At 62.2% G+C, this 114,714-nt stretch carries 104 protein-coding genes, 1 tRNA gene and 1 riboswitch (1 of these 106 cut by a window edge); of the genes, 58 read left to right on the top strand and 47 right to left on the bottom strand.

What is annotated here, in order from left to right:
• Positions 1–11 precede the first annotated feature (11 nt).
• Both AAFO92_RS20515 and AAFO92_RS20510 read right to left on the bottom strand, forming a co-directional pair.
• Positions 12–1,106 (bottom strand): aminomethyltransferase family protein, encoded by a 1,095-nt coding sequence (locus tag AAFO92_RS20515; RefSeq protein WP_347538417.1) that lies wholly within the window; start codon positions 1,104–1,106, stop codon positions 12–14.
• 23 nt (positions 1,107–1,129) lie between these two features.
• A complete protein-coding gene (locus AAFO92_RS20510; protein WP_347538415.1) occupies positions 1,130–2,647 on the bottom strand; it encodes a trimethylamine methyltransferase family protein in 1,518 nt (505 codons plus the stop codon).
• Between the two features lie 142 nt (positions 2,648–2,789).
• Between AAFO92_RS20510 and AAFO92_RS20505 the strand changes: the two genes are divergently transcribed.
• Positions 2,790–3,656, top strand: coding sequence for a LysR substrate-binding domain-containing protein (locus AAFO92_RS20505; RefSeq protein WP_347538413.1), 867 nt, complete (start codon positions 2,790–2,792; stop codon positions 3,654–3,656).
• A gap of 128 nt (positions 3,657–3,784) precedes the next feature.
• Here AAFO92_RS20505 and AAFO92_RS20500 read toward each other — a convergent pair whose 3' ends face one another.
• From AAFO92_RS20500 to ubiA, 3 genes are all read right to left on the bottom strand, one after another.
• Positions 3,785–4,117 (bottom strand): hypothetical protein, encoded by a 333-nt coding sequence (locus AAFO92_RS20500; protein WP_347538411.1) that lies wholly within the window; start codon positions 4,115–4,117, stop codon positions 3,785–3,787.
• Complete coding sequence (locus tag AAFO92_RS20495) at positions 4,104–6,026, bottom strand: OmpA family protein (protein ID WP_347538409.1); 1,923 nt, start codon at positions 6,024–6,026, stop codon at positions 4,104–4,106. The genes AAFO92_RS20500 and AAFO92_RS20495 overlap by 14 nt, the downstream gene beginning before the upstream one ends.
• A gap of 61 nt (positions 6,027–6,087) precedes the next feature.
• Complete coding sequence (ubiA, locus tag AAFO92_RS20490; protein ID WP_347538407.1) at positions 6,088–7,053, bottom strand: 4-hydroxybenzoate octaprenyltransferase; 966 nt, start codon at positions 7,051–7,053, stop codon at positions 6,088–6,090.
• A gap of 11 nt (positions 7,054–7,064) precedes the next feature.
• On the opposite strand from ubiA, the gene AAFO92_RS20485 reads away from it, so the two are divergent.
• The 5 genes from AAFO92_RS20485 to AAFO92_RS20465 all read left to right on the top strand — a co-directional run bounded on the left by AAFO92_RS20485 (position 7,065) and on the right by AAFO92_RS20465 (position 12,489).
• Positions 7,065–7,790: a 16S rRNA (uracil(1498)-N(3))-methyltransferase gene (locus tag AAFO92_RS20485; RefSeq protein WP_347538405.1), complete on the top strand. Its 726-nt coding sequence runs from the start codon at positions 7,065–7,067 to the stop codon at positions 7,788–7,790.
• Positions 7,787–8,608 carry a hypothetical protein gene (locus tag AAFO92_RS20480; RefSeq protein WP_347538403.1) on the top strand — a complete coding sequence of 274 codons (822 nt, stop codon included), beginning with the start codon at positions 7,787–7,789 and terminating at the stop codon, positions 8,606–8,608. The genes AAFO92_RS20485 and AAFO92_RS20480 overlap by 4 nt, the downstream gene beginning before the upstream one ends.
• Complete coding sequence (locus AAFO92_RS20475; protein WP_347538402.1) at positions 8,605–9,117, top strand: hypothetical protein; 513 nt, start codon at positions 8,605–8,607, stop codon at positions 9,115–9,117. Before AAFO92_RS20480 ends, AAFO92_RS20475 begins: the two co-directional genes overlap by 4 nt.
• A 65-nt stretch (positions 9,118–9,182) precedes the next feature.
• Positions 9,183–10,553, top strand: a complete 1,371-nt coding sequence (locus tag AAFO92_RS20470; RefSeq protein ID WP_347538400.1) for a glutamate--cysteine ligase — start codon at positions 9,183–9,185, stop codon at positions 10,551–10,553.
• 292 nt (positions 10,554–10,845) lie between these two features.
• On the top strand, positions 10,846–12,489 hold the full coding sequence (locus AAFO92_RS20465; RefSeq protein ID WP_347538398.1) for a GMC family oxidoreductase N-terminal domain-containing protein: 1,644 nt from the start codon (positions 10,846–10,848) through the stop codon (positions 12,487–12,489).
• Here AAFO92_RS20465 and AAFO92_RS20460 read toward each other — a convergent pair.
• Entirely contained in the window at positions 12,486–13,979 is a 1,494-nt protein-coding gene (locus AAFO92_RS20460) for a PLP-dependent aminotransferase family protein (protein WP_347538396.1), read from the bottom strand. The genes AAFO92_RS20465 and AAFO92_RS20460 overlap by 4 nt on opposite strands.
• Before the next feature lie 113 nt (positions 13,980–14,092).
• Here AAFO92_RS20460 and AAFO92_RS20455 point away from each other — a divergent pair, with 113 nt between their 5' ends.
• The 13 genes from AAFO92_RS20455 to AAFO92_RS20395 all read left to right on the top strand — a co-directional run bounded on the left by AAFO92_RS20455 (position 14,093) and on the right by AAFO92_RS20395 (position 29,785).
• Positions 14,093–15,208: a mandelate racemase/muconate lactonizing enzyme family protein gene (locus AAFO92_RS20455; protein WP_347538394.1), complete on the top strand. Its 1,116-nt coding sequence runs from the start codon at positions 14,093–14,095 to the stop codon at positions 15,206–15,208.
• Positions 15,205–16,707, top strand: coding sequence for an aldehyde dehydrogenase family protein (locus tag AAFO92_RS20450; RefSeq protein ID WP_347538392.1), 1,503 nt, complete (start codon positions 15,205–15,207; stop codon positions 16,705–16,707). Before AAFO92_RS20455 ends, AAFO92_RS20450 begins: the two co-directional genes overlap by 4 nt.
• Complete coding sequence (locus AAFO92_RS20445) at positions 16,700–17,995, top strand: FAD-binding oxidoreductase (protein WP_347538389.1); 1,296 nt, start codon at positions 16,700–16,702, stop codon at positions 17,993–17,995. The genes AAFO92_RS20450 and AAFO92_RS20445 overlap by 8 nt, the downstream gene beginning before the upstream one ends.
• 139 nt (positions 17,996–18,134) lie before the next feature.
• Complete coding sequence (locus AAFO92_RS20440) at positions 18,135–19,208, top strand: extracellular solute-binding protein (RefSeq protein ID WP_347538387.1); 1,074 nt, start codon at positions 18,135–18,137, stop codon at positions 19,206–19,208.
• A gap of 77 nt (positions 19,209–19,285) precedes the next feature.
• A complete protein-coding gene (locus tag AAFO92_RS20435; protein WP_347538385.1) occupies positions 19,286–20,359 on the top strand; it encodes an ABC transporter ATP-binding protein in 1,074 nt (357 codons plus the stop codon).
• The gene (locus tag AAFO92_RS20430; RefSeq protein ID WP_347538383.1) at positions 20,359–21,225 is read left to right on the top strand and encodes an ABC transporter permease; all 867 of its coding nucleotides are present in this window, start codon (positions 20,359–20,361) and stop codon (positions 21,223–21,225) included. The genes AAFO92_RS20435 and AAFO92_RS20430 overlap by 1 nt, the downstream gene beginning before the upstream one ends.
• 4 nt (positions 21,226–21,229) lie before the next feature.
• A complete protein-coding gene (locus AAFO92_RS20425) occupies positions 21,230–22,084 on the top strand; it encodes an ABC transporter permease subunit (protein ID WP_347538381.1) in 855 nt (284 codons plus the stop codon).
• A gap of 185 nt (positions 22,085–22,269) precedes the next feature.
• Positions 22,270–23,064, top strand: a complete 795-nt coding sequence (locus AAFO92_RS20420; RefSeq protein WP_347538379.1) for a uracil-DNA glycosylase — start codon at positions 22,270–22,272, stop codon at positions 23,062–23,064.
• Complete coding sequence (locus AAFO92_RS20415; protein ID WP_347538377.1) at positions 23,061–23,654, top strand: metallophosphoesterase family protein; 594 nt, start codon at positions 23,061–23,063, stop codon at positions 23,652–23,654. The genes AAFO92_RS20420 and AAFO92_RS20415 overlap by 4 nt, the downstream gene beginning before the upstream one ends.
• A complete protein-coding gene (locus tag AAFO92_RS20410) occupies positions 23,654–24,274 on the top strand; it encodes a LysE family translocator (RefSeq protein ID WP_347538376.1) in 621 nt (206 codons plus the stop codon). Before AAFO92_RS20415 ends, AAFO92_RS20410 begins: the two co-directional genes overlap by 1 nt.
• A gap of 3 nt (positions 24,275–24,277) precedes the next feature.
• Positions 24,278–24,820 (top strand): molybdenum cofactor biosynthesis protein B, encoded by a 543-nt coding sequence (gene moaB / locus AAFO92_RS20405; protein ID WP_347538374.1) that lies wholly within the window; start codon positions 24,278–24,280, stop codon positions 24,818–24,820.
• Between the two features lie 96 nt (positions 24,821–24,916).
• Positions 24,917–26,374 (top strand): HlyD family efflux transporter periplasmic adaptor subunit, encoded by a 1,458-nt coding sequence (locus tag AAFO92_RS20400; protein ID WP_347538372.1) that lies wholly within the window; start codon positions 24,917–24,919, stop codon positions 26,372–26,374.
• A gap of 3 nt (positions 26,375–26,377) precedes the next feature.
• Complete coding sequence (locus AAFO92_RS20395; RefSeq protein WP_347538370.1) at positions 26,378–29,785, top strand: efflux RND transporter permease subunit; 3,408 nt, start codon at positions 26,378–26,380, stop codon at positions 29,783–29,785.
• On the opposite strand, the gene AAFO92_RS20390 is transcribed toward AAFO92_RS20395, so the two are convergent.
• Positions 29,764–30,573, bottom strand: coding sequence for a protein-disulfide reductase DsbD domain-containing protein (locus tag AAFO92_RS20390; RefSeq protein ID WP_347538368.1), 810 nt, complete (start codon positions 30,571–30,573; stop codon positions 29,764–29,766). The genes AAFO92_RS20395 and AAFO92_RS20390 overlap by 22 nt on opposite strands.
• 151 nt (positions 30,574–30,724) lie before the next feature.
• On the opposite strand from AAFO92_RS20390, the gene AAFO92_RS20385 reads away from it, so the two are divergent.
• The 4 genes from AAFO92_RS20385 to recO all read left to right on the top strand — a co-directional run bounded on the left by AAFO92_RS20385 (position 30,725) and on the right by recO (position 33,494).
• The gene (locus AAFO92_RS20385) at positions 30,725–31,291 is read left to right on the top strand and encodes a YqgE/AlgH family protein (RefSeq protein ID WP_347538366.1); all 567 of its coding nucleotides are present in this window, start codon (positions 30,725–30,727) and stop codon (positions 31,289–31,291) included.
• 75 nt (positions 31,292–31,366) lie between these two features.
• Entirely contained in the window at positions 31,367–31,759 is a 393-nt protein-coding gene (locus AAFO92_RS20380; protein ID WP_347538364.1) for a hypothetical protein, read from the top strand.
• Positions 31,756–32,697: a sterol desaturase family protein gene (locus tag AAFO92_RS20375; RefSeq protein WP_347538362.1), complete on the top strand. Its 942-nt coding sequence runs from the start codon at positions 31,756–31,758 to the stop codon at positions 32,695–32,697. The genes AAFO92_RS20380 and AAFO92_RS20375 overlap by 4 nt, the downstream gene beginning before the upstream one ends.
• A gap of 65 nt (positions 32,698–32,762) precedes the next feature.
• On the top strand, positions 32,763–33,494 hold the full coding sequence (gene recO, locus AAFO92_RS20370; protein ID WP_347538360.1) for a DNA repair protein RecO: 732 nt from the start codon (positions 32,763–32,765) through the stop codon (positions 33,492–33,494).
• A 47-nt stretch (positions 33,495–33,541) separates the two neighbouring features.
• On the opposite strand, the gene AAFO92_RS20365 is transcribed toward recO, so the two are convergent.
• The 3 genes from AAFO92_RS20365 to AAFO92_RS20355 form a co-directional block, all read right to left on the bottom strand.
• On the bottom strand, positions 33,542–33,934 hold the full coding sequence (locus tag AAFO92_RS20365; RefSeq protein ID WP_347538358.1) for an META domain-containing protein: 393 nt from the start codon (positions 33,932–33,934) through the stop codon (positions 33,542–33,544).
• Positions 33,935–33,936: 2 nt separating this feature from the next.
• Positions 33,937–34,485, bottom strand: a complete 549-nt coding sequence (locus AAFO92_RS20360; RefSeq protein WP_347538356.1) for a TetR/AcrR family transcriptional regulator — start codon at positions 34,483–34,485, stop codon at positions 33,937–33,939.
• A gap of 69 nt (positions 34,486–34,554) precedes the next feature.
• A complete protein-coding gene (locus tag AAFO92_RS20355; protein ID WP_347538354.1) occupies positions 34,555–35,247 on the bottom strand; it encodes a DUF1045 domain-containing protein in 693 nt (230 codons plus the stop codon).
• 112 nt (positions 35,248–35,359) lie between these two features.
• Between AAFO92_RS20355 and AAFO92_RS20350 the strand changes: the two genes are divergently transcribed.
• The gene (locus AAFO92_RS20350) at positions 35,360–36,061 is read left to right on the top strand and encodes a fumarylacetoacetate hydrolase family protein (RefSeq protein WP_347538478.1); all 702 of its coding nucleotides are present in this window, start codon (positions 35,360–35,362) and stop codon (positions 36,059–36,061) included.
• 15 nt (positions 36,062–36,076) lie between these two features.
• Here the strand turns inward: AAFO92_RS20350 and AAFO92_RS20345 are convergent, their stop codons facing one another.
• Positions 36,077–37,762 carry an acyl-CoA dehydrogenase family protein gene (locus tag AAFO92_RS20345; protein WP_347538352.1) on the bottom strand — a complete coding sequence of 562 codons (1,686 nt, stop codon included), beginning with the start codon at positions 37,760–37,762 and terminating at the stop codon, positions 36,077–36,079.
• A gap of 147 nt (positions 37,763–37,909) precedes the next feature.
• Between AAFO92_RS20345 and AAFO92_RS20340 the strand changes: the two genes are divergently transcribed.
• Positions 37,910–38,680 (top strand): sulfite exporter TauE/SafE family protein, encoded by a 771-nt coding sequence (locus AAFO92_RS20340; protein ID WP_347538350.1) that lies wholly within the window; start codon positions 37,910–37,912, stop codon positions 38,678–38,680.
• A 321-nt stretch (positions 38,681–39,001) separates the two neighbouring features.
• Here AAFO92_RS20340 and AAFO92_RS20335 read toward each other — a convergent pair whose 3' ends face one another.
• On the bottom strand, positions 39,002–40,504 hold the full coding sequence (locus AAFO92_RS20335; protein ID WP_347538348.1) for a CoA-acylating methylmalonate-semialdehyde dehydrogenase: 1,503 nt from the start codon (positions 40,502–40,504) through the stop codon (positions 39,002–39,004).
• On the opposite strand from AAFO92_RS20335, the gene AAFO92_RS20330 reads away from it, so the two are divergent.
• Entirely contained in the window at positions 40,503–41,498 is a 996-nt protein-coding gene (locus AAFO92_RS20330) for a LysR family transcriptional regulator (protein WP_347538346.1), read from the top strand. The genes AAFO92_RS20335 and AAFO92_RS20330 overlap by 2 nt on opposite strands.
• A 42-nt stretch (positions 41,499–41,540) precedes the next feature.
• Here the strand turns inward: AAFO92_RS20330 and AAFO92_RS20325 are convergent, their stop codons facing one another.
• The 3 genes from AAFO92_RS20325 to AAFO92_RS20315 all read right to left on the bottom strand — a co-directional run bounded on the left by AAFO92_RS20325 (position 41,541) and on the right by AAFO92_RS20315 (position 47,584).
• Positions 41,541–43,196: a BCCT family transporter gene (locus AAFO92_RS20325; protein WP_347538344.1), complete on the bottom strand. Its 1,656-nt coding sequence runs from the start codon at positions 43,194–43,196 to the stop codon at positions 41,541–41,543.
• 173 nt (positions 43,197–43,369) lie between these two features.
• Entirely contained in the window at positions 43,370–45,877 is a 2,508-nt protein-coding gene (locus AAFO92_RS20320) for a CoA transferase (RefSeq protein WP_347538342.1), read from the bottom strand.
• Positions 45,878–45,916: 39 nt separating this feature from the next.
• Positions 45,917–47,584: a GMC family oxidoreductase N-terminal domain-containing protein gene (locus tag AAFO92_RS20315; RefSeq protein ID WP_347538340.1), complete on the bottom strand. Its 1,668-nt coding sequence runs from the start codon at positions 47,582–47,584 to the stop codon at positions 45,917–45,919.
• Between the two features lie 210 nt (positions 47,585–47,794).
• Between AAFO92_RS20315 and AAFO92_RS20310 the strand changes: the two genes are divergently transcribed.
• The gene (locus AAFO92_RS20310) at positions 47,795–48,706 is read left to right on the top strand and encodes a LysR family transcriptional regulator (protein ID WP_347538338.1); all 912 of its coding nucleotides are present in this window, start codon (positions 47,795–47,797) and stop codon (positions 48,704–48,706) included.
• A gap of 899 nt (positions 48,707–49,605) precedes the next feature.
• Here the strand turns inward: AAFO92_RS20310 and AAFO92_RS20305 are convergent.
• The gene (locus tag AAFO92_RS20305; RefSeq protein WP_347538336.1) at positions 49,606–50,238 is read right to left on the bottom strand and encodes a tyrosine-type recombinase/integrase; all 633 of its coding nucleotides are present in this window, start codon (positions 50,236–50,238) and stop codon (positions 49,606–49,608) included.
• Positions 50,239–50,746: 508 nt separating this feature from the next.
• Here AAFO92_RS20305 and AAFO92_RS20300 point away from each other — a divergent pair.
• Both AAFO92_RS20300 and AAFO92_RS20295 read left to right on the top strand, forming a co-directional pair.
• Entirely contained in the window at positions 50,747–51,766 is a 1,020-nt protein-coding gene (locus AAFO92_RS20300; protein ID WP_347538334.1) for an AraC family transcriptional regulator ligand-binding domain-containing protein, read from the top strand.
• Between the two features lie 194 nt (positions 51,767–51,960).
• Positions 51,961–53,139, top strand: coding sequence for an acyl-CoA dehydrogenase family protein (locus tag AAFO92_RS20295; protein ID WP_347538332.1), 1,179 nt, complete (start codon positions 51,961–51,963; stop codon positions 53,137–53,139).
• A gap of 342 nt (positions 53,140–53,481) precedes the next feature.
• Here AAFO92_RS20295 and AAFO92_RS20290 read toward each other — a convergent pair whose 3' ends face one another.
• From AAFO92_RS20290 to AAFO92_RS20275, 4 genes are read right to left on the bottom strand one after another with little or no spacing between them, the layout of a single operon-like run.
• Positions 53,482–53,961: a DUF6505 family protein gene (locus AAFO92_RS20290; RefSeq protein WP_347538330.1), complete on the bottom strand. Its 480-nt coding sequence runs from the start codon at positions 53,959–53,961 to the stop codon at positions 53,482–53,484.
• Positions 53,958–54,665 (bottom strand): DUF4444 domain-containing protein, encoded by a 708-nt coding sequence (locus AAFO92_RS20285; RefSeq protein WP_347538328.1) that lies wholly within the window; start codon positions 54,663–54,665, stop codon positions 53,958–53,960. Before AAFO92_RS20285 ends, AAFO92_RS20290 begins: the two co-directional genes overlap by 4 nt.
• Entirely contained in the window at positions 54,662–55,723 is a 1,062-nt protein-coding gene (gene apbC, locus AAFO92_RS20280; protein ID WP_347538326.1) for an iron-sulfur cluster carrier protein ApbC, read from the bottom strand. Before apbC ends, AAFO92_RS20285 begins: the two co-directional genes overlap by 4 nt.
• Positions 55,724–55,727: 4 nt before the next feature.
• Positions 55,728–55,916: a DUF6494 family protein gene (locus AAFO92_RS20275; RefSeq protein WP_347538324.1), complete on the bottom strand. Its 189-nt coding sequence runs from the start codon at positions 55,914–55,916 to the stop codon at positions 55,728–55,730.
• A gap of 72 nt (positions 55,917–55,988) precedes the next feature.
• On the opposite strand from AAFO92_RS20275, the gene AAFO92_RS20270 reads away from it, so the two are divergent.
• Positions 55,989–56,729, top strand: a complete 741-nt coding sequence (locus tag AAFO92_RS20270) for a hypothetical protein (RefSeq protein WP_347538322.1) — start codon at positions 55,989–55,991, stop codon at positions 56,727–56,729.
• Here AAFO92_RS20270 and AAFO92_RS20265 read toward each other — a convergent pair.
• Entirely contained in the window at positions 56,723–58,681 is a 1,959-nt protein-coding gene (locus AAFO92_RS20265; RefSeq protein WP_347538320.1) for a 4Fe-4S binding protein, read from the bottom strand. The genes AAFO92_RS20270 and AAFO92_RS20265 overlap by 7 nt on opposite strands.
• Before the next feature lie 369 nt (positions 58,682–59,050).
• Between AAFO92_RS20265 and AAFO92_RS20260 the strand changes: the two genes are divergently transcribed.
• The 10 genes from AAFO92_RS20260 (at position 59,051) to AAFO92_RS20215 (ending at position 68,956) form a co-directional block, all read left to right on the top strand.
• Positions 59,051–59,590 (top strand): DUF3305 domain-containing protein, encoded by a 540-nt coding sequence (locus tag AAFO92_RS20260; protein ID WP_347538477.1) that lies wholly within the window; start codon positions 59,051–59,053, stop codon positions 59,588–59,590.
• On the top strand, positions 59,587–60,198 hold the full coding sequence (locus tag AAFO92_RS20255; RefSeq protein WP_347538318.1) for a DUF3306 domain-containing protein: 612 nt from the start codon (positions 59,587–59,589) through the stop codon (positions 60,196–60,198). The genes AAFO92_RS20260 and AAFO92_RS20255 overlap by 4 nt, the downstream gene beginning before the upstream one ends.
• Complete coding sequence (locus AAFO92_RS20250) at positions 60,195–60,809, top strand: molecular chaperone TorD family protein (RefSeq protein ID WP_347538316.1); 615 nt, start codon at positions 60,195–60,197, stop codon at positions 60,807–60,809. Before AAFO92_RS20255 ends, AAFO92_RS20250 begins: the two co-directional genes overlap by 4 nt.
• Before the next feature lie 55 nt (positions 60,810–60,864).
• The gene (locus tag AAFO92_RS20245) at positions 60,865–61,056 is read left to right on the top strand and encodes a ubiquinol-cytochrome c reductase iron-sulfur subunit N-terminal domain-containing protein (protein WP_347538314.1); all 192 of its coding nucleotides are present in this window, start codon (positions 60,865–60,867) and stop codon (positions 61,054–61,056) included.
• Positions 61,057–61,169: 113 nt separating this feature from the next.
• Complete coding sequence (locus AAFO92_RS20240) at positions 61,170–64,172, top strand: formate dehydrogenase subunit alpha (protein WP_347538312.1); 3,003 nt, start codon at positions 61,170–61,172, stop codon at positions 64,170–64,172.
• A 12-nt stretch (positions 64,173–64,184) separates the two neighbouring features.
• A complete protein-coding gene (gene fdh3B, locus AAFO92_RS20235; protein WP_347538310.1) occupies positions 64,185–64,778 on the top strand; it encodes a formate dehydrogenase FDH3 subunit beta in 594 nt (197 codons plus the stop codon).
• 113 nt (positions 64,779–64,891) lie between these two features.
• A complete protein-coding gene (locus tag AAFO92_RS20230) occupies positions 64,892–66,103 on the top strand; it encodes a formate dehydrogenase subunit gamma (protein WP_347538308.1) in 1,212 nt (403 codons plus the stop codon).
• Positions 66,104–67,447, top strand: a complete 1,344-nt coding sequence (locus tag AAFO92_RS20225; protein WP_347538306.1) for a c-type cytochrome — start codon at positions 66,104–66,106, stop codon at positions 67,445–67,447.
• A 1-nt stretch (position 67,448) separates the two neighbouring features.
• Complete coding sequence (locus AAFO92_RS20220) at positions 67,449–67,586, top strand: hypothetical protein (protein ID WP_347538304.1); 138 nt, start codon at positions 67,449–67,451, stop codon at positions 67,584–67,586.
• On the top strand, positions 67,583–68,956 hold the full coding sequence (locus tag AAFO92_RS20215) for a sigma-54 dependent transcriptional regulator (RefSeq protein WP_347538303.1): 1,374 nt from the start codon (positions 67,583–67,585) through the stop codon (positions 68,954–68,956). Before AAFO92_RS20220 ends, AAFO92_RS20215 begins: the two co-directional genes overlap by 4 nt.
• 83 nt (positions 68,957–69,039) lie before the next feature.
• Here the strand turns inward: AAFO92_RS20215 and yidD are convergent, their stop codons facing one another.
• Genes yidD through rpmH form a run of 3 tightly spaced genes read right to left on the bottom strand, consistent with a single transcriptional unit; the run spans position 69,040 to position 69,827 of the window.
• A complete protein-coding gene (gene yidD / locus AAFO92_RS20210) occupies positions 69,040–69,273 on the bottom strand; it encodes a membrane protein insertion efficiency factor YidD (protein ID WP_347538301.1) in 234 nt (77 codons plus the stop codon).
• Positions 69,270–69,668, bottom strand: coding sequence for a ribonuclease P protein component (rnpA, locus tag AAFO92_RS20205; RefSeq protein ID WP_347538299.1), 399 nt, complete (start codon positions 69,666–69,668; stop codon positions 69,270–69,272). The genes yidD and rnpA overlap by 4 nt, the downstream gene beginning before the upstream one ends.
• 24 nt (positions 69,669–69,692) lie before the next feature.
• A complete protein-coding gene (gene rpmH, locus AAFO92_RS20200) occupies positions 69,693–69,827 on the bottom strand; it encodes a 50S ribosomal protein L34 (protein WP_082055838.1) in 135 nt (44 codons plus the stop codon).
• Positions 69,828–70,110: 283 nt separating this feature from the next.
• Between rpmH and AAFO92_RS20195 the strand changes: the two genes are divergently transcribed.
• The 4 genes from AAFO92_RS20195 to AAFO92_RS20180 all read left to right on the top strand — a co-directional run bounded on the left by AAFO92_RS20195 (position 70,111) and on the right by AAFO92_RS20180 (position 73,810).
• A complete protein-coding gene (locus AAFO92_RS20195) occupies positions 70,111–70,845 on the top strand; it encodes a VTT domain-containing protein (protein WP_347538296.1) in 735 nt (244 codons plus the stop codon).
• A 1-nt stretch (position 70,846) separates the two neighbouring features.
• Complete coding sequence (locus AAFO92_RS20190; protein WP_347538294.1) at positions 70,847–72,265, top strand: FAD-dependent oxidoreductase; 1,419 nt, start codon at positions 70,847–70,849, stop codon at positions 72,263–72,265.
• A gap of 70 nt (positions 72,266–72,335) precedes the next feature.
• Positions 72,336–73,673 (top strand): HAMP domain-containing sensor histidine kinase, encoded by a 1,338-nt coding sequence (locus AAFO92_RS20185; RefSeq protein WP_347538475.1) that lies wholly within the window; start codon positions 72,336–72,338, stop codon positions 73,671–73,673.
• A gap of 60 nt (positions 73,674–73,733) precedes the next feature.
• A tRNA-Arg gene (locus tag AAFO92_RS20180) sits at positions 73,734–73,810 on the top strand.
• A 259-nt stretch (positions 73,811–74,069) separates the two neighbouring features.
• Here AAFO92_RS20180 and AAFO92_RS20175 read toward each other — a convergent pair.
• The 4 genes from AAFO92_RS20175 to AAFO92_RS20160 all read right to left on the bottom strand — a co-directional run bounded on the left by AAFO92_RS20175 (position 74,070) and on the right by AAFO92_RS20160 (position 78,011).
• Positions 74,070–74,597, bottom strand: coding sequence for a DUF2199 domain-containing protein (locus AAFO92_RS20175; RefSeq protein ID WP_347538292.1), 528 nt, complete (start codon positions 74,595–74,597; stop codon positions 74,070–74,072).
• 102 nt (positions 74,598–74,699) lie between these two features.
• Positions 74,700–75,092 (bottom strand): DUF4440 domain-containing protein, encoded by a 393-nt coding sequence (locus AAFO92_RS20170; protein ID WP_347538290.1) that lies wholly within the window; start codon positions 75,090–75,092, stop codon positions 74,700–74,702.
• A gap of 194 nt (positions 75,093–75,286) precedes the next feature.
• On the bottom strand, positions 75,287–76,117 hold the full coding sequence (locus AAFO92_RS20165) for an RNA polymerase sigma factor (protein ID WP_347538288.1): 831 nt from the start codon (positions 76,115–76,117) through the stop codon (positions 75,287–75,289).
• 229 nt (positions 76,118–76,346) lie between these two features.
• Positions 76,347–78,011, bottom strand: a complete 1,665-nt coding sequence (locus AAFO92_RS20160) for an iron ABC transporter permease (protein WP_347538286.1) — start codon at positions 78,009–78,011, stop codon at positions 76,347–76,349.
• A 296-nt stretch (positions 78,012–78,307) separates the two neighbouring features.
• On the opposite strand from AAFO92_RS20160, the gene AAFO92_RS20155 reads away from it, so the two are divergent.
• Positions 78,308–79,210 (top strand): arginase family protein, encoded by a 903-nt coding sequence (locus AAFO92_RS20155; protein WP_347538284.1) that lies wholly within the window; start codon positions 78,308–78,310, stop codon positions 79,208–79,210.
• Between the two features lie 105 nt (positions 79,211–79,315).
• Here the strand turns inward: AAFO92_RS20155 and AAFO92_RS20150 are convergent, their stop codons facing one another.
• Positions 79,316–80,194 carry a LysR family transcriptional regulator gene (locus AAFO92_RS20150; protein ID WP_347538283.1) on the bottom strand — a complete coding sequence of 293 codons (879 nt, stop codon included), beginning with the start codon at positions 80,192–80,194 and terminating at the stop codon, positions 79,316–79,318.
• Positions 80,195–80,305: 111 nt separating this feature from the next.
• On the opposite strand from AAFO92_RS20150, the gene AAFO92_RS20145 reads away from it, so the two are divergent.
• Both AAFO92_RS20145 and AAFO92_RS20140 read left to right on the top strand, forming a co-directional pair.
• Positions 80,306–81,283 carry a zinc-binding dehydrogenase gene (locus AAFO92_RS20145; RefSeq protein WP_347538281.1) on the top strand — a complete coding sequence of 326 codons (978 nt, stop codon included), beginning with the start codon at positions 80,306–80,308 and terminating at the stop codon, positions 81,281–81,283.
• 21 nt (positions 81,284–81,304) lie between these two features.
• Complete coding sequence (locus AAFO92_RS20140; protein ID WP_347538279.1) at positions 81,305–82,183, top strand: alpha/beta hydrolase; 879 nt, start codon at positions 81,305–81,307, stop codon at positions 82,181–82,183.
• A 162-nt stretch (positions 82,184–82,345) separates the two neighbouring features.
• Here the strand turns inward: AAFO92_RS20140 and AAFO92_RS20135 are convergent, their stop codons facing one another.
• The 7 genes from AAFO92_RS20135 to AAFO92_RS20105 all read right to left on the bottom strand — a co-directional run bounded on the left by AAFO92_RS20135 (position 82,346) and on the right by AAFO92_RS20105 (position 87,750).
• A complete protein-coding gene (locus AAFO92_RS20135) occupies positions 82,346–83,176 on the bottom strand; it encodes a lysophospholipid acyltransferase family protein (RefSeq protein ID WP_347538277.1) in 831 nt (276 codons plus the stop codon).
• A gap of 92 nt (positions 83,177–83,268) precedes the next feature.
• A complete protein-coding gene (locus AAFO92_RS20130; RefSeq protein WP_347538275.1) occupies positions 83,269–83,547 on the bottom strand; it encodes an HPr family phosphocarrier protein in 279 nt (92 codons plus the stop codon).
• 6 nt (positions 83,548–83,553) lie between these two features.
• Entirely contained in the window at positions 83,554–83,946 is a 393-nt protein-coding gene (locus AAFO92_RS20125) for a PTS fructose transporter subunit IIA (RefSeq protein ID WP_347538273.1), read from the bottom strand.
• 7 nt (positions 83,947–83,953) lie between these two features.
• The gene (rapZ, locus tag AAFO92_RS20120) at positions 83,954–84,877 is read right to left on the bottom strand and encodes an RNase adapter RapZ (protein ID WP_347538271.1); all 924 of its coding nucleotides are present in this window, start codon (positions 84,875–84,877) and stop codon (positions 83,954–83,956) included.
• A 12-nt stretch (positions 84,878–84,889) separates the two neighbouring features.
• On the bottom strand, positions 84,890–85,333 hold the full coding sequence (locus AAFO92_RS20115) for an HPr kinase/phosphatase C-terminal domain-containing protein (protein ID WP_347538269.1): 444 nt from the start codon (positions 85,331–85,333) through the stop codon (positions 84,890–84,892).
• A 3-nt stretch (positions 85,334–85,336) separates the two neighbouring features.
• The gene (locus AAFO92_RS20110; RefSeq protein WP_347538473.1) at positions 85,337–87,013 is read right to left on the bottom strand and encodes a sensor histidine kinase; all 1,677 of its coding nucleotides are present in this window, start codon (positions 87,011–87,013) and stop codon (positions 85,337–85,339) included.
• 35 nt (positions 87,014–87,048) lie between these two features.
• Entirely contained in the window at positions 87,049–87,750 is a 702-nt protein-coding gene (locus AAFO92_RS20105) for a response regulator transcription factor (RefSeq protein ID WP_347538267.1), read from the bottom strand.
• Positions 87,751–88,123: 373 nt separating this feature from the next.
• Between AAFO92_RS20105 and AAFO92_RS20100 the strand changes: the two genes are divergently transcribed.
• Positions 88,124–89,722 (top strand): phosphoenolpyruvate carboxykinase, encoded by a 1,599-nt coding sequence (locus AAFO92_RS20100; RefSeq protein WP_347538471.1) that lies wholly within the window; start codon positions 88,124–88,126, stop codon positions 89,720–89,722.
• Positions 89,723–89,958: 236 nt separating this feature from the next.
• Here AAFO92_RS20100 and AAFO92_RS20095 read toward each other — a convergent pair whose 3' ends face one another.
• The gene (locus AAFO92_RS20095) at positions 89,959–90,813 is read right to left on the bottom strand and encodes a LysR family transcriptional regulator (RefSeq protein ID WP_347538265.1); all 855 of its coding nucleotides are present in this window, start codon (positions 90,811–90,813) and stop codon (positions 89,959–89,961) included.
• Positions 90,814–90,977: 164 nt separating this feature from the next.
• Between AAFO92_RS20095 and glyA the strand changes: the two genes are divergently transcribed.
• Complete coding sequence (gene glyA, locus AAFO92_RS20090; protein ID WP_347538263.1) at positions 90,978–92,240, top strand: serine hydroxymethyltransferase; 1,263 nt, start codon at positions 90,978–90,980, stop codon at positions 92,238–92,240.
• Between the two features lie 249 nt (positions 92,241–92,489).
• On the opposite strand, the gene AAFO92_RS20085 is transcribed toward glyA, so the two are convergent.
• Positions 92,490–95,078, bottom strand: a complete 2,589-nt coding sequence (locus AAFO92_RS20085; protein WP_347538261.1) for a PA14 domain-containing protein — start codon at positions 95,076–95,078, stop codon at positions 92,490–92,492.
• Positions 95,079–95,315: 237 nt separating this feature from the next.
• On the opposite strand from AAFO92_RS20085, the gene AAFO92_RS20080 reads away from it, so the two are divergent.
• The 7 genes from AAFO92_RS20080 to AAFO92_RS20050 all read left to right on the top strand — a co-directional run bounded on the left by AAFO92_RS20080 (position 95,316) and on the right by AAFO92_RS20050 (position 104,399).
• The gene (locus AAFO92_RS20080) at positions 95,316–96,974 is read left to right on the top strand and encodes an ABC transporter transmembrane domain-containing protein (RefSeq protein ID WP_347538259.1); all 1,659 of its coding nucleotides are present in this window, start codon (positions 95,316–95,318) and stop codon (positions 96,972–96,974) included.
• The gene (locus AAFO92_RS20075) at positions 96,971–99,064 is read left to right on the top strand and encodes an ABC transporter transmembrane domain-containing protein (RefSeq protein WP_347538257.1); all 2,094 of its coding nucleotides are present in this window, start codon (positions 96,971–96,973) and stop codon (positions 99,062–99,064) included. The genes AAFO92_RS20080 and AAFO92_RS20075 overlap by 4 nt, the downstream gene beginning before the upstream one ends.
• A 4-nt stretch (positions 99,065–99,068) precedes the next feature.
• A complete protein-coding gene (locus AAFO92_RS20070) occupies positions 99,069–100,394 on the top strand; it encodes an HlyD family type I secretion periplasmic adaptor subunit (protein WP_347538255.1) in 1,326 nt (441 codons plus the stop codon).
• A gap of 110 nt (positions 100,395–100,504) precedes the next feature.
• The gene (locus tag AAFO92_RS20065) at positions 100,505–101,140 is read left to right on the top strand and encodes a paraquat-inducible protein A (RefSeq protein WP_347538253.1); all 636 of its coding nucleotides are present in this window, start codon (positions 100,505–100,507) and stop codon (positions 101,138–101,140) included.
• Positions 101,107–101,757 (top strand): paraquat-inducible protein A, encoded by a 651-nt coding sequence (locus AAFO92_RS20060; RefSeq protein ID WP_347538252.1) that lies wholly within the window; start codon positions 101,107–101,109, stop codon positions 101,755–101,757. The genes AAFO92_RS20065 and AAFO92_RS20060 overlap by 34 nt, the downstream gene beginning before the upstream one ends.
• Positions 101,750–103,834 carry an MlaD family protein gene (locus AAFO92_RS20055; RefSeq protein ID WP_347538250.1) on the top strand — a complete coding sequence of 695 codons (2,085 nt, stop codon included), beginning with the start codon at positions 101,750–101,752 and terminating at the stop codon, positions 103,832–103,834. Before AAFO92_RS20060 ends, AAFO92_RS20055 begins: the two co-directional genes overlap by 8 nt.
• 1 nt (position 103,835) lies before the next feature.
• Positions 103,836–104,399 (top strand): ABC-type transport auxiliary lipoprotein family protein, encoded by a 564-nt coding sequence (locus AAFO92_RS20050; protein ID WP_347538248.1) that lies wholly within the window; start codon positions 103,836–103,838, stop codon positions 104,397–104,399.
• Between the two features lie 16 nt (positions 104,400–104,415).
• Here the strand turns inward: AAFO92_RS20050 and AAFO92_RS20045 are convergent, their stop codons facing one another.
• Both AAFO92_RS20045 and AAFO92_RS20040 read right to left on the bottom strand, forming a co-directional pair.
• Complete coding sequence (locus AAFO92_RS20045; RefSeq protein WP_347538247.1) at positions 104,416–104,673, bottom strand: DUF1653 domain-containing protein; 258 nt, start codon at positions 104,671–104,673, stop codon at positions 104,416–104,418.
• Positions 104,670–106,394 (bottom strand): adenosylcobalamin-dependent ribonucleoside-diphosphate reductase, encoded by a 1,725-nt coding sequence (locus AAFO92_RS20040; protein WP_347538245.1) that lies wholly within the window; start codon positions 106,392–106,394, stop codon positions 104,670–104,672. The genes AAFO92_RS20045 and AAFO92_RS20040 overlap by 4 nt, the downstream gene beginning before the upstream one ends.
• Positions 106,395–106,806: 412 nt before the next feature.
• Here AAFO92_RS20040 and AAFO92_RS20035 point away from each other — a divergent pair, with 412 nt between their 5' ends.
• Complete coding sequence (locus AAFO92_RS20035) at positions 106,807–107,439, top strand: glutathione S-transferase family protein (RefSeq protein ID WP_347538243.1); 633 nt, start codon at positions 106,807–106,809, stop codon at positions 107,437–107,439.
• 27 nt (positions 107,440–107,466) lie between these two features.
• Positions 107,467–109,533 (top strand): EAL domain-containing protein, encoded by a 2,067-nt coding sequence (locus AAFO92_RS20030; RefSeq protein ID WP_347538241.1) that lies wholly within the window; start codon positions 107,467–107,469, stop codon positions 109,531–109,533.
• Positions 109,534–109,548: 15 nt separating this feature from the next.
• On the opposite strand, the gene cobF is transcribed toward AAFO92_RS20030, so the two are convergent.
• From cobF to cbiE, 7 genes are all read right to left on the bottom strand, one after another.
• The gene (gene cobF, locus AAFO92_RS20025; protein ID WP_347538239.1) at positions 109,549–110,307 is read right to left on the bottom strand and encodes a precorrin-6A synthase (deacetylating); all 759 of its coding nucleotides are present in this window, start codon (positions 110,305–110,307) and stop codon (positions 109,549–109,551) included.
• A gap of 63 nt (positions 110,308–110,370) precedes the next feature.
• Positions 110,371–111,048 (bottom strand): energy-coupling factor ABC transporter permease, encoded by a 678-nt coding sequence (locus tag AAFO92_RS20020; RefSeq protein ID WP_347538237.1) that lies wholly within the window; start codon positions 111,046–111,048, stop codon positions 110,371–110,373.
• 72 nt (positions 111,049–111,120) lie between these two features.
• Positions 111,121–111,334, bottom strand: a riboswitch (cobalamin riboswitch).
• A gap of 18 nt (positions 111,335–111,352) precedes the next feature.
• A complete protein-coding gene (gene cobA / locus AAFO92_RS20015) occupies positions 111,353–112,078 on the bottom strand; it encodes a uroporphyrinogen-III C-methyltransferase (RefSeq protein ID WP_347538235.1) in 726 nt (241 codons plus the stop codon).
• Complete coding sequence (locus tag AAFO92_RS20010) at positions 112,075–113,388, bottom strand: cobyrinate a,c-diamide synthase (protein ID WP_347538233.1); 1,314 nt, start codon at positions 113,386–113,388, stop codon at positions 112,075–112,077. Before AAFO92_RS20010 ends, cobA begins: the two co-directional genes overlap by 4 nt.
• Positions 113,385–114,170 (bottom strand): precorrin-4 C(11)-methyltransferase, encoded by a 786-nt coding sequence (gene cobM, locus AAFO92_RS20005; RefSeq protein WP_347538231.1) that lies wholly within the window; start codon positions 114,168–114,170, stop codon positions 113,385–113,387. The genes AAFO92_RS20010 and cobM overlap by 4 nt, the downstream gene beginning before the upstream one ends.
• Positions 114,167–114,535, bottom strand: coding sequence for a cobalamin biosynthesis protein (locus tag AAFO92_RS20000; RefSeq protein WP_347538469.1), 369 nt, complete (start codon positions 114,533–114,535; stop codon positions 114,167–114,169). Before AAFO92_RS20000 ends, cobM begins: the two co-directional genes overlap by 4 nt.
• On the bottom strand, positions 114,532–114,714 hold the final stretch of the coding sequence (gene cbiE, locus AAFO92_RS19995; protein WP_347538229.1) for a precorrin-6y C5,15-methyltransferase (decarboxylating) subunit CbiE. It continues 1,005 nt past the right edge of the window; 183 of the gene's 1,188 nt are visible here — the last part of the coding sequence; its start codon lies beyond the right edge, outside the window — the gene reads right to left on this strand; the stop codon is at positions 114,532–114,534. Before cbiE ends, AAFO92_RS20000 begins: the two co-directional genes overlap by 4 nt.

The following is a 114,714-nucleotide window of genomic DNA, read 5'->3' as shown; positions in this document are numbered from 1 at the left end:
GGCATTGTGGTTCAGGCATGGGTCCGGATCTTTTGCGGATCGTAGAAGGGCAGGGTGGAGACCACCGCGGTGGTGTCGATGCCGTCGCCTTTGACATGCAGCACCGTGCCGTCGGCCACAGCCGGCGAGACATGGGCCAGGGCAAGCGATTTGCCCATCCGGTGCGAATAACAGGGGCTGTTGATGGTGCCGACCAGGGTGCCGTCATCAAGCGAAAGCGCCTCGCCGCCGGGCACCATATCGTCATGATCGACGATCAGGCCGACATTGCGCAGTTTTTCGGAACCCCTGGCGGCCATCAGCGCCTCACGGCCGCGGAAATGCTGTTTGGCCGCGTTGACGGTGAAGCCCAACCCGACCTCCCAGGGGGTGTGTTCGGAGGTCATGTCATAATCGTAGAAAAGCAGCCCCGCCTCGATCCGGACCTTGTCGAGCGCGGTGAAGGAACAGGGCATGACGCCCTCGGCCACCAGCCTGTCCCAGATATCGACCACATGGCTTGCGTCGGCGAAGATCTCGTATCCGCGCTCGCCGGAATAGCCGGTGCGGGAGAGGCGGACAGGATGGCCGAACAGGTCGGCAGGCACATGGTGAAAATAGCGCAAGTCGGCCAGGTCGATCGAACAGTGCCGGTTGAGAATATCCAGAGATTGCGGACCCTGGACCGAGATGTCGTGCAGCCCGTCATCCAGAGCAATCTCGACATCGCGTCCCCGGGCGCTGGCCTGCAGCATCGTCATTGTCCGGCCCGAGCCGTGCACGATCATCCATTCGTCATTGCCGTTATTCGACACGATCGCGTCATCCGCCAGCGTACCGTTATCGGTCATGACCGAAAGATAAGCTGCCTGACCCGGGTCAAGGCGGGTCAGGTCGCGGCTGGTGGCGTGGTCCAGCACCGGCAACGCGTCGGGTCCGCGCACAAAAACCTTCTTGAGCGGTGACATGTCGAACATGCCGGCCCGCTCGCGGATGGCGTCATGTTCGTCATTCGGGTCCGAAGCATAGCTCCAGGCGGTGCCCATACCGTTCCAGTCTTCGAGTTCCGAACCGAGGGCGCGATGGCGCTCCGACAGGGCGGAGCTGCGGCTGAGTTCTTCGGTCATCTGAGGTGATCTCCCATCCAGTGTCAGTACCATTCGTCGGGCATTTCGGATTTGCGCCGGGCCATGTAATCGTGCAGAGCCTCCAGCGTGCCTGTGTCCATCCCGGGCATTTCATAACCGGCCAGCATGGCCTGCCAGCGGCCGGTGGCGCGTTCTGCCGCGGTCAGCCTGCCATTTTCCACCCAGGTTTCGTATGGCCCCGCCTCCGGGAGATCCGAGAGGTAGTTTGCATGCGCATAGTGGCGCAGCGTATGCGCCGTTGAGAGGAAGTTGCCGCCGGGAGGCACGTCAAGATAGGCGTCGCGGCCCAAAGATTCGTCTCCGGTGTCGATACCCCGCAGCAGTTTCAGCATCATGCCGCAGTGATCCAGGTCCATGACGAATTTCTCGTAGGACATGGTCAGCCCGCCTTCGAGCCAGCCGGCGGCGTGCCAGACCTGGTTGGCGCCTGCAAGTAGCGTGGCCCACATGGCCGAGGTGCTGTCCTGCATGGCCTGCGCATCGGGGGTGTTTGCGGCGGTGATCTGTCCGCCGCCCGGGCGGATCGGAACGTTCAGCCGTCGGCCCAGCTGGGCGAAGGCCAGTGTGGCCAGGTGCGATTCAGGCGCACCAAAGGCCAGGGCGCCGGATCTGAGGTTCATCGCGCTGTGAAATGAGCCGAGCACACAGTGGCAACCGGGGCGGACCAGCTGCGCCAGGGCAATGCCCGCCATCCCCTCGGCCAGGGTTTGCGCGGCGGTGGCCGCCGGCCCAAGCGGGCCCATTGCGCCGCCAAAGATCGCGGGTGATACGGCAACGCACTGGTTGGCGGCGGCATAGACCCTGAGGGCGCGGCTCATCACCCCATCAAAGACCAAAGGCGAATTCACGTTGATATTTGCCTGGATGACTGCATTTTCGCGCATGAATGCTTCGCCAAACACCAGCCTGGCCATTTCGACGCTGTCGGCGGCGCGTTGCGGTGACGTGACCCCGCCCATGAACGGTTTGGTGGAATAGCGCAAATGGGTGAATACCATGTCCAGATGGCGCTTGTTGACGGGAATGTCACAGGGTTCACAGACCGTACCGCCGGAATGGTGAAGATATGGCGAGAGATAGGCCAGTTTCACGAAGTTCCGAAAATCGCTCAATGTGCCATAGCGCCGGCCCTGACCGAGATCGGTCACGAACGGAGAGCCATAGCCCGGCATCAGCACAACGTTGTCGCCGCCAAGCGTGATGGTATGAGCCGGGTTGCGGCCGCGCAGGTTGAACTCAGACGGGGCCGATGCACAGAGCGCCCGGGCATGGCCCGGATCGAAGCGAACGCGCGTGCCCTCGACATGCGCGCCGGCTTCCTTGAAGAGCGACAGCGCGGTGGGGTCATCCCTGAATTCGATACCGATTGTGCTGAGGATCCAGTCTGCCTGCGCTTCGAGCCTGTCCAGGGCGTCCCCATCAAGAAGCTCATAGACCGGGATGCGTCGGATGGCGCGCGCGGTGGCCTCGCCTGGCGACGACGATGCTTTGCGGGCATTTCTGCCGCGGCGCCTTGACATGGTGGCAGTATTCAACCCTGTTGACCTCGAAAACCTGGACAACGGCCAATATGCCGTTCCAATACCCATGTTTTCATGGCCGAAAGGAAAAGAACAAACCAAATGATTTGCACCTTTCGTATAAAATATTTAAACGATATTCATGCGCTTTCGTCACTATGACTCGCTACGCGTGTTTACCATTGTCGCCCGCCACCGCAGTTTCTCGTCGGCGGCGGATGCGCTGAACCTGACCAAGGGGGCGGTCAGCTATCAGGTGAAACAGCTCGAAGAAGAGTTGGGATTTGCGCTGTTCGAACGCCTGCCAAGGGGGATTGCGCTGACGGCAAGAGGGCGGGACATGCTTGGCGCGGCCCAACCGGCATTTGAGACGGTCGAGCAGAAAATCGCGTCGCTGCAACGGCAGGGAAGCCGGATACTGACAATCGGGATGTCGACGTATTTTGCCTCGCGCTGGCTCTCGTCCCGGCTGATGCGGTTCATGTCCGCCCATCCCGACATCCGGTTGCGGATACAGCCGATGGTGGACCTGTTCGATCTCAGGGATGAGGGGGTCGATCTGGCGATCCGCTGGGGGCACGGTGGGTGGGACGACATGGTGATAGAGCCGTTCCTGCCCTGTCCTGCCTGGCCCACGGGAAATGCCGAAGCCGCGGAAATGGTGGCGAAACTTGGCCCCGAAGCGGCGTTTCGGAGGCTTACATTGCTCCGGGACCGCAAGGACAGCAATGCCTGGTCGGACTGGTTCGCGGTTGCTTCGCTGACCTTTGAAGGAGAGTCGGAAACGCTGATCATCCCCGATCCGAATGTGCGCGTTCAGGCGGTGATCGACGGGCAGGGCGTGGCGCTGAACGACATTCTGGTCCAGCCCGAGATCGACGCCGGACGATTGTACAGACTGTCCGAAACCGCGCTGGAAGATTACGGCTATTTCCTGGCCTATGCGCCAGCCGCCCTGGGAAACCGGGACGTTGCCGATTTCGTCGATTGGCTCAGAACCAGCGGTTAGAGTGGGCGGAGACCAATCGGCAATGCGTCACCTCGGCCACCGGGCCCCGAGGAGGAGGCCGGAGGCCCGACGACGAGATGACTTGTGCGCCGCAGGCGCGCATTCTTGAAACAGTTGATTGTGTGCAGTCAGGCGCTGCTGTTGCTCTGGCGTTCAAGCTGGCCGCGCAGATCCTCGGCCTCGCGACGGGCCTCACGCAGCCCGTCCATCGTAGCCGATAGCTCGGCCTCGGTCTGGCTGATCTGGTTGGTCAGCTCTGCCTCGCGCTGTTGCAGGTAGGTGATCGCCTGATCGCGGGTCTCTTCGGCCTCGTGCAACTCCTGCGCCATCTTCTCCAGTTCCCCGACATCAGAGCCCGACACGCGGATGAAGCGATGTACCAGCCAGTTCGCGAACCAGCCCAGGCAAAACGCCACGAACAGCACGATGGCCGTGGCAATGATAAACTCAGTCCTGTTCATCGGGTGTCTCTTCCTGATTCTGCCCGGATGCGCCGGTGGCTTCGTCTGTTTGGAGCTCTGGTTCGAGGCTTTCAAGTCCCGTCGTCCGTTCCTTGATCGGTTCGGGCCGGATCAGCTTGAATTCGATCCGCCGGTTGGCTTCACGGCCGTCCTCGGTCTGGTTGTCGGCAATCGGTGCACTTTCGCCATATCCCTTGGCGGTCAGGGCCGATGTCAGTACCCGGCGCTCGCGCAGCTCATTCAGGACCGCACGGGCGCGCGACTGGCTTAGCTGCTGGTTCATGACCTCACGGCCCTGGCTATCCGTGTGGCCGCCAATTTCCATGCGGATCTCGCCGCATTTCTTCAGGATTTCCGCAATGTCATCCATGATTGCCGCGCCATGTTCGTCGATCGTGGCGGAACCCGGTTCGAAATTGATCTTTCGCTCGCTGAGAATGCCTGCAATCGCGGCCTCGCACTCGTCTGGTGTCGGGATGCTGGCAACCGGGTCAAGCGCCTCGCGATAGGCGATGTCGATCGAAAATTCCTTTGCATCGCCAAGCTTGTCCGACAGAAACCGGGCGATCATCGCCTGGGCGTGCCGGTTGCCGCTGTCCCCGCTCAGGTTCAGCTGTTCCGGCGTCACAGTGACGGCGCCGTTCGACAGATATGACAGCGCCTCAAGCCCGGTCAGGATGCGCAGCGGCCAATCCCGGGGCAGGCCCTCTGCCACGCGGGCCGTATTATGTACGCTGTTCGAGGTGAACCGCGCCTTGGCAAAGCTGTTGACGGTTTCCCGCGCGGTTTCGCTGCCGACGCGGCCGCGGATCTGGACCAGCCCTTCAGGGGACAGGGTGGCGACGAATTCAGGCGTGATCTGGGGCTTCTCGTTAGGTGGCGCCGGCAGGACGGCATGCAGGGCGAACACCGCCGGCAGCGCGTTTTCCAGCGCGCCGACCACGTCATCGAAACGTTTCTCGGGGATGCCCGGTTCGGCGACCAGGGTGATGTCTGCATCGGAAAACGTGACGCTTCCCCCGCCCAGTTGCGCAAGGGCAGTGATCGCCTGGGTTGTCGCCTTGCCCCATTGCGGTGTCGGGACGCCCAGGCCAATCGTGCAGTCGGCTTCCTGCCGCAATCCGGATTTCGCCGCGGCGGTCAGGATCATCCGGCGGGTTTCCTCGGTATCGGCAGAGCAGGCGTCAAACCGTGCCTGCCCGTCCTGAATGAGAAAGCGCAGGGTAAAAGGCGTGATCACCGGGCGCGGCGCCGAGATGTTCAGCGCCAGCCTGATATCATCGGGGGTCTTGCGGATCAGGTTCGCCTCGATCGTGTCCTTCTGACCGGCACTGTCGGCCATCGCGGTCACTTCGACGCGGTTTGCGGCGACCGAAATCTTGGTTCTAGGCAGCGTCTTGAGCGCGCTCACCGCAAAGTCGATCGCGTCCTGCCAGGTCTCGGGTTCCGGGTAATCCGCGGATTCCAGCAGGTCGATGACCTCACGCTCGTCCGTGGCGCGGGCAATGTCCTCCAGCAGTTCCTGACGATCGGTCGATGCGGGGATCAACCCGATCAGCGACAGGCCGCTGTCATTGCGCAGAATTTCGATGGAAAATGCCGGCGGGGCGATGGCGGCGCTGTCGGCCACGTCCATCTGGTCAATCACCCGTGCCGCGTCCACGACCTGCCCGGCAATCGACAAGGCCTTGAACCGCGCGGCCTCGGTCGGGGCGGTGCCGCCCAGAAAGACCTGCAACCCGTTGGCATCGACCTCGGACCAGATCAGGTCATTGGCATCGAGCGTATCGCGCACCGAATTGCGCGAATTGTCCTCGATCACCTGTACCGAAAAACCCGCGGCAACCAGGCACAGGATGGCCGCAACACCGAAACTGGCGGCAATGGCAAAGATGGCAGACAGGCGCATGGCTAGGCCGCTCGTTAATTGTTCCCCTGATGTGTTTAGGCCGCGCCGTCCCCGAGTTCAATCAAAGGAACAGGGCGACGGCGAAAAATGGCAGGGGCAGCAGGCCCGCGTCGCGGTTTGACCGGAACAGCCTCAGCAGTCCGTCGGCGTCCTCGATATCCAGGTGGCGCATCTGCCATTGCAGGTGCCAGCCCAGCGCCCACGGCCCGCAAAGCGCCACCAGAACGGCGGCGAAGTGGCCGCCCAGCGTTGCCTGCATGACCGCCACCGCCATCAGGGTAACGGTGAGGACCAGAAACCACCTGAGCCAGCGCGGAGAGTTTTCGCCAAACAGCCTTGCGGTGGATTTCACACCGATCAGGGCGTCATCCTCGGCGTCCTGGTGGGCATAGATCGTGTCATAGAAAAGCGTCCAGGCGATGCCCGCCAGGTAGAGCGTCACCGCCGGCCAGTGCAATGCGCCGCTATGGGCTGTCCAGGCCAGAAGCGCGCCCCAGTTGAAGGCCACGCCCAGAAACACCTGCGGCCACCAGGTAAAGCGTTTGGCAAAGGGATAGATCGCAACCGGTACCAGCGACAGCACCCCCAGCCCGATCGCGGCGAGGTTGAAGGTCAGCAGGATGCCGAAACTGACCAGCGCCTGCGCCACCAGCCAGGCCAGCGCAGCCTTGACGCTGACCTGACCTGACGGAATGGGCCGCGAGGCAGTGCGCGCGACCGACCCGTCGATATGGCGGTCGGTGATGTCGTTCCACGTGCACCCCGCGCCGCGCATCAGGAACGCGCCGATGGCGCAGCCGGCGAAAATCCACAGATCATGCAGCGTGGCGCGCCCGTCAAAGACCATCGCCAGCAGCAGCCCCCACCAGCAGGGCAACAGCAAGAGCCAGGTTCCGATCGGCCGGTCGGCGCGGCTGAGGCGCAGATAGGGGCGTGTCGCGGGCGGGGCCAGCCGATCCACCCAGTTGCCGCGATAGGCATCCGCCACCTGGCCCGCGGCCTCTGGCGTCTTGTCGGTCTCGGTCATATGTTGGCCCCATGACGGTTGCGAAGATCAGACTGTATGTAGAGCACCCTTTGGGGCAAGGGCAATCGGTTCCTCTGAACCGCGACCAGGCGCATTACCTGTTCGGCGTGATGCGCCTTTCGCCCGGCAATGCGGTGGCGCTATTCAACGGGCATGACGGTGAATGGCTGGCCAGCGTGGCAGAGGCCGGCAAACGCGGCGGGACGCTGCGGGTTGATCGCCAGACCCGGCCACTGCAACTGCCGCCCGACCTGTGGCTGATGTTCGCGCCGATCAAGAAGGCGCGCACGGATTTCATCGTCGAAAAAGCGGCCGAGATGGGGGCACGTCGCATCTGCCCGGTGCAGACGGATTTCACGAACTCCGAGCGTATCCGCCAGGACCGGTTGCAGGCCCATGCGGTCGAGGCCGCAGAACAATGCGGCGGCACCTATTTGCCAGGGGTCAGCGAGTTACAGAAACTCGATCATGTGCTGGACACATGGCCCGATGATCGCCGGCTGATGTTCTGCGACGAGGCGTTGGCGGGCGCGTCTGAAACACTGGGGCAGGCGGGGGGCGACAAATGGGCCATCCTGATTGGCCCCGAGGGAGGGTTTTCCGGGGCCGAGCGTGACCGCCTGCATGCCGCCCCCTTCGCCCACCCGGTCAGCCTTGGCCCGCGCATCCTGCGCGCCGACACGGCGGCGGTGGCGGCGATGACCTTATGGCAGCAGGCCTTGGGGGATTGGCATTGACGCCCCCGCGGCTGTTCGTTGTCCCCGCCGCCGGGTCCGCCCATGCGATGATTCTGCGCCGGGGTCCAGCGCGGCAGGTGGCGGCCCTGGGATGGAACCGCGACACCGATGAGGTCACGCTCGGCCAGTGGCTGAAAGGGCGCATCTACGAATTCCGCTGTGACCTGTCACCGGACGGGCGCCATTTCGTCTATTTCGCCGGAACCGGTGATCCTGACCATCCGTCAGGCGGCTGGTGGACGGCAGTTTCCCGCGCGCCATATCTGCACGCGCTTCACTTCTTTCCCAAGTCGGACACCTGGTCCGGCGGCGGCGCTTTCACACCGGACGGAGAGTGCTGGCTGAATGGCAGCACCGGCGCGTGGGAGGCCTCGTCCGAGATCCGTTTCTGTACCGACCCGGCCGCGTTTCCGCATTCGACCGATGGGTTCTGGATGGGTGAACTCTATGCCACCCGGATGGAATTGCGCGGATGGGCCAGAACCGGCACCGGCTACGACGTGGTATTGCGAAAGCCGCTGGCTGACGGGTGGGCATTGCGCTGGTGGGTGGAAACCGGGCAGAAGAACCGGGCCCTGGTCGCCGGTCGCTACGCGCTGGAGCATAGCGCCGGCGCGGGCATCGATCTGCCGGACTGGGAATGGGCCGATCTCTGGCAGGGCGAGCTGCAGGTCGCCGAAAAGGGCCAGCTGAAAGCCGTAGCTTTGGAAAACGGCCGGCTTCGTGACACCCGGCTGATCCGCGATTTCGGCGACATGGAATTCGAAGCGATCGCCGCCCCCTATGATACGCGCAGCACGCGGGAGAGATCGCGATGAGCTTTTTCCGGCCCGAAGCGCGGCAGGCGATCTGGCGCTGGCGCGAGGTGCTGGTGGCCTCGGCGATTCTGGCCCTGGGACTCTACTGGGCTTTTGCCACGGGCGAGTTGCTGCCCTGGCTGGGCTACGTTCTTGCCCTTGTCGGGGGTGTTCTGCTGATCACCGGCGTTCAGCGCGGGCGGTTTCGCGGCAATCAGGGTGGCCCCGGCATCGTGCAGGTGGACGAGGGCGCGGTGGCCTATTTCGGGCCACTGAACGGTGGTGTCGTGGCCATTCGCGAGATGACCGTGCTGGTGCTTGACCCGACGGGCAAGCCGCCGCATTGGGTGCTCAGCCAGCCGGGGCAGGCCGACCTGCACATCCCGCTGAACGCCGAAGGGGCCGAGGCGCTCTTTGACGCCTTTGCCAGCCTGCCGGGCATTCGCACCGAAAACATGCTGGCGCAGATGAAACGCAGGTCGGATCACCCTGTCGTGATTTGGCAGAGACGCCCCGAAAGGCTGCATTGACACCGGGCGCGTAAGCGGCCACTGGTGTTTCCCGTTGCAGCCACAAGACGGCAGGAGGCCCCAAAATGTCTATCCCTCAATCCGGCGGCGGGCCGATCGAAAGCCATGATCAACTGGCGGGATATCTGGAAAGCGGCTGCAAGCCCAAGGACGCCTGGCGGATCGGCACCGAGCATGAGAAGTTCGGCTATTGCCGCGATACCCTGCGGCCGATCCCCTACGAAGGCGAACGCAGCGTCCTGGCCGTGCTCGAGGGCCTTCGCGATCTGCACGGTTGGGCGCCGCTGGAAGAAGGCGGCAAGCTCATAGGACTTGAGAAGGACGGGGCCAATGTCTCGCTTGAACCGGGTGGCCAGCTGGAACTTTCTGGCGCGCCGGTCGAGACGATTCATGAAACCTGTGACGAGGTGAACGCGCATCTGCGCGACGTCAAGGATATCGCCGACAAGGTGGGCGTCGGATTCATCGGGCTGGGGGCGGCGCCGCAATGGACCCACGAACAAATGCCGATGATGCCCAAGGGCCGCTACAAGCTGATGGACGCCTACATGCAGAAGGTCGGCACCATGGGCCGGACGATGATGCGGCGCACCTGCACGGTGCAGGTCAACCTGGATTTCGCCTCCGAGGCGGACATGGTGCAGAAATTCCGCGTAGCGCTGGCGCTGCAACCGGTCGCAACCGCACTTTTTGCCAATTCACCGTTTTTCGAGGGCAAGCCCAACGGGCACAAATCCTGGCGCAGCCGGGTCTGGCGCGATCTGGACGCGGACCGGACCGGGATGCTGCCTTTCGTGTTCGACGAGGGGTTCGGGTTCGAGCAATATGTCGACTACGCGCTCGATGTGCCGATGTATTTCGTCTATCGCGATGGCGAATATATCGACGCTCTGGGAATGTCTTTCCGGGATTTCCTGAAGGGACAGCTGCCAGCGCTGCCGGGGGAGAAACCCACGCTCAGCGATTGGGCCGATCACCTGACCACGATCTTTCCCGAAGCGCGGATCAAGAAGTTCATGGAAATGCGCGGCGCCGATGGCGGCCCGTGGCGCCGGCTCTGTGCGCTGCCGGCGTTCTGGGTCGGGCTGATGTATGACCAGTCATCGCTCGATGCGGCCTGGGATCTGTGCAAGGGTTGGGATGCCGAGACCCGCGAAGCCTTGCGCGTAGCCGCCAGCGTCGATGGCTTGCAGGCCAGGGTGGACAAGATCGACATGCACGAGCTGGCCCGCGAGGTCGTGGCGATATCCGAGGCCGGTCTGACGGCGCGCGTCCGCAGCGGCGCGGGCGGGCTGGTGCCGGACGAGACACATTTCCTGAACGCCTTGAAGGAAAGCGTCGAAAGCGGGCAGGTGCCGGCCGACGAGTTGCTGGCGCATTATCAAAACGACTGGCACGGCGATCTGGACCGCATCTACGCCGAATACAGCTACTGACGGACGCGGCCGGTTGGCGGAGGCGTGCTGTTGTCGAAACATCGCAGCCGTGGCGGCTTCCGCTGGTTGCACGGAAGTCTCTTCAGGGTGCCGCTGTAACCTGTCGGATCGAAGGCGCCTGACGTGGTTGGCCGAATAACCCGCCTGGTTCAGTTGGTCGTCAGGTATCGGTTCCTTCAGCGCCACCTGCCGCCAGGAGTTATTGGTATCCAAGAATGAACAAAATGGTTCGCGACTTGCACGGCCCGGAACCCATAGATGCCTCATGAAACACCAAGGCGAAGGGCCGCCCATGCGCAAGACTTCTGATTCTGACGAGTTTCGGGTTGATTATGTTGTTGTCGGTGCCGGATCGGCGGGCTGCGTGCTGGCCAACCGGCTGTCCGCCGACGGCAGGTCGCGCGTGGCGGTGCTGGAAGCGGGCGGATCGGACCTGAATTTCTGGGTGCGTATGCCGATCGGTTATGGCGGGGCGTTCTACCATCCACGGCTGAACTGGCGCTACACGACCGAGCCGGAGCCGGAACTTGGGGGGCGCAAGGTTTACTGGCCGCGCGGCAAGGTCATTGGCGGGTCGAGTTCGATCAATGCGATGGTGTTCATCCGCGGGCAGGCCGAGGATTATGACGGGTGGGCGGCCCTGGGTAATCCGGGCTGGGCCTATGGCGACGTGCTGCCCCATTTCAAGCGGATGGAGGACAACCTTGCCGGGGCAGATGAATGGCGCGGCGCGGGCGGGCCGATCACGGTCAGCCCCATTGATGCGTCGGTACACCCGCTGAGCCATGATTACGTCGCCGCGGGGCAGGTGGCCGGGCTGTCGCGCAATCCCGATTTCAACGGCAAGACGCAAGAGGGTGTCGGCCTCTACCAGATCACCACGCGCAAGGGGTTTCGCTGCTCGGCCGCCACCGGCTACCTGACCCCGGCGCGACGGCGCGCGAACCTGCGGGTCATCACCCATGCCCATGTCACGCGCATCCTGTTTGACGGACGCCGGGCCGTGGGGGTCGAATACCGGCGCGGGAACAGCGTGCAGCGGATCATGGCCGACCGCGAAGTGATCCTGTCGGCAGGGGCGGTGAATTCGCCGCAGATCCTGCAGTTGTCGGGGATCGGCGATGCAGCGCATCTGCAGCAATGCGGAATTGACGTGGTGCAGGACGCAGGCGGCGTTGGCCGCAACCTGCAGGACCATATCGGCTATGACTATATCTACGAGGCGACCTGCCCCACGCTCAACAACCACCTGCGCCCGTGGCTCGGGCGGATGCTTTTGGGGTTGCGCTATGTGCTGACCCGCAGCGGGCCGCTGTCGCTCAGCGTCAATCAGGGTGGGGGTTTCTTCAAAAGCGCGCCTGACCGCGACCGGCCCAATCTGCAGCTATATTTCTCGCCGGTAAGCTATACGAAGGCGACGCCCGGCAAGCGCAAGCTGCTGGCGCCGGACAAGTTTCCCGGCTTGCTGATCGGAATATCGAACTGCCATCCGAAAAGCCGGGGGCACCTGCAAATCCGCTCGGCCGATCCCTTCGCCGCGCCGGAAATCCATCCCGGCTATCTGAGCGCACCCGAAGACCTTGACGAACTGGCCGAGGGCGCAGAGATGATCCGCCGGATTGCCGGGTCGCAACCCTTGGCGAAGTCCATTCGGCGCGAGGTTCTGCCGGGCGCGGACGTAACCGACAGGGACGCAATCCGCGAGGACATCCGCCAGCGGCTGGGTACGGTATTCCACGCCTGCGGCACCTGCGCGATGGGGCCTGACCGGGCGGCGGGTGCTGTTGTTGACGCGCGGTTGAAGGTACATGGTGTTGGCGGACTGAGGGTTGCCGATGCCTCGATCTTTCCGCGCATCACCTCGGGCAACCTGAATGCCCCGGCGATCATGGTGGGGGAGAAGGCCGCGCAGATGATCCTCGAGGATCGGGGCTAGGCAGCCTTCATCGCCTCCCGTAGGACTGGGGCCAGCGCCTGTACGCCCTTGACGATCTGTGCAGGCGGCACTGCGCTGAACCCAAGCGTGATGGCCTGCCGCGGAACGGGCTGAATCGTGAACCGGCTCAGCGGGGCGGCCGAAATGCCGGCCTGGCGCGCGGCCTGCGACACCGTCACATCCGACAGGCCGGGATGCGTCAGATCGCCGATGGTGTGAAACCCGGTATCGGTGGGCCGCACCTTCAGCAACCCGTTCAACGTGCGGTCCGCCTCGGACAGCAAAGCATCGCGCCGTTCGGCGTAAATGTCGCGCATGCGGCGAATATGGGCGGCGAAGTGGCCTTCGTTGATGAAATCGGCAACGATGGACTGCATGCTGGCCGGGGCACCCTGCATGGTGGCGCCCGCGATCCGCTGGAAGAACGGCACCAGTTTCGGCGGCGCGACAGCGTAGCCAAGCCTGAGAGCCGGGAACAGGGCCTTCGAGAAGGTGCCGACATAGATGACCCGGCCCGAGGTATCGATGCTTTTCAAGGGCAGGGGGGTGTGGGCGCCATAGTGGAATTCACCGACGTAATCGTCTTCGATGATCCATGCCCTGGCGTTCTCGGCCGCGCGCAGCAGTTCGAACCGCCGGTCGGTTGTCATCGTCGTGCCCAGCGGGTGCTGGTGGGCCGGTGTCACGAAGGCCAGCCTGAAACCGGGGGCCGCGTCAAGCCCGGCCCGTACATCCATTCCCTGATCGTCCACCGGCACCGGCACCAGTTGTGCGCCGCATGAGATCAGGCTGTTGCGTGCGCCGATGGCACCGGGGTTTTCGAACCAGACCGGATCGCCGGGATCCAGCAGCATACCGCCGATCCGGTTGAACGCATCCTGTGCGCCGTTGAAGATGAACACCTCTTCAGGGGCGCATTTGACGCCGCGGTTGGCGCGCAGATGCTGGCAGACCGCCTGCCTCAGTTCCAGCAGGCCGCACGGATCAGGATAGCTCATGACCAGGCTGCGGGGGCTGCGCCAATAGCGCGACGCCAGCCGCGACCAGAGCGCCATCGGAAACACGTCGAAGGCCGGCATGCCGGTGACAAAGGCGCGGGGCGTATCGGGATGTGAAAGGCGCGGAAAATACTGATCGGAGGCTTCGGCACTGAGATGCGCCAGCCGTGGCATGGTGCCGCCGGGTTCGGTTTCGGCCTCGTCCTTGGGGGCAGGTGTCGGGATCGCGTCGCTGACAAACGTGCCCGATCCGACCTGCGACCGGAGCAACCCCTCGGCCGTCAGTTGTTCGTAGGCATTGATCGCGGTGGTACGCGACACACCCTGATCCCGCGCCAGCGTCCGGCTGGCCGGCAGCCTCTCTCCGGCGCGCAACTGGCCCGACAGGATCAGTTCACGCAATGCACTTACCAGCTGCACCGTGATGGTGGCGCGGTCGCCGCGGTCGATGGATAGCGTCGGTATCAGCGCGCCGCCTACATATTTTGCCACGTTCGCATTTCCCCGATTGGACCGTCAGACAGTACAAAGTGGACCTTATCACTGGAACAAATTGCAATCATGTGTTTCTGGACACAACCGGTATTGAACGCAGGCGGGCGGAAATGAAAATCACACGCATCGAAACCTTCAGCAGTGAATTCGTGGGCTTCACCCGGATTACCGATGCCACCGGCGCAACGGGTTGGGGGCAGGTTTCGACCTACCATTCCGACATCACCGCGCAGGTCCTGCACCGGCAGGTCGCGCCCTGGACGCTGGGGCGCGAGATCGACGATCTGGACGATCACCTGAACTATATCCAGGAACGCGAGCACAAGTTTCCCGGCTCTTACGTCTGCCGTGCCATGGGCGGGTTGGAAACCGCCGTCTGGGATCTGCGGGGCAAGGCGGCGGACAAGCCGGTGGCCGCGCTTCTCGGGGGGTCACCGGGCAAGGTCCGCGCCTACGCGTCATCAATGAAACGCGATATCACGCCCAAGGACGAAGCTGAACGTTTTCGCCGTCTGCGCGGGGAATACGGCTTCGATGCCTTCAAATTCCGCCTTGGGGCCGAGGTGGGGCGCGGCAAGGACGAATGGGAAGGTCGGACCGAGGAAATCATTCCCACCATCGGCAATGCCTTCAAGAACGAAGAGGTCGCGCTGTTGGCCGATGCGAATTCCTGCTATTCGCCGGCACAGGCGATCGAATACGGGCATATGCTTGTCGATAACGGCGTCAGCCATTTCGAGGAGCCGTGCCCCTACTGGGAACTGGAGCAGACCCGCGAAGTGACCGCCGCGCTGGCCGATCTGGACATTGACGTGACCGGCGGCGAGCAGGATTGCCAGATACCGATCTGGAAACGCATGATCGACATGCGCGCGGTCGATATCGTGCAACCCGACGTGATGTATATGGGGGGCATGGGACGCACGATGCAGGTGGCCCGCATGGCAGCGGCGGCGGGTCTGCCGGTGACGCCGCACTGCGCGAACCTGTCGATGGTCACCCTGTTCACCATGCACCTGTTGCGCGCAATCCCGAACGCGGGAAAATACCTTGAGTTCTCGATCGAGGGCGCTGACTACTACCCGTGGCAGCAGGATCTTTTCGTGACCGACCCCTATACCATCACCGATGGTCAGGCCGAGGTCACCGACGCCCCCGGCTGGGGCGTGGAAATCAACCCGGAATGGCTGGCGAAATCGACCTATCAGGTCAGCGAGGTGGAATGATGAGCGTGTCCGCGCAACTGGTCGAGGAATATTTCGCCTCCGGCACGCTGACCGGGCTGCCAGATAAGCATTTCATCGGCGGCTCATGGGTTGCCCCCGCGCAGGGCGGAAAAATACCGACCTTTGATCCCGGCACCGGGCGGGCGTTCCACGATTTCGCTGCTGGTACGGCTGAAGATGTCGCGCAAGCCGTCGCTGTCGCCAAGTCGGCGCAGCGCGACTGGGGCCGCGCCAAGGCCTTGGACCGGGGGGCGATCCTATATCGCGCGGCGATGCTGCTGCGACAAGAGGCGGCGCGTTTTGCGGTGGTTGAAAGCCTTGATAGCGGCAAACCCCTGCAAGAGGCCGAAGGTGACGTGGCAGGCGCCGCGCGCACGTTTGAATATTACGCCGGTGCCGCCGACAAGATGCAGGGCGATACCTTTCCGCTGGGCGCGGATTACCTTGGCTATTCGATCAACGAGCCGGTCGGTGTCACCGCCCATATCATCCCGTGGAACTTTCCGATTTCGACCGCTGCGCGCGGTATCGCACCGGCGCTTGCCGCGGGCTGCACCGCAATTGCGAAACCGGCCGAAACCACGCCTCTGACGATGCTGATGCTGGCGGAATTGCTGCACCGCGCCGGGCTTCCGGCGGGGGTCTGCAACGCGGTGACGGGCACCGGGCAGGCGGCGGGCGCGCCGCTTGTCAGCCATCCCGATGTGCGTCACGTGACCTTTACCGGGTCGGTTCCGACCGGCACGGGCGTGATGCAGGCCGTGGCCCCGAACGTCACCAGCCTGGTGTTGGAGCTGGGCGGAAAATCACCGCTGATCGTGCTGGGCGATGCTGACCTCGATCAGGCGGTCGACGGCGTGATCGGTGCCATCTACGAGAATGCCGGGCAGATTTGTTCCGCGGGCTCGCGGCTGATCGTCGATCGCCGGGTGCATGGCGCGCTGGTCGAACGGGTTGCCGAACGCGCGCGCGGCCTGCAGATCGGCCACGGGCTGCATCGCGCGATGCTTGGCCCGCTTAATTCGGACGCGCATCTGGCCAAGGTCGCGGGTTTTGTCGAAGATGCGCGATCACGCGGCCTGTCGATCGCGACCGGCGGCGCGACCACGACCGACCCCGCGACCGGCGCGGGCTGGTTCCACGAACCCACCGTGATCGACGCCGTGCCCGCGTTAGACCCCATCGTGCAGCAAGAGATCTTTGGCCCGGTGCTGGCGGTGCAGGTCGCGGAAGACGAAGATCACGCGCTCGACCTTGCCAATGGCACCGAGTTCGGCCTGGTTGCAGGCATCTATACCCGCGATTTCGACGCGGCGCATCGCATGGCGCGCGACATCGACGCGGGACAGATCTATATCAACGAGTATTTCGCGGGCGGCATCGAGGTGCCGTTCGGTGGCAACCGCAAATCCGGTTTCGGGCGCGAAAAGGGGCTGGTGGCGCTGCAAAGCTATACCCGCGTGAAAAGTGTTGCCGCAAGGATCGCGTCGCATGGCTGATATTTTCGCAGAAGGGTTTCGCGACACATCCTACTGGTGGGACACGAGCCCCTTGTGTGACGCGCCCGCCGACCCTCTGCCCGCGCGGGCCGACGCGGTGGTGATCGGCGCGGGCTATACCGGCCTGCACGCGGCGCTTCAGATCGCGCGGGCCGGGCGCAGCACCGTGGTGCTCGACTCGGGCGCGCTTGGCCACGGTTGTTCGACACGGAACGGCGGGCAGATCAGCACATCGATCAAGCCGAGCCTTGCGGAACTGGCCCGCAAACACGGTGAAACCACGGCCCGCCGCATCCTGGCGGACGGCCATAATTCGCGCGCCTTCATCGAAGATTTCGTGACGGCCGAGGGTATCGCGTGCGATTTTCGGACCTGCGGCCGCTTTCACGCCGCGCATACGCCGAAAGCCTTCGACGCCCTTCGGGCCGCCGCCGATAATCAGCCCGAGGGGTTCGAGGTACCCGTCACGCTGGTGCCGCGCGGCGAACAACATGCCGAGATCGGCAGCGGCCTCTACCACGGCGGCGCGATCTACCACGACCACGCCGCTGTTGATCCCGGCCGCTACCACGCGGGTCTCGTGTCGTTATGCCGACAGGCCGGGGTCTCCTTCGTGTCCCAGACCGCCGCGACCGGGCTTTCGCAGGACGATGGCGGCGCCACGGTTGCCACCCCGCGCGGCAGCATTGCCGCCCGCGACGTGGTGTTGGCGACGAACGGCTATTCGGGCACGCTCTCGCGCTGGCACCAGCGCCGCATCATCCCCATCGGCAGCTACATCATCGCAACCGAAGAGCTGCCCGCGTCGCTGATGGATGAACTGAACCCGAACAACCGGATCGTGTCCGACACCCGCAAGGTGGTCTATTATTACCGGTCTTCCCCCGATCGCAAACGCATCCTGTTCGGGGGCCGTGTCAGCGCGACCGAAACCGACACCATCAACAGCGCCCGGCGGCTTTATGCGGACCTGCTGCGCATCTTCCCCCAGCTGAGCGGGCGCCGGGTGACACATTCCTGGATGGGATTTGTCGGCTACACCTTTGATTCCCTTGCCCATGCGGGGCAAGACGGCAAGATACACCATGCGATGGGCTATTGCGGTTCAGGCGTCGGCATGGCGAGCTATCTGGGAATGAAGACCGGGCTGCGGGTATTGGGCCACCCCGAGGCCGGCACCGGGATCGCGGATGTCGCATTTCCGACACGCCCGCTTTACCGCGGCAGGCCCTGGTTCCTGCCCGCGGCGGTAGAATATTATCGACTGAAGGATCGGATCGGTATCTAGTGCCGCTGAATTGGTTTGCTACCAAGCCGGAAATGGACCTTTCCGGCAGATCAATTCGACGTTGTAATTCGCGCCATCGTCGCAAAACAACAGTCATCGCGACAAACGAAATCAACAATGACCAAAGGGAGAACTGACAATGAAATATTCGATCAAGATGCTGCTGGCCGGAACGGCCCTGGGGCTGGCCGCCGGTTCGGCCGCCTCGGCAGACACACTGAGGCTGCTGACCTGGGGCAGCTACGCGCCCGAAGAAGTGATCCGTCTCTTCGAGGCCGAATATCCCGATATCGACGTCGAGGTGACATTCTCCAACAACGAGGAAATGATTGCCAAGCTGCGGGCAACCGGCGGTTCCGGTTACGACCTGGCCCAGCCGAGCCATGACCGCATTTTCGCGGCCCAGATGGAATACAACATCTACAAGCCCCTCGACCTGTCCCAGATCGATACCTTGGTCATGCAGGCCAACCTGCTGGACGGCGTCAAGGCCAACACCACGATCGACGGCGAAGTCTATGCCGTGCCGCACCAGTGGGGCACGTCGGGCGTGATGGCCAACAAGGCCGAAGCTCCGAACATCACTGGCTGGAACGACCTGTGCGACCCGGCCTACAAGGGCCGCACCTCGATGCGGCTGCGGCGCACCATCCTGCTGGGCACCGCCTTTGGCATGGGAATGGACCCGTTCGAGCTCTACAATGATCTCGACGCCTACCAGGATATGCTTGATCAGGTCACGGCAAAGCTGATCGAATGCAAGAGCAACATCAAGACCTACTGGACCGGCGGTGACGACCTGCAAAGCCTGATGCTGTCGGGCGAGGTCGTGGTCTCGGAGACCTGGGATTCCACCGCGTTCCGGCTCTATAGCGAAAACCCCGACATCGTGTTCGTGCCGCCGGAAACCGGGGCGCTGGCATGGATCGACACCTTCGCCATCCCGCGTGGCGGCGAGGCTGACGATGCGGCCTACAAGTGGATCAACTTCGTGATGCGTCCGGAGATCATTACGCTGATGTCTTCATCCACGGGTGCCATCGCGGCGGTTCCGAACGGTATCGAATTGCTGCCCGATAACAAGCGTGACGCGGTGCAGGCGGCGTTTGACCAGGAAGACCTGGACAACCTCAAGTTCTTCGCCAACATCCCGCCGGGACTGGAAGACATGGAAGGTATCGCGCTGGAACGGATCAAGGCCGCGTCCGAGTAACCTTTCCACCACATATCAGCGATGACAGGGGCGTGGCGATGCGTCCCTGTCCACCATTCAAACCCCGGGGGCAGACCATGTACGACCTACGATGCGATAGTGTGACCAAGCGTTTCAGCAACTTCACGGCCGTCAACAACGTTTCGTTCGACATCCCAAGCGGGTCGTTCTTTTCGATCCTCGGTCCGTCCGGCTGCGGCAAGACCACGCTGATGCGGATGATCGCGGGTTTCGAAAACCCCGACGCCGGCGATATCCTGATCAAGGGTCATTCGGTCCTGAACCTTGCCCCGAACAAGCGTAACGTGAAGATGGTGTTCCAGCACCTGGCGCTGTTCCCGATGATGACGGTCGGCGAAAATATCGCCTACGGGCTGCGCTGCCGGGGTGACGCGAAATCCGAAATTGGCGGCAAGGTAAAGGCCGTTCTCGACCGTGTCGGCCTGCCGGGGGTCGAGGACAAGCAGATTTCCCAGCTTTCCGGGGGCCAGAAACAGCGGATCGCCATTGCGCGCTGCATGGTGCTGGAGCCCGATGTGCTGCTGCTGGACGAGCCGCTTGGCGCGCTTGACCTGAAGCTTCGCGAGCATATGAAGATCGAGTTGAAACAGCTTCAGCACCAGTTCGAGACAACCTTCCTTTATATCACGCATGACCAGTCCGAAGCGCTGGTGATGTCAGACAATGTCGCGGTGATGAATGCCGGACGCTTCGAACAGATCGGCCCTCCGAAAGAACTGTACGAGAACCCGGTTTCCGGCTTCGTCGCCGGCTTTGTCGGCGACAGCAACCGCTGGGGCGGGCGCGTCGACCGCATGGCCGACGGTGTCGCGCGGGTCGCGCTTGACGGCGGTGACAGCGTGCTGGCGACACCCGGCACCGGCGGGCTTTCCGATAGCAGCGACGTCGAGGTCTTCGTCCGCCCCGAGGCGATCTCGGTCGGCAAGGGCGCCGAGGGCTCGACTCTGTCGGGCATCGTCGACAGCCTGCTCTTCAACGGCGCAAACAGCCGCATCCTTGTCAGGACCGGTTCCGGCAAGCTGATCGAGGTGGCCGACCAGGCGGGCGCGAGCGGTCTCGGTGAAGGCGATGCGATCGACATCCACTGGCAGGGAAACCGCGCGCTTTGTTTCGGCAAGGGGGCTGCGTGATGCGCTCTGACGCTGGAAAGCTGTCGCTGATCCTTCTGATGGCGCCTTTTGCGCTGTGGATCCTTCTGCTGATCGTGCTGCCGCAGCTTGGCATCGGCTACGTGTCGCTGCGCGAAAAAATCGGGCCGGGGCAATTCACCTTCGGTTTCGGCAACTACATGGATTTCCTGGGGGAACCGATCTATTGGAACACCCTGCTGCGCACCGCCTGGATGTCGATCCTGGTGACCATCCTGGCGCTGCTGGTCGGCTTTCCGGTCGCCTATTACATTGCCAAGATCGCCCGCCAGCGGTCCCGTGCGGCGTTGTTCCTGCTGTGTCTGATCCCGCTTTGGGTCAGCGACCTGGTGCGCGCCTTTGGCTGGATCGTGCTGTTGCGCGAGACCGGCCTGGTGTCGGGCGCGCTGCAATGGGCGGGGCTGATCAGCGGCCCGGTTGAGCTGCTCTATAACGACGTCACCGTTGTGATCGGCCTGGTCTACACCGTGGTCCTGTTCATGATCGTGCCGCTGGTGTCGACACTCGACGGCATGGACGACGCGCTGCTGGAGGCGGGTTATAACCTCGGCGGCAGCCGTTTCACTGTCTTCCGCCGCATCATCGTGCCCTACGCCATGCCGGGCATCGTGGCGGGCTGTATCATCACCTTCATGCTGACCGCGGGCAGTTACCTGACGCCGATCCTGCTGGGCGGCAAGAACAGCAGCTGGTTCACCGAACAGATCTACAACCAGTTCATCACCCGCTACAACTGGGAGGCCGGCGCGACCTTCGGCGTGCTGCTGCTTGGGTTCACGTCGCTGGTGATCTGGCTGGGCCTGAAGCTGACGGGGCAGAGCCTCGCAACCACCGTGGCGAAGGAATAAGCTCATGGCACAGGCAAACAAATCCCCGTTCCTGACCTTCGTGTACCGATCCTACGTGACGATCTTCTTTCTCTACCTGGTCGCGCCTTTGCTGGCGGCAGGCGTCTTTGCGTTCAACGACTCGCTATTCCCGGCGCTGCCCTGGCAGGGGTTCACGTGGGACTGGTTCTTTAACGATACCGAGCCCAAGCTGGGCATGTTCCACGATGAACGCCTGCTGCGCGGGCTCAAGAACTCGGTCTATATCGGGGTGATCGTGTCAGCCCTGGCGGTGATGGCAGGCACCTGCAACGCCTTCCTTTTCGAGCGCAAGCAATTCCCGTTCAAGAACGCGCTATATGTACTGATGGTGGTGCCGCTGGTCATTCCCGGCGTGATCCTCGGCATTTCGCTTCTGGTCTTTGCCAGCATGATCGCCAACGGGATCGACGCGGCAACCGGGATCAATGTGAAATGGTTGCGCCCGGGGATACCGCTGATCGTGCTGGGGCAGTTTTCCTTCCTGACCACGATCACCTCGCTGGTGATCGCGGCGCGGCTGCAGAAGTTCGACATCGCGCTGGAAGAAGCGGCGCTGAACCTCGGTGCCAGCCGCCGCAGGGTGCTGGCGACCGTGACGCTGCCGTTCCTGTTCCCGGCGCTGTTTTCGGCCTTCGTGGTGTCGTTCCTGGTATCGTTCGAGAATTTCAACACCACGCTGATGCTGGTCGGGTCCGACGCCCCGCTGACAATCACCATGTACGACCGGGTGGTCAAGGTCGGCTCTACCCCCGTCCTGAACGCGGTATCGGTGTTCCTGATGATCGCCTCCGGCTCGCTTGCGTTGCTGAGTGTGCTGGTCCAGCGGAACAAGGACTAGTTGCACGGCGTGAACGGTCGGCCATCTTCAGGCAGCCGGATGGCAGCGACGCCGCCGGTTCAGCCTGATTTGTGGTCCACCTTTCTGTCGCGTTGCCGCCTGCGCTGCGGCCCATGACATGCCCGCCCTTGACCAGGCGTCGTGGCATCTTCCACCTGCGCGCCCGGCGGTCTAACTTGCAGGTGATGGAATCGGCTTTGGACTTTCATACGGCAAAGGCGCTGCTGGAATGGCAGATCGAGTTCGGTGTGACCGAGGCGATCGGAGATGGGCCCGTGAACCGGTACGAGGTGCCCGACAAACCCGCAAAACCGACACCGGCCCCCGCCCCGACCACCGAACCGGCCGCCGCCTCATCGGCATCCGCCGGGGCTTCTCCGGTGGCCGAGGCGCGTGCTGCGGCCGGGGCCGCGGCCGACCTGACGGCGCTGCGCGCCGCGATGGAGGCGTTCGAGCATTGCGAGTTGAAGCGCGGTGCGCGCAATCTTGTCTTTGCCGATGGCAACCCGTCGGCACGGGTGATGATCATCGGCGAGGCGCCGGGCCGGGACGAGGACCGCGAGGGGCGGCCTTTCGTGGGCCGGGCCGGGCAGTTGCTGGACAAGATGCTGGCGGCGATCAGCCTGTCGCGTTGCGCCGAGGCGCCCGAACGTGCCGTCTACATCACCAACGTCCTGCCCTGGCGGCCGCCGCAGAACCGCGATCCGAAACCGGATGAGATCGCCATGCTGCTGCCCTTTGTCGAGCGCCACGTGGCATTGGTAAAACCCCAGGTAGTTGTCCTGATGGGCAATATCAGTTGTCAGGCCGGTCTTGGCCGGCGCGGGATCACACGGCTGCGCGGTGCCTGGACGGAGGCTTACGGTACTCCCTGCCTGCCGATGTTCCACCCGGCCTACCTGCTGCGCAGCCCCGGTGCCAAGCGAGAGGCCTGGGCCGACCTGCTGGAACTGCAGGCGCGGCTGAGAGGGGGCGCATGAGAATCCTCGCCTTTTCCGACCTGCACCATTCGCGCCGCCGCGCCGAGGCGCTGGTCGAGGCCGCGCGCGAGGCCGATCTGGTGATCGGGGCGGGAGATTTCTGCAACATGCGGCAATCGCTGCCCGAGGCGATGAACCTGCTGAGCGGCATTGACGCGCCGATGGTGGTGGTGCCGGGCAATGCCGAAAGCTCCGACGAGTTGCAGGATGCGGCGCATGAGGGCACGACGGTGCTGCATGGCAGCAGCGCCGAGATTGGCGGCCTGCGCCTTTTCGGGCTGGGCTACGGCGTGCCGGTCACGCCCTTTGGCGCATGGTCCTGCGACCTGACCGAGGCCCATGCCGCCGAGATGCTGGCGCGTTGCGAGACCGCTGACATCCTGATCCTGCATTCGCCGCCCAAGGGGGTTGCGGATCTGACATCGGGGGGGATTTCGGTGGGGTCGACGGCGCTGCGCGAGGCGATCGAACGGATCCAGCCCAAGATCGCACTCTGCGGGCATATTCATGAAAGTTGGGGTCAGGCCGGGCAGATCGGGCGCACGCGGGTGGTCAATCTTGGTCCCACACCGAACTGGTTTACCTTCTGATGGTCGAGTTCTGGACATTGATGGCGTTCATCCCCGCCGGGCTGGCGCTGAACCTGAGCCCGGGGGCGGATATGATGTTCTGCCTGGGGCTGGGCCTCAGATCAGGACCGAAAGCGGCAGTCGCGGCCAGCGCCGGAATTTCCACCGGCAGCATGGTGCATGTGGCATTGGCCGGGCTGGGGCTGGGTGCGGTGGTGGCGGCGCTGCCGTGGATGTTCGACGTGATCCGCTGGGTGGGCGTGGCCTATCTGCTCTGGCTGGCATGGGGCGCCTTGCGCGCGGGGCCGGTGGCCCGCGCCGAGGTGCAGCCCGTTCCTGCGCGGCAGGCGTTTCGGGACGGGATGGTCGTCAACCTGCTCAACCCGAAGGTCATCCTTTTCGTGCTGGCATTTCTGCCGCAATTCGTGGACCCCGCGCAGGGCAGCATTTTGGGGCAGTTCCTGATCTTCGGTCTGGTTCTGGCGGTGGGCGGATTTTGCATCAATGGCGGTGTTGGCATCTTTGCCGGGGCGCTCAGGCGGCGGTTGACCGGGCCACGCTTTGCCCGTGGTCTGGGGCTGGTCAGCGCCGGGATATTCGCCGCCCTGGCGGCGCGGCTGGCGATTATGGAAAGGGCGTGAGCGATGGCGCGGATCGACGAGAACAAGGCATTCATACCGGTGCGCATTGCCGTGCTGACGGTCAGCGACAGCCGCGAGATGGCCGATGACCGGTCGGGCCAGGTGCTGGTCGACCGGATCGCCGAAGCCGGGCACGAATTGGCGGATCGCCGGATCATCCGCGACGAACGGCAGGAAATCACCGCGCAGCTGCGGGACTGGATCGCGGACGCGGACGTGGATGTGGTGATCTCTACCGGGGGTACGGGCCTGACCGGCCGCGACGTGACGGTCGAGGCGCATCGCGACGTCTATGAAAAGGAAATCGACGCCTTCGGCACGGTCTTTACCATTGTCAGCATGGGGAAAATCGGCACCTCTGCCGTGCAGTCGCGGGCCACGGGCGGCGTCGCCGGGGGAACCTACCTGTTTGCGCTACCAGGCAGCCCGGGCGCCTGCAAAGACGCCTGGGACGAGATTCTCGCGTTTCAGCTGGATTACCGCCACCGGCCCTGTAATTTCGTTGAAATAATGCCGCGACTGGACGAACATCAGCGCCGGAAATGATCTGTTTCCACGTATAAGCCCTAAGAACTTGGCATTTCACATGGTAGGTTTACATTAGTCAGGTACCGTTTGGTGCCAAGCAAGGGTTTGATGTTCATGCGGTTTTTGCGTCACAGCCTGACCGGATTCTTCCTGTTGTCGCTGACATTGGGCCTGCTGACCTATGCCGGACACTCGATTTTCGACGCCGTGCAGCAGAGACTGACAACCGAACCCGAGGTGCCCGAGCGGCGCGAACGCGTCTTTGCGGTCAATGTCGACACGGCCATCGAAGAAACGATCATCCCGGTTCTGACCGCCTTCGGCGAGATCGAAAGCCGCCGCACATTGGAAATCCGCGCCAAGGCCGGTGGCACGCTGGTGGAACTGGCCGAGGATTTCGTCGAGGGCGGGCAGGTGGCCGCAGGGCAGCTGCTGGCGCGTGTCGATCCGGCGGATGCGCAATCGGCGCTGGACCGGGCTGCAAGCGATCTGCTGGATGCCCGTGACGAAGAAAGCGAAGCCGCGCGTGCACTGATCCTGGCGCAGGATGAACTGGCCGCCGCCGAGGACCAGGCAGAATTGCGGGCGCGCGCGTATCGCCGCCAGCTTGACCTGGAGGAACGCGGCGTGGGCACTGCCGCGGCGGTCGAAACCGCCGAACTGTCCGCCGCTCAGGCGCGTCAGGCGGTGCTTGGCAGCCGGCAGGCCCTGGCCCAGGCCGAGGCCCGCGTGGATCAGGCCGCGACCCGGCTGGCGCGGGCCGAGATTGCCCAGGCCGAAGCGCAGCGGCGGCTGAACGACACGCGTATCACCGCCGGGTTCGCCGGAACACTCAGCGAGGTTTCGGTTGTCGAGGGCGGGCTGGTGGCGGCCAATGAAAAACTTGCCATACTGGTGGACGGCAACAAGCTGGAGGTCGCGTTCCGCCTCTCGACCCCGCAATATCTGCGCCTGTTGGACGACGAGGGGCTGCTGATCGACGCGCCGGTCAGGGTGACGCTGGATGTCTTCGGACTCGATCTCGAGGTCAAAGGCCAGATCAGCCGGGACAGCGCGATTGTCGGAGAGGGGCAGACCGGGCGCCTGATCTTTGCCCGGCTGACCAATGCCGCGGGCATGAAACCCGGCGATTTTGTTACCGTCACTGTCGAAGAGCCGCCGCTTGACCGGGTGGTGCGACTTCCTGCCTCGGCGCTGGGGCCGGACGACCAGGTGTTGGCGTTGGTGGGCGAAGACCGGCTGGAGGCGCTTGAGGTGACGCTGTTGCGCCGCCAGGGCGATGATATCCTGGTGCGCGGCGACGGGCTGGCGGGGCGCGAGATCGTCCGCCAGCGCTCGCCGCTTCTGGGGGCGGGGATCAAGGTGCGCCCGCTTCGGGGCGATTCCGATGATGCGCGGGGCGCGGATGAGATGCTGGTGCTGAGCGCCGATCGCCGCGCCCGGCTGGTGGCATTCGTCGAGGGATCGACCGACATGCCCGAGGCGGTCAAGCTGCGCCTGCTGGGGCAATTGGCCGAACCGCGCGTTCCCGCGCGTATGGTCAAGCGGCTGGAAGGCCGCATGGGGGGCTGATCCGTGGCCCGTGGCATTCCCAGGGCCGCCGGTGGGCTGTTGTCCTATTTCACCCGGCACAAGACCGCCGCCAACCTCTTGCTGGTGGTGCTTATCGTTCTGGGTATGGCGGCGTTGCCGCGGATGCGCGCGCAGTTCTTTCCCGACGTGATCATCGACAATGTGAGCGTGACGGTCCTGTGGGAGGGGGCGGGTGCCGAAGATGTGGATGCGGGCGTCGTGCAGGTGTTGGAGCCGTCGCTGCTGACCGTCGAGGGGGTGACGCGCAGCGAGGCCACCAGCCGCGAAGGCATTGGGGTCATCAAGCTTGAGTTCGAGCCGGGCTGGGACATGGCCCGCGCCGCCGATGACGTGCAGACCGCCGTTGATCTGACAACCACGCTGCCCGAAGATATCGAAGAACCCGAGGTGCGCCGCGCGGCCTGGCGTGACCGGGTGACCGACGTGGTCATTACCGGACCGGTGGCGACCGAACAGCTGGGCCTGTTGGCTGACGAACTGGTGGTCAGGTTGTTCGACGCCGGTGTCACGCGCACCACGGTGCGCGGTGTCTCGGCGCCTGAAACGATCATCGAGGTGCCCTCGGCCAACCTGATTGCCCATGATGTCAGCTTTGCCCAGATCGCCGCCGCCGTCGCCGGTGAGGTCGATGCCGATCCGGCGGGCGATGTCACCGGCGCCAACACCCGGGTGCGCACCGGCGTCGAAAAACGGGGCCCCGATCAGCTGGAGGCGATCGTGCTGCGCTCCAACCCGGACGGGTCGAAACTGACCGTCGGCGATGTCGCGTCGATCCGGGTGGAAGGGATTGCCCACAGGCTCAGCTATTTCGTGGGCGAAGATCCGGCCATGTCGATCCGGGTTGACCGGTCGGCCCGCGGGGACGCGATCGATATCCAGCGCCGGGTCGAGGACGTGGCCCGCGAAATGGCGGAATCGCTGCCACAGGGGGTCAAGGTGCAACTGACCCGTACCCGGTCCGAGCTTATTTCGGGGCGGCTCAACATGCTGATGGAAAACGGGCTGACGGGGCTTGCGCTGGTCGTCGCGCTGCTGTTCCTGTTTCTGAACGCGCGCACTGCCTTCTGGGTGGCGGCAGGGATTCCGGTGGCGATGCTGGCGGCGGTGGCACTGATGTATCTGGGCGGGTTGACGATCAACATGATCTCGCTTTTTGCCCTGATCATCACGTTGGGTATCGTGGTCGATGATGCGATCGTGGTGAGCGAGCACGCGGACGCAAGGGTGCGCAAATTCGGCGAATCCCCGGTCGAGGCGGCCGAACGTGCCGCACAGCGGATGGCCTCGCCGGTTTTTGCCGCCACGCTGACGACCGTGATCGCCTTTTTCGGCCTGACAGTGGTGGGCGGACGCTTTGGCGATCTGATCGTGGATATCCCCTTCACGGTGATCGCGGTGTTGCTGGCCAGCCTGATGGAATGTTTCCTGATCCTGCCCAATCACATGGCACATGCTTTGCGCAGGTCCGGCGACCGGAACTGGTATGACTGGCCCAGCCGGACGGTGAATGCCGGGTTCGTCTGGGTGCGCGAGCGCCTGTTCCGGCCATTCATGGCGGGGGTCATAAGGGCGCGCTATCCGGTCTTTGCGCTGGTGCTGGTGGTGCTGGCCAGCCAGGTGGCCCTTTTCGTATCCGGCGAAGTGAAATGGCGGTTCTTCAACGCGCCCGAGCGGGGCAGCGTGACCGGCAATTTCGCGATGGCGCCCGGCGCCACCCGCGCCGACACGATGGCGATGATGCGCGAAATGCAACGCGCGATCGAGGAACTGGGCGCGGAATACGAAAATCTCCATGGCACCAACCCGCTGAGCTTCGTCATGGGCCAGGTGGGCAGCAATAGCGGCCGCGGGCTGGCCGGGGCAGACACCAAGGATCCCGATCAACTGGGCGGGGTCGCGATAGAGCTGATCGATGCCGATCTGCGCCCCTATTCCAGCTTTGCTTTTGCTGCCGAACTTCAGGAGCGTGTCCTGCATCATCCGCTGGTCGAAACCGTCAGTTTCAAGGGTTGGCGGTCCGGGCCGGGCGGTGATGCGCTGGATGTCGAATTCTTCGGCGCGACAGCAGATGGTCTCAAGGCGGCGTCGGAGGCGTTGAAGGAGGCGCTGCTGCGGTTCCCCGAGGTCACCGGGGTCGAAGACAACCTGGCCTATGACAAGGAAGAACTGATCCTGGAACTGACCGCACAGGGCAACGCGCTGGGCTTTACCATCGACGGGCTGGGTCGCGTCCTGCGCAACCGGCTGAACGGGATCGAGGCGGCGACCTATCCGAAGGGCCCGCGCAGCGCTGAGATCCGCGTGGAACTGCCCGAGGGGGAGCTGACCGCCGATTTCATGGAACGGATGCAGCTGCGCACGCCGGACGGCACCTATGTTCCGCTGGCGGATCTCGTCAGTGTCGAACGGCGCAACGGGTTCTCCACGGTGCGGCGGGAAAACGGCATCAGGCTGGTCAACGTGACCGGCGATGTTTCCGAGGATGATCCGGCGCGTGCCGAAGCGGTGATGCTGGCGCTGGAAAACGAGATCCTGCCCAAGATCGCCAGCGATCTGGGCGTGGAATGGCAGCTTGCCGGTCTGAGCGAGCAGGAAGACGAATTCCTGAGCGATGCCCGGCTTGGCCTGATTCTGACCCTGACCGGCATCTACCTTGTGCTTGCCTGGATCTTTTCCAGCTGGACGCGGCCTCTGGTCGTCATGGCGATCATCCCCTTCGGACTGGTCGGCACGATCTATGGCCATCACCAGTGGGACGTACCGCTGAGCATGTTCTCGGTCGTGGGATTGCTGGGGATGACCGGGATCATCATCAACGATTCCATCGTGCTGGTCACCACGATCGACGAATATGCCAAGGATCGCGGGTTGATTCCGTCGATCATCGACGGCGCCGCTGACCGGTTGCGGCCGATCATGCTGACGACGCTGACGACCGTGCTGGGGCTGACGCCGCTGCTGTTCGAACGCTCGCAACAGGCGCAGTTCATCAAGCCCACGGTGATCACGCTGGTCTACGGGCTGGCCTTTGGCATGATCATGGTGCTGCTGGTGGTGCCGGCGCTGCTGGCGATGCAGCGTGATGTCAGCCGCAAGCTGGCCGCGCTGCGCCAGGGGTTGCGGTTTCGCGACCGCAGGGTGCGGTTGGTGCTGACACTGGGTGTCGGCCTGCTGCTGCTCTGGTGGGGGGTGACCCTGGGCCTGACCCTGGCTGGCGGTGTCGTCCCGCCGCTGTGGGCGGCGCTTTGGCCGGGTGCGACGGCCCTGTCGCCGATGCTGGCGGCTTTGATCCTGTTTGTCGCCGGCGCCGCTGTTCTGGCGTTGCTGCTCTATGCGGCGCTGGTGATGATGCTACGGCCACGCCGTGGTCATCCGGCGGGGCAGCCCTGAATATCCACCGTCCGTTTATTGCCAAGAACGGTGATGCGCAGGCTTGAGCGGTCGACCGCGAAACTGTGCCCCTCGACATGATAGAGCTCTGTTTCGGCGATCAGCCTGCCGCCCTGGCGCGCTGTTTTCGATTGTGCGGCCCAGACCATCGGATTGCCCGTCTCGATCACCGCCAGTTCCCGCCCGCCGGTTCGCGGCAGGTCGATTTCGGCCCGCAGCTGCACCCCGCCCGAGATGGGGGAAATGCGACAGGCCACACGGCCGACACGGGCCTCGGACGCGGTTTCGGGCCGGTCGGCAAGGGCCGCGACGATGCGCGGGTCCGTTTTTTTCTGACCCAGCGGCAGTTCTTGCGACAGTTTCAACGTCATCGGCACGCAGACATCCTTGCATACGCCCAGCGTCACACTGCCGGTCAGGGTGATCGGTTTGCCGGGCCGCGAACGTGTCAGGGTCAGCGGCAGGGTCAGGCTGTTTTCATAACCGATGGTCTGAATCCCGCCCTGCATGATACGTTTCGGGACGGGCCAGCTTATCGCGACATTTGACAGGTTGCGCGAACCGGCCCAGTCGAAGCTTGGCGGTATCCCCGCATCCCCGGGCGCGCGCCAGTAGGTCTTCCAGCCGTCATTGAGCGTGATGTGCAGGGCCGAGACATGCTTGCCATCCGCCCGCTGCCACCCCGTGAGGATTCGCGCCTGCAGAATGTCGCCACCCTGTTGCGCTGCTGCCGGGGGTGACAACAGCGCCGCCGCGGCCAGAAAAATGCCGATGAACGATCTGATCATGTTTCTGTCATGGGCCACAAGCGTTGAAATGCCAACTCACTTTCCAGAGAGAATTTTGTGTGTGACAGGCATCATCAGTTTGCATTACGATTGTCGAACACGCTTTCTTTACAGGTGTCGAGGGGATGGGCAAGGCCGCAGGAGCTGTTTGTTGACGGAAGACATTGAACTGACCGGCAAGCTGTTGATCGCCATGCCGGGTATGCTTGACCCGCGTTTCGCCCATTCAGTCGTGTTCATGTGCGCCCATTCCAAGGAGGGCGCGATGGGGATCGTGGTCAACAAGCCTACAAGCGACCTGCGGCTGCGCGATTTGCTGGAGCAGCTTTCCATCGAGATCGGCCCGGATACCCGCGACCTGCCGGTGCATTTTGGCGGACCGGTCGAACATGGGCGCGGTTTCGTGCTGCATGAACACGGCTATCACTCGGCGATTTCCACGATGGATGTAAATGATGAATTCGCCATGACCGCAACCATGGATATCCTGGAGGACATGGCAGACGGACGCGGCCCTGGACAGGTCGTCATGGCACTGGGCTATGCCGGCTGGGGACCCGGCCAGCTTGAGGCCGAGATTGCGCAGAACGGCTGGTTGATCTGTGACGCAGATTGCAAACTGGTCTTCGGCACCAGCGATGTCGAGAAATGGGAGGCCGCGCTGAACAAGCTGGGCATCAACCCGTTGGCCCTGTCTGCGGATGCCGGGCGCGCCTGACTGGCACTTGACGCGACGCTCTCTTTGACAACGCCGCCCCTTTGCGCTGAAAAATTGCCGGGAACGGAGAGGATCATGCCGCTGACTATTCTGCTGCCGATGGTGATCGTCGGGATTGCGGGCATCGTGCTGTTGCTGCATGTGTTCGGCCTGTCCCGCGCGGCCCGGCTGGAAAATGAGGCAAGCGCCCGCGCGGCCTGGTTGCGGGAATTCCCCGACGAGGTGCCCGAGCGGGTCATCATATGCCGCAGCGGCAGCGCGGCGCTGGTGCAGCTGACCGCAGGTTTCGGCGTGGTCTGGCCGATGGGCGCAGATACCACCGCGCGCCATCTGACCGGCGCGCGCGTTTCCCGGACCGGGGGCGGGGTTGCGATTGACCTGCCGGATTACACCGCACCCCGCATCCACCTGGCGCTGGATCCGCAGGAGACGGCGGACTGGTCCCGGCTGATAGAGGGTTCCACATGAGCGATCTGCTGACCTATCCCGAGGTGACGCATTGGGCCGTCCCCTTCTTCATCGCCGCCATCCTGGCCGAGCTGGTGTGGATCATGGTCAAGGGGCGCGGCGGGCGGTACGAGACCCGCGATGCGCTCACCTCGCTGATCATGGGGGCGGGGAACGTGGCGTCTTCGATCCTGCTGGGGTTCATCGCCTACGGGTTTTTCATGCTGCTGTGGGAGATGACGCCGCTGGATCTGGGCACGTCGATCGGGGTGGTGGCAATCTGCTTTGTGCTGGATGACCTGCGTTATTACTGGGTGCACCGGTTCGGGCACCGTATCCGCTGGGTCTGGGCCAGCCATGTCAACCACCATTCAAGCCAGCATTACAACCTGACCACGGCGCTCAGGCAGACATGGACCGGCACCTTCACCTTCATGATGATCGTGCGGGCGCCGTTGATTCTGCTGGGATTTCATCCGGCGATGGTGTTGTTCTGCGGCGGTCTGAACCTGATCTACCAGTTCTGGATCCATACCGAGGCGATCGGCAAGATGCCCCGCTGGTTCGAGGCGGTGATGAACACGCCCAGTCATCATCGGGTGCATCACGGCCGCAACCCGCGCTATCTGGATGCGAATTACGCGGGCGTTTTCATCATCTGGGACAAGATGTTCGGCACTTTCGTGCCCGAGCAGGAGACCGAGAAAGTGGATTTCGGGCTGGTACGCAACCTGGGCACGTTCAACCCGATCCGGGTGGCCTTTCACGAATGGGTGGGCATTTTCCGCGATGTGCTGCAGCCCGGGATCAACTGGCGCGACCGGCTGATGTACGCCGTCGCCCCGCCGGGGTGGAGCCATGACGGATCGCGCGACACGTCCGAGCAGATCAAGCGCAAACATCTGGCCAGCCATCCGGAGGATTCGGGGACGCCCGGATTTGGCGACAGCGCGCGCTGACACGCACTTGGCAGCGCCCGCGGAATGATGTCCAATGGCCTCCGAAACGGAGGCAGGAGCCGGGGATGGAGTGGCGCGATCAGGGCATATTGCTGTCCAGCCGGGCACATGGTGAGACATCGGCCATCATCGAGGTTTTCACCCCCGGGCGCGGGCGACATGCCGGGGTTGTGCGCGGCGGCGTGTCGCGCAAGATGGCGCCGGTTCTGCAGCCCGGGGCGCAGCTGGACCTGCACTGGCGCGCCCGGCTGGAGGATCACCTGGGCACGTTTCAACCCGAGCTCGTGCGCTCGCGCACGGCGGCGTCGATGGGCGACCGGCTGTCGCTGGCCGGTCTGAACGCGGTCACGTCGCTGTTGCTTTTTTCCCTGCCCGAACGCGAGGCGCACCCGGCGCTTTATGCCCGGACCGAGGCGCTCTTGGATCTGCTGGGGCAGCCGGATGTCTGGCCTTTGGCCTATCTTCAGTGGGAGGTGGCGCTGCTTGACGAGCTTGGCTTTGGCCTTGACCTGTCGACCTGCGCGGTGATGGGCGCGGCGGCGAATGACCTGAGTTTCGTGTCGCCCCGAACGGGGCGGGCAGTGTCGCGGGCCGGCGCGGGGGAATGGGCCGATCGCCTGCTGCCGCTGCCGCCCTGCATGAGGGGGCATGGCCCTGCGCCAGATACCGAGATCGCACAGGGCTTTGAGGTGACGGGCCATTTCCTGCGACACCAGCTGGCGCCAGAGCTGGGGAACAAGCCGCTCCCCGAAGCGCGGCAGCGATTCGTCGACAGGTTCAGAAAGGCCGCCGTCTGAGGTGGGGACAGCGTAACCGTTACCTGGTGGCGTCGCGTGCCGGCAGACTATTGCGCTGCCCTGAACACCATCTCGCGGCCCGCATCATTGCTCAGGATCAGCGTATCGCCGGCGACCTCGGACAGGGTCATCGCGGCCAGCGCCGAAAGATAGGCGGTTTCATGGGCGAGCGCCGGGCAGGCCCGGCGCGTGGTGCCGAGTTCTTCGGCGGCAAACCATGGGTAGGGCGCCGTCTGCCTTCCGAAATAGCGATTGCAGGGGGCGTTGCCGGAGATTTCGCCATGTGTGCCGAACTGCAGCGTCGCCTGGGCGGGAAAGGCTTGCCCGTCGATTTCGACCAGCCGCCAGGGAGTGTCCAGCGCGCCGTAGCCCGCGACGGTCTCATCCTTGCAGGCCAGCAATCCCAGGCACATGAGCGTGTATGGAATCCAGCCCCGCATCCCTAGCGTAAGGCCAGAATCAGATCGACCAGAGAGCCGATGGCGCAGGCATTTTCGCCCCCTGAAGAATGACCCAACAGGTCCATGCCAATGCCCGCACCATAGAGAATCCGGGTCATTTCCGGGTTGTCGATGTCCAGCCCGGACAGCAATTCCTGCATATATGCCAGCCGCTTGGCGTCAACGCGCGCCACGGCCGCAGCCGCCAGCCCATTGCCCTGCGCCCATGCCCTGACCGCGGGATCGGCAGCATTGCCATCGGGCCGCTCCGCGATCATCTGCGCCAGGTGCCTCAGCTTCGCGGCGGGGGTTTCCCGGCTGGCGATCGCGGCAAGCGCGTCCCCGGTGGCCTGGGTTTCCCAAGCATCCAGCAGGGTCGTGTGAAACGCCGGCACGTCCGCGAAATGCCAGTAGAACGAGCCCTTGGTGGTCCCCAGGCGCCGCGCCAGTGGTTCGGCCTTCAGCGCCTCCGGACCCGCCTCGATCAGCGCGGTCAGCCCGGCGGTGATCCAGTCGGATTTCGTCAATCTTCGTGTGGTTGTCCGGGTCATGAATGCTGCATAGTCCCGCACCTTTGCCGTCGCAAGCCTGCGCTATGCCGCAGGCGCGAAATTGCCCGCTCAGGATTGTCCGGTTAGCGCGAAACACGCGATCTGCCGGAACATGCCATCACCGCCTTCGCCCATCAGGCTGAGCGACCGGATGGCACAAGGCGCGTGCAAGAGAGGTGCCAGCACCGGCGCCAGTGTATCGGCGAGCGCCGCGGCCTTGGCTTTGGGCAGCTTGCCCGTCAGGGTCAGGTGAAAACGGAACTCTTCCATCACGTAGGGGTAGCCCCATTCGTGCAACATCGCCTCCTGCCTTGCACTCAGCCCACCTTGGCGGCGACGTTCGAGTTCGGGAGCATTGAGCGGTGCGCGAAACCGGTCGAATTCGCGCACCACATCTGCCGCCAACGCCATCAGCCCTGCCGTGTTCCCAACCGGTACCAGCGCCAGGAAACGGCCCAGCCGGGCAAGTTCCAGCGCCTCCAGCGCAACCGGAGCCGTCCGGGTGCAATAGCTCTCCAGAGCTGACTGCAGGTCTGTCTCGGTCTGGTCGTTGTGCAGGCGGAATGGCGGTTTGATCGTACCGTGAAACCCGTATCTGCGGGGGGTCTGCGTGATATCGGCCAGGCGCATCGGCAGTTCGGGCAGCTGCGGCGGTCCGGGCGTGGTGCCGCTGCGCGGATCCCATTGCATCCACGCGGCACCGAAATCCGCCAGCGGGCCGGGTTCAGGCAGAACATAGATGGCATATCGCGGATATGTCATGGCGCTGGTCTAGGGCAAATCTCCGGGGTTGGCCACAGTATCGCCCTCGCGTTTTGACAGCTGCATGCGGAAACCGCATAAGGATGTGGATATTCCGCAGAACGGGGTTGATATGCCAAGCGATTTCATCTTTTCCGCGCCCGAAGCGCCTGCCGTGGCGATTGCCGGGCACGACCAGGTATTCCCCGTGCGCCGCATTTTCTGCGTTGGGCGCAACTATGCCGCCCACGCCGCCGAAATGGGCAACGAGGTGGATCGCGAGGCGCCGTTCTATTTCACCAAATCCGCCCATGCGCTATGTCCTTCGGGCGCCACCATCGCCTATCCGCCGGGCACGCGGGACTGCCACCACGAGATGGAATTCGTGGTGGCGATCGGCCAGCCGGCCTTTCGCATGTCCGAAGCCGAAGCGCCGGCGGCGATCTGGGGATTTGGTTGCGGGATCGACCTGACAAGGCGCGACCTGCAGGGTGCGGCCAAGGAGAAACGCCGCCCCTGGGATCTGGGCAAGGATTTCGAGAACGCCGCGGTTCTGGCGCCGCTGTCGCCGGTCAAGGATTTCGGGCAGATCGGGGCGCAGGAAATCCGTCTTGAACAGAACGGCCGGACGGTGCAGCGGGCGGTTCTGTCGGATATGGTCTGGTCCGTGCCCGAGATCATCGCGCATCTGTCCGGATATTATCACCTGCTTCCGGGCGACCTGATTTACACCGGCACCCCGGCCGGGGTCGGCCCGGTGCAAAGCGGCGATGTCCTGACCGGCACGGTCGATGGGCTGACCCCGGTTGAACTGACAATCGGGGACGCGGAATAGCCTGGTGTCAGGGGGTCATGCCAGCAGCCGGCGGGCGATCACCTGGGCCTGAATTTCGGCGGCCCCTTCAAAGATGTTCAGGATACGGGCGTCACACAGGATGCGGCTGATCTTGTATTCCGTGGCAAAACCGTTCCCGCCATGGATCTGCAACCCGTTATCCGCCGCGGCCCAGGCCACGCGCGCACCCAGCAGTTTCGCCATGCCGGCCTCAAGGTCGCAGCGATGGCCGTGGTCCTTCTCCCACGCGCTGAAATAGGTCAGCTGCCGGGCGATCATGATCTCGACCGCCATCATCGCCAGCTTGCTTGCAACGCGCGGGAATTCGATCAGGGATTTTCCGAACTGCTTGCGGTCGATGGCGTATTGCATCGACACGTCCAGCGCCGATTGGGCGACGCCGATGGCCCGCGCGGCGGTCTGGATACGGGCGGATTCAAACGTCTCCATCAGCTGTTTGAAGCCCTTGCCCTCTTCTCCGCCCAGCAGGTTCTGGCCCTTGACGTGGAAATTGTCGAAGCCCAGTTCGTATTCCTTCATGCCGCGATAGCCCAACACCTCGATCTCACCGCCGGACATGCCTTCGGTGGGGAAGGGGTGCTCATCGGTGCCCGGGGTTTTTTCGGCCAGGAACATGGACAGGCCGCGATGGTCTTTGGTGTCGGGGTCGGTCCGCGCCAGCAGGGTCATCACATGGGTCCGCGCCGCGTGGGTGATCCAGGTCTTGTTACCGGTGATCCTGTAGTCATCGCCGTCCTTCACCGCCCGCGTGCGCAGGCTGCCAAGGTCCGACCCTGTATTTGGCTCGGTAAAGACGGCGGTGGGCAGGATCTCGGCGCTGGCGAGTTGCGGCAGCCACTTTGCCTTCTGGTCATCGGTGCCGCCACAGAGGATCAGCTCGGCGGCGATCTCGCTGCGGGTGCCGAGGCTGCCCACGCCGATATAGCCGCGGCTGAGCTCCTCGGAGACGACGACCATCGACGCCTTGGACAGGCCGAAACCGCCATGTTCTTCGGGGATGGTCAGGCCGAATACGCCCATTTCGGCCAGTTCTTCGATGATGGCCATCGGGATCAGTTCGTCCTTCAGGTGCCAGTCATGGGCAAAGGGTTCGACCTTTTCGACGGCAAAGCGCCGGAACTGGGCGCGGATCATCTCAAGCTCTTCGTCCAGACCGCTGCGGCCCACGGTGATATCCGCGGAATGTTCCTGCATCAGCGCCACCAGGCGCATACGCGCCGCCTGGGTATTCCCTTTTGCCATCAGGGTCTGCACTTCGGCGCACTGGAAGCCGCTCAGCGCGTCCCAGCCAAGGCCGATTTCCGCCAGCCGCATGACCTCGCCCTGGTTCATTGGGATGCCGCCGGCGATGTGGTGCAGGTATTCCCCAAAGGCGATCTGGTGGATCAGCTGCTCGGTCTCGCCAAAGTTTCCGGCATCCTTCAGCCGGGTTGCCCATTGCTGCATCTGGCGCAGGGATTCGACATAGGTGGCCAGCCAGGCAAGTCCGTGGGCGGCGCCTTGGTGTGCCTCGACCGCTGCGCCCGACACGCGGCCGTCCTGCACCGTAACCTCGCGCAGCTTGTCCCGAGCGGCATCAAGCACGGCCTCGGCCGGGGCTACCGCCGCGCCGGTAAGTGTCAGAAGATCATCAAGAATTACCTTGTCTGCCATCGTGATATCCTGTCCGTCATGCGCCATGAATCACCCCTTTGCTCTTTCGCCGCCCTTCCTAGCCATTTTGCAGGTGCAGCGCAACATTAATACCTTTTGGCGCTGCATTTTGACGCAAAATTACGCTGCGAATTATTGCGGTGCAGCGAGAAATCAAGCTGCTAAAAGAGGGGGATGGAGCTCTTCTACGGCATTGCATCGCCCGGCATACTGGTTTTTGCCTTTTGCATCAGCATCCTGGCCGGGGTGATCAAGGGGGTGGTGGGATTTGCCCTGCCGATGGTGCTGGTGTCGGGCCTGGGATCGGTGGCAACGGCCGAGGTCGCGCTTGCGGGGATGATCTTGCCGACACTGGTGACAAATGGCTGGCAGGCGCTGCGCCAGGGGATGCGCGCGGCGCTGGAGTCCCTCAGCAGGTTCAAAGCGTTCCTTGTCTCGGGCTTTCTGGTCATGGTCGTCAGCGCGCAATTCGTGCCGCAGGTGGCGGGATGGCTGCTGCTGTTGGTGATCGGGCTCCTGGTCACGCTCTTTGTCAGCCTGCAAATCTTGGGCATTCAATTGCGCATGCCGGGCCATCCGGGGCCGAAAACACAGGCCGCGATCGGTAGTGTGGCCGGGTTCATGGGCGGGCTTTCGGGTATCTGGGGGCCGCCGACGGTGGCCATGCTGACCGCGCTGAATACGGAAAAGAAAGAGCAAATTCGCATCCAGGGGGTGATTTATGGTCTTGGCTCGGTCACGCTTGTGGCGGCGCATTGGGGGTCGGGTGTGCTGCGCGCCGAGACCCTGCCGCTATCGCTGGCGCTGATCCCGACCGCGGCACTGGGCATGGCGATCGGCTTTCGCATCCAGGACCGCATCGACCAGAGCACGTTTCGCAAGGCGACCCTGGCGATCTTGCTGCTGGGCGGGCTGAACCTGGTCCGGCGCGGATTGATCGGGTGATGCTGCAGGTGCGAGTTTTGTGCGGAACATATGGAATGCGCGTGGAAGCCGTCCGAAAATGGCGCTGGTTTCGGAAAGCTGCACTCGGATCTGACGGTTGGTAAGATGTGCACCATGGCGACCGCGTCTGGGAGAACTGTACCAGGTTGATGGCTGCAATGCGGGACAAAGCGGACCTCGGACTTTTCCGTGTTCGCTGACGCAGCATAGTTTTGCACATGCGGTGGGCTTCTTGCTGCGTCGCAGCCTATGTCAAGGAAGCGGCCCGACAGGATTGCCGGGCCGCTTTGTGTTCAGGTGTTTGGGTCTGCGAACCGCAGATCAGCCAAGCGTCGGCATGGTGAATTCCGGATCGGCGCGTTGACCTGAGGGCCAGCGCGTCGTTGTGGTCTTGATCCGGGTGTAGAACCGCACGCCTTCCATCCCGTGCATGTGATGCTCGCCAAAGATCGAAGACTTCCAGCCGCCGAAAGAGTGGTAAGCCATGGGCACGGGGATCGGTACGTTGATCCCGATCATGCCAACCTCGACATCCTGGCTAAAGCTGCGCGCCGTGTCCCCGTCACGGGTAAAGATGGCCGTTCCGTTCGCATATTCGTGGCTGTGCATCAGATCGAGTGCATCTTGGTAAGAGTTGCGGCGCACAACCGACAGAACCGGGCCAAAGATTTCCTCTTTCCAGACGGTCATGTCGGGTGTGACATTGTCGAGCAAGGTGCCGCCAAGGAAATAGCCATCTTCATAGCCTTGCATTTCCTGATTGAACGCGCGGCCATCAACAACAACCTTCGCGCCTTCGGCCTCGCCTGTATCAATGTAGCCGCGGACCTTCGCGAGGTGCTGTTCGGTGACCAGCGGGCCCATTTCTGATGTTTTATCCGTGGTCGGGCCAATCTTCAGCGCGTTGATTTTGGGCACCATGATATCGATCAGCGCATCAGCCACGGCATCGGTCACAGGAACGGCGACGGAAATCGCCATGCAGCGCTCGCCAGCAGACCCATAAGCCGCGCCCATCAGCGCGTTTGCGGTCATTTCCAGATCGGCATCGGGCATGATGATCGCGTGGTTCTTGGCGCCACCAAGCGCCTGAACGCGTTTGCCATTGGCTGTGCCGGTCTGGTGAATGTATTTCGCAATCGGGGTCGAGCCGACAAAGCTGACAGCTTTGACATCCGAGTTGTGCAGCAGGGCATCGACGGCTTCCTTGTCACCGTTGACGACGTTGAACACGCCTTCAGGCAGGCCCGCTTCGGTCAGCCACTCGGCCAGTTTCAGCGATGCCGAAGGCACGCGCTCGGACGGTTTCAACACGAAGGTATTGCCGGTTACCAGCGCGACGGGGAACATCCACATCGGCACCATGGCCGGGAAGTTGAAGGGAGTAATGCCCGCAACCACGCCAAGCGCCTGACGGATGTTGTGGCTGTCAACGACCGACCCTACGTTTTCGGAAAACTCGCCCTTCATGAAATTCGGCGCGCCGACGGCGAACTCCACAACCTCAAGCCCGCGCGTCACTTCACCGACGGCATCGTCGTGGGTCTTGCCGTGCTCTGACGCCAGGATAGAGGCCAATTCATCGGCACGGTCCCACAGGATGTTCTTGAATTTGTCCAGGATACGCGCACGGCGCAGAACAGGGGTCTTGGACCATGCTGGCCATGCCGCTTTTGCAGCGGCGACCGCGCTGTTGACTTCGTCGGTTGAAGCCAGTGGCACGTCCCGCTCGGATGCGCCAATGGCCGGGTTGAAGACAGGTTGCGTACGACCAGATGTGCCCTGCACATGTGCGCCGTTGATGTAGTGGGTCAGAACAGGCATGGATAACTCCTCCTTATGCATGGCCCATCTCTTACCGCTGTGTTACATTCAAAAATATCGTCAAATACGACGATCTGTTATTCGATTTTGGGTGCAAGTAATGAATTGGGACGACCTGCGATTTTTCTTGGCTGTTGCGCGTGAGGGACAAATTCTTCGCGCGGCGCAACGGCTTGGGACCAGTCAGGCGCGGGTCAATCGCCGGATCACCCAGTTTGAAGAGGCCTTGGGTGAAAAGCTTTTTGACCGGCGGACGGTGGGGTGCAGCCTGACGCAATCCGGGCGTTTGCTGATGCCCGATGCCCTCGCGGCCGAAGAGGCGATGCTCAGATTGCGCACAACACCTGGAACATCTGGTTCCGGCAAGATCAGCGGTACCGTGCGAATTGGCGCACCGGACGCTTTTGGAGTGGCCTATCTTGCGACACATCTGCCAAAGCTACGGGCGCTCTATCCCGATCTGAAGGTGCAGCTTGTTCCGGCACCTCGCGCCTTTTCACTGTCTCAACGCGAAGCGGATATCGCCATTGTCATCGGTCGCCCGCAGAAAGGTAGGCTCAAGGCGACCAAGCTGACCGACTATTCACTCGGGCTCTATGCCTCAAGATCCTATATTGCCGAACGAGGAGCGCCCCAATCCATTGCGGATCTCGGCAACCATGAACTTGTCGGTTACGTGGACGATCTGATTTATACGCCTGAGCTTGAATTCAACAAAAGTTTTTGGCCGGGCTGGAACTCGCAGATAGAGATTTCGAGCGCGCAGGCGCAGGTTACGGCTGTGCGATCTGGTGCGGGGATCGGTGTCTTGCATGACTTTGTCGTTCGCAATGATCCCGAGTTGGTCGCGCTGTTCCCCGAAACAAAGGCAGAAAGAAGCTATTGGGTGGTCTGGCATGAGGCGATGGATGCAATTCCGCATATCTCAGTGACGACACGGTTTATTGTCGAAACCGTGCGGCAGGATCGCAAGCTGTTTTCACCGCGCACCTGATGTCGGGCGAAAGAAAGGGGGCACATGGCCCCCTTTCTGAAGTTATTCGGCAGCGTGGATTGCCTGCACACCGTTTCTCGCACGTATGCCATCTCTCACAATTGCCTTGATCAGCGATACACACATCAAAACCATGACGAGCGAGAATGGCAGCGCTCCGATGACCATGGCGGACTGGATTGCCCCAACGCCACCTGCAATCAGCAGGCCACCCACGACCAACGACAGCGCCACACCCCAGAAGATGATGTGCGGGCGGCCGGATGGCCTTTCAGCACCTGCGGCGTTGATTGTGTTCACGATCAAGACCGCGGAGTCGGCCGTTGTCACAAGATATGTGAGCAGCAGAACAACAACGATGATGGCCATGACCCAAGCCAGACCGGATCCGAGGATGAAGTCGAGCATCGCGAACAACTGGTTCTGCTGACCCGCGCCGGAGATCGCATCGCCCGCGCCACCATTCAGGGTAAGGTCAATAGCTGTACCACCTACGACCGTGAACCAGAAGAAGCACATAAGGGACGGGATTATGATCGCCCCAAGGACGTATTCTCGCAAAGACCGGCCGCGGGAAATCCGTGCCAGGAACACGCCCACAAAGGGTGCGAACGCGATCCACCACGCCCAGTAGAAGACGGACCAGCCACCTTGCCAGCTTGCGAGTTGCGCGGCTTCGCTGCCCTCAACGCCATCGGACGTCCAAACTGTGAATAGCATTTTCGGCAGCTGAACGATGTAGGTGATCAGACCTTCGACAAGGGCGTTCAGCCCAAAGAACGTCGACCCAAAAAGCAGGAAAAAGGCAAGCAAGAAGAAGCTAAGCCCCATGTTGATGTTGGAAAGCCATTTGATGCCTTTCCCAACACCGGACAGGGCCGAAAGCGTTGACGCGCCCATGATCACCAGAAGCGCAGTGATAACCCCGGCAGATGACGGTTTGCCGGTTTCCGCAACGACAAGCCAGTCACCGAATCCGATGCGGTGCAGCCCGGATACAAACTGCTCAACCCCGAAGCCAAGGGTCTGTGCCACACCTAGAATGGTCGCGACAACGGCCACGATGTCCACAATGTGACCCACGATGCCAGAGAGGCGTTCACCAAAAAGCGGCGTCAGGGCGGAGCGGATCGTCAGAGGCAAATTGCGACGGTACGAGAAATACGCCAGCGACAGCCCAACGATCGCGTAGCATGCCCAAGCCGAAAAACCCCAGTGCAGGAAAGACCAAAGGTAGGCGTTGTTGACGTTATCAGCGGCAGACGCTCCGGTTTCCCCCATGATGACATTGGGGTTCGTGGCAAAGTGATACATGGGTTCAGCGGTGGCAAAGGTCAGCATGCCGATGCCGATACCCGCACCGAACATCATCGAAAACCACGAGAAGTTGGAAAACTCCGGTGTGTCGCCTTCGAGGCCGAGCTTCAGGCGACCCGTGCTTGGGATCAACGCGAGAAGTACGCATACAATCAGGAACAGCGCGACAACATAGATGTACCAGCTTGAGAAGGTGGCTAACAGCGAGCCGTTCAGGTCGCCAAGGATTCTTGCTGCTGTGTCCGGAACCGCAATGGCCCAAACGATGAGAGCGGCGGTTAGTATTTTGGACGTGATTGCGACGTCCTTACTGAAGCCAGTATAGAACCCGCGTTCGGCGGTTGCGATGGATAGCTCCATCAATGGTGGTGTCTTGGCCATATTTCCTCCTGAATGGCTGGTGAACGCCAGACACAAACGACCACCCCACACAACGCAAGGTCATGAGGATTTCTGGTGTCTTTGGCTTGGCTAAATGGGCTTTTCCTTAGTTTCCGGCCCGGGTGTTTTTGCGAAGCGCCACCCGCCTTCATTCGGGCAGGTGGCGCATTCGATCAGCTTGGCAGGTATTCGTCACTCCAGGATTCACTGAGATTGCCGGACTTGATCATGGCTTCGATAGCAGTGTCCGCATAGCCAAGCTCTGCAAGGATCGCGCGTGTCGATGAACCAAACTTTTCGGACGGGGCCACGGCGAAGACTTTTCCACGGGTGGGTCGTACTGCATAAGGATCCAGCTGGATCACCTCGTGCCCGCTTGGGTGGTCGGCGTAGCGTGAGAACGAATAGCTGCCATTGCCCGTACCCGGATCGCCATCGGCTTCGCGCAGGTTTCTGGCCCTCAGAGCGTCCAGGTTTTCGCAAATCACCGCGCCGATGTCTGCCGCCTGCAACCGTTCGATCCAATCCGCCGCCGGTTGGGTCTGGAAGGCATTCGCAAGGTAGGCAGAACGGTCATCCTCTGCCAGATCGGGCAGGTCTTCCAACCCTTCCACATTGCGGAACAGCGGCAGGTCGGCCTCATAGGCGCTCAGCAGGATGTGGCGCGACGCGGTGCTGTAGAAACGTGAGAGTGCGTTATAGCCGCTGGCCTCCGGACCCGACGGTTCGTCAAACAAACCACGCCCCTTAAAGTCATACGCGAACGGCACCTGCAGCAACCCGCTGTTTGCCGACAGCGAGGTGCGGCCACGACCGATGCGCCCATGGCGGTGTTTTTGATAGAGAGCTGCCGCGACGCCCAAGGCGCCACCGAACCCGCACATCACGTCGATCGTGCCAACGTGGGCGTGTTCTTCGGGGCGATCCATAGCACCGCCAAAGCGCAGCATGATGCCGGTGGTCGCCTGCACCAGATCGTCATAGCCGATGTAGTCGGTGCGCGTCCCCCGGCGCACGCCGCTGAAACAATCCAGCTTGCAGAACAGCGCATCGGGGTTGAGTTTGCGCAGGTTTTCGGCATCCAGGCCAACGTTCTTGATCTGGTTGTCAGGCGCATTCCAGACGATGACATCGACGGACTTTACCAGATCCTCAAAGACCTGACGCCCGTGACGGGATTTGATGTCCGCCAGAATCGAGCGTTTCCCGCGCATCTGCGACATGCCGTAAATGACGGTGTTCCAGCTGTCGTACATCGGCTCTGCCGGTTCCAGCTTGATCACCTCCGCACCGAACCGCGCCAGATAGCAGGCCGAATGCGGGCCTGCGATCACGTTGCACAGGTCCAAAACCCGCACACCCGAAAGCCATCCTTGCCGCTCATCCCTTTCGGACGCCTCAGGAAGCTCGGTACGGATTTTCTGGAGGATCTTTAGCGCCTCGTCAAATTCGACCCAACGACGGGGTTCAGGCTGCAACGCCTCTTCACCGCTTTCTTCCATCCAGACCACAGGGCCGGGCTGCGTCATGTCGCCATAGACCGGATCGTGCACGTCGATCATCAGGCCGGATGTTTCAGCATATTCGTCGTGGATCCATTCCTGCAACCATCGCTGGGGTGCTCCGGGAATAAGCCCACGGCCAAACATCTTTTTCCATTCGTGTGAGGTGCGGGTCATGAAGACCTCTTTCATCCGCGCCGAAATCTTGTCAGCCCAGTCCTTGGGCATCGGGTAGACGCCAAGCGACGTCTTGCTCTCCCATTCCGACCAAGGTTTGTAGGTGTCTTCCTCTGAAGTCAGGCCCTCTTCGACCAACTCATCGTAAATGCCGAGCACCTCAAGACAGCGCCGCGCGTGGTGCTTGTGGCTGGGACAGACAACATAGAACCCGCGCCCGTCCTTGCACATGTAGCTGCGAAAGAACGGGTCCATCAATTCCTGAAGGTCCTCGTAGCTGACGTTCATCGGCAGGCCTTCGACGCGGCGGCGTTCGATTTCGACCTCGCGTTGCGTCAAATACCGTTGCGGCATGCCGTCGACATGAAGTGAATTGTAACACAGCCCTTCCATGACCGCGGCGGCAAGCGGCACTTCGATCTGGTCACCAAGGCCGGTCACCTGGCGCGATTGCAACGCCAGAACCGTGGCGGACGCCGCAATCTGTGAGGCATAAGCCGAGGCGAGAGGCAGGGGCGAGAACGACGGGTTCAGCCCCATCAGAACGCGGTTCAAGCCCATGTCGGTGAACACGCCCGAACTGGCCGCAACGATGCTTTCGTAAGCGCGTAATTCACGGCGTTCCGCGTCGTTTGAGGCAAAACCAGGCACTGATATCGTGATCAGCTCGGGGCGTTCTTCGCGCATTGCGGCGAAGTCAAAACCCAGTTTGGCAAGCTTCCCAGGGCGGAAGTTTTCGACGATGATGTCGGCCTCGGCACAGAGCGCATGGGCCTGTTCCAGCCCTTTGTCCGACTTCAGATCAAGGTTCACGATGACCTTGTTGCGGTTCAGCGTGGCGTTGGCCGGGCTGTCCCACATCGGGCCATCGGGCGGGTCGATGTGCACGACCGTGGCCCCCAGATCACCAAGCAACATCGCCACCGCCGGGCCAGCGATATACTGTCCAAAATCAACGACCTTCACACCGGTAAGCGGCAATTTGGAAAACGAGTTACGCATGGGTCCTCCACAAAGACTTCTTGATTGTTGATTGGGCTGTTAATGCCCGGCCAATATCCAGCCAGCGGCTTTTTCGGCGATCATGATTGTGGGCGAGTTGGTGTTGCCGCTGGTGATTTCCGGCATCACGGACGCATCCACCACGCGCAGACCGGCGACCCCCTTGAGGCGCAGATGTGGGTCCAGGACAGCGGTTTCATCATCCTCGCGGCCCATTTTGACGGTCCCGACGGGGTGGAAAATAGTGCTGGCGATATCGCCTGCAAGCCGCGCCAGATCGTCGTCGCTTTGATACTGGGTACCGGGTTTGTACTCTTCCGGGTCGTAGGGCTGCATCGCCGGCTGCGACATGATTTCGCGGACCTGCCGCAGACTGTCGGCGGCGACCTTCCGGTCGTCGTCTGTGTCCAGGTAATTCGGTGTGATCTTGGGTGCATCGCGGAAGTCACCGGAAGCAATCCGCACATGCCCACGGCTGGTCGGGTTCAGGTTGCAAACGCTGACCGTCATGGCCGGAAAGTCGTGCAGATCTTCGCCAAAGGCCTCAAGGCTGAGCGGCTGCACGTGGTACTCGAGGTTCGCATGGCTGCGGCTCGGGTCGGACCGCGTAAAGGCACCCAACTGGCTGGGGGACATGCTCATCGGACCAGAGCGCTTGAACAGATATTCCAGACCGATCTTGGTTTTGCCCACCATCGAATTGGCAAGCGTGTTCAACGTTTTTGTGCCTTTGACCTTGAACACCGCGCGGATTTGCAGGTGGTCTTGCAGGTTTTCACCGACAAACGGCTGGTCCATGACCACGTCGATACCGTGCTCTTTCAGCAATGCCGCTGGACCGATCCCCGACAGTTGCAGGATCTGAGGAGAGTTCACGGCGCCAGCAGACAGAACAACCTCTTTCTTGGCGGTCACCGTGACGGGTTTCCCTTTGCGATGTACTCTTGCGCCGGTACAGCGCAGCGCGCCTTCGGCGTCTTTCTCGAAGTCAAGTTTCTCGACATGGGCCTCTGTCCAGATGGTCAGGTTCGCCCGGGCCTTCGCCGGACGCAGAAACGCCTTGGACGTGTTCCAGCGCCAACCGGATCGCTGGTTCACATCAAAATAGCCGACGCCGGAATTGTCGCCGCTGTTGAAATCGTCGGTCTTCTGAATGCCGTTTTCCTCTGCGGCATCGGCGAAGCTGTCCAGAACATCCCAGCGCAGACGCTGCTTTTCGATGCGCCATTCGCCGCCATGCCCGTGCATGTCCGAAAACCGGCTGTTGTCACCTGTCACCGGATCAGCGCCATCATCCAGCTTGTAGTGGTTTTCGTGCGCCTTGAAATCGGCAAGCGAGCTTTCCCAGTTCCAGGCCTCTTCGCCGGTCAGTTCGGCCCAGTTGTCATAATCACGCGCCTGACCACGCATGTAGATCATGCCGTTGATGGAAGAGCATCCGCCCAGCGTCTTGCCACGCGGGTAAAGAAGGCTGCGCCCGTTCAGGCCCTTGTCCGCTTCGGTCTTGTACAGCCAGTCGGCCCGCGGGTTGCCGATGCAGTACAGATAGCCGACGGGGATATGAATCCAGGGATAGGTGTCTGGCTTCCCGGCTTCCAGAAGAAGCACCCGGTTGGCCGGATCGGCGCTCAGACGATTGGCCATCAGGCACCCGGCGGAACCGCCGCCAATCACGATATAATCGAACCCGTTCAAACCCTCAGACATTTGGTCATCCACCCAACAGTCGTTTCGTTGCCATGTGCGTGCTGAGAGGCGCAAAGAACCACCGCGCTTGAACATGCCATGTCGAATGGCCGTTGAAACCTAGCAGTTGGTTTGCATTCACTCCCGGAACGCCCATTTCGCTGTTCTCTGAGCGATGGGGGCGAAAAAATCTAATAACAATTCCAAAAATGCGATATTAGTAATTTTTATATGGATCGTTTTTCAAATATTAACAGCATCTTGGCTTTTGTGACCGTGGCCCGGGAGGGAAGCGTATCACGCGCTGCGGAGGTGCTGAACCTGACCCAGCCTGCCATAAGCCACCAGATCAAGCGGCTTGGTGAAGAGACGGGAATCACGCTGTTCAACAGAACGCCCACTGGTCTTCAGATCAGTCACGACGGCACTGCAGTGCTGTCAAAGGCCGAACGGGTCTTGGAGGCAATGAGTGATTTCCAGCGCAGTGCGCGCCAAAGGTCTGGTCGGATCAGTGGTAAACTCAGGATCGGGACGATCGTGGACCCGGAATTCATCCGCCTCGGTCGGATACTGGCACGCCTACGGACGGAACACCCGGACATCGAAACCGAACTGACCCATGGTGTCAGCGGCGATATCATGACATGGCTGAAACGGGGCCAGATTGATGCCGGTTTCTATTTGTGCGGACCTGATGATCTGGCCCCGATGGGATTGGATAGTGAAGAGCCGGTCCATGTGATCAAACTTACCGATTTCACCTATCGCGTGATCGGTCCGGTTGGTTGGCAAAACAAGATTGAAAACGCCGATTGGCCGGCGCTGGCGAAACTTCCCTGGATCGGTACGCCCGAAAAGTCCGTCCACTATCGCCTATTGTCTAAGGTTTATACAAATCCGGCTGATCGTCTGGGGGTCGTTGCACGTGTCGACCAGGAGGCCTCGATGCTGGAGATGGTGCGATCCGGTATTGGCCTGAGCCTGTGCCGCGAGTCCATCGCGCTTCACCAGAAACAAACCTTTGGTATTGCAGTCTGCAACTCGGTTTCCGTGCCCGCTTGCCTTTGCTTCGTTGCTTTGGACCGCCGGAAGGAAAACCCAATAATTCTAGAGATATTTAACCTGTTGCAGAGCTCTTGGTGATTGCCTCACTGCGATCCGATCTGGACCATTAGATGCAGAACACGCATCGCAGACCAAGTTGATGTCGATTTCGCAATTGCATGTGAGATGACGCAAAACGAGCACGGACAGAATTGAATGGATTGCCACATAACCATGCGTCTGCGGAAAGCAGCCGGCACATCCCATCAGTTACGCGTCGTCGGTTTGCTTCCTGCGTAGAAACAGCAGCAATTCACGGGCGTGCTGACCCGAATGAAAATATACGCCTCGAAAATATGCTTCCGGATATTCAGAACTGTGATGTTCTGCGTACCAAACGCGTCGCCTTGAGTCAGCGTACCAGCCCCTTTTCCTGACGGATCGGTAATCGGATATAGTCTGAATTCGCCAGATCGCTGATCGACCCGATCATAAACGGCTTTCCAGTCGCTTTCTGGGGGGCAAGATCATAGCAACGAGCATCGATTTTGGCCATATCGTGACAACTAACAAGCAACCGCTTTAGACGTTCAATGATCCTAGAGATCCTAGGCGGTTCCCCGGTCCCGGCTTCGTCCAATCAATTCTTTGATGCAGTCTCTGCTGAAGGTTTTTCATCATGTCAGGCTGACACAGCCAATCCTATGGACCAATTCTCTTTGTTGAAAGCGACCAAAGACTCCACAGTCGCACAGAGACGGCTCCGTCCCGCACCCTGTAGATTGGCTGTCTGAGAATTGATGCGCGGTCGTCGAATGGCAGGTCTTCCCGCTGCCTTGCGGCACTGAAATCCAAGCCCTGCAGAAATTTCCGCGCTGAGCGCACACGCAGAGAGAATTCGGAATTCACAGGTTGGGCTCACATCCCGCCTCTTGTTGCGGCGTGGCTTTAGGTCCGGTTTGAAATGGTGGACGGCAGTTGCCGTCCACCAACATGGTTCAAATGTCGATTTGCTCGACGATACTCAGGGCATTTTCAAGTTCGACACCAAGGTATTTGACAGTGCTGTCAACCTTTGTGTGTCCCAGCAGGAGTTGCACCGCTCTGAGATTTCCGGTTTTCCGATAGATATCCGCCGCCTTGGTCCGGCGCAGCGAATGGGCGCCGTATCCGCTGGGTTCAAGTCCAATCGCTGTCACCCAGTCGCGGACATGCCGACCATACTGACGCGTTGAGATATGGAGCCGGTCGTGGAAACGGCTGGGAAAGATGAAACGGCAACCAATCGTCTCGGGCGATTTGACCCAAGCGAGAACCGTGTCTCGGGTGTTTTTCGTCAGCTCGAACTGAACTGGTTTCCTGGTTTTACTCTGGATCACCGAAACCCGTTCCCGGACGCGATCGTCTTTGACCAAATCGGCCACAGCGAGTTTGACCAGGTCGCATCCTCTGAGCTTGCTATCGACCGCTACGTTGAATAGGGCCAAGTAGCGACGATGGCCCGCAATTTCGAGTCGCGCGCGTGTGGCCCAGACCTGTTTGGGAAGCAGCGGTCGTTTCTGGCCGATGATCCGGCCCCTGTTCCAGGCTCTGCGTTTCGGAGTGACCGCGGGAAGTTGAACTCTTGGCATGGTTTGCCCTCCAACCCTTCCGCCAAGCCCAGACATCAGCACCGCGCTGACTTCTGTAGAATACGGCGGGCCTGAATGGTCGCTGCCCGACGACATTCACTTTGGGAGTCGCCGCAGACGCATTGGACTGGTCTGAGCCCATTTTGACAAATGCTGCACGCGTTACTAACTGAACCTATCGGTGTTAAGCGGTCGTTAGGTTGCCGGCAGCGAATGCTCAGTTTGTCCGCGTATCGACGGTTTATGCGTCGTGCCGCGAAGGTCGGCCGTTCTCTATGCTACGAATTCGGCTCCTGTCGGATCAGAGCCCAAGTACATGGTTACCTCCATGCGTGTGGACGGAGGCATCTGGGTCGCTGCATTATTTGAAGTCGCGGGACCGCACTGGATTGAGTTTAAGCGGAGCGTTATCTGTCTTAGGCATTGCCGGCCTAACATCTGCGAAAGTCGCATTCTACATGTGCCGTGTTTTATATCGGACGGATTTGGTGATAGGTCCGCGAACGCCATGATTAGTGCCACACCAACGATCCTTTCCACGGTTTCCAGCCAGTTTGTCGAAGACTGGCTGGCGGCGTTGCGTGACCTGTGCCCAGAGGCGCAGATGGCGTCGCTTTTGAGCCGGTCCGGTCTGGTTGCGGATACGCGCACGCCGAACGGTCGAGTCACGCTGGATCAGATCGCATGCCTCTATCAACTTGCCGCTGTTGAGACCGGCGATGAGATGATGGGACTTTGGAGCCGACCGATCCGACCGAGGGCCCTGCAACATCTTCTGACGACGGTCAGAGAAGCTACATCTCTTTCATCGGCACTCTACCGATTTTCGACGTTCTGGAATTTGCTGTTGGATGACTATCAGTTTGATCTAGATGACGCCGAAGGCCCTTTGGTACTCACCCTGAAACCACAAGGTGACGCGCAGGTTCAGCGGTTCGGGCACATGCTGATACTCAAACTTGCCCACGGGCTCATGTCTTGGCTGGCAGGGCACGAGGTTCCGGTGCAAGCGGTCGATTTCGCGTTTGACCGCCCAGAATTTGATCAGGACTACGCGATTATCTTTCCCGCACCCTTTCAATTTGGCCAGCCTGCCACCGCGATCGCCTTCTCCCCGAACGCACTAGGCCCTGTGCAGGCGCGCAGCACATCTGATCTTGATCGGTTCTTGCAAAACGCACCGCGAGACTGGATCTTCACATCTTCGCGGGCACACACCCAATCACTGCGGGTGCGCACTTACCTAGGCCAAACGAGGTGGGAGGCAGCGACCCTGTCCCAGACGGCATTCGCAATGCACATGACCCCGCGCACACTGATCCGAAGGCTGCACGCCGATGGGACGTCGTTTCAAGCCATTAAGGATGCACTGCGACGCGACATCGCGATCCGCGATCTGCAGGCGGGGCGCAAAAGCGTTGAGGCCATCGCACATGATGTCGGCTTTTCCTCGGCCGCAAACTTTCACCGGGCCTTTCAACGCTGGACCGGCAGCACCCCCAGTTCATATCGCAGGAAACAATCGTAAAGCGTCCGTTTTGTCACTTTTGAACAATAACCTGTCACCGCACGAGATAGAGCGAAGAAGTTTTCCCTACTAAGTCTTGCTACAGAGAAGCGTTTTCAGCTGAAGTTTCGCATTTATGGCTCACCAGTCTGGAATATCCCGGCTGCTCGGTTGTGGCGTCATCTGAGAATAGTCGCCCTTGAAAGGACCCGCCAATGTCAGACAAACTCGCCACAATACTCCAGGCTGCACGCAACCACGCCGAGCAGGTGATCCTGCCCAATGTGGACGCATGGAACGCCGCAAAGAAATGGCCTCGCCAGGCCTCGGACAAGGCTGGCGCCGCTGGCCTGACAGGCCTTTACGCCCCCGAGGAATTTGGTGGTCAGGGCTTGCCGCTGTCAGAAGGTATTCAGGTCTACGAACAACTGGGGCTCGGAGATGGCGCCTATGCCTTTGCCTTGTCGATGCATAACATCTGCACCTTCGCGGGCTGCGGCTATGGCACAGATGCCTTCAAGGAAAAATGGGCACGGGATCTGACCTCTGGCCGCAAACTGGCGAACTTTGCACTGACTGAACCACAATCCGGCTCGGACCCGATGAACATGTACAGCCGGGCCACGATCAATGGCGACGGCACCTGGTCGATCAGAGGTGCGAAGGCGTGGGTCAGCCTGGCGACCGAGGCTGATATCTATTTCACTGTGGTCAAAACCAGTGACGCACCCGGCCACAATGATATGGCGATGATCGCTATTCCCGCCGATGCGCCGGGCCTCAGCTTTGGCCCGCTTTATGATACTCCGTCCTATAACTTCCTGCCTCTGGCCGAGATGTACATGGACGAGGTCGTGGTCGATGAGGCCAACATCATCCTGCCGATTGGCCGGGGTTTGCAAGGTTCGCTTATGGCGATCGACATTGCCCGCGTTTCGATTGCCTCAGGATGCTGTGGATTGATGCAAGCCGCATTGGATACGGCGCTGTCCTACTCCAAGAACCGCAAGATGTTTGGCGGCAAGAACCTTGATCTGGATGGAATCCAGTGGATGCTGGGCGAGGTCGCAACCGATCTTGAAGCGTCCAAGCTGCTCTATCAAAAGGCCGCAGAATCCCTTGGCACGCCCGAAGGCCCATTGATGGCCGCCCATGCCAAGCGGTTTGTGCCAGATGCCGCGGTGAAGGCTGCGAATACCTGCACGCAAGTGTTGGGCGGCATGGGGTTATTACAGCCCTATGGTCTTGATCGTTTGTCCCGTCTCGCACAAATGCTGCGGATCGTGGACGGGACGACAGAAATCAGCCGCGTGGTCATCGGAAGGGCCTTGCAACAACGTTCGTCAACCTTGCCCAATCTGTCAGTGCCGAAAGGATATGGTGAAACCTGGTGAATGCCACAACCATCGGCGTAGCGGAAAGCGAACTGAAAAAGACATCAAGAATCAGTTAAACGAAAGACCGGCCACATATATGCGGCCGGTTACTTGAAAATAGCAAACCTTGATACAGTTGCAGCGAATTCTCCCTTTGTCCGCGCTGCGTGAGTTCGTGATTTCAGCATTGCTGCCTTGTGTATGAATGGCCGCGATCTTTGCCGCACCGCAAATCAGATTTTGATGCCAGCGCAGAAAAATTATCCAGTTGTGCACGCGCAGTATGACATTGGCAAGTCGGCTGGGGGCTCTAAGCGGCCAGGTGTTGATTGCGGCCACGATACGCGCAACAGTCTGGTGCTATTCCTCTGCATCGCCGTGGATTGCGAATTGCTCAAGGCCCGCTTCTTGCGCTTCAATCACGCGGAAGCTTTCCTTGACGCCGGCGTCACTCAATTCGCGCATCACGGTCAGCAGCGTGTTGGGCGCGTGATCCTCGCAGAGTTCGGCCATGTGGTTCAGTTCCTCCACCGCGACGGGCAGGGCGGCCTTGACATCGGGCGCGCCGTAGATCGCAACGAAATGCTCGGACAGGGCCTGTGCCAGCGCCTCGAATTCACCTTGTTCCACCTGGGTGACAGCGACGAAGGTGACGCGGCCGAAGGTCTCGCATCCCAGCCAGCCGTTCGAAAACGCCTGCCGGGGCTTGCCGGTCAGGTCGGCCTCGGTCCAGTTGGAAAACTCGAACCCACCCGAGACGCACCATTCACCGGTGCGGGCAGGGGAATGATAGACATTCATATCGCTTTCATCGAAATGGATTGCGCGCGCAAGCTTCATTGATCGGCCTCCAGGACTGTCGAGAGCGGGATCAGGTGGGTGGTGTCGGCGTCCCGGATCAGCATGCCGAAACGTTCATCGACGCCAAGCCAGGTGCCGGAAACACCATCTTGCGCGATGTCTTCGCCGATCCCTTGCGCCAGCCCGCGCCATTCGGCGTGCAGCGGCGCGACCCCGTCCGCCTCCCACCGCGTGATCCAGACAAGCGTGTGCCGCGCCCAGCTTTCGAGCAGCGCGACCGGGTCGACCTCGGCACAACCCTCGTCATAGAGCGCGGTCTGGTCGGGCGTGTCACCGGGACGTTCCGTAATCTGCATCAGCGGCAGGTCGAGGCCGACGACCAGCCAACCCGGCGGTTGTGTCGGGTCGTTGCCCCCGGCCGCCGCGCGCAACCTGCCGCAGGATGCCCCGTTGACGCGGATGCCACCGGCCCATTCCAGATGCACCGCAACCTCGGGCGGGGCCAGCGCGCCAAGCGCATTCTGGAACCCCACGCCACAGGTCGGCAGCATGGCCATCGCATCTTCAAGCGGCACTTCCGGCGCCATCACCATCGCGGCCATCAGCCGATCGGCGGCGACGTTATGCACGATCAGCCCCGCATCACAGCCAAGCGCGGCCATGGCGCAGGCCTTCTGGAACGGGTCGATCTTGCCGGTGACGGCCTGGCCCGACATCAGCGGAGGGAAGGCGGGTTCGTTCATGCCACCCCTTGGTCGATCAGTTTGCGCGCCACTTCGCGGAAGGACTGCGCCTGCGGGCTGTCGGGCTGGCTGACCACGATCGGCGCGCCGCCATCCGAGGTGAGGCGTATATCCAGATGCAGCGGGATCTCGGCCAGCAGCGGCACGCCCAGCTTCTCGGCCTCGGCCTTGACTCCGCCATGGCCAAAGACATGCTCTTCGTGGCCGCAATTCGAGCAGATATGCGTGGACATGTTTTCGATCATGCCCAGCACCGGCACCTTGAGCTGGTTGAACATGTCGATGCCCTTGCGTGCATCCAGCAGCGCCACGTCCTGCGGGGTCGACACCACGATGGCGCCCGACACCACGGCCTTTTGCGCCAGCGTCATCTGCACGTCGCCGGTGCCTGGCGGCAGATCAACGAGCAGGCAATCGAGCGCGCCCCACTGCACCTGCATGAGCATCTGCTGCAGCGCGCCCATCAGCATCGGGCCGCGCCAGACAACCGCCTGGCCTTCGTTGGTCATCAGACCGATCGACATCATGGTGACGCCGTGGTTGCGCATCGGCAGGATGGTCTTGCCATCGGGGCTGGCGGGCCGGCCCGAGACGCCCAGCATCCGCGGTTGCGAGGGGCCATAGACATCCGCATCCAACAGGCCCACGCGGCGGCCTTCGGCGGCGAGCGCGCAGGCGAGGTTGGCCGAGATGGTGGATTTGCCCACCCCGCCCTTGCCCGAGGCGATGGCGATCAGGTTGTTCACCCCCGGCACCGGCTGCGGGCCCTGCGGCTGCGCCTTGCGCTGCGGTTTCAGGTCCGGCGGGGCCTTGGCGGTGTGGCCGGTCAGCACGGCGCTGACCTCGGTTGCGCCCAGGGCCTTGACGGCGGCTTCCGAGGCGTCGCGCACCGGGGCATAGGACTCGGCCTTGGCCGGGTCGATTTCCAGCACGAAACGCACCGTGCCGCCCTCGACATTGAGGCCGCGCATCACTCCGGCACTTACGATGTCGCCGCCGCTGACCGGGTCGGCAACGGTTTTCAGCGCCGCAAGGACGCTTTCACGGGTTATGGTCAATTCTCTACCCTTTGATGGTGCCGGTCACGACATGTTCCACGTCCAGCCCCTCGACGGTCAGGACCATCTTGGCCTTGAATTCCTGGCCCGTCGTGGCACCGGCACTGCGCAGACCTTCCTCGATCGCCTGTTGCGAGGTCACGCCGACCTGCTTGAGGAATTTGCGCATCGACATATTGGCATCGTCGCTCATGTTCTGGCCTCCTTGATTGCTGAGTCGCCAAGATTATTGACGGATTGGTTCGGGTTTTCCTACCCTCTGGGGATGCGAAAGTTACTGTGCCTTGTGCTGATATCGTGCGTTTTGCCGCTTTGGGCCGCCGCCGGAGAGCGGGATTTCCGCCTGAACGCGCCCAAGGCGCTGGTGGAGAGCGGCGTGCTGCAACACCTGCTGCCGCGGTTTTCGCTCAAGACCCAGATCCGGGTGGCGGTGGTTGGCGACGAGGCCGAGGTGGTGCTTACCCCCGAGGGGGACGGCGTGGCGGTGTTCAGCGGGGCCGGGGCCACCTGGTACATGCGGGTGACACCGGGCCACGTGGGGGCCGAACGGTTTGCCGAATGGATGATTTCCGAGGTCGGGCAGCGGACGGTGACAAGCTACACGGTCGATGGCGTGCAGCCCTTTACCTTGCCGGCGGCCGAAGCCGAGACCCGCGTGGCCGAAACTTATGAGGGCGATGCGGCGCAGGGGCTGAAGCTGTCGAACGTGCATTGCGGGCGCTGCCATGTGGTCAGCGAGGCGAACCGGATGAACGCCATCGGCTCGACCCCGTCGTTTCACGTTCTGCGCAGCTTGGGCGACTGGGACAGCCGGTTCCGGGCGTTTTTTGCGCTGAACCCGCACCCGGCCTTCACCCAGGTTCAGGACGTGACCGAACCCTTCCCGATCAACCGGCCATCGCCGATTGCGCCGGTCGAGATCACGCTGGAGGATCTCGATGCGATCCTGGCCTATGTCAGCAGGCTGGAACCGGCCAATCTGGGTGCCCCCATCCAGCATCAGTGATCCCGGCGCTTGCTGAAATAGTCATCCGTGGTGCGCGGACGCGGGCGGGCCTTGCCTTCGAACGGGTTGTTATCCGAATGGAACTGCGCGTTGACCCGGCAGTTGTCGCACATCTGGATCATTCGCGCGGCGTCTGACGTGGCGAACATCGAATGTTTGCCCGCAAGTTTTTCGACGATCTTCTCGACGGTGGATTTCACGCCGAACAGCGCGCCGCATTCGATACAGGCAAACGGTTCTTCCTCGTTCAGCACCTGCTGGGTCAGGACGGCATCGGTCAGGTTCAGACGCGGCGCATAGGTGATCGCGTCCTCGGGGCAGATATTGGCGCAGAGGCCGCATTGCAGGCAGGCGTCCTCCTGAAACAGCAGTTGCGGCATGTCCGGATTGTCATTGAGAGCCCCCGATGGGCAAAGCGACACGCAGCTGAGGCAGAGCGTGCAGGCGTCGGTGTCCACCAGCACCGCGCCATAGGGGGCGTCATCGGGCAGGGGCAGGCTATCGGCGTTGGGGTTCAGCGCCTTGGCCGCCAGCCGCGCCACCTGCCGGCGGCTGCCCATCGGCAGTACCGGCGCGGTTTCATGCGCGGGCGGGGCCGGGATATCGAACAGCGCCTCGCACAGGCCGTCGGGGTCCAGCAGATCCAGCAGCTTGATCCGGTCATCGCCGCCGATGGCACGGGCAAGGGGAATTTCGCGGTCAAGCGCGTCGCGTTCGGTTTTCGGTGACAACAGGATCGAGACATCGGCAAAGCCCGACGCGAGGGCGGCCAGCATCTCGGCATGGCCGAAGCCGGCCAGCGCGGTGACTTCGAGCGGGATGACATCGGCGGGCAGGCCACGGCCGAACCGGGCGGCAAGGCGGATCATCTGCGCCCCGTGTTCCGCGTCATGCACCAGCAGGCGCGGCGCGGTGCCCCCGGCCTTGCGATAGGCCGAGGCAAGGGTTTCGATCCGGCGGAACATCAGGCCGGGCGCCGGGGCATCGTAGGTGATGGCACCAGAAGGACAGAGCGCCGCGCAGGCGCCGCACCCGGCACAGACCATCGGATCAATCGCGACGTGATCGCCATCTGGCACGATGGCACCTGTGGGGCAGACGTTGAGGCAACGGTCACACCCGGGTTGTTCAGCGCGGGAATGGGCGCAGATCAGCGGTTCAAGCACCACGTAGAGCGGCTTTTCGAACGTGCCGGTCAGCTGGCTGGCGGTCAGGATCGCGTCAGCCACGGCCGGCAGGCTGCCCGGATCGGCACGCAGATACCCCTCGCGCTTGTCGGGGGCAGGAAAAAGCGGGCTGTCGCCGGAAAGATCAAGGATGATGTCGCAGGCGGTCTGCCCGCCATCGCGGGGGGGTGTCCATGTCAGGGCGCCGCGCCCGGCGGGATCGACCTGGCGCAGCGCGTCGATCCGCAGGTCGAATTGCCCAAGTGCCCCCGAAGCCCGCGTGATGCGCCCCGAGATCACGTCGAAATCGCGGGTGGCGGGCGGATCGGTCTGATCGGTCAGCAACACCGTCACGCTGAGCAGATCGCGCAGCTTTTCCGCCGCTGGCAGGGCCACATCGCCGGTTCCGATGATCAGGCACAGGCCCTCGGAAACAACGTCGACGGTCTTTTCGCCCGGATCGGGCAGGGTGGCTTCGGCAACCAGCGCGGCCATTTTGGGCAGTTTGGGCGCGGCGTCCGCCGACCATCCGGCGCGGTCGCGCAGGTCCAGCAGGGGCGGCTCGGTCAGGCCGAGGTCATCGGCGATTTCCTGGAAAACACGTGCTTCCTGCTGGCAACAAATTATGGCCTCGCCAGCGGCGATTGCCGCCCGTGCCGCGTCAGCCTGGTGTGTGCACAGGCCCGAATGCACCTTGGAACAGGCCATTCCCGTGGCGGTTTCGACCGCCTTCTGGTCGAGATGCTGGCTACCGGAGCAGTCGCACAATATCAATGTCTTAGGCATCTTTTCCCGGTTCTTGGCACGCCGCTTCCATCGGCCTGCACCCCCTGTTTTCGCAGCGCAAGACTAGGCACGATTCTGTGCCCTCGTAAACACGATTTAGCGCGGGCGTGGCGCAAGACGACGGTGGAACGGGGCTAAAATTAACCTGATTGATTCCGTATGTTTCTTGCCTCCGGCCGCGCCAGGCGCGCGACAGTCGGTCAAACTGTCCGAACCGGGGTCCGGAGGGGCAAGGTTCTGCCCAAAATGTCCGTGCGCGCTCCGGCATGGTGAAAATGCTTTGAGCGGCGAAAAAACAGGTTCACTCTTGATCCCAAGACAGGGGGGAAGAGGCGCGAATTGATCCGCAACCCGAATAGTTACGCAGAGATGCCTCTGGGCGTTGTCGTCCGGCGCACGCCGGGCGTGACCCGCTGGGCCAGGTGGGCGTGGCAGGCGATCGGCGTCCTGCCCGGTGCCGGCGCCGCCGACTGGCGGGTGATGCGCGAAGAGGATGGGGCAACCGAATTTCACGCCGCCACCTGCCAGCTGGAACTGCACGGGGCCGAGGCCGAGGCCTACCTTCACGGGCTGGCTGCCAGAACCCCGTCAATCTACGTCGTGTTGCGCGAGAGCCGGTCAGATGACCGCCCGCTGGAGGTGCTGCTGGTCACCGCCTCGCCCTACGAGGCCCAGGATTACGCCGATAGCGGTGAGGAGATCGTCGAGAAAGTGCCGATGCCCGAGGGGCTGGTGGCCTGGATCCGGGATTTCGCGCTGACCCATCACGAGGAAGAGGCGTTCAGGAAGCGCCGCCGCGACAAGACCGATATCGGCAAGGTCGAGGATGGCGTTGGCGATCCCCGTATTGCGCAGTTGACGGGCGTCTATCGCTCGCCGACCCTGACGCGGAAGGGACGGCTGCAATGACCGAACCGCGCAATTTCTGGTCCCGACGCAAGGCGAGGGTGGCCGAGGAGGCCGCTGCCGAAATTGCCGCCGATGAGGCGCGTGCGCTGGATGCGGATCAGGCTGGGAAATCCGACGAAGAACTGCTTGACGAGCTGGGGCTGCCCGATCCCGACACAATGGGTGACGGCGATGATTTCAGCGCGTTCATGGCGCGGGCCGTGCCCGACCGCATCCGCAGCCGGGCGCTGCGCAGGCTGTGGCTGACCAACCCGGTGCTGGCCAATGTCGACGGGCTGGTCGATTACGGCGAGGATTTCACCGATGCCGCCTGCGTGATCGAGAACCTTTCGACCAGCTATCAGGTGGGCAAGGGCATGAAGGCCCATGTCGAGGAAATGGCGCGGCAGGCCGAACTGATGGCCGATGACCCGGGCGAAGAGGATGCCGGGTCCGACCTGCCCGATGTCGAAGAGGCCGACGAGGCCGACGAAGAATTGCTTGCCGAGACGCCGGACGGGGCGGAGGAGGTCGCAGAGGCCTCCGAAGATGCGCCGGAGGCAATCGCCGCGGCCCCGCGCCGCCGGATGCGGTTCAGTTTTAACAATGACGAGGTGGCACAAGCATGAGCGAGGCCCTGATGAGCGAGACGCCGGAGATTGCCGAAGAGGATCGGCTGCGTGCCGATCTCTATGACTTTCTGGGTCTGCTCCTTGCCGGGCCGCCGGACCGGACGCTGTTGGCAAAGACCGCCGGGCTGACCGGGGATGACAGCGAGCTGGGCACGGCGATCCGTGCGCTGGCGCGGATTGCATCGCTGAGCCGGCCGCGCACTGTCGAAAGCGAATTCAATGCGCTTTTCATCGGGCTGGGACGGGGCGAGCTTTTGCCCTATGCCAGCTATTACCTGACCGGGTTCCTGAACGAAAAACCCCTGGCCGGATTGCGCCGGGACATGGCGGCGCGGGGGATGACCCGGGCCGAGAACGTCTATGAGCCCGAAGACAACATCGCCTCGCTGATGGAGATGATGGGCGGGATGATCCGGGGGCGTTTCGGCGCGCCGGCGCCGCTGGCGGATCAAAAGACATTCTATGCCAGGCATATCGGCCCCTGGGCCGGGCATTTCTACACGGATTTGGAAGCCGCGAAAAACTCGGTTCTCTATGCCTCGGTCGGCGCTGTCGGCCGGGTGTTCATGGAGATCGAGGCGGAAGGTTTCCGGATGAGCGCGGGGTAGCGCCCGCATACAACTGGCGGGGCAGCCCGCCGCAACCAAGGGGAGGAGAACCCTTATGACGAAGAAAACCGAGGATGGCACGAGCCGTCGCGATTTTCTGAAGCTGGCCGGCACCGCCGCGCCCGCTGCCGTGGCCGCCGCAGCGGTCAGCGGAACGCAGGCCGAGGCGGCCGAGCCCGACCTGACATCCGACAAGATGCAGGACACCGCGCATACGCGCGCATATCTCGATAGCGCCCGGTTCTGAGCACCGGACGAGATCAAAAAGGCCCTTTGGCGACTGGTTGCGATTGGCCCGACTGCCCGAGGTAACAGCAATACCTAGCTAACCCGGATGGGTACGCAAGGGAGGAGAGAAACATGCTTAGGAAAAAGACCAACGGGGTTGCGAGACGCCCCCAGCGGACAAGTATCCTGTCTGAGGTCGCCGAGAAATCGGTTGACCGCCGCGCGTTCTTGCGCGGCTCGGGTCTGGCCATTGGTGGCCTGGCCGCAATCGGCGCAACAGGGGGCACCGTCACCCGCGCCACGGCCCAGAGCGCCGCGACAGAGGCGGTGGAAACGGTCAAATCGGTCTGCACACACTGTTCCGTCGGCTGCACCGTGGTGGCAGAGGTATCGAACGGCGTCTGGACGGGGCAGGAGCCCGGCTGGGACAGCCCGTTCAACCTGGGCGCCCATTGCGCCAAGGGGGCATCGGTGCGCGAACACGCCCATGGCGAGCGCCGTCTGAAATACCCGATGAAAAAGGAAGGCGGCGAGTGGAAGCGCATCAGCTGGGAAGAGGCGATCAACGAGATCGGCGACGGCATGATGAAGATCCGCGACGAAAGCGGGCCGGATTCGGTCTACTGGCTGGGCTCTGCCAAGCATAACAATGAACAGGCCTACCTGTTCCGCAAGTTCGCAGCCTACTGGGGCACGAACAACGTGGATCACCAGGCACGGATCTGCCACTCGACAACGGTGGCCGGTGTGGCGAACACATGGGGCTACGGCGCCATGACAAACAGCTACAACGACATCCATAACAGCCGGGCGATCTTCATCATCGGCGGCAACCCTGCCGAGGCGCACCCCGTCTCGCTGCTGCACGTTCTGCGCGCGAAAGAGCAGAACAATGCGCCGCTCATCGTCTGCGACCCGCGGTTTACCCGCACGGCGGCCCATGCGGATGAATATGTCCGCTTCCGCCCCGGTTCCGACGTGGCGCTGATCTGGGGCATCCTGTGGCACATCTTCGAGAACGGCTGGGAGGACAAGGAATTCATCCGCACCCGCGTCTGGGGGATGGATCAGATCAAGGAGGAGGTCGCCAAGTGGACGCCCGACGAGGTCGAGCGCGTGACCGGCACGCCGGGCAGCCAGTTGGAGCGCGTGGCGCGCACCATGGCCAACAACCGCCCCGGCACCGTGATCTGGTGCATGGGTGGCACGCAGCACACCAACGGCAACAACAACACGCGCGCCTACTGCGTGTTGCAGCTGGCGCTGGGCAACATGGGCACAAGCGGGGGTGGCACCAACATCTTCCGTGGCCATGACAACGTGCAGGGTGCGACCGACCTTGGCGTTCTGAGCCATACGCTGCCGGGTTACTACGGCCTTTCGGGCGGTGCCTGGGCGCACTGGGCCCGTGTCTGGGGGGAAGACCCGGAATGGCTGGCCGGTCAGTTCGCAACGATCAAGGATGCCGAGGGCAAGGACAAATCGCTCCAGAACCTCAAGGGTATTCCGGTCAGCCGCTGGATTGACGGCGTGCTGGAGGATCCGGCGAACATGGATAACCCCGACAAGGTGCGGGCGATGGTTCTGTGGGGCCACGCGCCCAACTCGCAGACCCGCGGCAAGGAAATGAAGACGGCAATGGAAAAGCTGGACATGCTGGTCGTGGTCGACCCGTATCCCACCGTTTCCGCCGTGCTGCATGACCGCACCGATGGCGTCTATCTGCTGCCGGCGTGTACGCAGTTCGAAACCCGTGGCTCGGTCACCGCATCGAACCGCAGCTTGCAATGGCGTGATCGCGTCGTCGAGCCGTTGTTCGAGTCGCTGCCCGACGAGGTCATCATGGCCAAGTTCGCCAACAAGTTCGGCTGGGGTGATCGGTTGTTCCGCAATATCGAGATGGAGGATCCGGAAACGCCCAATGTCGAGAGCATCACGCGTGAGCTCAACCGTGGCCTCTGGACGATCGGCTACACCGGCCAGTCGCCGGAACGGCTGAAGCTGCACATGGCCAACCAGCACACGTTCGACAGAACCACGCTGCAGGCGGTGGGCGGCCCGGCGGATGGCGACTTCTACGGTCTGCCATGGCCCTGTTGGGGAACGGCCGAGATGGGCCATCCCGGCACGCCGAACCTCTATGACATGTCGAAACCGGTGGCCGAGGGTGGTCTGACCTTCCGCGCGCGTTTCGGCGTCGAGCGGGATGGCGACAACCTGCTGGCCGAAGGGGTCTATTCTGCCGGCTCGGAAATTCAGGACGGTTACCCTGAATTCACCATGGCGATGCTCCACGATCTTGGCTGGGACAAGGACCTGAGCAAGGCCGAATGGGACATCCTCCGCGCAGTCGCGGACGGGTCTTATGAAAGCAAGGGTGATGCAACCCATGCGGATATCGACCTGGAAAGCGCAGAGACGCCCGACGCCATCGAGGCGATTTTTGCGGAATCCGGTGAGGCCATCGGCAAGGTCAACTGGAAGACCGACCTTTCCGGCGGTATCCAGCGGGTCGCGATCAAGCATGGCTGCGCGCCCTTCGGCAATGCCAAGGCCCGTGCGGTGGTCTGGACGTTCCCCGACCCGGTGCCGCTGCACCGCGAGCCGCTCTATACGAACCGGCGCGATCTGGTGGCGGATTATCCGACCTACGAGGACCGTCACGACTATCGTCTACCGACCATGTATGCCTCGATCCAGAAGCAGGATTTCAGCAAGGATTATCCAATGATCCTGACATCCGGGCGTCTGGTGGAATACGAGGGCGGCGGCGACGAGTCGCGGTCGAACCCGTGGCTGGCCGAGCTTCAGCAGGACATGTTCGTGGAAATCCATCCGCGCGATGCCAACAACCTTGGTGTCCGGGATGGCGAACAGGTCTGGGTCGAAGGCGCCGAGGGCGCCAAGGTCAAGGTCATGGCAATGGTGACCGAGCGGGTCGGTGAAGGCGTGGCCTTCATGCCGTTCCATTTCGGCGGCCATTTCGAGGGCAAGGACCTGCGGGACAAATATCCCGACGGGGCTGATCCCTATGTGCTGGGCGAAAGCTCGAACACGGCACAGACCTATGGCTACGACTCGGTCACGCAAATGCAGGAGACGAAATGTACTCTCTGCAAGATCACTGCAGCATAAGGAGAGCTAGATATGGCTAGAGCTAAATTTCTCTGTGACGCCGAACGCTGCATTGAATGCAACGCCTGTGTCACCGCCTGCAAGAACGAGCATGAGGTGCCCTGGGGCATCAACCGCCGGCGGGTTGTCACCATTCAGGATGGCAAACCCGGCGAACGGTCGATTTCCGTGGCCTGCATGCACTGTTCCGATGCACCCTGTATGGCGGTCTGCCCTGTGGACTGCTTCTACCAGAACGAGGAAGGGGTGGTTCTGCACTCCAAGGACCTCTGCATCGGCTGCGGCTACTGCTTCTACGCGTGCCCCTTCGGCGCGCCGCAATATCCGCAGGCAGGCAATTTCGGTTCGCGCGGCAAGATGGACAAGTGTACCTTCTGCGCCGGTGGTCCGGAGGAAACCCACTCGAACGCCGAGTTCCAGAAATACGGACGCAACCGGATCGCCGAGGGCAAGCTGCCGATCTGCGCCGAGATGTGTTCGACCAAGGCGCTGCTGGCGGGGGACGGCGACATCGTGTCGGCGATCTACCGCGAGCGCGTCGTGGCGCGGGGCTTCGGTTCGGGAGCCTGGGGTTGGGGCACTGCCTACGACCAGAAAGGCAACTGAGGCCAGTTGGCGCGGATGGTGGGCCTTACCCACCTTGCGCCTGAAAAACCGGGCGGGCGGCTGACTGGCCGCCCCCCGTATCCTTACACGAATTTCGAACGGGACATGAAACGATGCCACGCCTATTGCTGAGCCTTTTTCTGTCGCTGATGGTCGCCGTGCCGCTTGCGGCGCAAGAGGCGCCCGCCCCCGAGACCGACCGCTCCGCCACCGGCGGGGCACAGACGCTGGAGGATATTCTGGCGCGTCAGCGGGGTGAGAAAATCGACGATACGTTCCGCCGCGAGGACACCGGTAATCCCGACGATGCGGCGGGGATCGCGGCGCAACTGGGCACGCTGGGCGGCGCATCCGACCCCGAGTTGTGGCGCGCGCTGCGCTATGGCACGGCCGATGTGACCGTTTCCTCCGGCGGCGAGGCGGCGCGGGTGCTGATGCAGGATGGCGGCATGTGGTGGCTGCGGTTCCGCGAGGGACCGCTGGCGCGCACGGGCGGTTATGTGCTGTTGGGCACGCTTGTCTTCCTGGCGCTGTTCTACATGATGCGCGGGCGCATCCGGATCGACGGGGAAAAGACCGGCCGGACCGTCACGCGGTTCAAGGCGATCGAACGGTTCGGGCATTGGCTGATGGCGGGGTCGTTCATCCTGCTGGGGCTGACCGGTCTGATCTCGCTCTTTGGGCGCAAGGTGCTTATCCCGGCCTTCGGGCACGAGTCGTTCTCGACCCTCGCGATAGCCTCGAAATGGGTGCACAACAATGTCAGCTGGGCGTTCATGCTGGGGCTGGTGATGGTATTCTTCATGTGGGTCATCCACAACCTGCCCAGCCGCACGGATATCAAGTGGCTGGCGCAGGGCGGTGGCATGTTCTCTGAGGGCAAGCACCCGCCGGCGAAGAAATTCAATGCCGGGCAGAAGCTGATCTTCTGGTCGGTGATCATTTTCGGCGCGTCGATCTCGGCTTCGGGGCTGTCGCTGCTGTTCCCGTTCGAGTTGCCGATGTTCGCCAAGACCTTCGCCATCCTCAACGATACCGGTCTGGCCGGGCTCCTGGGTTATGGCGAGTTGCCGACGCAGCTGGCCCCGCATGAGGAAATGCAATACGCCCAGCTGTGGCATTCGATCATCGCCTTTGCGCTGATGGCAATCATCTTCGCGCATATCTACATCGGCTCGATCGGGATGGAGGGGGCCTATGACGCGATGGGCAGCGGCGAGGTCGACGAGCAATGGGCGCGCGAGCACCATTCGCTGTGGCTGGAAGAGGTGCAGGGCCGGGACGGTGCCGCCCCGGCGGATGGCAAGGCCACACCTGCCGAATAGATGCGGGCGCTGGCGCTTTCTCTTGGTCTGATCTGCGCGGCGGGGTTCGGTGCCGCGCAGGAATTCACCACGCTCAAGGGCCATGGCGGCCCGGTCATGGATATCTCGGTACACCCCGAGACTGGCCAGGTGGCAACGGCGAGCTTCGACAATTCCGTCGGGCTTTGGGAGGGCCGTGAGCCAACCTGGCTGGAGGGGCATGACGCGGCGGTGAATACTGTCTTGTTTGGGGACAATGCCATTCTGATCACGGGCGGTGACGATTTCCGGGTGCTGGTATGGGCACCGGGTGTTTGGGATGCCCCGTTTCAGATATCGGAACACAAGGGCAAGGTGACGGATGTTGCCCAGTCTCCCAACTGGCGCACATTCGCCTCGGCGAGCTGGGACGGCACGATCGAATACCGGTCGATTATCGATGTCCTGCGCCACTCGGAATCGGAACCTCTCAGCTTTATCTCCAGAACGCTGACCGGTCATGACGCTGGCGTGAATGCGATCGAATTCTCCGGTTCAGGGCAGCTCTACTCGGCCTCAGCCGATGGTACGATCCGGAAATGGAGAGTAGGCATCGAGCCAGAGGAGATCACGTCGCGGATCATCGTTTCGCACGGCTTTGGCGTGAATGAACTGGTCGTGAACGAGGCCGAGGGGTGGCTGGCCTATGGCGCGGTCGATGGCGTGACACGGGTGATCGACCCCGAGAGCGGCGAGACGATTGCCGATTTCACGCTGGAGCGCCGGCCGATCCTGTCGATGGCCTATCATGCCGAAACCAGCCAGTTGGCGGTGGGCGACGGGCACGGGTTCATCATGATGATCGACACGGCAGAGTGGCGGATCACCCGCGATTTCCGCGCCATGCGGCAGGGGCCGGTCTGGGCGCTGGAATTCGGACCCGAGGGCGAGGTGATCTATGCCGGCGGGATCGAGGATGTGGTGTTCTCCTGGCCGGTGGCGTTGCTGGATGAATACGATCCGGCGGGCGGCGAAACGCGATCTTTCCTGCGCGCGGCCGACGCCATGCCCAATGGCGAAAGGCAGTTCATGCGCAAATGTTCGATCTGTCATGCGCTGACGCCGCCGCCCTCGCGCAAGGCCGGGCCAACGCTTTTTGGTGTCTTTGGCCGGCGGGCGGGGACGGTGCCGGGGTATCGGTACTCGGATATTCTGTCGGGGTCTGATATTGTCTGGTCCGGCGATACGATTGACCGGCTGTTCGATCTGGGACCGGACCATTACATTCCGGGGTCGAAAATGCCGATGCAGCGCATCGCCAGAGCCGAGGATCGCCGCGACCTGGTCGAGTTTCTGCGCCGCGCGGCAGGCAATGGGGAGGAATGACATGAAATCAATGCTGACAGCGTTTGCAGCGGTGGCGGTGATCGCCATCGGGGCGGATTTCGTACTGGACGGGATGGGATACAGCGCCGAGGCCGCCAATAGCGGCAGCGCCGTGCGCCTGGACAGTGACCGCGAATGACCACGGTGCAAACGCGGGGTGGCACGCCGCGCGCCGCCCCGGATGATTACGGCGAGAGCCTCGAAACCGCCTCGATCCTGGTGATCGATGACGAGCCGGGAATGCGTAATTTCCTGACCAAGATCCTGACGCCGCGCTGCAAGCGTGTCGAGCAGGCGCGATCGACCGCGGAGGCATCCGCAATACTGGACCAGGTGCATTTCGACCTGGTCATCCTGGACAATATCATGCCCGAGCAGACCGGGCTGGAGTGGATGGCTGAACAACGCCGGGTCGGGTTCTATGCCGATACGATCCTGATCACGGCCTATGCCGATCTGGATACCGCCATTCAGGCGCTGCGCACCGGCGTGGCGGATTTCGTGCTGAAGCCGTTCCGGGCCAATCAGATCCTCAACGCGGCCGCACGGGCGCTGGACCGCAAATCGCTCAGGCGCGAGAATTACCTGCTGAAACACGCGCTGAGCGAGGCGGGATTCGCCGCGCGCGGGCGGCTGCTGGGAAATTCACAACCCATTCAGACGGTGCGCGACATGCTGGCCAAGCTGGCGCCGCTGCCCACCTCGGTGCTGTTTACCGGCGCCAGCGGGACCGGCAAGGAGATCGCCGCGCGCACGTTGCACGGGCTGTCGGACCGGGCGGACAAGCCCTTTGTCGCGGTGAATTGTGCGGCGTTCTCGTCGGACCACATCGCCGAAGAGCTGTTCGGCGTGGTCGAGGGCGGCGAACACCGCAAGGACGGTCTGTTCCTGCATGCGGACGGCGGTACGCTGCTGTTGGACGAGGTTGCGCAGCTGCCCGACCAGGTTCAGGCGATGCTGCTCAGGGTGCTGGAGGATCAGCGGATCAGGCCGGCGGGGGCCGAGCGGGAAATTCCCCTGAACCTGCGTTTCCTCTTTGCCACCAATGCCGACCTGGAAAAGGCGGTTGAAGAGGGCACGTTCCGGGCGGACCTGTTCCACCGGATCAACGTGGTGAATATCGAGATGCCCAGCCTGAGCGCCCGGCAGGAAGATATCGTCGAGTTGACGGCGCTGTTCATGAGCGATTTTTCCCGGTCCCTCGGGATGCCCGCACTGGAGTTGAACGAAGAAGTGCTGCTGAAGCTGAGCCGCTATGACTGGCCCGGCAACGTGCGCGAGTTGCGCAACCTGATCGAACGCTCGGTGATCCTGGGTGCGTTCCCCGAGGAGTTTTCCGGATCGGGGCAGGTGACCGGCATGCAGGCCATCGAAACGCTGGAACTGGTGGAGCAGCGCCATATCATGAACGTGCTGGACGCCTGTGGCGGCAACCGGGCCGAGGCGGCGCGGCGGCTGGGCGTGTCGCGCAAGACCGTCGATCGCAAATGCGCGGCCTGGGGTGTCTGACCCGAAACGTCGCTTAAGGGGTCAGCATCCTGTTGGGGCTCTGCCCCAAACCCCGGAGTATTTTAGTCAAGATGAAGGGTGGGTCAGTCGCCCTGCTGATCTGGTACCGGATCGTGGCCGGAGGCGCCCCAGGGGTGGCAGCGGGCGATGCGGCGGGCCGCAAGCCAGCCCCCCTTTAGCCCGCCATGTTTATGCAGCGCCTCAAGCGCATAGGCGCTGCAGGTAGGCTGAAAGCGGCAGTTGAATCCGACCCAGGGCGAGAGGACCAGGCGGTAGGCCCGGATCGGCAGGGCGAGGAGATGGGCAAGCGGGCTCATGACGCCGGGTGCAGTTTCTTCAGGGCATGGCGGAGGTCGTTTTGCAACTGGTCGAAGGGCTCTGAGGTCGTCGCCCCGGCGCGGCCGATGAGGACATAATCCCAGCCGGGCAGGGCATGTTTGGGCAGGACCAGCCGTGCGGCCTCGCGCAGGCGGCGTTTGGCGCGGTTGCGGGCGACGGCATTGCCGACCTTCTTCGAGCAGGTGAAACCGACCCGGATTGCCGGCCTGTCATCCTGGCGGTTGCGCCCCTGGACCATCATCGACGTGGTGCCCTGCCGCCGCGCACGGGCAGCGGCCAGGAAATCCGCTCGGGTCTTCATGACCTCCAGACAAACGGAAACCGCCGGGGGCGCGTTCCCCGTTGCAGTTTCGGGGGCCTCCGGCGGTGTCATGTCCGTCGTCCTGCTGGCTGCGGCTCAGGCGCTCAGCGCTTTGCGGCCGCGGGCACGGCGGGCATTCAGGATCTTGCGGCCAGCCTTGGTGGCCATGCGCGCGCGGAAACCGTGGCGCCGCTTGCGCACGAGGTTCGAGGGTTGAAAGGTGCGTTTCATCGCTCCGTCTCCGATCTGTTCCGGGGGCGCATATGGAATCGAGGCCCGTCCGGTGGATATCTGAAGCCCGGTCTATAGTAGCCCCGTTTTGACAAGTCAAACCCGCACGCGGCGATTTGCAACAAAAAACGTGGTCAAAACCACACGTGATGTTACAAATTTGCGAATTCGGGGCAATTCGGCGGCGGAACCCATCACCGCCGTTCAACGGCACGTGATCCGCCTATGCAACAAGCACGGAACCAAACATGTAAGGGTCAACTAAATCAAACCTGGTGACGAGATGAAAGAAGTGACCCAACCCGCGAAACGCTCGGTTTTGCGACATATGCCGTTGGCGGTGATACTGGTGGTGGCCGTGATCGGCTTCTTCACGCTGCGCGACTATCTGAGTTTTGAGACCCTGCGTGAAAACCGCGAGGCGCTGCTGGCGTTCAGGGACGCCAATTACCCCGGTGTCGTGGCGGTATTCGTGGGGCTTTATTTCGTGATCGTCGCGTTTTCGCTGCCCGGTGCGGCGGTTGCATCCGTCACCGGCGGGTTCCTGTTTGGCCTGGGGCTGGGCACCACGTTCAACGTGATCGCGGCCACGCTGGGGGCATCCGTCATCTTCATGGCCGCCCGCTGGGGGCTGGGCCGCACACTTGCCGCCAAGATGGACGCCTCGGACGGGGCGCTGAAGAAGCTGAAGAAAGGCTTGCGCGAGAACGAGATCAGCGTGCTTTTCCTGTTGCGGCTGGTGCCCGCCGTACCGTTTTTCGTGGCCAACCTGCTGCCTGCGCTTGTTGGTGTGAAATTCGTGAATTTCGCGTTCACCACGGTGATTGGCATCATCCCCGGCGCCATCGTCTTTACCTGGATCGGGGTCGGGTTGGGCGAGGTGTTCGACCGGGGCGAGACGCCGGATCTGTCGCTATTGTGGGAGCCACAGGTGATCGGCCCGATCCTGGGACTGTGCGCGCTGGCCGCGTTGCCGATCGTCGTCAAGGCCATTCGCGGCCGCAAGGAAGGTATCTGACATGGCTGATCTGAAGGCGGACCTGCTGGTTATCGGTGCCGGTTCGGGCGGGCTGTCGGTGGCCGCCGGGGCGGTGCAGATGGGTGCCTCGGTCATTTTGCTGGAAGGCCACAAGATGGGCGGCGACTGCCTGAACTACGGCTGCGTGCCCTCGAAGGCGCTGATCGCCAGCGGAAAGGCGGCCCATGCGCAGGCCCATGCCGATGCCTATGGCGTGGCCAATCAGAAACCCAAGGTGGACTATGCCGCGACCAAGGATCATGTGGCCGATGTAATTGCCACGATCGCACCGCATGACAGCGTTGAGCGGTTCGAGGGGTTGGGCGTGAAGGTGATCACGGAATTCGGTCAGTTCATCTCGCCCACGCAGGTCCGTGCGGGCGAAGACGTGATCAGTGCCCGGCGGATCGTGATCGCGACCGGGTCAAGGCCGCTGGTGCCGCTCATTCCCGGGCTGGACGAGGTGCCGTACGAGACCAACGAGACGATTTTCCGGCTGCGCGACCAGCCGGGGCACCTGCTGATCATCGGTGGTGGTCCGATCGGGATGGAGATGGCCCAGGCGCATATCCGCCTCGGCAGCAAGGTCACGGTGATCGAGGGCGCGAAGGCGATGGGGCAGGATGATCCTGAACTGGCCGCCGTCATACTGGAGAAGCTGCGCGCGGAGGGGATCGAGATTGCCGAAGACGCAATGGCGTCGCACATTCGCGGCAAGGCAGGCGCCGTCGAGGTCGAGACCGAGGATGGCCGCGTCTTTGGCGGGACGCATCTGTTGATGGCGGTTGGGCGGAAATCCAACACCGAGAAGCTGAACCTTGAGGCCGCCGGAATCGAGACCACGCGGACGGGAATCAAGGTCGATGCCGGGTTGCGCACGACCAATCGCCGGGTCTATGCCATCGGTGATGTCGCCGGCGGTCTGCAATTCACCCATGTGGCGGGCTATCACGCGGGGCTGGTCATCCGCTCGGCCCTGTTCGGGTTGCCGGCAAGGCAACGCACCGATCACATTCCCTGGGCCACCTACACGGACCCGGAACTGGCGCAGGTGGGCCTGACCGAGGCGCAGGCGCGCGGGAAATTCGGCGCCAATGTCGAGATCGTCCGTTTTAATTACCGGGAAAGCGACCGCGCCATCACCGAGCGCAAGACAACCGGTTTCATCAAGGTGATGGTGGTCCGGGGACGCCCGGTAGGGGCGTCGGCAGTGGGTGCGCAGGCAGGCGAGCTGATAAACCTCTGGGCACTGGCAATCGCCAACAGGTTGAAGATGAAACATGTGGCTGGCATGGTGGCGGCCTATCCCACCATGGGCGAGATCAACAAACGTGTGGCAGGGGCCTATTTCTCGCCCCGTCTCTTTGATAATCCTTTGGTAGAAAAAGTGGTTGGTTTCGTGCAGCGCTGGCTGCCGTGAATTCTGGCGATGGAGGTTGGACTTGAACTCACTTTCGGGGCGTTTCCTGATCCTGACGGCGGTTTTCGTGATGCTGGCCGAAGTGTTGATCTTTGTCCCGTCCGTCGCGCGCTATCGCGAGGATTTCCTGATGTCCCGGCTGGAGAGGGCGCAGATCGCGGCGCTGGCGATGCTGGCCGAGGAGCAGGTTGAGGCCGACATACAGGAAGAGCTGCTGCAGAATGCAGGGGTCTATAACGTGGTGCTGCGCCGGAACGAGGCGCGCCAGCTGATGCTGAATTCGCCGATTCCGGCGCCGATCGCAAATACGTTCGACCTGCGCAATGCCGGTGCCTTCGAGCTTATCAGCGATGCGATCAGGTGCCTTGTCGACCCCGAGCCGCAGGTGATCCGGGTCATCGGTGAACCGGTCAACATGGCGGGGCTTCTGATTGAAGTAACGATGGAAACAACCGAGTTGCGGGCGGCGATGATCGACTACGGCTTGCGGATTCTGTGGCTGTCGCTGGTGATTTCGGTGATCACGGCGGTCCTGCTGTTCCTGGCGGTGCGCGTGTTCCTGGTCAAGCCGATCAAGCGGGTCGTCGGCAATATGGAGGCCTATGCCGCCAAGCCGGAGGACGCGCGGCTGGTGATCCAACCCTCGGCCGGTGTGACCGAGCTGCGCCAGGCCGAGGAGACGTTGCAGACCCTGCAGACACAACTGACCGGCGCGCTGCGCCAGAAGGAACGCCTGGCGCAGCTGGGCGGTGCGGTGGCCAAGGTCAGCCACGACCTGCGCAACATCCTGACCAGCGCGCAGCTGTTCACCGACCGGATCGAGACGAGCGAGGACCCGATCGTCAAGCGCATGGCGCCCAAGCTCGTCAACTCGATCACCCGTGCGGTGCATCTGTGCGAATCGACCCTGGCCTATGGCAAGGCCGAAGAACCGACGCCGACGCTGAACCGTTTCTTCCTGAGCGATACCGTGAACGAGGTTCTGGAAAGCGAACGCCTGTCCGTCGGCGAACATGATGTGAGCCTCTCCGAGGATATCCCGGCAACGTTGAAGGTGCGTGCGGATTCCGAGCAGCTTTACCGCGTCATCGCCAATCTGGTGCGCAATGCGCGCCAGGCGATCATCGCCACGGGCAAGCCGGGCGAGATCAACGTTGCAGCCCTCGAGGACGACGAAAACTGGTTGATCCGCGTCGCCGATACCGGCCCCGGCCTGCCGGCCAAGGCACAGGAATTTCTGTTCACCCCGTTCCAGGGCGGAACCAGCAAGGGCGGCACCGGACTGGGCCTAAGTATTGCGTCGGAACTGATCCGCGGTCATGGCGGCACGCTGGAGCTGGAACGGACCGGCCCCGACGGTACCGTGTTCTGCGTCAGGCTGCCAAAGGCCGATCTGCAGCCGGTATAATAATTTCTGCCGCACCCTCTTGCATTGATCCGCCCGACGGTCTAATTGCTGGCCCTCGACGGACCGATAGCTCAGCTGGATAGAGTACCTGACTACGAATCAGGGGGTCGGGGGTTCGAATCCTCCTCGGTCCGCCACTTCACAGAAATCAGCCAAATAAGACAGTACCTCATGGGCGCTTGCCGTTCAGGGGTTTGAGACCTGTACAAATCTGGTTCCCGCAGGCCCCGGGGCAGAATTGTCTGTTTAGCGATGTACGTTGCAGAGCGGTGGTTTCAGGCCAGCTTCGTTGACAGCGGTGGTGTCCATGCCGTGGACCTGCCGCATCGCAATCGGACGCGGAGCGCCATCCCCGACAAGATCGGCGATTCTGTGCGCGATCAGGCACATCAAACGTCAGTGATGGGGGACCTTGGCAACCAGTTCAGTGGCCTTTTCCCAACTGATGCCGAACTTATGATCGTGGTAGAGAACGTGTTCCGACGGAGACAGGTTGATGACCGGGCGCAGGCCTTTGGGCTGACCCACCAGATCACAACTCAGAAGGTGATTTTTTCCGTTCGAATCCAACGCCGCATAGCCGGGCATTGTCACCGTGATCTGGCCGCGGGTCACGACACCGGTCCGGTCGGTCCCACGGGCGTCTTCGTAGGCGTTCAGCTCTGTCTCGGTCTGAGTGACCCACAAGCCCCAGCTCAGCGGTTCTTTGACACCATGAATGGGAATGTCGAGCAGGCCTTTCACAAAGAACAGGCGCTCATCGATCACGCAGATATCCGGATCCAGCCATACCCTGTCAGGGCGCTCGTCTGCCGGGATGTCCAGGACTTCGATCGGCATATCATATCCGAATGCCGGGGTGCCCTTGCGCGGGATACCGCAGCAGACGCAGGTATATTCGAAAACGCGTTCGCCGGAAGTCATGTTGACGTCAGATCATCAAGGGTCGGGTCAATGGTGCATGGCACTTCGTCCATATGGGGCGGGAACCACCACGGTCAATGCCCCGCCCCATATTCAGCATCGTCAATGTGTCAGATGCTGCCCCCCGTAAGGATTGTCGATAACCATCAGCCACTTACCGTCAGGCTGCTTGCGCAGAACGGCAACGGACAAACCGCCCAGTTCCATGGGGTTTCCGTCCGGTGTCGTGCCGTTCATCTTCCACGGGCTGATGTGCAGCCCGACATCACCGGCAACAACCACCTGGTGTTCGCCATAGGTAAAGCTGGGATTCAGGGATGCAAATTCGGTGAACCCCTGGCGAATGGCTTCTTCATCACTCAGCCCGACGCCCGGTTCGAACATGATGACGGCATTGGGTTCATAAGTGCTCATGACCTTGTCGATGTCAGCCTGCGCGAAAGAGGCGGTCATGGTTTCGATGACGTTCAGAACGGCGGTTTCTTCCTGAGTCATTGCGGATCTTTCCTTTGCTATTGTCGGGATGGAGAATGCGGCAAGTACCGCGCTGGCGCACAAGACCAGCCGCAGTCTGCGGGTTCGGGATAATTCTGTCGGCATTTGGTGTCCTTTCATTGACAGGTTGGGATAGCTGATCACCGCAATCCGGCGATCAGCCAGGCGGTGGACGGATTGGCGTGCGACCGGGTCTAGTGGCTCTGGCTGGCCTGAGTGGTCAGGATTTCCTCAAGCTTCTTCGTGAAGTCTTTCGGGTTCTTGAAGGCGGGTACGAGGCGTTGGGCGCAGAGCCCCTTGAGCCCGCTTTCGACGCGCGCCACCTCCTGGATGACGTCATCGTAACTTGCGACGCCGGAACTGTTTCGCGTCAGACCTGCTTGCCGGTCCACCCTTTGCAACTGCAGTGCTTTGGGCAGCCGACGCGGACAGGAACACGCGGCCAGTTCTGGCGCGACGATCCCACATTTCCGGGCGGTAAAGGCTTCAACCTTTGCGGTGGCCCGCGACAGCCGTTTGCGGTACGTCGCCGCAGGCAGTCCCAGGATCTCCATTGCCTCGGATTGGTTCAGCTCGAGTATGCGGCCCAGGACATAGGCAACCCGGTGGTTGAGATCGAGGCACAACAGCATTGCCATGGTACAGGCGATGCGCAGCTCGTTATACATGATCGCATCCGTGGGGTCGGCAGAGTCCGGGTCCTGAAGGCCGTCTTCCAGATCTTCGCCGAATTCCTCGAAGGTGATCCCCAGCTCACGGGCTCTGACCTTTTTTGCCGTCAGAAGGTAGTTCACCGCGATACGGTACACCCAGGTGGTAAAGCGGCTTTCTTCGCGGAACTGGCTGAGTTTGGTGATAACAAGCACCAGGATATCCTGGGTTGCGTCCTCGGCCGCGGCAGGGTCGGCCAGCATCCGTATCGACAGGCTGAATATCCTGTCCTGAATTTGCGACACGACTTCGGCCAATGCAACCCGGTCACCGCGTTGCGCAATCCTGACCGCTTCGTGGATATCTCGTCTCATGCCTACCTCAAACTGATCATCTATAAGCTTTGACGATATTGGGGAGGGATGTGTGACAGGTTTTCAATCACAAACCGAAAAAAATCCGGAACGGATGTGTCGCCTGCGCATGTCTGCCTCCATTGCGTGGCCCAGCAGGCTGCTTGGCGCGCACCAGCACCGCAGGGTTGCCGCCCCGTAGCTTGGAAATGCGCGGCTTTGGTCAGGAACGTTGAACGGCGGCGTGTCCTTATCCCGCCTTCATGGCCGTGCCCAGCCGTGCGGCGCGGACGCCCCGGCCCTCGCGTCCGATCGAGCGGCAGAGGATCAGCACCGGTATCAGCCCGAAACCCACCAGCACCAGCGAGGGCACTGCCGCTTCGTGCAAACGCTCGTCCGACGCAAGCCGGTGCGCCTGAACCGCCAGGGTCTGAAAATTGAACGGGTGCAGGATCAGCGTTGCGGGCAGTTCCTTCATCACGTCGACAAAAACGATCAGCAGCGCGGTCACGACCGAGGTTTTCGACACCGGCAGATGCACGCGCCACAGCATCCTTGGCGTGCTCTGGCCCAGTGACCGTGCAATCGCATCGTAATGGCCCGGTACCGTGGCCATGCCACTGTCATAGGCATTCAGCGCGGCGGCCATGAACCGCGCCATGTAGGCCAGCACTATCAACCAGATCGATCCGGTGATCAGCAGCCCGGTCGAGATGCCGAACCGCGCCTCCATCACCCCGTCGATCAGGTTGTCGAGCGCGGCCAGCGGCACCATCAGCCCCACGGCGATCACTCCGCCGGGCACCGCGTAACCCAGGCCGGCGCCGATCACCAGGCCCTTGGACATCCGCCCGGGCCGCGTGCGCGCGCGGAACCCGATCAGGACCGCGCCCAGCACCGTCAGTACCGACGCGACCCCGGCCAACGTCACCGAGTTGAACATCAGTGCCGTATAGCGCGGCGCCAGCAGGCTTTGCCCCGACCCATGCGCCATCAACCCCAGCATGATCACCGGGATGATGAAACCCAGCAGGACCGGGATTAGGCAGATCAGTGCCGCGATCCACCCCGGCGCGCCCGTCAGGCGCGGCTTTTCCAGCGCCTCGAAACGGGCGCCGCGCCCGGCGGTGCGCGCCTTGCCCCGCTGCGCACGCTCCAACCCGGCCAGCAGCAGCGCGAAACTCAGCAGGCACAGTGACAGTTGCGCCGCCGCGGCCCGGTCGCCCAGGCTGAACCAGGCCTGGTATATGCCGGTGGCAAAGGTCTGCACGTTGAAAAACGCCACCGTGCCGAAATCGGCGATGGTTTCCATCACCGCCAGCAACGCGCCACCAGCGATCGCCGGGCGCGCCATCGGCAACGCCACCCGCCAGAACGCCCTCAGCGGTGATCGCCCCAGTGTGCGCGCCACCAAGAACGCGTTAGACGACTGCTGCCGGAAAGATGCGCGCGCCAGCAGGTAGACATATGGATAAAGCACAACGGTCAGCATCATCGCCGCCCCGCCCAGCGACCGGATTTCCGGGAACCAGTAATCGCGCGGTCCCCATCCCGTCACGTCGCGCAGCAGCGTCTGCACCGCGCCCGGATGATCCAGCAGGTGGGTATAGGCATAGGCCAGAACATAGGCCGGGAAGGCCAGCGGCAGCGCCAGCGCGATCTCCAGCCATTTCGAGCCGGGAAAGCGGTACACCGTCACCAGCCAGGCGGTCACGCTGCCAATGATGGCGGTCGACAGGCCCACGATCACCACCAGTATCAGCGTCGTTCGTATGTAACGCGGCAGGACCGAGGACAGGATCTCGCGCCAGGTCTGGAGGTCGCCGGTAAACGCCGCCAGCGCTGCCGCCACGATGGGCGCCACGCAACAGATCACGGCCAGCCAGGCCAGGCGGTGCAGCAGGCGTTCGGTCATTGGACCCCTTGGCGATATATCCCGAGCGTTTTGATAGGTAATCCCTGCTCTTTCCAAGGTCAATCGGACGCAAATGGCAAATGGTCGCGGGAGGGGATTGCCGCGCGGGACGATCGGCGCGCAGCCAGCAATAACCGCCGCGGCCCGGGATGACCGGATCGACCCCGAAAGAAAGGTTCCCGCATCAGGGCCCGGCCACAGGAAAGCGCGACCCGCCCGCCGAACTGTCAGCGTCATTCACGAAACTTTGCCGTTGACGCCTTGCCGAGTCATGCCGCACCCATGCAAATATGAAAATGACTCTTCTCGATGAAATTCTGGCGCCCTCGGCGCTTGGGCTTGCCCCGAACGGGGTTCAGGACGGCCCGTCTGTGCTCAAGCAACTGGGTTTGTTCGCCGGTCTGCCCCTGCGCCGACAGTGTCAGGTCGAAAGCCCGCCTTATCGTGATCTGCGTAGTGAAACGCTGCATATCCTCAACGCCGATGCGCTGGTAGGTTATTCGGCCAGCCTGGCCCATGAAGTGCGCGCCTCACTGGACGCCGGGGCCTTTCCCGTGGTGATCGGCGGGGATTGCAGCGTTCTGCTGGGATGCGGGCTAGCGGTCGCGGACGAGGATGCGGGTCTTTTCTTTCTCGACGGGCATCAGGACTTCTACCTGCCCGAACAGTCACCAACCGGTGAAGCGGCCGATATGGACCTGGCCATCGTGACCGGCCATGCCTCGCCCGAGGTGCAGTGTCTCTTTGGTGACCGCCCGCTCTATGCCCCCGAACACACCATCCTGTTTGGCAATCGCGACGATCACGACGTGATCGAAGACAATGCAATGCGGCTGCCGGCAACGGCTCTCCTCCACCTGCCGCTCTCCTCGCTCGGCGTGGATCCTTTGCGCCAGGCCAGGTCCGCCATTGCCGCACGGCTGGGCACCGAACGGCGTTTCTGGGTGCATCTTGATGTCGATGTGATCGAAGACGCGGACATGTACGCAGTGGACTATCGCCTGCCCGGCGGTTTGCCGCTATCGCAGTTGGCCCGGGTGCTGGACTACCTGATGTCCACGGGCCGGGTCCTCGGGATGGATGTCACCATTTACAATCCCCGTTTGGACGGGGCGGATTACCCCTGCGGCCGGCGTCTTGTGGAACTGTTGAACACGTGTTTCGCGCGTTTCGGTGCAGAGAAATCGCACCGTGCCTGACGGCGCGACCATCCCGTGTCTGCCCGCGTAGCCAGGCGTGTTCTCATTTCAGCTCCTAAGGAGGCTGCAAGACAAATGGCGCAGCTATGATGTGATCGGGTGATGTCAGGCGGAAGCTGTTTCGAATGCCTGCCACAGTTGCTGCGCAACCTTGCCGACGCTTCCGTTCGCGCGCCGGGCAATAACGATTTCAATGCTGTGATTGTGAATCCGGGGGCCCGAAAGCGATACCAGATCACCGCTCTCAAGTTCCGCTTCGATCATGAAGGACGGCATATGCCCCCAGCCCAGCCCCATGAGGATGACTTGCTTCTTTGTGTGCTGGTCACCGACGGTGATCCGGGCGGCCTTTTCCAGAACATGATAGTTTTTCTGGCCGCCGTCCATGGCGGTGTCCCGTATGATGCACTGGGTGTAAGTGGCCAGGGCATCGTAGCCCAGTTCACCATCCAACGGCGGCGCAATGAAATTTGGCGCGGCGACCGGGATCAACTGCACGGATGCCATGTCCTTGTACTCGTACCGGCGATCCACTTTGTCGATGTGATGCACAATGATATCGGCGTCGCCGGCCAGCAGCCTCTCGTTTGGGCCGCCGATGTTCTCGAATAGCAGGTTGATCTGAGTGTTCGGGTGGTCGCGGGAAAATTCCTTGATCACCGGCAGGGCAAGCTCAGGAGGGGTCACGTCACCGATCACGATGTTCAATTCGATTTCATCACCCGCCGCGATCTGCAGTGCATGGGTTTCGAGGTTTTTCACCTCGTCCAGCACGTGCAGGCATTTCTGATAGAATTCCTGACCTTCCCGCGTAAGGGTCGCGCGATAGGTGCGCCGGTCGATCAGGTCGAAGCCGAGGCCAAGTTCAAGATTCCTGATCGCGGTGATGACGCTTGGATGGGTCTTGTTAAGAAACCGTGCCGCGCCCTGGAAACTGCCTGCCTCGACCACCGCACGCAGGGCCTCAAGTTGTTGAAACGTCATGGTTTAGCGCATTCCAGTAGGTCAAATATACCAAGATAGTAAAAACTTAGTTCTTTTTAATTACTAAATCCATACTCACTTTGTTTCCGGAGCGAGACAAAGAGGAAGTTCATGAAAGCGATAACCATATCGAAATATGGCGGGCCGGAAGTGCTGGTTCCCGCCGAGATCGCCAAACCCTCCCCGGCAAAAGATCAGGTTTTGATCCGGGTAATGGCGTTTGGTGTAAATCGGGCAGAGACATATATGCGCAGCGGGGCCTGGGGTGACGTCGCCCGGGTCAGCGGAATCGAATGTGTTGGTCACGTGGCGCTTGATCCAAGCGGACAGCTGAGGACCGGCGACAAGGTTGCCGCGATGATGGGAGGCATGGGGCGCACGATCAACGGCAGCTATGCCGAGTTTGTCGCGGTGCCCGCCTCCAACGTCATTCCGATTGACACGGAGCTGTCCTGGGCAGATGTCGCCGCGATCCCGGAATCCTATGGCACTGCCTGGTACTGCCTGTTTCGCAATTTGCGGCTCAGCCCCGGTGACACGTTATTCGTCAGGGGCGGAACATCCGCGCTGGGGCTTGCGGCCATCAACCTGGCCAAAAGGGTCGCGAATGTGCGGGTCTTCGCATCGACGCGCAGCGGGTCCAAGGCGCAAATCCTGCGCGATAACGGCGCGTCTGACGTCTTGATCGATACTGGCGCCATCGTTGAAGAACTCAGGTCAATCGAGGCCCCCGGCGTGGACGCCGTATTGGACCTGGTCGGCAATACCACGCTGCTGGATTCCCTGCGGCTGGCAAAGGTGGGCGGCGCGGTTTGCAATGCCGGGTTTCTTGGGGGCGGCGATCCCATCGCCTTCAACCCGCTCACGGATCTGCCATCTGGGGTGAACCTGAATTTCTTCGCAAGCTTCATGCTTGGCACACCCGGTTTTCCGGTGTCCGACATCCCGTTGCAGGACATCATCAGGCAGGCCGAAGAGGGGCAGGTTCTCTCGGGGCCGTCGCGGGTGTTTCGGTTTGACGACATCGGCGAAGCGCATCGCACCATGGAAAACAACAATGCCAACGGCAAGCTTGTCGTTGAACTCTGAATCACAAACAGGAGACTGAAAATGCAGAATAAAACCATGAAGATCGACAATGTTGACCTGTTCTATCGAGAGGCCGGTAATCCGCAGAACCCGACCATCGTACTGTTACACGGCTATCCGGCATCCTCGCATATGTTTCGAAACCTGATCCCGTTGCTGGCCGAGACGTACCATGTTCTGGCGCCGGACTATCCGGGGTTCGGCTTTACCAAGTCCCCGCCGCTGACAGAGTTCACCTATACCTTCGACAGGCTGACGGAAGTCGTCACGCAGTGGTTGTCGGCATTGGGCATCGACCGGTATTTCCTTTACATGCAGGACTACGGTGCGCCTGTCGGATTGCGTATTGCCAGCCAGTCGCCAGAGCGTGTCCTTGGTCTGATCGTCCAAAACGGCAATGCCTATGCGGAGGGGCTGACCGATGCCTGGGCTGGAATTCGCGCCTATTGGAACGAAAGGAGTTCCGAGAACGGTAAGGCGCTGCTCGAGCTTTGCTCGCCGGAATTCGTGCGCCTGATGTATACGAATGGCGTCAAAAGCGCCGATGCCGTTGCCCCGGAATCCTGGGCGCTGGATACACATTTCCTGTCGGACCCGGAACGGCGAGACATTCAGATAGCGCTCTTCTACGACTATCAAAGCAACGTCGCATCGTACGATACGTGGCAACGCTATCTTCGCGAACACACGCCGCCGACCCTGGTTGTCTGGGGGGTGAATGACATGTTCTTTTCAAAACCCGGCGCGGAAGCATTCGGTCGGGACGTGCCGGAAACGGAATTCAGGTTCTACGAGACCGGCCATTTCGCGCTTGAAGAATGCGCCGCCGAAATTGGGGCCGAAATCCTTCGGTTCGCCCAGAAACATCAGGTTCGCGACAAGGACCTGGCAAACGCCTGACCTTGGGCCTTGAATGATAAAGTGCCGGCAAATCATCGGCATCCGCCTCGGGCATGAGCCGCTCGAGGCGGGGGCGCGAACTGGATTTTCAGTGAAATTGCCAAAAGCCAAGCGTCTGGAACAATCGTCGGATCGTCGAAGCGCTGGGTGGTTTCGGGCAGGTCAGTTGCCCAGCGAAAGCGTATGTTCGCGCAGCCAGGTCATGAAGCCGCGCGGATCGGATTCGAGCATTTTCAGGCGTTCATTGCTGATCGGTTTTCCGACCACGGGTTTTTGCGGTTTGTTGCAGCTGTTGACCACTTCATGCAGCAGCAAACCCTGCCGCAGCGTGGCCGACAGGCGGTTGGCCATCTGATACCACCTTGAATTCGCGCCCGGGAAATAGATCGGCACGACCTGTGCCCCGGACCGCCGGATCATCTGCGCGGTAAAGACATTCCATTCCCGTTCGATCACCGGGCCGAAAAGCGTGTCCGAAGAGGCGACGACGCCCGAGGGAAAGACGCTGATCAGCCCGCCTTCTTTCAGATGCGCCATGGCCTGCGCCCGCATTTCGACCGATTTGCGCTGGGCGTCGGGGTCATGCGGGAAGGGCACCGCGATCATGTAAGAGGCGGCAACCTCGTCAATGCCGGTCAGTAGCGCGCGCGTCAGGATCTTGTAATCGTTGCGCCGCCGGCCGATCAGGTCAGCTAGGATCATGCCGTCCACCAGCCCGTGCGGATGGTTCGACACCGCCACCACCGGGCCGGTCAGCGGGATGTTCTCAACCTCGGAATCCGGGGTCTGCAGGTCAATCCCCATCGTCCCCAGCGCCGCCCGCCAGAAGGCCTGACCCGTCGGCGCGCCGCGTTTCTCGAAGGTGCGGATCATGCGGATGATACTGATCTTGCCGGTCAGCCATTCGATCGTGCGGATAATGGCCGAGGTGACAGGCGTGTCAAAAGAGTTGGCGTAGGTCAGGCTGCGGCGGTCATAGGTGGTGAAAGTCACCTCCTCGGCCGATGTTTTACCACCCCTGTCCTGCGGATTTTGCACCAACTGGTCTGCCCCCGTTTCCCCGTCTGTGCGCTGGTTGGGCGCGATTACATGTCTTCGCCGAACCTGTCGGCAACCAGCGCCTCGACGGCATCCGCCATCGCCTCTGCATCTGGTCCCGAGACCTGCACGTCAATAGTGGTTCCTTTGGATGCTGCCAACATCAAAAGCCCCATAATGCTGTCCGCACCGGCGGATTGGCCGTTCTGTGATACTTCTGCCGTGGCGTCAAAACCTTCGGCGACTTCCACCAGCTTGGCGGCAGCCCGGGCGTGCAGACCTTTTTCATTCACGATTTTCAGCTGTCGTGTAATTGATTCTGACATGGGTTCTTATTCCGAGGTCACGTTGTGGCTGTCGAGGTATTTTCGCCCGGCATCCAGCGCCGCGCGCACGGCTTCGGGCACGGTCAGGTGGCGGCTCTTGGCGAGCTTGATGAGCATCGGCAGGTTCGCACCGTAGAGGATGCGCCGGTTTTCGGGGGCGCAGGCGCGCAGCGACAGGTTCGACGGCGAGCCGCCGAACAGATCAACCACGATCACCACACCCTCGCCGGTATCGACCTCATTGGCCGCGACACAGATCTCGGCCTCTTTCGCTGCGCGGTCGTGATCGCCCTCGATGGTGATCGCCCGCGCGCCGGTCTGGCTGCCGACCACATGTTCGATCGCGCGCAGATACTCGCGGGCCAGGCCGCCATGTGCCACGATCACAATACCGATCACCGCTTGGTCACTCCTTGCTCTGAGCCTGTATTCCGGGTTCCGGCAATGTAGGCTCTTTCGCGCGCCGTTCCAGTTCGCGATGCCTAATTGACACTTGCCAGCCCCCCTCTGCAAGGGCTTTGGCCAATGTTTCTGCCATCGCAACACTGCGATGTTGCCCGCCGGTACAGCCAAATCCGATCGAGAGATAGGCCTTGCCTTCGGCCTTGTAGGCCGGCAGCAGCAGTTCCGCCAGATCAAGCACTTTGAGGCGGAACGGTTCGAACCGCGTATCGCCGCGGACATATTCGGCCACCGCCTCGGCGCGGCCATCCAGCGGGCGCAGGTGTTCCTTCCAGTAGGGGTTTCGCAGGAACCGGCAATCCAGAACCATATCGAGCCCGCGCGGCAGCCCGCGCTTGTAGGAAAAGGACTGCACCGAGACGGCCAGGCTGCTGCCCGGCTGCTGGACGAACCACCGTTCAAGCTCGGCCGAGAGGTCGCGGGGCGTCATTTCGGACGTGTCAATCACGATATCCGCCCGCGCCCGGATCGGCACCAGCAGGTCAAATTCCCGGGCGATACCTATATCCGGCGTCTCTGCCGGCGCCAGCGGATGGCGGCGGCGGGTTTCAGAAAACCGGCGCATCAGCACGTCGGTGCTGCAGTCCAGGTAAAGCACCTGCATGGAGGTGCGGCTGAGCCCGTCAATCGCCTCGATCAGCGCATTGGTCGAAAAGTCGCGGTTTCGCGTATCGATCCCCAAGGCCAGCGGCTTGTCCGGGGTGGGGCCGTCCAGCAGCCGCGGCAGCAGCGACAGGGGCAGGTTGTCGATCGCCTCATACCCCATATCCTCGAGCGCGCGTATGGCCGAGCTGCGCCCGGCACCCGACGGGCCGGTGACAAGCACGAGGCGGTTCGGCGCGGGAAGTGTCGCGGGATCTGTCGTCATCACGGGCATCCTTCAGGCAATGCGTCCATGTTCCAGATAAGACAGTAGTGCCGGGGGAAAATGCGGTAAATTGACCTTTCTCTGGACGGGCAGCGTCACCCCCAGGATTTCTGTATTTCTCAGGTCCGGCAGACGTTCATCTTCTTCGCTGTCCATGTCGACAACCAGCGTCACCGGGGTAGGGCAGGCGGTGGCCGCCGCCAGGATGCCCACGCCGCGCGCCTCGATCCGTCCCTGGATCGTTTCGGGACAGTCTGCGATCAGCCCCGTGCCCCGGCGCCGCAGGATGGTACGGTCATCGGCCACCAGGCGTGCCCCGAGGGCAATCAACTGCAGCGCGAGCGCCGATTTGCCGCTGCCCGACGCGCCGCGAATGAGCACCGCGCGGCCCGCATGCGCCACGGTGGTGGCATGGAGCGTAAGTGTGTCAGCAGCTGCGTCGCCGGCGGGCGTCATCGCTTAGACCGGCAGGCCCACGACAAAGCGGGCGCCCAGCGGGTCCGAGGTGATGTCGGCATCGGTCGGGCGGATATTCTCGGCCCAGATCACGCCGTCATGCGCCTCGACGATCTGTTTCGAGATCGCCAGGCCAAGCCCGGAATTGTTGCCGAAATCGCCCTCCAGCCGTTCCGAGTAGAACCGCTGGAACACCTTGGTCAGGGCCTGATCGGGGATGCCGGGGCCGGTATCCTCGACCACGATCAGCACGCGGTTCTCGCGCTTGCGGGTCCAGAGGCGGATGGCATCGCCATCCTCGCAGAAACTGATCGCGTTGGTGATGAGGTTGACGAAGACCTGTGCCAGCCGCCCCTCGAGCCCGGTGATGACAATCGGCTGATCGGGGAAATCGGTGATGAAGTCGATGCCTTTCTTGCTGGCTTCCTCGCCCAGGTAATGGCCCAGATTGCTGAGCATCCCGATCAGGTCGAATGCCTCCTGTTCTTCCTTGACCAGTTCGCTGTCCAGGCGCGATGCGTTCGAGATGTCGCTGACCAGCCGGTCCAGCCGGCGCACGTCATGTTCGATCACCTCCAGCAGGCGTTCGCGCTGATCGTCGCGCTTGGCCACGCGCATCGTGCCCACGGCGCTGCGCAGGCTGGCCAGCGGGTTCTTGATTTCATGAGCAACGTCCGCGGCGAATTGTTCGTTGCTGTCGATGCGGTTGTAAAGCGCCGAGACCATGCCGCGCAGCGCGCCGCTCAGCCGGCCGATCTCATCGGGTCTGGCGGTCAGGTCGGGGATACGGATGCGGCCCGCAGATGCACTGCCGCCCTGCTTGCGATCGCCGCCGATTTCCGCGGCCGAGGCCAGGTCCGCCAGCGGATTGGCAATCGTCGAGGCCAGGATCAGGCTGAGGCCGACGCTGACCAGCGTGGCGATCACGAACATCTGCAGCACCCGTTCGCGTTCCGAGGCGACCAGGTTGTCGATCTCGCCCGAGGCGCTGACCAACGCCACAACCGCGATCGGGTTGTCGCCCTGTATGACCGGCGTGGCGACCGAGAATACCGTGCCCTCGTAAATGTCGCCCGAGGCGACCTGTGTACCGGCGGCAAGGGTCTCGCTGACCAGGGCACGCGCCTGTTCTTCGATCGTGGGCGGCGTATGTTGGTTGGCAAAGGACGAAAACGGCCCCGAGATCACGTTCCAGACCTTCGAAAGGGCGTCCGTGATGACGGTGGGGCGGGATTCGGGCTTGTCGCCGCGTTTGGACTGGCCGACGATATGACCGGCCACCCGGCCATTCGGGTCGAAAACGTAGACCTCGATACCCGACCGGATATCCAGGCCCTGCAGGGTCTCCTCCACGTCGACGCCATCCCCGGTTGCCAGGTTGACCGGCACACCTGAGGGCAATTGCGCCTCGAACACATCCGCGATCAGCTCAACCTCACCGATGAGGCTGTTGGCCCGTTGCAGCGCCAGGCTGTCGCGCGAGGAATTCAGATAGAGGATACCCGCCACCAGAACATTCAGCGCGATCAGGTTGAAGGTGACGATCTTGCGCGTCAGCGAGGATTCCCTGAGCGAAAATTTCCGACGCCGCTCGCGGCGCGAGCGCAGCTCATCCTCGACATTGTCCGGGGCGACGAAATCATCACCCAGTACAACGTCTCCGTCCCGGTGTGGGGTCAGATCACGCACATCAGTCCTCTTGACCAGGGCCTCACCTATTCTTCGTTGTAGCGGTATCCGATACCGTAAAGCGTTTCGATTGCCGAAAACTCATCGTCGACCATCCGCAATTTCTTGCGCAGGCGCTTGATGTGGCTGTCGATCGTGCGGTCATCCACATAGACCTGATCGTCATAGGCGACATCCATCAGCTGGTCGCGCGATTTCACGAAGCCGGGGCGCTGCGCCAGCGCCTGCAACAGCAGAAACTCCGTCACAGTCAGCGAAACGTCCATACCCTTCCAGGTCACCGCATGCCGCAGCGGATCCATCCGCAGGTCGCCGCGCTCGATCACCTTCGTTTCTTCGGTGTCCCCCACGACTTCGCCGGCGACCGCGTCCTGGCGGCGCAGCAGCGCGCGAATACGCTCCACCAGCAACCGCTGAGAGAATGGTTTCTTGACATAGTCATCCGCCCCCATGCGCAGGCCGAGCACCTCGTCAATCTCGTCATCCTTGGAGGTCAGAAAGATCACCGGCAGCGAGGATTTCTGCCGCAGCCGCTGCAACAGGTCCATCCCGTCCATCCGGGGCATCTTGATGTCCAGAACCGCCATATCGGGCAGTTTCTTGCTGAACGCGTCAAATGCCTGTTGGCCATCGTTATAGGTTTCAACCTCAAAGCCCTCGGCCTCGAGAGTCATCGATACCGATGTCAGAATATTCCTGTCATCGTCCACAAGGGCGATTCTTGACATGGGGATTTTCCTTATACTGCTTTTGTTGCCTTTTTTCTTTCACTATGCGCTTTTTCGCTCTTTACAATCAATCCCAAAGTGCGAATCGCCCTATTTCACTGTCTCTATTGGGTCACAAATCTTTTAGGATTGGCTAAATTGACTCACTTTTCGTTTCAGTAGCGACCGAGCAACCGGCATTGCGCCTTGTGGTTGCGCTAACTTGCGCTTGGTTGCGCTAACTGTGCCAAAGCGTCCTGTTCAATCCCGAAACGCACATGCTAAGAGGCGCGCGAACGGCGGTATGCAATGCCACACCGGCGCCTTTTTTAGGTGCATAAGACCGCGCGATCCGGCATCTTTGGATGCGATTTGCTACAGGAGCATGACAGCGATGACATTTGGACGGGTAAACCCGCAATTCCGGCTTGAAGATCAAGGGATCGAGGGGCTGGGCAATGTCTATTACAACCTGATCGAACCGGCTTTGATCGAAACCGCCCTGAAAAACGGCGAAGGCAAGCTGGGGGTCGGCGGCTCGTTCCTGGTTACCACCGGCAAATTCACCGGTCGCTCACCCAAGGACAAACACGTCGTGAAATCCGACAGCGTGGCCGAGACCATCTGGTGGGAGAACAATGCCGCCATGTCGCCCGGGGGCTTCGATGCGCTCTATGACGACATGCTTGCCCATATGAAAGGCCGCGATTACCACGTGCAGGATCTGGTGGGCGGTGCCGACGCAGCCCATTCGATCAACGTGCGCATGGTTACCGAACTGGCCTGGCACGGGCTTTTCATCCGTACCATGCTGCGGCGCCCCGAGCGCGAAGACCTGGATGATTTCACGGCCGATTTCACCGTGATCAACTGCCCCAGTTTCAAGGCGGACCCCAAGAAACACGATTGCCGGTCCGAAACTGTCATCGCGATGAATTTCGACCGCAAGCTGATCCTGATCGGTGGCACCGAATATGCCGGCGAGAACAAGAAATCGGTGTTCACGCTGCTGAACTACCTGCTGCCGGAGAAGGGCATCATGCCGATGCACTGTTCGGCCAACCATGCCAATGGAAACGCGGTGGATACGGCCATCTTCTTTGGCCTCTCGGGCACGGGCAAGACCACGCTTTCGGCCGATCCGGCGCGCACGCTGATCGGGGATGATGAACATGGCTGGTCAGATCGCGGCACCTTCAACTTCGAGGGCGGCTGCTATGCCAAGACGATCAACCTGAACCCCGAGGCCGAACCCGAGATCTATGCCACCACGACCAAGTTCGGCACCGTCATCGAAAACATGATCTATGACGAGGAAACGCTGGAGCTGGATTTCGAGGATGATTCACTGACGGCCAACATGCGGTGTGCCTATCCGCTGCACTATATCTCGAACGCGTCGCAATCGGCGATCGGGGGCCATCCCAAGAATATCATCATGCTGACCTGCGATGCCTTTGGCGTTCTGCCGCCGATTGCGCGTCTTACCCCGGCGCAGGCGATGTATCATTTCCTCAGCGGCTTCACCTCGAAGGTCGCCGGCACCGAGCGCGGCGTGACAGAACCCGAACCCACGTTCTCGACCTGTTTCGGCGCCCCCTTCATGCCGCGCCGCCCCGAGGTCTACGGCAACCTGCTGCGCGAAAAGATCGCCAAGCACGGCGCGACCTGCTGGCTGGTCAATACCGGCTGGACCGGCGGAGCCTATGGCACCGGCAGCCGGATGCCGATCAAGGCGACGCGCGCGTTGCTGACCGCGGCGCTTGACGGCTCGCTCAGCAAGGTCGAATTCCGCAAGGATGAGAATTTCGGCTTCGAGGTGCCGGTGGATGCGCCGGGCGTGCCCACTGTCCTGCTGAACCCTCGCCGGACCTGGGACAAGCCCGACTCCTATGACAAGCAGGCCGAAAAGCTGGTCCAGATGTTCGCCGACAATTTCGAGCAGTACCTGCCCCATATCGACGAAGACGTGAAAGCGGCCGCGATCGGCTAGGCGCCGCCCGGGCAGGGGCGTTGCCACTGATCTTTCACGAGATATCCGAGGCATTCAAACACCCGCACCTCAGCGACAGAGCGTGCGGTGGAGCCCAGTTTTATTCCGGCAGTGACGAGGCGAATTGGTATCAAAATCGCCATCACCTGACGCCAACCGGGTCGTCCCTGCTGGTGGAGGAGGTGTTCAGGGATTTCTGAGCCGGTATCGGCGGTACGATCACTCTTGGGTTCGGATCACGGCGGCATCAATGTGTCGATGATCTTGGCGATCACCGGGTCGCCGCCCTCTGGCGCTGCGCACCTCAAACACAGTTGACGCCCCGTGGCGATCCGCTCGGGAAAGGGGGCCACTAGCTCTCCTCTCTCGAGGTGCTGTTCCACGAGGATGCTGTGACCGATGAGAATGCCCGCGCCGTTCCGGGCTTCTTCCAGCGCCAGTCCGAACAGGGAAAATACCGGCCTTGACGCGCTTGGCCGCACGCCGCCGCCTGTCGCCGAAATCCAGGTGTCCCAGTCATCTATCCAGTCTTGATCGCTCAGCCAGGTCTCGGTCGCCAGATCGGATCGTGACCTAAGCTTTTCGGAGATTTCCGGCGTGCAGACGGGGAAAATCTCGTCCTGCGCCAGGCAGATCGCCCCCTCCGCTTCGGAGGGACTTTCAAGGAAGAGGCAGAGGTCAAACGGCTCGCGCATCAGGTTGGGCGGGGTCTGCCGGGTGGTGACAGACACTTCGAGCCCGTCGACGATCTGCCTGAGAGACGACAGGCGCGGTGACAGCCAGAATTGCGCGATACCGGGCAGCGCCGCGATCCTGACCGAGCGCGGTTTTGCCTTGCGGACGAGTTTATGAACCGATGCTCCCAGCAGATCAAATGCCCTGGTCAGGTCAGGAACCGATTGCCTTGCGGCGTCCGTCAGCGTGACCCCCTGCGCATGGCGATCAAACAGCATCATCCCGGCCCATGCCTCGAGCGCCTTGATTTGCTGGGCGACCGCGGCAGGGGTCACGCACAGCTCTTCCGCCGCGGTGGAGAAACTGCCCAATCTTGCGGCGGCCTCATAGGCGCGCAGCGCGTTCAAGGGGGGCATTCTGGGTCTGTCGTGCTTGTCGGGCATGTTCAGGCCAAGGTATTCTATGCCTAGCTTAAAGTAAAACTCATTTGCGCACACGGGCGCTCTCATGCTCCAATCGCGCGGACATCTTGACCGGCAGCACCGGGTTTCCGCCCGCCGCCAAACCGAAAGCCAGCACAATGCATGATTACTTCTCCTCTGCGCTTGCCCAGACCGATCCGGCGATTGCCAAGGCTCTGAACCAGGAGCTTGCACGGCAACAGACTCAGATCGAACTGATCGCGTCGGAAAACATCGTCAGCCGGGCGGTGCTGGACGCGTTGGGGCATGAAATGACCAACAAGACGCTCGAAGGTTATCCCGGTGCCCGGTTCCACGGCGGCGGTCAGAATGTCGATATCGTCGAGCAGGCCGCGATCGACCGTGCCTGCGAGTTGTTCGGTTGCGCCTATGCCAATGTGCAGCCGCATTCAGGCAGCCAGGCCAACCTGGCGGTGTTCTTTGCCCTGCTCAACCCAGGCGACAAGGTGCTAAGCCTCGACCTGGCGGCGGGCGGCCATCTGAGCCACGGGTTGGGGGCCAACCTGTCGGGGCGCTGGTTCGAGGCGCATCATTACGGCGTGGATCGCGACTCCGGGACAATCGACTATGACCAGGTTGCGGCCCGCGCAAAATCCGTCAGGCCGCGGCTTCTGATCGCGGGTGGATCGGCCTATCCGCGGATCCTGGATTTTGCCCGGCTGGCCGAGATCGCCCGGCAAGTGGATGCCTGTTTCCTTGTCGATATGGCACATATCGCCGGGCTTGTGGCGGGCGGCGTTCATCCTTCGCCCATGCCGCACGCGGATATCGTGACCTGCACAACAACCAAGACCCTGCGGGGGCCGCGCGGCGGGCTGATCCTGGCCCGGGAGGACCGCTGGCGCGGCAAACTGCAATCCGCCGTTTTTCCGGGTGTGCAGGGCAGCCTGCATACACAGATCCTGGCGGCCAAGGCGGTGTGCCTGGGCGAGGCGCTGCAGCCCGCGTTTCGCGCCTATGCAAGGCAGGTCGTGGAAAATGCCGACGCGTTGTCTCGGAGCCTGCAAGAGAGCGGGATCAAGCTGGTCTCAGGCGGGACGGATACGCATATCGTGCTGCTGGATCTGACCGGCACCGGGCTATCGGGGTCCGAGGCCGAAGCCTTGCTGGACCGCGCGAATATCACCAGCAACAGGAACCCGATTCCGTTTGACAATCCCAACCCCGGCAAGTGGGTGGGCCTGCGGTTGGGTGTTTCGGCTGTCAGCACACGCGGTTTCGGGGCGGCGGCGCTGGCGGAACTGGGGCGTGTCATCGCGGGCCTGCTCATGGCCGATGACAGCACCCGCGATGCCCGGCTGTCCGATGCGCGCGCGACCACGGCACGCCTGTGCGCGGCGCATCCAATCTATTGCGGGTAAACCCAGGCGTCGCCGGCGGGGTCCGCTGCTAGCGGAGCCTGCCTGTGGTCCGCGGCAGGGAGGGTTGGCGACATCCTGTCAGAAAGACCACACGCGCCCGCCGGGTCGCCCTGCCAATCCGCCACCCGCCCGAAATCCGTGCATTTCTGCAAAGGGCAATTCACGCGGCCATCGGCCGATGGCCGCGAAGATGGCGGCGGTATTCTTGCCAAGGCCAGGGCGCAAGTCCGGGTATCGTCGCCTTGATCCCTACCAATCGTTGCGTTCATACGTGTCGGTCACGTCAAAGGAATGTTCTGCGAGCTGCGGGTCAGCAACAGGCTCGTTCATGATCTCGTCGTCCTGGTCCTGTGCGCCGTCGCCGCCCTGCGGATCGGCCGGAACGTCGATCCACCCCCGGTTGCCGGCGTCATCGGGCCGGGCTTCGGCCAGAAGGATATCCACGTCGCCGGTGTCTGCCATCGGTGCCGCGCCGGTATCGCCGACCTCGATCTCGAACACCTGTGAGGTATGTACCGGCGCGCCGTTGAAGGCGGTATCCGTGAACGACACCTCCGCCTTGATCACGCCCTCGAAGCCCGGCGGTGGCATCAGCTCGACCAGGTCAAGATCCCAACCGCTGAGGTCGAGATCGGAACCATCCGCCACCAGCGTATCCGCGCCGCTGACAAGGATGGTATCGGCCGGAAGACCGGAAACCAGCACGGTGGCATCGCCATCCATATCCGACGTGGCAAAGCGCATTTCCAGCGTGCCGTTTTCCGGCACTGCCAGATCGGTATTCGCGGTGACAAGCGCGCGTCCGTCGATACCGGGCCCCTCCCATTCCAGTTTCAGGCCGGCATGACCGTAGTTCTCGAAATACCTGACTTCGATCTCATGTGTGCCGGGCTCAAGTTCGATCTCACCCGAGCGGGTGCGGTAACCATGCAGCCCGTCATTGTCGATGACCTCGACCCCGTTCACATAAAGCACGACGCCGTCGTCACCGCCGGCAAAGAATTCGAAACGCCCGGCTTCGTCCACACTGATCTCGCCGGTGATGCGCGCGCCGAACGTATCTGTGTCCCCGCCTTCCCAGAACGATCCTTTGCCGTTGGCATAGTTGATGTCGCCAACGACTTCTTCCTTGGTCGGCGTGCCGTCCCAGTCAATCTGGTCGAGTTTTCTGAGGCTGTGATCCACATCGAAATAGCTGGCGCGAAACCCGCCCTGAATCTCCACCACCGGCGGCGCGATATCGGCCTGATCCACGTTGAACGCGAGATCTTGTACTGACACGGCGGTATCCCCGTTCGCCAGCGTGGCCGTGGTGGTGATCTGCGCGTCGACCTGTCCGGTGAAATCCACCGGCGGCGTGACCTGCAGCAGGGATGTATCCCAACCGGTGATCTCAGCGGCACCACTGTCATCGACATTGACAACCTCGTCACCGGCCCGGACGACGGTGCCCGGCGGCAGCCCCTCGATCGCCTGGCTGTAAGTGGTATCCGCCGATTGCGGCAGGTCCGCGTTCACGCGCACGCTCATCGGCATCCCATTGACCGTTTGCAGGTCATCGACCGAGGGCGGTGTCAGCAGCTCGCGGCCATCAAGCCCGGGTCCGTCCCATTCCACCTTCAATCCGGCGTGCCCGTAATTCTCGAAGTAGCGGACCTCGATCACATGGGTGCCTGGGTCAAGCTCTACCTCGCCCGAGCGGGTGCGAAAGGAATGCAGCCCGTCATTTTCGACCACCTCCTGCCCGTCAATATAGAGAACCACGCCGTCGTCACCGCCGATGTGAAAGTTGAAGACGCCGCCTTCTTCGACCTCGATATTACCGGTAATCTGAACGCCGAACGTATCGGCTGAGCCGTCCTTCCAGAAAGAGTTCGCACTGTTCTCGTAGTTGATGTCATCGACCAGTTCCTGATGGGTCACATCGCCGTTCCAGTCGACATCATCGATCGATCGGATCGTCTGGTCCATGTCGAAATAGCGGGCATGGAACCCGGCCCCGACGCCAATCTCCGGCATTTCCGCAACTGTGATCTCGAAGCTTTGGGTGACGGGGGCGCCGCCGTGGGTCACGGTTACTTCCAGGTTGACCGACGCGGCGTCCTCGCTTTTCAGACTGACCCCGTCCTTCAGTTTGATCTGATTGCCCACCACCTCGAAACGGTCATCGGAGACGGTGACGCCCTGAGCGGCGCCCGCGCCCTGACCGGTAATGGATAGTTCCCCGACGACCGCACCGTCGGCGCGCGCCGCTATGGCCGCGTTGGACAGGCTGATTTCTGGTGGGGGGGTGTTTTCGGGCGTGGTGTCATTGCGCGCCTGTTCAACCTGTTCGTCAGCCTGTCGTTCCTCGAACCGGTCCATGTCGGTCATTGGCGCAGGTTCGGCCCCGAATGCCGGTGCCGGTTGCGGGGCGGGCGCGGTGTCGACCGGGGCAGACTGAAACGCTTCGGTTTGCGGCTGTTGCGCGCGCGACGCGTTCGGGTGTTCCGCCTTGATCTGCTGATCGGCGGGCGTGTCAACTTTATCCGCGATGACCGTGTCGGTATCTGTTTCCGCTGCTACTGTCGGAGGCGTTTCTGTGTCGTCGGGTCGCTCGTCTCCGCCCTTGGCTTCTGACATGGGTGACGACCAGTCAGCCGGCACTGCGGCGCCCTGGTGTTCTGCGCCCGTGGTTTCGCCCTCATGCGCTTCGCCATAATGCAGGGTGCCCCGGCTCTGGTCCTCGGGGTTGTGCTGCGACGCCTGCCGGCTCTGCGCCGTGGCCTGTTTCTTGAGATCGTCGGCCTCGGGTCCAAATTCTTCCGGTCCACCTTGGTCAAAAGCATGATCTTCCATAACAACTCCTGCGCTTCGAGGTGACAAGACCATTGGTGGATTAGTGAAAAGAATGGCTTAACCGCGACGAACTTCCTCGGTGAATTCGACTAAAATCCAACGCAGAAATCACAGCGGCTAAGGAATTGCGAAACTTTGATCCTTCATAGGTTTGGGCCGCGATGAAGGATTAGATTGTTGAAGAATAGCGCCCCAGTTCAGTCTTTGCCCAGCCCTCCGCCACGGATCGGATTAACAGTGCTTGCAGCGACGTTGTGCCTTAATTTGCTGGCGTTGGCGCTGCCTCTCTTTGTGTTGCAGGTGTTCGATCGGGTGATCCCTTTCGCCGCGACCGAGACCTTGTTTTACCTCTTCGTGGGGCTGTGTGTGGTCGCGCTTCTGGAATTCGCGCTCAAGTGGAGCCGTGCGGTGCTGCTGGGCAACCGAGCCGAGAAATTTGAAACAAAACTTTGCGAAAAATTCGTGGATGCCACCCTGAATGCGGACCCGGAAGAATTCCGCAAGACCACACCGGCGTCGCATCTGGATCGCCTGGGCGCGATTTCCCAGTTGCGGGGCTACTACGGCGGTCAGGCGCGCGCGCTGTCGATTGACCTTCCGTTCACGGCGATTTTCGTGGCCATGATCGCGATGATCGGCGGGTGGCTTGTCATGGTGCCGCTGACCAGCCTTGTATTGTTGCTGCTGTTCAAGATGGCGCTGACCCGGGCACAATCCAAGGTTTTCGATCGGCGCAAGACGCTCGACGGTCGGCGATATTCCTTTCTGGTCGAAGTCCTGTCGCAAATCAGGACCCTGAAGGCGAACACGATGGAGCCGCAGATGCAGCGGCGTTACGAGCTGTTGCAGAAACAGACGGCGGATATCAGCCAAGATGTTATCGTGTTCTCCGGGTTCTCGCAGACTTTCGGTGCGTTGTTTTCGCAACTGGCGGTGGCGGGGATGGGCCTGATGGGCGGGTATCTGGTGATCGTGAATTACATCGGTATCGCCGAGCTTGCCGCCTGCATGTTGCTGAATGGCCGAACCGTGCAGCCGATGCTCAAGGCACTCAGCCTCTGGGCGCAATCCGAGAGCCTGTCGATGGCCCGAGAAAAGATCATCGCGGCCTGCAACACGCCCCGGCGGCCTGATGCACCGCTGGTCGCGGCAAGGATCAGCGGGCATATCCAGTTCTGCGATCTGAGCATGAAATACCCGGATCGGAACGGATACGTGCTTCGGAACCTGGTTGGTCAGGTGCGTCCGGGCGAATGTCTTGTCGTGGACGGCCACAGCGGATCGGGCAAGTCAACACTGATGAAGCTGCTGCTGGCCGAGCGGTCTCCGACGGACGGAAAGGTGCTGATAGACGGCAAACCCGCGGCCCATTTCGCGACCTTGCGTGGTCCGCAAGGCATTGTCTATTGCGATCAGAATCCGGTGATATTCTCCGGTACGGTGTTGGAGAATATCTCGTCCTTCGGGGATGGTGAGCTGATCGAAAGGTCCCTGCAGCTTTCTGAGCGGCTTGGCCTGGACAAGATTCTGCACCGCCTGCCGATGGGCTACAACACCCCCCTTCACGAGAGCAAGGCATTGCTGAACAATCAGAATTTCCTGCAGGCGCTGACACTTGTCAGGGCGCTGGCGCTGCGCCCCCGCATCCTGCTTTTGAACAATGTCACCGCAACGATGGATGAGACGACCAAATCGCACCTGGCCGGCATACTGGCCGAGCTCAAGGGCAGCACGACCATGGTCATTTCCAGCATGGACACGCTGTTGACCCGTCTGGCGGATGTGCAGCTTTGTCTGGAAACGGGCAAAGAGAAGATGGTCCGCGAATGGCACGAAGATAACGCCGGGGACCGCGCCAGCAGTCTCGGCACCACCTGGCAAAAGAGGGCCGGATGATGGAAAGCACGCTCCCCTCTGCGATCAACATCCTCGACAAGGTCATGTCGGCGGCAGGATGGCACAGCAACCAGAACCGCCTGTTCGAGGCCTTGCCGCACATGTCCGACAGGCTGAGTGCCGATGACATGATCAGGACGCTGGAAAACCTCGGGGTGCCGGTTGCGTCGGCGCGATGTAACCTGCGCGAGGTGCATTCCGGGGATTGCCCAGCCCTGTTTATCGCCCAGGACGGCGCTGTTTCGGCCATATTCGACCGCGCGGGTGGCAAGTTGTTGACCGCGCGGATAGAAGACGACGACCCGGCATGGGCGGTGCCGGAAAACACCGCCGGGCTCCTGGTGCGGCTGGAGCGTTTCGACAGCAACCGGGAGGCCGGCGAGACGATCGGATTTTCGCAGATCACGCGGGAATTCGGCGGGCTCTTCCCCTGGCTCGTATTTGCCTCTTTCATGTCCAATCTTGCGGGCCTGGCGACACCCTTGCTGATCATGGTCATCTATGATCGCGTCATTCCCGCGGGATCGGTGGATCTGGTCCTGTCGCTTGCCCTGGCCGTCTTGCTGGCGCTTTGTGCCGATTGCGGGTTCAGGCATGCCCGTTCCAGCGCGGTGGCCTTCATGGGGCGACGCACCGAAAACCGCATGGGCCTGGCGCTTTTCCGCAAACTGATGGCGCTGCCCATCGACCAGATACAGAAATCCGATGTCGAACAGCAACTGGCCCGGTTTCGCCAGTTCGAAAGCCTGCGCGACATATTCAGCGGCCAGACCATGACGACCCTGTTGGATCTGCCGTTCATTTTCATCTTTCTGATCGTTCTCTTTATCCTGTGTCCGCCGGTGGCCTGGCTGGTGATTGGATTGTCGGTTGTCTTCGCCTGTGCGATCTGGCTGAACCTGCCAAGGCAGAAGGTGCTCAACACCCGCGCCGCCGCGTGCAAGACGATGCTGCACAGCCATGTCTTCGAAGCGACCGAAAAGCAACGCGCCATCCAAAGGCTTGGCCTGGTCGACCACTGGAAGCAACGCAACGCCATGCTGGCACGTCAGGCGGCACGGGCGGCGCGCGACGCAAGCCGGTTCAACCTTGTGTCGCAGGCGATTGGCCAGACCCTGATGGCCATTGCCGGGATCGGCGCGGTGGCAATCAGCGCGATGGGCGCGATCGAGGGCAGCATCACCTTCGGGGCGTTGATCGCGGTGATGGCGCTGGTCTGGAAGGTGCTGACGCCGCTTCAGGCGCTATATGCCAACGCGCCGCAGATCCTATCCTTTGTCGCCAGCAAACAGCAAAGCGACCGGGTGCTGGGCCTGCCCGAGGAAGTGGTGCGCGGTATCGGCCAGAACCATCAGAAAGAGTTCCGGGGGCGGGTGACGCTCAGCGGTGTGACCCATCGGTACGACGCCACATCGGCGGCGGTTCTGTCACAGGTGTCGCTGGATATCGAGGCCGGTGAATTCACCGTACTCTGCGGCGACAGCAACAGCGGCCAGACCCCCCTCTTTGATCTTATCTGCGGTTTCGGTCAGCCTGGCATCGGGTCAATCCAGCTGGACGGGGTGGATGTCCGCCAGATCGCGGTGGATGACCTGCGCCGTGCGATCACCTACGAGCAGTCCCGAACCGAGCTGTTTTATGGCACCGTCTATCAGAATTTCCGGCTGGCCGCGCCCGGTGTCAGGGAACAAGAAGTGGTTGCCGCTCTGGAAGCGCTACAGCTGGGCGAAGAAGTGCGGCGCTTCCCCGAGGACATTCACACGCGCCTGTCCGAGGCGTTCCGCGACACCCTGTCCCCCGCAATCCTGAGATCGCTTGCCCTGGCACGCAGCCTCATGCGCGAGGGGCCGGTGTTGCTGCTCAACGATCCTACGGCGGGGCTGGATCAGCCGCGCAAGCAGGCATTGGCCCGCGAACTGGCGCGTCTCAAGGGGGGCAAGACGATCCTCGTGGCGACAAGCGATCCCTGCCTGATCTCGCTGGCTGACCGCTTCGTCTACCTGGATCAGGGGCGCGTGGTCGCCAATGACACAGGCGCTGGCGGGCTAAAGAAGCTGATGGCAATGCAACATAAATTCGGAGGCAAGTGACGCGATGAAATGGTCGGTTCCCCCAAACACCACCGGCGTAATTGCCCATGCCGAAGCGCGCGAAGCGCAACGCGGCGTGGCAACCGCCCGAATTGTCATCCTGACCATTGCCGGGTTCATTGCCGGTGGCGTCTGGCTGGCCATAACGACCACCGTGCCCGAACTGGTGCGCGCGCAGGGAGAATTGCTGCCGACGGGACATTACCAGCAGGTTCAGGCGCCCGAACAGGGCGTCGTCAAGGCCGTGCTGGTTGAGGAAGGCGAAGCGGTCGAGGCAAACCAGGTCCTGACCATCCTGGACTCCGGCGTGCTGGAACAGGAACTGCAGGATGTTGTCAACGAACGGCAGTCGCAGACGCTGCGCCTGGAAAACCTGCGTGTCATCGCCAGGGTAGCCGGCGCGGCACGGTCCATCCCGCCCGATGAGATTGCCACCCTGGCACCGGTCGATCTGTCCTATGCGATCGCCCGGCTGGAGCTGTTCGCCGAGCAGCACAGGATACAGCAAGAACTCAGAAAACATCTGGAACATACCGAAGCAACGCTTACGAATGCCCGGGCGCTCATGGTCAGGCGGATCGAGGAACGAATGGGCAGGATAGAACGTGCCGAGCGCCTCTATGCAGACAGCCTGACGCCGCTTCGCGACCTGGAAAGACAGCGTGACAGCCTGGATCAACTGCGCGCAGGCCTGATCGAAATAGACATACGCCTGTCGCAGGCCGCCAAGGAACTGGGTGCCGCAAGCGCCCCGATCGAGCAAAGCCGGATCGCCCTGCTGGAACGGACCCGCACCGAAATTTTCGACCTTGAGCAGCTTGTCGCGCAACTGGCATTGCGAGAGGCCGCGCTGCGCCAGCGGCATGCGTCGCTTGAAATCCGGGCGCCCCAATCCGGGGTCGTTCATGCGGTCGGCTTCCCCAATCCCGGCGAAGTCATCGCCACCGGCACCACCCTGTTCGAACTGATGCCTTCGGGCCCGCAACTAGTCGCGCAGCTGAAAATCGCCCCGGTTGATATCGGTCACATCCAGCGCGGCGACACGGTTGCGCTGAAATTCGATACGTTTGATCCGCGCCGCTACGGCCAGATCCAGGGCCGGGTCACCAGTATTTCACCCAATTCCGTCATCGACGAGCAGACCGGGATGGGCCATTTCCGCGCAACCGTCGCGCTGGAGCAGGAGACCATCGGAAATGGTGTCTGGCGCCGCGATCTTCAGGCCGGGATGGGAGCGTCGGGGGAAATCGTGACGGCCGAGCAGACGGTTCTGGCTTACCTGATGAAACCGATCAAGAGGTCATTCGACAGCGCCTTCGGCGAACGCTGATCTACAGCATGGGCCGTCCTTTCCCGAAATTGCGCCTGCAGAATCCGGGTTGACGTTGCTGGCCTGCACAATCCGTGTTGTCCACCGCGAATTTGCGATATTCATGTGGGATGAGCGACGCGCATGTGATTCCCCTCGACGAGATGATCGTCTGCCCGCAATGTGACGCAACCTATCAGCTGCAGCGCCCGAAACACGGTGAGCGGGCCACATGCCTGCGATGCGGGACGGTGCTGATCACGCCGCGGCGCAAGGCCGGGCTGCAGATCATTGCGGTTTCGCTGGCGGTGGCCATTTTGATCGTCGCCGCGTCGGTGACACCCTTTCTGACCATCCAGGCGGCGGGCACCAGGAATTCGGTGTCCATCCTCGATGCCGCGCTGGCCTTTGATCACGGGGCGCTGATCGCGCTGGCGCTAATGACGGCGGCATTGATCCTGTTCGTGCCGCTGGCGCGGGTGCTGCTGGCGATCTACGTGCTGGTGCCCATCGTGATGGACCGTCCTGCGGCCCGTGGCGCTGTCCAGGCATTCCGCCTGTCCGAGGCGCTCAGGCCCTGGTCGATGGCCGAGATTTTCGCCATTGGATGCGCGGTCGCGCTGGTCAAAGTCAGCGATCTGGCGGATGTCGCCTTTGGCCCCGCCTTCTGGATGTTTGCGGTGCTGGTTCTTCTTGCGGTCGTGCAGGACAATTACTTGTGCAGGTGGTCGGTGTGGCATTCACTGGACAATACCCGGAAATCCTGAGCGCCCGCGAGCTTGGCGTGGTGGCCTGTATCCGCTGCACGCGGGTCTGGCCGAAGGGCACGGCACGGTGCGGCCTGTGCGGCAAGAAGCTTGCGTCGCGTGACCGAAAGAGCCTGCAACGGGTATGGGCGTTCTGGCTTGTCGGCCTGATGTGCTATGTGCCGGCCAATATCTATCCCATGCTCCAGACCCGCACCCTGTTATCGGTCCAGGAAAACACAATCGTCGGCGGCGCGGTGGAATTGCTGCACGACGGTGCCGTCGGTGTGGCCATCATCATCCTGATCGCCAGCGTGCTGATCCCGGTCGCCAAGTTCCTCGCCGTCGCGTTTCTGGCGGTTTCCGTGACCCGCGCGCACAGCGTTTCCAAGCATCAGCGGCAGATGCTCTACGAGGTGGTCGAATATATCGGCCGCTGGTCCATGATCGACGTTTTTGTCGTTGCGATCCTGTCCTCGTTGGTCCAGCTGAATACGCTGGCCGCCATAAATCCGGGCCGCGCCAGCCTGTTTTTCGCGCTGTCGGTGATCTTCACGATGTTGTCGGCGCAGGCCTTTGACAGCAGGATGATCTGGGATGTGCAATCGCAGGACGAAGGAGGCCGTGCGAATGAGTAACACACCACCGCCGGTCCGGATCGAACCCGCGCGCCAGGCGTTCCTGAACCGGTTTTCGATCGTCTGGGTGATTCCGCTGCTGGCGCTGGCCATCGCGCTGGGCTTGGCATGGCAGACCTATAACGATCGCGGGCCGGTGATCGAAATCGAGTTTCAGAACGGCGCCGGGATCGCCAAGCGCGAGACCGAGCTGCGGTATCTCGATATCGCCGTCGGTGTCGTCGAGGATGTCGAATTCAGAGACGACCTGTCGGCGGTCGTGATCTCGGTGCGTGTCGACAAGAAGATCGCGCCTTATATCGATGCGTCGTCAAGCTTCTGGATCGTGCGGCCCGAACTGACGACAAGCGGTGTCAGCGGCCTGGATACGGTTCTGTCCGGTGTCTATATCGAAGGCTCCTGGGACAATGAAATCGGCACCGCTCAGACGCGCTTTTCCGGCTTGGAGGAGCCGCCTCTCTTCACCGCAGGCCAGGAGGGATTGCAGATCGCCCTGCGCACCACGGCCGGGGGAAATCTGACCGATAACAGCCCGATCACCTACCGCGGCATCAAGGTGGGTCGCGTCGGCAAGGCGCGGATTTCGCAGGAAGGCACGTTCGCCATCGCCGAGGCGATCATTTTCGAACCCCACGGGAACCTGATTTCAGCCAATACCCGGTTCTGGGATACCTCGGGTTTCACCTTTTCGGTGGGGCCGTCCGGGGCCGAGCTGGATTTCTCCTCGGTTGCCACGTTGCTCAGCGGCGGGTTGACGTTTGATACATTTGTTTCGGGCGGCGCGCGGGTGTCCGACGGTACGGTTTTTCAGGTCTATGCGGACGAAGCCGCCGCCCGCAGCAGCATCTTCAATGCGTCCGAGGTGGAAACGCTGGAGATGCGGGTGGTGTTCGAAGAGAACGTCTCAGGCCTGTCGGTGGGCGCGAAGGTCGAACTGAACGGGCTGGGCGTCGGCGAAGTGGCATCCGTCACCGGGGTGATCGACCCGGACCAGTTTGGCGACAGCCGAGTCAGGTTGAATGCGGTTCTGGGGATCCAGCCGGCACGCCTCGGGCTGCAGGAGGATCCGTCGCCCGAGGCGGCCCTGTCATTTCTTGTCAAGCGAATAGAAGAGGGGTTGCGCGCGCGCCTCGCCTCGGCCTCCCTGTTGACTGGCGGGCTGAAGATAGAGCTGGTCCAGGTCGATGATGCACCACCGGAAACGGTGCGGACGGGCGAAGGCATCATTCCGATCTTCCCGACGACCGAGAGTGACATTACCGATACGGCCGCCTCGGTCGAGGGTGTGTTCAACAGGATCAACAAGCTGCCGGTCGAGGAGTTGCTGAACAGCGCGATCGATTTCCTGGACAGTGCCAAGGTGCTGGTATCGGACGAAGATCTGCGGGAAATGCCGCAGGATCTGCGTGCGCTGCTTGCCGACGTACGCGGGATTGTCGCCTCGGATGACGTACAGAAAATTCCCGCCACCCTGAACACGGCCATCGTGCGGTTTGAGAACATCCTTGCCCAGATCGAGGAAGAACAACTGGCCAGCCGTCTTGTGGCCGCTGTCGACGCCGCCGCGACGGCCGCCGAGGGCGTTACGGCGTCGGTCGAAGGTGTGCCGGCGCTGGTTGAGCAGATCGAAGCGGTCGCCGCAAAGGCAGAGCGCCTGCCGGTGGAAGAGCTGACCGAGAATCTGGCAACGCTGGTGGCGTCAGCCAACGAGATCCTTGCCACCGATGCCGCCCGCGATCTGCCCGCCGATCTGGGTGCGGCGCTGAATGAAATTGATGCAACCCTGTCGGAACTGCGCGAGGGTGGCGCCGTGGCCAACATCAACGCCACGCTTTCGTCTGCGCGCGACGCCGCGGATGCGGTGGCGCTGTCGGCCCAGGATCTGCCGGCCCTGGTTGAGCGGGTCGAGCGGGTACTGAGCCAGGCCAGCACCACTATCGCCGGGTATAACAAGGGCGAGATGCTGAGTCGCGAAGCGCAGGCCGCGCTGAGAGATATTTCCAAAGCCGCCGATGCCATGGCGTCGCTGGCCCGTATGCTGGAACGTAATCCAGGCGCATTGATCCGGGGGCGATGAGATGAATGTTTTGAAACCTGCTCTGATCGGGCTTGCTTTTGCCATCGGGGGCTGCGGCGGCACACCCGACCTATATTCCGTGACCCCGCCTGCGGTCGATGAATCGGTGCGGATAGGTTTCGGTGCGGTCGAAGTCCGCGATGTGTCACTGCCAACCTATGCTGCGGCGGACGAAATCGCGGTGCGGGATGAGACCGGCAAGCTGGTGACCGACGCGGGCACGCTTTGGGCCGATAGTCCCGAGCGTGCCGTGGCGCTGGAACTGGCGGGCCATCTGGCGCGCCTCTCCGGTGCGCGCGTGGCGTCCGAGCCCTGGCCGTTCGAGGCCTTTCCCGACGCGCGGCTGGATGTGCGTTTCGAAAACCTGCTGGCGGGTGGCGACGGGCAACTGAGGGCCACCGGCCAGTATTTTGTCGGCGTGCCGGAGGGGCGCCGCGAACGCTCGGGCCTCTTCGACCTATCGGTTTCATTTGATCCCGATGGCGGACCGCAGGCGATCGCTCAGGCGCGCGGCCAGATCATTCTGGATCTTGCCAAATTCATCGCCCGGAACGGGCTGCGGTGATCAAACGCGCGCGTCGTCACGGGCTGACCGGTTCGAAACGTCCATCCTCGAACTCCCGCGTCGGGCGCACCCAGACCTGCCCTTCGGCATCATCGTAGATGACTACCGGGCTGCGGTCGGATTCCAGCGTTCCGTGACCCACGACCCGGTAAAACCCGCCCTTGCGGTGGCGATGTGTCGGTACCCATCGGTCGACTGCCCGCTGCGCGTTCGACTGTCGTGCCAACAGCTCGAATACCGGCGACAGGCGTGAAGGTTTGGCCGATACGTTCATGACGACAGCACCGATCCGGTGATGGCGTTCGGCCGGTAGGTTGTACAGCCCTTGCACCCGGCTTCAAACGCCTGAAGATAGACATCCTCGAACGCGGCAAACGGGATGTTCTCGGGGCAATTCACGGTCTTCGAGATACCGCTGTCCACCCATCGCTGGGCGGCGGCCTGCATTCGTACATGTTCTTCTGGACGCAGATCCTGAACGGTGACGAAAGCATGGGGCAGCGGTGCGTCCCTTCCGAAAGTCTTGCGGAAGAGCAGGGCCGCGTAATCTTCGACCAGTTCCTCGGATATGGTGCCGTCGGGCCGAGTGATCTTGCGCCGGAAGGACGTCGCGAATACCGGCTCGATCCCCGAGGAGACGTTGCCGCCGAACATCGAAATCGTCCCCGTCGGCGCAATGGTGGTCAATACGCCGTTGCGCAGCCCATGCGCCGCGATGGCCCGGCGCACCGGTGCGTCCAGCGCCCGAATGCCGGCGCGGGCCTGGTGCTGCTGCGCGTCGTAGGAGGGGAACGCGCCGCGGTCGGCGGCCAGTTCGGCCGAGGCAAGATAGGCGGCGTTCTGTATGGTCCGCATCCACGTGCCCACCAGCTTGGCCGCTTCGGGTGTGCCATAGCGGACGCCCAGCATGATCAGGGCATCTGCCACGCCCGTGACGCCAACGCCAATGCGCCGCTTACGTGTCGCTTCCGCTCTTTGGGCATCCAGTGCAAAGCGCGAGGTCTCGATGACATTGTCCAGCAACCGGACGGCCGCGGCGGCCAGGCGGCGCATCTCATCTCGGTCCATTCGGGCATCCGGCCGGAACGGGGATTTCACCAGCCGGGCCAGGTTGATGGATGCCAGTGGGCAATTGCCATTCGGCGGCAGCGGCTGTTCGGCACAGGAATTCGTTGCGGAGATCGTCTCGAGATATCCAAGCGGGTTGGCTGCATTGATCCGGTCGATGAACAGCACCCCCGGTTCTGCGGTATCATAGGCGCGCTGCATGATCGCCTGCCACAAGGCGCGGGCCTTGATGCTGCGGACGCGTCTACCCTGCCACACAAGGTCCCAATCGGTATCCGCGTCGACGGCACGCATGAAAAGGTCGGTCACCATGACCGAGAGGTTGAAGTTCCGCATCCGCGCCGGATCGCTCTTTGCGGCGACGAAGGCCTCGATATCCGGGTGGTCGCAGCGCATCGTCGCCATCATCGCACCGCGCCCCATGCCGGTAACGAGCATCCGGCAGACGGCATCGCAGATATCCATCGCGGCAAGGGGGCCCGCCGCGGGGCAGTCAAGACCCTTCACCAGGTTGCCCTGCGGGCGCAGCGTGGAAAAGTCGAACCCGATGCCGCCGCCCATCTGCATCGTCAGCGCGGCCTCCTTGATCGTGTCCATGATACCGGCAACCGAATCGGGGATGGCGCGCATGACGAAAGTGTTGCACAGCGACACGTGGCGCCGTGTCCCCGCGCCCGAAAGGATACGCCCGGCCGGTATCAGCCTGAAGTCTTCCATGGCGCGGTAGAAGATGCCGGCGGTAGCTTGCTGCGCCTCGGACCTTTCGCAGCGCGACAGGCTGTCCGCGACGCGCCGCCAAGTGTCGTTCACCGTGTGGTCGATGTCACGGCCCTGTGTCTTGTATTGGTATTTTGATCGCCAGATATGTTCGGCGATCGGTTGATCGAATGCCGCTGCCGCAAAGGCGACGTCTGAGTGATGTAGCATAACCCCCTAACTACCTTTCCCATATTTGATTAAGTTACGTTTCCAATCTGTTCTTTTCCGTTAACCTTTTGTTAACCAAGAAGAAAATAGGGGTCGATGCTTAATAAACGGTTAATAATCGGTTAACATGAGGCGCTGTTCAGGGGTCGGTTGAAATTGGCTGTTCGCCCTGTTTTTACGGTGCTTTCCCGGCATTTCCGCGGGGGTGGCGACGACCGAAAAATCCAGCGTGTTGCAATTGGATCGCAATAGCGAAACCGGGGACTGGCCGGTGGCGGGCTGATTCTCTCTGGATGCCGGGAAAATCGAAACAATTTTAGTCTCAATCAAAACTCGGCGGCGGCCGGAATTTAGGTGGCCTTAACGGCAAACCAATAGCGAGAAATGGGTCAAACAGTTGGAAGGATTTCTCGTGATCAAACTCTACGCCTGCCTGGGTTCCGGCAACTGCTTCAAGCCGTTTCTGGCCATGCGGCAGCTTGGGATCAGTTTCGACATGACGCTGATCAACGTGTTGACCGGCGAACAGAAGACGCCGGCTTACCTGAATATCAATCCTTTGGGCGTGGTCCCGTATCTGGAAACGGAGGCAGGGCAAGGCATAGGCGAAAGCAACGCCATGCTGTGGTACCTGGCTGAGGGGACTTATCTGATGCCGCGTGACCGGGCCGAGCGTGCGGAAGCCTTGCAATGGATGTTCTTCGAACAATCCAAGCTGGAGCCGTATATTTCGCCGGCGCGTTTTTTCACTACGATCCTGCCAGACCAGCGAGAGGCACGGGCAGACAGTATCGCCAACTGGCGGTCGCTTGCGGAACCGGGTTTGTTCCGGCTGGATGCACATTTGTCCGATCGGCAGTTCATGCTGGAATCCGGGTATTCCATCGCCGACATCGCCGTGTTCGGATATGTGCATGTCCTCGAAGAGGCTGGCCTGAGCATGGAGGATTTTCCGGCTATCGAGCGCTGGATCGGCGATGTATCCCGAACCGATGGTTTCCGCCCGCTGGCAGAGCTGGGATCAGCGCAAAGCAAGATCGCCTAGCTTTAACCGGATCGGGCTGATTTCGTCATGCGCAGCGACAGGATCAATCTAGAAACCTCGGTGCCCCTCGAGGATGCGGCACCCGGAATTTCGGGTGCCACCCCGGATTCATTCGCCGGTGCCCGGCGGCTGCAGACCGCGATCTGGGTCTTCGACATCGACAACTCGCGCATCGTCTATGCCAACCGTGCCGCCTGCCATCTGTGGGATGCCGCCAACGAGGAAGCGCTGTGCGCCCGCGACCTGTCCAGCGACATGTCGCCCACGGTCGCCAGCCGGCTCAGACAGTACCAGGCTGACTTTCTGGAACGTGATGCCGTCTTCAACGAAATGTGGACCCTCTATCCCAATGGCAAACCCACAAGCGCGATGGTGGTCTATCGCGGCTTTCGGCTGCCCGACGGCCGGATGGCGATGCAATGCGAGGTGCTTGGCCAGGCCGACGATCAGCCCGATAACCTGCGAAGCGCCGAGGCGTTGTTGCACACCGACGTCATGATCACCCTTTACGAGATGGACGGCCCGCCGTTGTACATGAACCCGGCCGCGCGCAAAGCGGCGGCCGAGGTGATGCAGAAGATCTCGGACAAGTTCGTGAACCGAGGGGACTATGACCAGCTGATTGCCAAACTCGCGGCCACCGGCGAACACCGCATGGTCGCCAAGGTGAAATCCGGGGCCGGGCATCGCTGGTACGACCTATCGGCCAAGCAGTGTTCGGATGCGGTCACGGGCGAACCGGCCATGTTGGTCACGGCAATCGATGTCAGCGAGCTGAAGATCGCGCGCGACAAGGCGCGGTACCTGGCGGACCGGGATCAGCTGACCGGCTGCTACAACCGCTCCTACCTGCTCCGGCATATGGCCGCGTTGGAAAAGTCGAAACCCGGCCGCTGCGCCTTGGTCTATTTTGACGTGGACCATTTCAAGCAGATCAATGACCGGCTGGGCCATGAACTGGGCGATGTCGTCCTGCAGCGGATCGCGGGCCGCGCCGGTCATGCAATCCGGGGCAAGGACACCCTGGTACGCCTGGGCGGTGATGAATTCGTGATCGTTTTCGAGGATGTCCCTGCAAGCGAAGATTTCACCCCCAAGATCGAAAACCTGCTAGAGCTCTTTTCTCAGCCCGTCACCCATGACGCCACCAAGGTGAATGTGACCGTCAGCATGGGCGTGACCATGTTCTTGCCAAGCGCCGCCGATTTCGCTGCCGTCATGAAAGAGGCGGATACGGCGCTTTACGCCGCGAAACAGGCCGGGCGCAACCGTTTCGCCATCTTCAACGAAGAGATGGGCACCAAGGCGCAGGCACGTGGGCTGATAGAGATGCAATTGCAGAAGTCGGTCGAGAACCGTGATTTCGTGCTGCATTATCAGCCGCGTGTGGACCTTGTCACTGGTCGGGTCGTCTCGGTCGAGGCGCTGGTGCGTTGGCAGCATCCCGACGGACACCTTGTGTTGCCGGGTGAATTCATCCCTGTCTGTGAAGAAACCGGGTTGATCGAAGAAGTGGGGCAGCTGGTGCTGGAGATGGGTTGCAAGCAGGCAATCGCATGGCATCAGTCGGGCCTTGACGTGCACCTGTCATTGAACATTTCGCCACGGCAATTCGCTGACAAGGGGCTGATGACCGCGCTGGCGGGATTTGCCCAGCATCCCGATTTCCCGCATGGCAAGATCGAACTGGAAATTACAGAGACAGTCCTGATCGGCGATCACGATCTGATCGAGACGAAGCTGGAGAAGATTTCCCGCATGGGATACCGCATCGCGATCGACGATTTCGGGACCGGGTATTCCAACCTTTCCTATATCTCGCGTTTCCCGCTGAACTGCCTGAAGATCGACCAGTCCTTCATCGATCAGCTGCCCAAGTCGGGGCCGATCATCGGGTTGATCCTGACGCTGGCCAAACAGATCGGCGCAACCGTGGTGGCCGAAGGCGTCGAAACGCCTGAACAGCTGAACTGGCTGCGCGGCACGGAATGCGATCAGGTGCAGGGTTTCTTGCTGTCACGACCGGTTCCGCTGGAACAGCTTGCGGACGTCATCGGGGATCTTCAGATGCCAGAATGCGGTAGCGGCAGCTAGGAACGCACAGGCCGCCTAGTCCGCCTGGCGACGCAGCAGGTAGACGTCCATGATCCACCCGTTTTCGGTTTGCGCTGCGCTGCGGGCGGCGACGATTTCATCTGCCACATCCTCCAGCGCGCCCGAGATCGAAATTTCCTGCGGCATCCCGGCATAGGCGGACCACCAGATGTGAAACCCCGCCGGTCCAAGCGTCTGGAAGGCGCAGCTTCCGTCCAGCATCACCACAACCGTGTCGGCGCTTTCCGGCCATCCCTTGTCGCGCAACTGGCGGCCGGTGGTTATCAATACCGGCGCACCGATTTCGTTCAGGGTGATCGCATGGCTGGCGGTCAGCGCCTGGACCGAGGTGATGCCCGGCGTGACCTCTAGGGATAAGTCGGCCTTCGCCTTGAGGCGATCTGCGATGCGAATTGTGCTGTCATAGAGCGACGGGTCACCCCAGACCAGAAACCCGACGCGCCCGCCATCAGGCAGCCCCGCACTGATTTCCGCGGCCCACTTGTCGGCAATCGCATCATGCCAGTCATCGACGCCGCGGCGATAGTCCGGGTTTGCGGCGTCGCGCACGGGCAGGTCGAATTCGCGGATTTCCGGGCCGTCCGCGCGCAACACCTGTGCGCAGATCTGCCGTCGCGCCTCTGCCAGGTCGTCTTTCTTTTTCCCTTTCCGCGGGATCAGGATCAGGTCACAGGCATTCAGCGCCTCGATCGCCTGAAGCGTCAGATGCTGTGGGTTTCCGGTGCCAATACCGATCAGGGAAAGCGCGATCATGTCAACCTCGCAAAGAAAAACGCGGCCCCGAACAAACGGAGCCGCGTCAGGGTTGAAGGTCTCTTAACCCGCGCCGTGCAGGCGCTGGTTGAAGAGCGGTCCCTTGGTCAGGTCACGGGCCGACTTGGCGGCGGCCAGCACGGCCAGATCGGCCAGCGGTTCGATGATGATGACCAACATGTAGGCGGCGCCGAAAGTGGTCACGGCCGCCAGCGTTTCTGCGCCAAAGCCCTGACCGTAGAGCGCCCAGAACGCAACCCAGGCGACAACACCACCCTGATAGGCGGTCGACAGTGCCAGAGCCTGGCCATATTTCAGGTCAACATAGGCGGTTCCCGGTGCGATGATGCGCTTGGCCAGCATCCGAACACCATAGAGCGGCACCAGCAGCGTGGTTACGTTGATGAAATACTGCGGCAGGTCGAACGGCGCGAAAAGCAGCCCCTGCGCCAGCAGGCCCAGGGCCAGACCGAAGGCTGCCGGTGCAGCACCCAAGAGCAGGAAGAGGGTCGAGCCGAGGATGAAGTGCACCTCGCTGACGCCGACCGGATAGTGCGGCAGCACCTCGAAGAACACGAAGGTCAGGACAGTGGCAATCACGACGCGTCCCGCGAAGGACAACGCGCCGTTTTCGCGCATGGCGTCCCATGCCAGCTTGGCGCCAACTGTGGCCGCACCAGCGGCGGTGGCATAAGACAGCGCCATCTTGGCGCCGACAACGATACCGGGTTCAATATGCATGTTTCGATCTCCTAGCCGTCTACCCCGACGGTGTTGAAACTTGTTATAGCCCCGATCGGGGCTGTTGATGGGCAGGATGCCCGGGGTGACGGCAGGTCTCCTGACTTAGCGGGTCGGTGCTTGCCGCGCCTTCCCGGGCCATAGGCCCAGTGGCAGTGCGGGTCGCTCGCCGCTCACAGTTGCGGGGGCAGTCACGGAATTGGCGCCTGATGGCTACACCGCACCGTGTTCCCTTTTACCCCGGATGCTTGGCATCCCTTGGGGAACCGTCTGTAATCTGCGTGTCACATGGGGGGCGGCCCTGTCAATCCTCCTGTTGGGCCAGCGGGCCATATAAAATCAGCGCCGGGGTGGTTCCCGACATCTCAGACAGAGATTCCGACAGGCCGGCAATCGTGTGCCGGCTCAGGCTTTGTGCAGGCGTCGATACGGCCTCGGCCAAAAGGGCGGGCGTGTCCGCAGGCAGGCCATGCGCGATCAGAAGCCGCGCCATCGCGGCAAAGGTCCGGCGCCCCATGTAGACGACGGTTGTCGCTTCGGGGTCGGCCAGGGCGGCCATGTTGAGATTTTCCGGCAGCTGCCCGGTCACGTCATGGCCGGTCACGAATTGCAGCCGCCGCGCGGTGACGCGCCGGGTCAGCGGGATCGCCGCGGCCGCGGCGGCGGCAGAGGCGGCGGTGACACCGGGGACGATCTCGAACGGAATGCCGGCCGCGCGCAGGGCGGTGATCTCCTCCTCCAGCCGCCCGAACACGCCGGCATCACCGGATTTCAGACGCACGACCTTCAGGCCGGTACTGGCGTGATCCACCAGCAGGCGGCTGACATGTTCCTGCTTGGGCGAGGCGCGCCCGGCACGTTTGCCGACCCCGATGAAATCCGCATCCTCGCGCGCATGGGACAGGATCGGGCCCGATGACAGGTCATCGAACAGGATCACGTCCGCCGTCTCCAGCCGCCTGACCGCCTTGACGGTCAGCAGTTCCGGGTCACCCGGACCGGACGAGACGAAAGAGACGAACCCGCTCATGTCGCGCCCGTGATCATGTGAAAGAACGTACCGGTGGCGTTACCGCGCCGCGACCCGGTTTCAGGCACTTCGACACCGTTTGAATCCGCGACTTGCGCCAGCGGCGTATCGGGTTGCGCCAGAATGGTCGAATAGTGAAACTCATGACCACGCAGACGGGTGCCGGTATCATTGCCCAGCATGGGTGACAGCAGCGTCGCCTGCCGATAGCCCAGGTGCATCTTGCGTTTCTCGTAGGATGTCTCGAGCCCCAATAGGCCTGCCATCTGGTGCCGCGTGCCGTCCTTGTCGACCAGTCCCGCCCCCATCGCCATGTAGCCACCACATTCGCCATGGACCGGCCGGGTTTCGGCAAAGGCCTGAAGCGAGGTGCGGAAATTCCCGGCAGCCGCCAGTTTGCCGGCGTGCAGTTCGGGATACCCGCCGGGCAGCCAGCAGATATCGGCCTGCGCGTCCGGCGCCTCGTCCGCAAGCGGTGAAAACGTCACGATCTCGGCCCCTTCGGCACGCCAGCTGTCCAGCAGGTGCGGATAGACGAAGGAAAACGCCGCGTCGCGCGCCAGGGCGATGCGCTGTCCCGGTGGCTGCGCGATATGCCTGTCGCCGCTGGTCAGCCGCGTGTCACCTGCTGCCGCCAGCAGCGCGTCAAGATCAAGGTTCTCGGCGATGAACGCGCCGGCCTCGTCCAAGAGCGCCTGCAGATGGGGCTGTTCCTCGGCCTGGATAAGGCCCAGGTGCCGTTCGGGCAGTTCGACGGCGCCGCGCCGGGGCAGGGCGCCCAGCACCGGCACGCCGACCTGTTCCATTCCCGCCCGCAGCAGGGTTTCGTGCCGTGGGCTGGCGACGCGGTTCAGCACGACCCCGGCAAGCGGCACGTCTGGCCGCATTGAGGCAAAGCCAAGCGCGGTGGCGGCCGCTGATTGCGCCTGCCCCGAGACATCGAGGATCAGCACCACGGGCCAGCCAGTCATCGCAGAGATATCAGCGCTGGCGCCGCTGCCGGTCTCACCCGGCAGGGCGACACCGTCGAACAGGCCCATCGAGCCTTCGGCCAGTGCGAGATCGGCGCCCTTGGCCGCGCCGATCAGGTGGCCCAGCATTCCCCGGGGCATCGACCAGCTGTCCAGGTTGTACGAAGGCCGCCCGGAGGCCGCCAGGTGAAAGGCCGGGTCGATATAATCCGGCCCGCTCTTGAACGGCTGCACGGTCACGCCGCGCTTGGCAAAGGCGCGTAGCAGCCCCAGCATCAGGGTGGTCTTGCCGGTCCCAGAGGCGGGGGCCGAAATCATCAGGCCGGGGGGAAGGGTCATTCGGCGCCCTCCGGGAAACGTGGTGCGGTGCCGACCGGGCGGAACCGCCGGTCATAATCACCCGCATAGAGGCAGCTTTCATCGAATTCCTCGGACCCGAGGGCGTGACCGACTAGGATGAGCGCGGTGCGGCCGCGCTCGCCGCCAGTGGCCTCGATCAGCGTGCCCAGGGTCGCGCGCACGATCCGTTGGTCGGGCCAGGACGCACGCCAGACCACCGCCACCGGGCAGTCGGCGCCATAATGGGGGGTCAGCCGGGCCACCACGTCGTCAAGAACATGGACCGAAAGGTGGATCGCCAGCGTTGCGCCGGTGGCGGCGAAATTTTCCAGCGTTTCGCCCTCGGGCATGGTCGAGGCCCGCCCCGAGGTACGGGTCAGCACCAGTGACTGCGCGACGCCGGGCAAGGTCAGTTCGGCCCCGAGCGCGGCGGAGGCCGCGGCAAAGGCCGGCACGCCGGGTGTCACGTCATATGGAATATCGGCGGCGCGCAGCCGGCGCAGCTGTTCGCCCATCGCCGACCAGACCGACAGATCGCCCGAATGCAGGCGGGCCACGTCATGTCCCGCCGTATGGGCTTTCTCGATCTCGGCCATGATCTGATCCAGCGACAGCGGCGCCGTGTTGACGATATGCGCACCCGCCGGGCAATGCGCCAGCAGCGCCTCGGGCACAAGCGACCCGGCATAGAGGCAGACCGGGCAGGCCGCGATCAGGTCGCGCCCCCGCAGGGTGATCAGATCGGGCGCACCCGGTCCGGCGCCGATGAAATGCACGGTCATGAAGGGATCCTTTCTGCGATGGCCGCCGTGGCCATGCCGTTTGCGGTTTTTACGCGGGTCACGGTGATGCGCGCGCCGGCGCCGTCACCGGCGGCCAGAAGCGCCGCTGCCTCGGACAGGCAACCGGTGCCGAAACGGCCCTCGATACGGGCCGATCGGGTGGGTGTCTTGGTGCCGCCGAGGCAGGATTCGGTCACGGCGATGACCGGCAGGTTCAGCTCGGCGGCCAGTTCGGTCAGCACCGCGCCGCCTGCTTTCGCCGCCACGCTGGCAAGCGCGTCGGGCCGTGTGCCGGTCAGCGCCAGCGCCTCACGCAGATCCGCCAGGGTGGCGGCCTTGCGATATCCGATCCCCGCCACGATCATCGCAGCACGGTCCATTGCAGTTGCGGGCGTGCGGATTTCCATCCGCGCATCCGGCCAAGCGCCTCGGCCTGCGCCAGGTCAATGCGCCACAGGTCGCCGCCCTTGTCCTGGTGCCAGCGGGTCAGCAGGGCCTGGCTTTCCAGTGTCACGGCATTGGAGGTGATCCGCGTGCCCGCGGG

It is taken from the genome of Roseovarius sp. CAU 1744, assembly GCF_039839345.1.
Lineage (GTDB): Bacteria > Pseudomonadota > Alphaproteobacteria > Rhodobacterales > Rhodobacteraceae > Roseovarius.
This window is presented reverse-complemented; position numbering and strand designations above follow the sequence as displayed.

Coding starts and splice junctions, on each gene's coding strand:
- AAFO92_RS20515 (WP_347538417.1), bottom strand. CDS start 1,106: ATGACCGAAGAACTCAGCCGCAGCTCCGCCCTGTCGGAGCGCCATCGC.
- AAFO92_RS20510 (WP_347538415.1), bottom strand. CDS start 2,647: ATGTCAAGGCGCCGCGGCAGAAATGCCCGCAAAGCATCGTCGTCGCCA.
- AAFO92_RS20505 (WP_347538413.1), top strand. CDS start 2,790: ATGCGCTTTCGTCACTATGACTCGCTACGCGTGTTTACCATTGTCGCC.
- AAFO92_RS20500 (WP_347538411.1), bottom strand. CDS start 4,117: ATGAACAGGACTGAGTTTATCATTGCCACGGCCATCGTGCTGTTCGTG.
- AAFO92_RS20495 (WP_347538409.1), bottom strand. CDS start 6,026: ATGCGCCTGTCTGCCATCTTTGCCATTGCCGCCAGTTTCGGTGTTGCG.
- ubiA (WP_347538407.1), bottom strand. CDS start 7,053: ATGACCGAGACCGACAAGACGCCAGAGGCCGCGGGCCAGGTGGCGGAT.
- AAFO92_RS20485 (WP_347538405.1), top strand. CDS start 7,065: ATGACGGTTGCGAAGATCAGACTGTATGTAGAGCACCCTTTGGGGCAA.
- AAFO92_RS20475 (WP_347538402.1), top strand. CDS start 8,605: ATGAGCTTTTTCCGGCCCGAAGCGCGGCAGGCGATCTGGCGCTGGCGC.
- AAFO92_RS20470 (WP_347538400.1), top strand. CDS start 9,183: ATGTCTATCCCTCAATCCGGCGGCGGGCCGATCGAAAGCCATGATCAA.
- AAFO92_RS20465 (WP_347538398.1), top strand. CDS start 10,846: ATGCGCAAGACTTCTGATTCTGACGAGTTTCGGGTTGATTATGTTGTT.
- AAFO92_RS20455 (WP_347538394.1), top strand. CDS start 14,093: ATGAAAATCACACGCATCGAAACCTTCAGCAGTGAATTCGTGGGCTTC.
- AAFO92_RS20450 (WP_347538392.1), top strand. CDS start 15,205: ATGATGAGCGTGTCCGCGCAACTGGTCGAGGAATATTTCGCCTCCGGC.
- AAFO92_RS20445 (WP_347538389.1), top strand. CDS start 16,700: ATGGCTGATATTTTCGCAGAAGGGTTTCGCGACACATCCTACTGGTGG.
- AAFO92_RS20440 (WP_347538387.1), top strand. CDS start 18,135: ATGAAATATTCGATCAAGATGCTGCTGGCCGGAACGGCCCTGGGGCTG.
- AAFO92_RS20435 (WP_347538385.1), top strand. CDS start 19,286: ATGTACGACCTACGATGCGATAGTGTGACCAAGCGTTTCAGCAACTTC.
- AAFO92_RS20430 (WP_347538383.1), top strand. CDS start 20,359: ATGCGCTCTGACGCTGGAAAGCTGTCGCTGATCCTTCTGATGGCGCCT.
- AAFO92_RS20425 (WP_347538381.1), top strand. CDS start 21,230: ATGGCACAGGCAAACAAATCCCCGTTCCTGACCTTCGTGTACCGATCC.
- AAFO92_RS20420 (WP_347538379.1), top strand. CDS start 22,270: ATGGAATCGGCTTTGGACTTTCATACGGCAAAGGCGCTGCTGGAATGG.
- AAFO92_RS20415 (WP_347538377.1), top strand. CDS start 23,061: ATGAGAATCCTCGCCTTTTCCGACCTGCACCATTCGCGCCGCCGCGCC.
- AAFO92_RS20410 (WP_347538376.1), top strand. CDS start 23,654: ATGGTCGAGTTCTGGACATTGATGGCGTTCATCCCCGCCGGGCTGGCG.
- moaB (WP_347538374.1), top strand. CDS start 24,278: ATGGCGCGGATCGACGAGAACAAGGCATTCATACCGGTGCGCATTGCC.
- AAFO92_RS20400 (WP_347538372.1), top strand. CDS start 24,917: ATGCGGTTTTTGCGTCACAGCCTGACCGGATTCTTCCTGTTGTCGCTG.
- AAFO92_RS20390 (WP_347538368.1), bottom strand. CDS start 30,573: ATGATCAGATCGTTCATCGGCATTTTTCTGGCCGCGGCGGCGCTGTTG.
- AAFO92_RS20380 (WP_347538364.1), top strand. CDS start 31,367: ATGCCGCTGACTATTCTGCTGCCGATGGTGATCGTCGGGATTGCGGGC.
- AAFO92_RS20375 (WP_347538362.1), top strand. CDS start 31,756: ATGAGCGATCTGCTGACCTATCCCGAGGTGACGCATTGGGCCGTCCCC.
- recO (WP_347538360.1), top strand. CDS start 32,763: ATGGAGTGGCGCGATCAGGGCATATTGCTGTCCAGCCGGGCACATGGT.
- AAFO92_RS20365 (WP_347538358.1), bottom strand. CDS start 33,934: ATGCGGGGCTGGATTCCATACACGCTCATGTGCCTGGGATTGCTGGCC.
- AAFO92_RS20360 (WP_347538356.1), bottom strand. CDS start 34,485: ATGACCCGGACAACCACACGAAGATTGACGAAATCCGACTGGATCACC.
- AAFO92_RS20355 (WP_347538354.1), bottom strand. CDS start 35,247: ATGACATATCCGCGATATGCCATCTATGTTCTGCCTGAACCCGGCCCG.
- AAFO92_RS20350 (WP_347538478.1), top strand. CDS start 35,360: ATGCCAAGCGATTTCATCTTTTCCGCGCCCGAAGCGCCTGCCGTGGCG.
- AAFO92_RS20345 (WP_347538352.1), bottom strand. CDS start 37,762: ATGGCGCATGACGGACAGGATATCACGATGGCAGACAAGGTAATTCTT.
- AAFO92_RS20340 (WP_347538350.1), top strand. CDS start 37,910: ATGGAGCTCTTCTACGGCATTGCATCGCCCGGCATACTGGTTTTTGCC.
- AAFO92_RS20330 (WP_347538346.1), top strand. CDS start 40,503: ATGGATAACTCCTCCTTATGCATGGCCCATCTCTTACCGCTGTGTTAC.
- AAFO92_RS20335 (WP_347538348.1), bottom strand. CDS start 40,504: ATGCCTGTTCTGACCCACTACATCAACGGCGCACATGTGCAGGGCACA.
- AAFO92_RS20325 (WP_347538344.1), bottom strand. CDS start 43,196: ATGGCCAAGACACCACCATTGATGGAGCTATCCATCGCAACCGCCGAA.
- AAFO92_RS20320 (WP_347538342.1), bottom strand. CDS start 45,877: ATGCGTAACTCGTTTTCCAAATTGCCGCTTACCGGTGTGAAGGTCGTT.
- AAFO92_RS20315 (WP_347538340.1), bottom strand. CDS start 47,584: ATGTCTGAGGGTTTGAACGGGTTCGATTATATCGTGATTGGCGGCGGT.
- AAFO92_RS20310 (WP_347538338.1), top strand. CDS start 47,795: ATGGATCGTTTTTCAAATATTAACAGCATCTTGGCTTTTGTGACCGTG.
- AAFO92_RS20305 (WP_347538336.1), bottom strand. CDS start 50,238: ATGCCAAGAGTTCAACTTCCCGCGGTCACTCCGAAACGCAGAGCCTGG.
- AAFO92_RS20300 (WP_347538334.1), top strand. CDS start 50,747: ATGATTAGTGCCACACCAACGATCCTTTCCACGGTTTCCAGCCAGTTT.
- AAFO92_RS20295 (WP_347538332.1), top strand. CDS start 51,961: ATGTCAGACAAACTCGCCACAATACTCCAGGCTGCACGCAACCACGCC.
- AAFO92_RS20290 (WP_347538330.1), bottom strand. CDS start 53,961: ATGAAGCTTGCGCGCGCAATCCATTTCGATGAAAGCGATATGAATGTC.
- AAFO92_RS20285 (WP_347538328.1), bottom strand. CDS start 54,665: ATGAACGAACCCGCCTTCCCTCCGCTGATGTCGGGCCAGGCCGTCACC.
- AAFO92_RS20275 (WP_347538324.1), bottom strand. CDS start 55,916: ATGAGCGACGATGCCAATATGTCGATGCGCAAATTCCTCAAGCAGGTC.
- AAFO92_RS20270 (WP_347538322.1), top strand. CDS start 55,989: ATGCGAAAGTTACTGTGCCTTGTGCTGATATCGTGCGTTTTGCCGCTT.
- AAFO92_RS20265 (WP_347538320.1), bottom strand. CDS start 58,681: ATGCCTAAGACATTGATATTGTGCGACTGCTCCGGTAGCCAGCATCTC.
- AAFO92_RS20260 (WP_347538477.1), top strand. CDS start 59,051: ATGCCTCTGGGCGTTGTCGTCCGGCGCACGCCGGGCGTGACCCGCTGG.
- AAFO92_RS20255 (WP_347538318.1), top strand. CDS start 59,587: ATGACCGAACCGCGCAATTTCTGGTCCCGACGCAAGGCGAGGGTGGCC.
- AAFO92_RS20250 (WP_347538316.1), top strand. CDS start 60,195: ATGAGCGAGGCCCTGATGAGCGAGACGCCGGAGATTGCCGAAGAGGAT.
- AAFO92_RS20245 (WP_347538314.1), top strand. CDS start 60,865: ATGACGAAGAAAACCGAGGATGGCACGAGCCGTCGCGATTTTCTGAAG.
- AAFO92_RS20240 (WP_347538312.1), top strand. CDS start 61,170: ATGCTTAGGAAAAAGACCAACGGGGTTGCGAGACGCCCCCAGCGGACA.
- fdh3B (WP_347538310.1), top strand. CDS start 64,185: ATGGCTAGAGCTAAATTTCTCTGTGACGCCGAACGCTGCATTGAATGC.
- AAFO92_RS20230 (WP_347538308.1), top strand. CDS start 64,892: ATGCCACGCCTATTGCTGAGCCTTTTTCTGTCGCTGATGGTCGCCGTG.
- AAFO92_RS20225 (WP_347538306.1), top strand. CDS start 66,104: ATGCGGGCGCTGGCGCTTTCTCTTGGTCTGATCTGCGCGGCGGGGTTC.
- AAFO92_RS20220 (WP_347538304.1), top strand. CDS start 67,449: ATGAAATCAATGCTGACAGCGTTTGCAGCGGTGGCGGTGATCGCCATC.
- AAFO92_RS20215 (WP_347538303.1), top strand. CDS start 67,583: ATGACCACGGTGCAAACGCGGGGTGGCACGCCGCGCGCCGCCCCGGAT.
- yidD (WP_347538301.1), bottom strand. CDS start 69,273: ATGAGCCCGCTTGCCCATCTCCTCGCCCTGCCGATCCGGGCCTACCGC.
- rnpA (WP_347538299.1), bottom strand. CDS start 69,668: ATGACACCGCCGGAGGCCCCCGAAACTGCAACGGGGAACGCGCCCCCG.
- rpmH (WP_082055838.1), bottom strand. CDS start 69,827: ATGAAACGCACCTTTCAACCCTCGAACCTCGTGCGCAAGCGGCGCCAC.
- AAFO92_RS20195 (WP_347538296.1), top strand. CDS start 70,111: ATGAAAGAAGTGACCCAACCCGCGAAACGCTCGGTTTTGCGACATATG.
- AAFO92_RS20190 (WP_347538294.1), top strand. CDS start 70,847: ATGGCTGATCTGAAGGCGGACCTGCTGGTTATCGGTGCCGGTTCGGGC.
- AAFO92_RS20185 (WP_347538475.1), top strand. CDS start 72,336: ATGCTGGCCGAAGTGTTGATCTTTGTCCCGTCCGTCGCGCGCTATCGC.
- AAFO92_RS20175 (WP_347538292.1), bottom strand. CDS start 74,597: ATGACTTCCGGCGAACGCGTTTTCGAATATACCTGCGTCTGCTGCGGT.
- AAFO92_RS20170 (WP_347538290.1), bottom strand. CDS start 75,092: ATGACTCAGGAAGAAACCGCCGTTCTGAACGTCATCGAAACCATGACC.
- AAFO92_RS20165 (WP_347538288.1), bottom strand. CDS start 76,117: ATGAGACGAGATATCCACGAAGCGGTCAGGATTGCGCAACGCGGTGAC.
- AAFO92_RS20160 (WP_347538286.1), bottom strand. CDS start 78,011: ATGACCGAACGCCTGCTGCACCGCCTGGCCTGGCTGGCCGTGATCTGT.
- AAFO92_RS20155 (WP_347538284.1), top strand. CDS start 78,308: ATGACTCTTCTCGATGAAATTCTGGCGCCCTCGGCGCTTGGGCTTGCC.
- AAFO92_RS20150 (WP_347538283.1), bottom strand. CDS start 80,194: ATGACGTTTCAACAACTTGAGGCCCTGCGTGCGGTGGTCGAGGCAGGC.
- AAFO92_RS20145 (WP_347538281.1), top strand. CDS start 80,306: ATGAAAGCGATAACCATATCGAAATATGGCGGGCCGGAAGTGCTGGTT.
- AAFO92_RS20140 (WP_347538279.1), top strand. CDS start 81,305: ATGCAGAATAAAACCATGAAGATCGACAATGTTGACCTGTTCTATCGA.
- AAFO92_RS20130 (WP_347538275.1), bottom strand. CDS start 83,547: ATGTCAGAATCAATTACACGACAGCTGAAAATCGTGAATGAAAAAGGT.
- rapZ (WP_347538271.1), bottom strand. CDS start 84,877: ATGACGACAGATCCCGCGACACTTCCCGCGCCGAACCGCCTCGTGCTT.
- AAFO92_RS20115 (WP_347538269.1), bottom strand. CDS start 85,333: ATGACGCCCGCCGGCGACGCAGCTGCTGACACACTTACGCTCCATGCC.
- AAFO92_RS20105 (WP_347538267.1), bottom strand. CDS start 87,750: ATGTCAAGAATCGCCCTTGTGGACGATGACAGGAATATTCTGACATCG.
- AAFO92_RS20100 (WP_347538471.1), top strand. CDS start 88,124: ATGACATTTGGACGGGTAAACCCGCAATTCCGGCTTGAAGATCAAGGG.
- AAFO92_RS20095 (WP_347538265.1), bottom strand. CDS start 90,813: ATGCCCCCCTTGAACGCGCTGCGCGCCTATGAGGCCGCCGCAAGATTG.
- glyA (WP_347538263.1), top strand. CDS start 90,978: ATGCATGATTACTTCTCCTCTGCGCTTGCCCAGACCGATCCGGCGATT.
- AAFO92_RS20085 (WP_347538261.1), bottom strand. CDS start 95,078: ATGGAAGATCATGCTTTTGACCAAGGTGGACCGGAAGAATTTGGACCC.
- AAFO92_RS20075 (WP_347538257.1), top strand. CDS start 96,971: ATGATGGAAAGCACGCTCCCCTCTGCGATCAACATCCTCGACAAGGTC.
- AAFO92_RS20070 (WP_347538255.1), top strand. CDS start 99,069: ATGAAATGGTCGGTTCCCCCAAACACCACCGGCGTAATTGCCCATGCC.
- AAFO92_RS20065 (WP_347538253.1), top strand. CDS start 100,505: ATGAGCGACGCGCATGTGATTCCCCTCGACGAGATGATCGTCTGCCCG.
- AAFO92_RS20055 (WP_347538250.1), top strand. CDS start 101,750: ATGAGTAACACACCACCGCCGGTCCGGATCGAACCCGCGCGCCAGGCG.
- AAFO92_RS20050 (WP_347538248.1), top strand. CDS start 103,836: ATGAATGTTTTGAAACCTGCTCTGATCGGGCTTGCTTTTGCCATCGGG.
- AAFO92_RS20045 (WP_347538247.1), bottom strand. CDS start 104,673: ATGAACGTATCGGCCAAACCTTCACGCCTGTCGCCGGTATTCGAGCTG.
- AAFO92_RS20040 (WP_347538245.1), bottom strand. CDS start 106,394: ATGCTACATCACTCAGACGTCGCCTTTGCGGCAGCGGCATTCGATCAA.
- AAFO92_RS20030 (WP_347538241.1), top strand. CDS start 107,467: ATGCGCAGCGACAGGATCAATCTAGAAACCTCGGTGCCCCTCGAGGAT.
- cobF (WP_347538239.1), bottom strand. CDS start 110,307: ATGATCGCGCTTTCCCTGATCGGTATTGGCACCGGAAACCCACAGCAT.
- AAFO92_RS20020 (WP_347538237.1), bottom strand. CDS start 111,048: ATGCATATTGAACCCGGTATCGTTGTCGGCGCCAAGATGGCGCTGTCT.
- cobA (WP_347538235.1), bottom strand. CDS start 112,078: ATGAGCGGGTTCGTCTCTTTCGTCTCGTCCGGTCCGGGTGACCCGGAA.
- AAFO92_RS20010 (WP_347538233.1), bottom strand. CDS start 113,388: ATGACCCTTCCCCCCGGCCTGATGATTTCGGCCCCCGCCTCTGGGACC.
- cobM (WP_347538231.1), bottom strand. CDS start 114,170: ATGACCGTGCATTTCATCGGCGCCGGACCGGGTGCGCCCGATCTGATC.
- AAFO92_RS20000 (WP_347538469.1), bottom strand. CDS start 114,535: ATGATCGTGGCGGGGATCGGATATCGCAAGGCCGCCACCCTGGCGGAT.